At 67.3% G+C, this 114,850-nt stretch carries 96 protein-coding genes, 1 tRNA gene and 1 pseudogene (1 of these 98 cut by a window edge); 59 read left to right on the top strand and 39 right to left on the bottom strand.

From position 1 onward, the window contains the following. Window positions 1-1,910: the 5' portion of a glycoside hydrolase family 31 protein gene (locus ACY34H_RS24085; RefSeq protein ID WP_464980001.1), read on the bottom strand. It extends 418 nt beyond the left edge of the window; only the first 1,910 of its 2,328 coding nucleotides appear in the window; the start codon lies at window positions 1,908-1,910; its stop codon lies beyond the left edge, outside the window. A gap of 238 nt (window positions 1,911-2,148) precedes the next feature. Between ACY34H_RS24085 and ACY34H_RS24080 the strand changes: the two genes are divergently transcribed. Further along, complete coding sequence (locus tag ACY34H_RS24080) at window positions 2,149-4,587, top strand: glycoside hydrolase family 2 TIM barrel-domain containing protein (protein WP_464980000.1); 2,439 nt, start codon at window positions 2,149-2,151, stop codon at window positions 4,585-4,587. A 57-nt stretch (window positions 4,588-4,644) separates the two neighbouring features. Here the strand turns inward: ACY34H_RS24080 and ACY34H_RS24075 are convergent, their stop codons facing one another. From ACY34H_RS24075 to ACY34H_RS24065, 3 genes and pseudogenes are all read right to left on the bottom strand, one after another. Beyond that, window positions 4,645-5,973, bottom strand: a complete 1,329-nt coding sequence (locus ACY34H_RS24075; RefSeq protein ID WP_464979999.1) for an alpha/beta fold hydrolase — start codon at window positions 5,971-5,973, stop codon at window positions 4,645-4,647. 460 nt (window positions 5,974-6,433) lie between these two features. Further along, a complete protein-coding gene (locus ACY34H_RS24070; RefSeq protein WP_464979998.1) occupies window positions 6,434-6,997 on the bottom strand; it encodes a hypothetical protein in 564 nt (187 codons plus the stop codon). A 272-nt stretch (window positions 6,998-7,269) separates the two neighbouring features. Further along, a pseudogene (locus ACY34H_RS24065) lies at window positions 7,270-7,368 on the bottom strand (IS66 family transposase); the annotation flags it as partial. A gap of 135 nt (window positions 7,369-7,503) precedes the next feature. Here ACY34H_RS24065 and ACY34H_RS24060 point away from each other — a divergent pair. Continuing rightward, window positions 7,504-7,743 (top strand): hypothetical protein, encoded by a 240-nt coding sequence (locus ACY34H_RS24060; protein ID WP_464979997.1) that lies wholly within the window; start codon window positions 7,504-7,506, stop codon window positions 7,741-7,743. Between the two features lie 161 nt (window positions 7,744-7,904). Here ACY34H_RS24060 and ACY34H_RS24055 read toward each other — a convergent pair whose 3' ends face one another. After that, window positions 7,905-10,025 (bottom strand): acyltransferase family protein, encoded by a 2,121-nt coding sequence (locus ACY34H_RS24055; RefSeq protein WP_464979996.1) that lies wholly within the window; start codon window positions 10,023-10,025, stop codon window positions 7,905-7,907. Between the two features lie 381 nt (window positions 10,026-10,406). Here ACY34H_RS24055 and ACY34H_RS24050 point away from each other — a divergent pair, with 381 nt between their 5' ends. From ACY34H_RS24050 to ACY34H_RS24040, 3 genes are all read left to right on the top strand, one after another. Further along, window positions 10,407-13,142, top strand: coding sequence for an exo-rhamnogalacturonan lyase family protein (locus ACY34H_RS24050; RefSeq protein WP_464979995.1), 2,736 nt, complete (start codon window positions 10,407-10,409; stop codon window positions 13,140-13,142). Between the two features lie 19 nt (window positions 13,143-13,161). Next, window positions 13,162-15,048 carry a glycoside hydrolase family 2 protein gene (locus ACY34H_RS24045; RefSeq protein ID WP_464979994.1) on the top strand — a complete coding sequence of 629 codons (1,887 nt, stop codon included), beginning with the start codon at window positions 13,162-13,164 and terminating at the stop codon, window positions 15,046-15,048. Between the two features lie 93 nt (window positions 15,049-15,141). Further along, window positions 15,142-16,449, top strand: a complete 1,308-nt coding sequence (locus tag ACY34H_RS24040) for a hemolysin family protein (protein ID WP_464980035.1) — start codon at window positions 15,142-15,144, stop codon at window positions 16,447-16,449. Window positions 16,450-16,462: 13 nt separating this feature from the next. Here the strand turns inward: ACY34H_RS24040 and ACY34H_RS24035 are convergent, their stop codons facing one another. Continuing rightward, entirely contained in the window at window positions 16,463-17,212 is a 750-nt protein-coding gene (locus tag ACY34H_RS24035; RefSeq protein WP_464979993.1) for an MHFG family PEP-CTERM protein, read from the bottom strand. A 308-nt stretch (window positions 17,213-17,520) separates the two neighbouring features. Between ACY34H_RS24035 and ACY34H_RS24030 the strand changes: the two genes are divergently transcribed. The 7 genes from ACY34H_RS24030 (at window position 17,521) to ACY34H_RS24000 (ending at window position 26,147) form a co-directional block, all read left to right on the top strand. Then, complete coding sequence (locus ACY34H_RS24030) at window positions 17,521-18,288, top strand: MHFG family PEP-CTERM protein (protein ID WP_464979992.1); 768 nt, start codon at window positions 17,521-17,523, stop codon at window positions 18,286-18,288. Between the two features lie 193 nt (window positions 18,289-18,481). Further along, entirely contained in the window at window positions 18,482-20,284 is a 1,803-nt protein-coding gene (locus ACY34H_RS24025; protein WP_464979991.1) for a glycoside hydrolase family 43 protein, read from the top strand. Between the two features lie 67 nt (window positions 20,285-20,351). Further along, on the top strand, window positions 20,352-23,024 hold the full coding sequence (locus tag ACY34H_RS24020; RefSeq protein ID WP_464979990.1) for a bifunctional diguanylate cyclase/phosphodiesterase: 2,673 nt from the start codon (window positions 20,352-20,354) through the stop codon (window positions 23,022-23,024). Window positions 23,025-23,108: 84 nt separating this feature from the next. Next, window positions 23,109-24,347, top strand: coding sequence for a SpoIIE family protein phosphatase (locus tag ACY34H_RS24015; RefSeq protein WP_464979989.1), 1,239 nt, complete (start codon window positions 23,109-23,111; stop codon window positions 24,345-24,347). Then, window positions 24,344-25,021: a SiaB family protein kinase gene (locus tag ACY34H_RS24010; RefSeq protein WP_464979988.1), complete on the top strand. Its 678-nt coding sequence runs from the start codon at window positions 24,344-24,346 to the stop codon at window positions 25,019-25,021. Before ACY34H_RS24015 ends, ACY34H_RS24010 begins: the two co-directional genes overlap by 4 nt. Window positions 25,022-25,038: 17 nt before the next feature. Continuing rightward, a complete protein-coding gene (locus ACY34H_RS24005) occupies window positions 25,039-25,434 on the top strand; it encodes a DUF1987 domain-containing protein (protein ID WP_464979987.1) in 396 nt (131 codons plus the stop codon). Then, entirely contained in the window at window positions 25,431-26,147 is a 717-nt protein-coding gene (locus ACY34H_RS24000; protein WP_464979986.1) for a GGDEF domain-containing protein, read from the top strand. The genes ACY34H_RS24005 and ACY34H_RS24000 overlap by 4 nt, the downstream gene beginning before the upstream one ends. Window positions 26,148-26,165: 18 nt before the next feature. Here the strand turns inward: ACY34H_RS24000 and ACY34H_RS23995 are convergent, their stop codons facing one another. Then, window positions 26,166-26,591 (bottom strand): hypothetical protein, encoded by a 426-nt coding sequence (locus tag ACY34H_RS23995; RefSeq protein WP_464979985.1) that lies wholly within the window; start codon window positions 26,589-26,591, stop codon window positions 26,166-26,168. Window positions 26,592-26,890: 299 nt separating this feature from the next. Here ACY34H_RS23995 and ACY34H_RS23990 point away from each other — a divergent pair, with 299 nt between their 5' ends. From ACY34H_RS23990 to ACY34H_RS23980, 3 genes are all read left to right on the top strand, one after another. Beyond that, on the top strand, window positions 26,891-27,283 hold the full coding sequence (locus ACY34H_RS23990) for a YsnF/AvaK domain-containing protein (RefSeq protein ID WP_464979984.1): 393 nt from the start codon (window positions 26,891-26,893) through the stop codon (window positions 27,281-27,283). Between the two features lie 18 nt (window positions 27,284-27,301). Continuing rightward, entirely contained in the window at window positions 27,302-28,534 is a 1,233-nt protein-coding gene (locus ACY34H_RS23985) for a YsnF/AvaK domain-containing protein (protein ID WP_464979983.1), read from the top strand. A 213-nt stretch (window positions 28,535-28,747) separates the two neighbouring features. After that, window positions 28,748-31,912 (top strand): glycoside hydrolase family 2 TIM barrel-domain containing protein, encoded by a 3,165-nt coding sequence (locus tag ACY34H_RS23980; RefSeq protein ID WP_464979982.1) that lies wholly within the window; start codon window positions 28,748-28,750, stop codon window positions 31,910-31,912. A gap of 98 nt (window positions 31,913-32,010) precedes the next feature. Here the strand turns inward: ACY34H_RS23980 and ACY34H_RS23975 are convergent, their stop codons facing one another. Continuing rightward, window positions 32,011-32,355, bottom strand: a complete 345-nt coding sequence (locus tag ACY34H_RS23975) for a hypothetical protein (RefSeq protein WP_464979981.1) — start codon at window positions 32,353-32,355, stop codon at window positions 32,011-32,013. Window positions 32,356-32,514: 159 nt separating this feature from the next. Between ACY34H_RS23975 and ACY34H_RS23970 the strand changes: the two genes are divergently transcribed. From ACY34H_RS23970 to ACY34H_RS23930, 9 genes are all read left to right on the top strand, one after another. Next, window positions 32,515-33,495 (top strand): OmpA family protein, encoded by a 981-nt coding sequence (locus tag ACY34H_RS23970; protein ID WP_464979980.1) that lies wholly within the window; start codon window positions 32,515-32,517, stop codon window positions 33,493-33,495. A gap of 2 nt (window positions 33,496-33,497) precedes the next feature. Next, entirely contained in the window at window positions 33,498-34,181 is a 684-nt protein-coding gene (locus ACY34H_RS23965) for a hypothetical protein (RefSeq protein WP_464979979.1), read from the top strand. Window positions 34,182-34,187: 6 nt separating this feature from the next. Continuing rightward, a complete protein-coding gene (locus tag ACY34H_RS23960) occupies window positions 34,188-34,838 on the top strand; it encodes a hypothetical protein (RefSeq protein ID WP_464979978.1) in 651 nt (216 codons plus the stop codon). Between the two features lie 13 nt (window positions 34,839-34,851). After that, a complete protein-coding gene (locus ACY34H_RS23955; RefSeq protein WP_464979977.1) occupies window positions 34,852-35,562 on the top strand; it encodes a hypothetical protein in 711 nt (236 codons plus the stop codon). 12 nt (window positions 35,563-35,574) lie between these two features. Then, the gene (locus tag ACY34H_RS23950) at window positions 35,575-36,273 is read left to right on the top strand and encodes a hypothetical protein (RefSeq protein WP_464979976.1); all 699 of its coding nucleotides are present in this window, start codon (window positions 35,575-35,577) and stop codon (window positions 36,271-36,273) included. Then, window positions 36,263-37,951 carry a hypothetical protein gene (locus tag ACY34H_RS23945; RefSeq protein WP_464979975.1) on the top strand — a complete coding sequence of 563 codons (1,689 nt, stop codon included), beginning with the start codon at window positions 36,263-36,265 and terminating at the stop codon, window positions 37,949-37,951. The genes ACY34H_RS23950 and ACY34H_RS23945 overlap by 11 nt, the downstream gene beginning before the upstream one ends. Then, window positions 37,948-38,805, top strand: coding sequence for a hypothetical protein (locus ACY34H_RS23940; RefSeq protein ID WP_464979974.1), 858 nt, complete (start codon window positions 37,948-37,950; stop codon window positions 38,803-38,805). Before ACY34H_RS23945 ends, ACY34H_RS23940 begins: the two co-directional genes overlap by 4 nt. Beyond that, entirely contained in the window at window positions 38,802-40,193 is a 1,392-nt protein-coding gene (locus ACY34H_RS23935) for a hypothetical protein (RefSeq protein WP_464979973.1), read from the top strand. The genes ACY34H_RS23940 and ACY34H_RS23935 overlap by 4 nt, the downstream gene beginning before the upstream one ends. Before the next feature lie 144 nt (window positions 40,194-40,337). Continuing rightward, a tRNA-Leu gene (locus ACY34H_RS23930) sits at window positions 40,338-40,424 on the top strand. Window positions 40,425-40,551: 127 nt separating this feature from the next. On the opposite strand, the gene ACY34H_RS23925 is transcribed toward ACY34H_RS23930, so the two are convergent. Next, a complete protein-coding gene (locus ACY34H_RS23925) occupies window positions 40,552-40,836 on the bottom strand; it encodes a tyrosine-type recombinase/integrase (RefSeq protein ID WP_464979972.1) in 285 nt (94 codons plus the stop codon). Between ACY34H_RS23925 and ACY34H_RS23920 the strand changes: the two genes are divergently transcribed. Next, on the top strand, window positions 40,829-41,026 hold the full coding sequence (locus tag ACY34H_RS23920) for a hypothetical protein (RefSeq protein ID WP_464979971.1): 198 nt from the start codon (window positions 40,829-40,831) through the stop codon (window positions 41,024-41,026). The two genes, ACY34H_RS23925 and ACY34H_RS23920, sit on opposite strands and share 8 nt — an antisense overlap. A gap of 69 nt (window positions 41,027-41,095) precedes the next feature. Continuing rightward, entirely contained in the window at window positions 41,096-41,470 is a 375-nt protein-coding gene (locus ACY34H_RS23915) for a hypothetical protein (RefSeq protein WP_464979970.1), read from the top strand. Between the two features lie 84 nt (window positions 41,471-41,554). Here the strand turns inward: ACY34H_RS23915 and ACY34H_RS23910 are convergent, their stop codons facing one another. Further along, window positions 41,555-42,124, bottom strand: coding sequence for a PEP-CTERM sorting domain-containing protein (locus tag ACY34H_RS23910; protein ID WP_464979969.1), 570 nt, complete (start codon window positions 42,122-42,124; stop codon window positions 41,555-41,557). A gap of 197 nt (window positions 42,125-42,321) precedes the next feature. Here ACY34H_RS23910 and ACY34H_RS23905 point away from each other — a divergent pair, with 197 nt between their 5' ends. The 4 genes from ACY34H_RS23905 (at window position 42,322) to ACY34H_RS23890 (ending at window position 47,602) form a co-directional block, all read left to right on the top strand. Beyond that, a complete protein-coding gene (locus tag ACY34H_RS23905) occupies window positions 42,322-42,603 on the top strand; it encodes a hypothetical protein (RefSeq protein ID WP_464979968.1) in 282 nt (93 codons plus the stop codon). Window positions 42,604-42,993: 390 nt separating this feature from the next. Continuing rightward, entirely contained in the window at window positions 42,994-43,842 is an 849-nt protein-coding gene (locus ACY34H_RS23900) for a hypothetical protein (RefSeq protein ID WP_464979967.1), read from the top strand. Between the two features lie 21 nt (window positions 43,843-43,863). Further along, the gene (locus tag ACY34H_RS23895; RefSeq protein WP_464979966.1) at window positions 43,864-46,101 is read left to right on the top strand and encodes a penicillin acylase family protein; all 2,238 of its coding nucleotides are present in this window, start codon (window positions 43,864-43,866) and stop codon (window positions 46,099-46,101) included. Window positions 46,102-46,228: 127 nt separating this feature from the next. Then, on the top strand, window positions 46,229-47,602 hold the full coding sequence (locus ACY34H_RS23890) for a hypothetical protein (protein ID WP_464979965.1): 1,374 nt from the start codon (window positions 46,229-46,231) through the stop codon (window positions 47,600-47,602). 189 nt (window positions 47,603-47,791) lie between these two features. Here ACY34H_RS23890 and ACY34H_RS23885 read toward each other — a convergent pair whose 3' ends face one another. Together ACY34H_RS23885 and ACY34H_RS23880 are read right to left on the bottom strand one after the other, a co-directional pair. After that, entirely contained in the window at window positions 47,792-48,982 is a 1,191-nt protein-coding gene (locus ACY34H_RS23885; protein ID WP_464979964.1) for a trans-sulfuration enzyme family protein, read from the bottom strand. Continuing rightward, entirely contained in the window at window positions 48,979-50,379 is a 1,401-nt protein-coding gene (locus ACY34H_RS23880; protein ID WP_464979963.1) for a pyridoxal-phosphate dependent enzyme, read from the bottom strand. The genes ACY34H_RS23885 and ACY34H_RS23880 overlap by 4 nt, the downstream gene beginning before the upstream one ends. Before the next feature lie 181 nt (window positions 50,380-50,560). Here ACY34H_RS23880 and ACY34H_RS23875 point away from each other — a divergent pair, with 181 nt between their 5' ends. The 5 genes from ACY34H_RS23875 to ACY34H_RS23855 all read left to right on the top strand — a co-directional run bounded on the left by ACY34H_RS23875 (window position 50,561) and on the right by ACY34H_RS23855 (window position 57,708). Beyond that, on the top strand, window positions 50,561-51,115 hold the full coding sequence (locus ACY34H_RS23875) for a thymidine kinase (RefSeq protein ID WP_464979962.1): 555 nt from the start codon (window positions 50,561-50,563) through the stop codon (window positions 51,113-51,115). 251 nt (window positions 51,116-51,366) lie between these two features. Further along, a complete protein-coding gene (locus ACY34H_RS23870) occupies window positions 51,367-53,622 on the top strand; it encodes a carboxy terminal-processing peptidase (protein WP_464979961.1) in 2,256 nt (751 codons plus the stop codon). A 428-nt stretch (window positions 53,623-54,050) separates the two neighbouring features. Next, entirely contained in the window at window positions 54,051-54,542 is a 492-nt protein-coding gene (locus ACY34H_RS23865; RefSeq protein ID WP_464979960.1) for a (2Fe-2S)-binding protein, read from the top strand. Beyond that, window positions 54,539-55,549, top strand: a complete 1,011-nt coding sequence (locus tag ACY34H_RS23860; RefSeq protein WP_464979959.1) for an FAD binding domain-containing protein — start codon at window positions 54,539-54,541, stop codon at window positions 55,547-55,549. The genes ACY34H_RS23865 and ACY34H_RS23860 overlap by 4 nt, the downstream gene beginning before the upstream one ends. Next, window positions 55,546-57,708, top strand: a complete 2,163-nt coding sequence (locus tag ACY34H_RS23855; RefSeq protein WP_464979958.1) for a xanthine dehydrogenase family protein molybdopterin-binding subunit — start codon at window positions 55,546-55,548, stop codon at window positions 57,706-57,708. Before ACY34H_RS23860 ends, ACY34H_RS23855 begins: the two co-directional genes overlap by 4 nt. Window positions 57,709-57,842: 134 nt before the next feature. On the opposite strand, the gene ACY34H_RS23850 is transcribed toward ACY34H_RS23855, so the two are convergent. Further along, the gene (locus tag ACY34H_RS23850) at window positions 57,843-59,507 is read right to left on the bottom strand and encodes a catalase (protein ID WP_464979957.1); all 1,665 of its coding nucleotides are present in this window, start codon (window positions 59,505-59,507) and stop codon (window positions 57,843-57,845) included. A 296-nt stretch (window positions 59,508-59,803) separates the two neighbouring features. Between ACY34H_RS23850 and ACY34H_RS23845 the strand changes: the two genes are divergently transcribed. Further along, window positions 59,804-61,990, top strand: a complete 2,187-nt coding sequence (locus tag ACY34H_RS23845) for an NHL repeat-containing protein (protein ID WP_464979956.1) — start codon at window positions 59,804-59,806, stop codon at window positions 61,988-61,990. Between the two features lie 142 nt (window positions 61,991-62,132). On the opposite strand, the gene ACY34H_RS23840 is transcribed toward ACY34H_RS23845, so the two are convergent. Both ACY34H_RS23840 and ACY34H_RS23835 read right to left on the bottom strand, forming a co-directional pair. Next, on the bottom strand, window positions 62,133-63,092 hold the full coding sequence (locus ACY34H_RS23840; protein ID WP_464979955.1) for a diacylglycerol/lipid kinase family protein: 960 nt from the start codon (window positions 63,090-63,092) through the stop codon (window positions 62,133-62,135). A 100-nt stretch (window positions 63,093-63,192) separates the two neighbouring features. Continuing rightward, window positions 63,193-65,037, bottom strand: a complete 1,845-nt coding sequence (locus tag ACY34H_RS23835; protein ID WP_464979954.1) for a rhamnogalacturonan lyase — start codon at window positions 65,035-65,037, stop codon at window positions 63,193-63,195. A gap of 381 nt (window positions 65,038-65,418) precedes the next feature. Between ACY34H_RS23835 and ACY34H_RS23830 the strand changes: the two genes are divergently transcribed. Beyond that, entirely contained in the window at window positions 65,419-66,609 is a 1,191-nt protein-coding gene (locus tag ACY34H_RS23830) for an acyl-CoA dehydrogenase family protein (RefSeq protein WP_464979953.1), read from the top strand. A 9-nt stretch (window positions 66,610-66,618) separates the two neighbouring features. Beyond that, window positions 66,619-67,794, top strand: a complete 1,176-nt coding sequence (locus ACY34H_RS23825) for an acyl-CoA dehydrogenase family protein (protein ID WP_464979952.1) — start codon at window positions 66,619-66,621, stop codon at window positions 67,792-67,794. Between the two features lie 24 nt (window positions 67,795-67,818). Here the strand turns inward: ACY34H_RS23825 and ACY34H_RS23820 are convergent, their stop codons facing one another. The 14 genes from ACY34H_RS23820 to ACY34H_RS23755 all read right to left on the bottom strand — a co-directional run bounded on the left by ACY34H_RS23820 (window position 67,819) and on the right by ACY34H_RS23755 (window position 82,573). After that, window positions 67,819-68,442 (bottom strand): prepilin-type N-terminal cleavage/methylation domain-containing protein, encoded by a 624-nt coding sequence (locus ACY34H_RS23820; RefSeq protein WP_464979951.1) that lies wholly within the window; start codon window positions 68,440-68,442, stop codon window positions 67,819-67,821. A gap of 53 nt (window positions 68,443-68,495) precedes the next feature. Beyond that, window positions 68,496-69,209, bottom strand: a complete 714-nt coding sequence (locus tag ACY34H_RS23815; RefSeq protein WP_464979950.1) for a hypothetical protein — start codon at window positions 69,207-69,209, stop codon at window positions 68,496-68,498. A gap of 1 nt (window position 69,210) precedes the next feature. Further along, window positions 69,211-69,972: an ABC transporter permease gene (locus tag ACY34H_RS23810; protein WP_464979949.1), complete on the bottom strand. Its 762-nt coding sequence runs from the start codon at window positions 69,970-69,972 to the stop codon at window positions 69,211-69,213. Window positions 69,973-69,982: 10 nt separating this feature from the next. Continuing rightward, the gene (locus tag ACY34H_RS23805; protein ID WP_464979948.1) at window positions 69,983-70,696 is read right to left on the bottom strand and encodes a type II secretion system protein; all 714 of its coding nucleotides are present in this window, start codon (window positions 70,694-70,696) and stop codon (window positions 69,983-69,985) included. A gap of 24 nt (window positions 70,697-70,720) precedes the next feature. Next, window positions 70,721-71,440: a hypothetical protein gene (locus ACY34H_RS23800; RefSeq protein WP_464979947.1), complete on the bottom strand. Its 720-nt coding sequence runs from the start codon at window positions 71,438-71,440 to the stop codon at window positions 70,721-70,723. Further along, window positions 71,430-71,915, bottom strand: coding sequence for a hypothetical protein (locus tag ACY34H_RS23795; protein ID WP_464979946.1), 486 nt, complete (start codon window positions 71,913-71,915; stop codon window positions 71,430-71,432). Before ACY34H_RS23795 ends, ACY34H_RS23800 begins: the two co-directional genes overlap by 11 nt. Continuing rightward, a complete protein-coding gene (locus ACY34H_RS23790) occupies window positions 71,912-72,592 on the bottom strand; it encodes a hypothetical protein (RefSeq protein ID WP_464979945.1) in 681 nt (226 codons plus the stop codon). The genes ACY34H_RS23795 and ACY34H_RS23790 overlap by 4 nt, the downstream gene beginning before the upstream one ends. Continuing rightward, complete coding sequence (locus ACY34H_RS23785; RefSeq protein WP_464979944.1) at window positions 72,580-74,154, bottom strand: hypothetical protein; 1,575 nt, start codon at window positions 74,152-74,154, stop codon at window positions 72,580-72,582. The genes ACY34H_RS23790 and ACY34H_RS23785 overlap by 13 nt, the downstream gene beginning before the upstream one ends. A 1-nt stretch (window position 74,155) precedes the next feature. Next, complete coding sequence (locus ACY34H_RS23780; protein WP_464979943.1) at window positions 74,156-75,361, bottom strand: type II secretion system F family protein; 1,206 nt, start codon at window positions 75,359-75,361, stop codon at window positions 74,156-74,158. 1 nt (window position 75,362) lies between these two features. Next, on the bottom strand, window positions 75,363-77,057 hold the full coding sequence (locus tag ACY34H_RS23775; protein WP_464979942.1) for a GspE/PulE family protein: 1,695 nt from the start codon (window positions 77,055-77,057) through the stop codon (window positions 75,363-75,365). Between the two features lie 4 nt (window positions 77,058-77,061). Then, on the bottom strand, window positions 77,062-78,891 hold the full coding sequence (locus tag ACY34H_RS23770) for a tetratricopeptide repeat protein (protein WP_464979941.1): 1,830 nt from the start codon (window positions 78,889-78,891) through the stop codon (window positions 77,062-77,064). Next, window positions 78,888-80,858, bottom strand: a complete 1,971-nt coding sequence (gene mshL / locus ACY34H_RS23765) for a pilus (MSHA type) biogenesis protein MshL (RefSeq protein WP_464979940.1) — start codon at window positions 80,856-80,858, stop codon at window positions 78,888-78,890. Before mshL (ACY34H_RS23765) ends, ACY34H_RS23770 begins: the two co-directional genes overlap by 4 nt. A 78-nt stretch (window positions 80,859-80,936) precedes the next feature. Next, window positions 80,937-81,842 (bottom strand): ExeA family protein, encoded by a 906-nt coding sequence (locus ACY34H_RS23760; protein ID WP_464979939.1) that lies wholly within the window; start codon window positions 81,840-81,842, stop codon window positions 80,937-80,939. Further along, window positions 81,839-82,573 (bottom strand): ABC transporter ATP-binding protein, encoded by a 735-nt coding sequence (locus ACY34H_RS23755; protein WP_464979938.1) that lies wholly within the window; start codon window positions 82,571-82,573, stop codon window positions 81,839-81,841. The genes ACY34H_RS23760 and ACY34H_RS23755 overlap by 4 nt, the downstream gene beginning before the upstream one ends. A 134-nt stretch (window positions 82,574-82,707) precedes the next feature. On the opposite strand from ACY34H_RS23755, the gene ACY34H_RS23750 reads away from it, so the two are divergent. From ACY34H_RS23750 to ACY34H_RS23740, 3 genes are all read left to right on the top strand, one after another. Next, window positions 82,708-84,411 carry a GspE/PulE family protein gene (locus ACY34H_RS23750; protein WP_464979937.1) on the top strand — a complete coding sequence of 568 codons (1,704 nt, stop codon included), beginning with the start codon at window positions 82,708-82,710 and terminating at the stop codon, window positions 84,409-84,411. Continuing rightward, complete coding sequence (locus ACY34H_RS23745; protein WP_464979936.1) at window positions 84,411-85,646, top strand: type II secretion system F family protein; 1,236 nt, start codon at window positions 84,411-84,413, stop codon at window positions 85,644-85,646. The genes ACY34H_RS23750 and ACY34H_RS23745 overlap by 1 nt, the downstream gene beginning before the upstream one ends. A gap of 214 nt (window positions 85,647-85,860) precedes the next feature. Next, window positions 85,861-86,370 carry a type II secretion system protein gene (locus tag ACY34H_RS23740; protein WP_464979935.1) on the top strand — a complete coding sequence of 170 codons (510 nt, stop codon included), beginning with the start codon at window positions 85,861-85,863 and terminating at the stop codon, window positions 86,368-86,370. A 21-nt stretch (window positions 86,371-86,391) separates the two neighbouring features. On the opposite strand, the gene ACY34H_RS23735 is transcribed toward ACY34H_RS23740, so the two are convergent. Genes ACY34H_RS23735 through ACY34H_RS23715 form a run of 5 tightly spaced genes read right to left on the bottom strand, consistent with a single transcriptional unit; the run spans window position 86,392 to window position 91,273 of the window. Continuing rightward, window positions 86,392-86,925 carry an MSHA biogenesis protein MshP gene (locus ACY34H_RS23735; RefSeq protein ID WP_464979934.1) on the bottom strand — a complete coding sequence of 178 codons (534 nt, stop codon included), beginning with the start codon at window positions 86,923-86,925 and terminating at the stop codon, window positions 86,392-86,394. Then, window positions 86,922-87,782 carry a type II secretion system protein gene (locus tag ACY34H_RS23730; protein WP_464979933.1) on the bottom strand — a complete coding sequence of 287 codons (861 nt, stop codon included), beginning with the start codon at window positions 87,780-87,782 and terminating at the stop codon, window positions 86,922-86,924. Before ACY34H_RS23730 ends, ACY34H_RS23735 begins: the two co-directional genes overlap by 4 nt. Continuing rightward, a complete protein-coding gene (locus ACY34H_RS23725) occupies window positions 87,779-88,279 on the bottom strand; it encodes a prepilin-type N-terminal cleavage/methylation domain-containing protein (protein ID WP_464979932.1) in 501 nt (166 codons plus the stop codon). Before ACY34H_RS23725 ends, ACY34H_RS23730 begins: the two co-directional genes overlap by 4 nt. After that, window positions 88,269-88,742: a pilus assembly FimT family protein gene (locus ACY34H_RS23720; RefSeq protein ID WP_464979931.1), complete on the bottom strand. Its 474-nt coding sequence runs from the start codon at window positions 88,740-88,742 to the stop codon at window positions 88,269-88,271. The genes ACY34H_RS23725 and ACY34H_RS23720 overlap by 11 nt, the downstream gene beginning before the upstream one ends. Then, window positions 88,739-91,273: a DUF6701 domain-containing protein gene (locus ACY34H_RS23715; protein ID WP_464979930.1), complete on the bottom strand. Its 2,535-nt coding sequence runs from the start codon at window positions 91,271-91,273 to the stop codon at window positions 88,739-88,741. Before ACY34H_RS23715 ends, ACY34H_RS23720 begins: the two co-directional genes overlap by 4 nt. A 185-nt stretch (window positions 91,274-91,458) precedes the next feature. Here ACY34H_RS23715 and pilM point away from each other — a divergent pair, with 185 nt between their 5' ends. From pilM to ACY34H_RS23680, 7 genes are all read left to right on the top strand, one after another. Then, window positions 91,459-92,400 carry a type IV pilus biogenesis protein PilM gene (gene pilM, locus ACY34H_RS23710; RefSeq protein WP_464979929.1) on the top strand — a complete coding sequence of 314 codons (942 nt, stop codon included), beginning with the start codon at window positions 91,459-91,461 and terminating at the stop codon, window positions 92,398-92,400. Continuing rightward, window positions 92,397-93,086, top strand: a complete 690-nt coding sequence (locus ACY34H_RS23705) for a PilN domain-containing protein (RefSeq protein WP_464979928.1) — start codon at window positions 92,397-92,399, stop codon at window positions 93,084-93,086. The genes pilM and ACY34H_RS23705 overlap by 4 nt, the downstream gene beginning before the upstream one ends. After that, window positions 93,083-93,787 carry a hypothetical protein gene (locus ACY34H_RS23700; RefSeq protein WP_464979927.1) on the top strand — a complete coding sequence of 235 codons (705 nt, stop codon included), beginning with the start codon at window positions 93,083-93,085 and terminating at the stop codon, window positions 93,785-93,787. Before ACY34H_RS23705 ends, ACY34H_RS23700 begins: the two co-directional genes overlap by 4 nt. Then, window positions 93,784-94,140 carry an MSHA biogenesis protein MshK gene (locus ACY34H_RS23695; RefSeq protein WP_464979926.1) on the top strand — a complete coding sequence of 119 codons (357 nt, stop codon included), beginning with the start codon at window positions 93,784-93,786 and terminating at the stop codon, window positions 94,138-94,140. Before ACY34H_RS23700 ends, ACY34H_RS23695 begins: the two co-directional genes overlap by 4 nt. Before the next feature lie 8 nt (window positions 94,141-94,148). Then, complete coding sequence (mshL, locus tag ACY34H_RS23690; protein ID WP_464979925.1) at window positions 94,149-95,948, top strand: pilus (MSHA type) biogenesis protein MshL; 1,800 nt, start codon at window positions 94,149-94,151, stop codon at window positions 95,946-95,948. A gap of 2 nt (window positions 95,949-95,950) precedes the next feature. After that, entirely contained in the window at window positions 95,951-96,847 is an 897-nt protein-coding gene (locus ACY34H_RS23685) for an ExeA family protein (RefSeq protein WP_464979924.1), read from the top strand. A gap of 123 nt (window positions 96,848-96,970) precedes the next feature. Continuing rightward, window positions 96,971-98,092, top strand: coding sequence for a tetratricopeptide repeat protein (locus tag ACY34H_RS23680; RefSeq protein ID WP_464979923.1), 1,122 nt, complete (start codon window positions 96,971-96,973; stop codon window positions 98,090-98,092). A 152-nt stretch (window positions 98,093-98,244) separates the two neighbouring features. Here ACY34H_RS23680 and ACY34H_RS23675 read toward each other — a convergent pair whose 3' ends face one another. The 3 genes from ACY34H_RS23675 to ACY34H_RS23665 are packed head-to-tail and all read right to left on the bottom strand — an operon-like array spanning window position 98,245 to window position 100,904. Then, window positions 98,245-99,138, bottom strand: a complete 894-nt coding sequence (locus ACY34H_RS23675; RefSeq protein ID WP_464979922.1) for an HD-GYP domain-containing protein — start codon at window positions 99,136-99,138, stop codon at window positions 98,245-98,247. A gap of 5 nt (window positions 99,139-99,143) precedes the next feature. After that, complete coding sequence (locus tag ACY34H_RS23670) at window positions 99,144-100,370, bottom strand: pyridoxal phosphate-dependent aminotransferase (RefSeq protein WP_464979921.1); 1,227 nt, start codon at window positions 100,368-100,370, stop codon at window positions 99,144-99,146. 54 nt (window positions 100,371-100,424) lie between these two features. Further along, window positions 100,425-100,904, bottom strand: coding sequence for a putative toxin-antitoxin system toxin component, PIN family (locus ACY34H_RS23665; RefSeq protein WP_464979920.1), 480 nt, complete (start codon window positions 100,902-100,904; stop codon window positions 100,425-100,427). A 38-nt stretch (window positions 100,905-100,942) separates the two neighbouring features. Here ACY34H_RS23665 and yaaA point away from each other — a divergent pair, with 38 nt between their 5' ends. After that, complete coding sequence (gene yaaA, locus ACY34H_RS23660) at window positions 100,943-101,710, top strand: peroxide stress protein YaaA (RefSeq protein ID WP_464979919.1); 768 nt, start codon at window positions 100,943-100,945, stop codon at window positions 101,708-101,710. A gap of 57 nt (window positions 101,711-101,767) precedes the next feature. Here yaaA and ACY34H_RS23655 read toward each other — a convergent pair whose 3' ends face one another. Continuing rightward, complete coding sequence (locus ACY34H_RS23655) at window positions 101,768-102,577, bottom strand: outer membrane protein assembly factor BamD (RefSeq protein ID WP_464979918.1); 810 nt, start codon at window positions 102,575-102,577, stop codon at window positions 101,768-101,770. A gap of 64 nt (window positions 102,578-102,641) precedes the next feature. Here ACY34H_RS23655 and ACY34H_RS23650 point away from each other — a divergent pair, with 64 nt between their 5' ends. Then, a complete protein-coding gene (locus tag ACY34H_RS23650) occupies window positions 102,642-103,763 on the top strand; it encodes an RluA family pseudouridine synthase (RefSeq protein ID WP_464979917.1) in 1,122 nt (373 codons plus the stop codon). Window positions 103,764-103,773: 10 nt separating this feature from the next. Beyond that, entirely contained in the window at window positions 103,774-104,565 is a 792-nt protein-coding gene (gene pgeF, locus ACY34H_RS23645) for a peptidoglycan editing factor PgeF (protein WP_464979916.1), read from the top strand. Window positions 104,566-104,580: 15 nt separating this feature from the next. On the opposite strand, the gene ACY34H_RS23640 is transcribed toward pgeF, so the two are convergent. Next, entirely contained in the window at window positions 104,581-104,799 is a 219-nt protein-coding gene (locus ACY34H_RS23640) for a hypothetical protein (protein ID WP_464979915.1), read from the bottom strand. 44 nt (window positions 104,800-104,843) lie between these two features. Between ACY34H_RS23640 and phaC the strand changes: the two genes are divergently transcribed. The 8 genes from phaC to ACY34H_RS23600 all read left to right on the top strand — a co-directional run bounded on the left by phaC (window position 104,844) and on the right by ACY34H_RS23600 (window position 114,847). After that, the gene (gene phaC / locus ACY34H_RS23635; protein ID WP_464979914.1) at window positions 104,844-106,553 is read left to right on the top strand and encodes a class I poly(R)-hydroxyalkanoic acid synthase; all 1,710 of its coding nucleotides are present in this window, start codon (window positions 104,844-104,846) and stop codon (window positions 106,551-106,553) included. Between the two features lie 242 nt (window positions 106,554-106,795). Further along, window positions 106,796-107,362 carry a polyhydroxyalkanoate synthesis repressor PhaR gene (gene phaR / locus ACY34H_RS23630; RefSeq protein ID WP_464979913.1) on the top strand — a complete coding sequence of 189 codons (567 nt, stop codon included), beginning with the start codon at window positions 106,796-106,798 and terminating at the stop codon, window positions 107,360-107,362. Between the two features lie 330 nt (window positions 107,363-107,692). Then, window positions 107,693-108,967 (top strand): ABC transporter substrate-binding protein, encoded by a 1,275-nt coding sequence (locus ACY34H_RS23625; protein WP_464979912.1) that lies wholly within the window; start codon window positions 107,693-107,695, stop codon window positions 108,965-108,967. Window positions 108,968-108,993: 26 nt separating this feature from the next. Beyond that, a complete protein-coding gene (locus ACY34H_RS23620; RefSeq protein WP_464979911.1) occupies window positions 108,994-109,869 on the top strand; it encodes a carbohydrate ABC transporter permease in 876 nt (291 codons plus the stop codon). A gap of 43 nt (window positions 109,870-109,912) precedes the next feature. Further along, window positions 109,913-110,824: a carbohydrate ABC transporter permease gene (locus ACY34H_RS23615; protein ID WP_464979910.1), complete on the top strand. Its 912-nt coding sequence runs from the start codon at window positions 109,913-109,915 to the stop codon at window positions 110,822-110,824. Between the two features lie 3 nt (window positions 110,825-110,827). Continuing rightward, the gene (locus tag ACY34H_RS23610) at window positions 110,828-111,883 is read left to right on the top strand and encodes an ABC transporter ATP-binding protein (protein WP_464979909.1); all 1,056 of its coding nucleotides are present in this window, start codon (window positions 110,828-110,830) and stop codon (window positions 111,881-111,883) included. A 170-nt stretch (window positions 111,884-112,053) separates the two neighbouring features. Beyond that, a complete protein-coding gene (rimO, locus tag ACY34H_RS23605) occupies window positions 112,054-113,460 on the top strand; it encodes a 30S ribosomal protein S12 methylthiotransferase RimO (RefSeq protein WP_464979908.1) in 1,407 nt (468 codons plus the stop codon). A 175-nt stretch (window positions 113,461-113,635) separates the two neighbouring features. Beyond that, window positions 113,636-114,847, top strand: coding sequence for an ISL3 family transposase (locus tag ACY34H_RS23600; protein WP_464975433.1), 1,212 nt, complete (start codon window positions 113,636-113,638; stop codon window positions 114,845-114,847). Window positions 114,848-114,850 lie beyond the last annotated feature (3 nt).

The following is a 114,850-nucleotide window of genomic DNA, read 5'->3' as shown; positions in this document are numbered from 1 at the left end:
CAGAAATCGAACCATGCGCCGGTGCCGGGCAGGTAGACGGTGCGTACGTCCGCCTTCGCGGCCGTGACGGGCGCCACCATCAGCGCCTTGCCGAACATGTACTGGTCCGGAATCGTCACCGCCTGCGCATCCTGGCGGAAATCCATCACGAGTGCGCGCATCATCGTGCCGTGCCGGTGCGTCACGTCGGCCGAAGCGGTATAGATGTAGGGCAGCAGCCGGTAGCGCAGCTCCGTGTACTTGCGCAGGATCTTCTGGGTCGCAGCGTCGAACTGCCAGATCTCCTTGCCGGCGCCGGTACCATGCACGCGGAACATCGGGTTGAAGGCGCCGAACTGGTACCACCGCGTATACAGCTCCGCGTATGCCGGATCGGTGGGCTTGCCGCCGAAGAATCCGCCGATATCGGCCGACCAGTACGGAATGCCGCTGAGCGTGAAGTTCAGCGCCGCCGGGATGTGGGCGCGAAAGACGTCCCACGTCGCGGCGGTATCGCCGGACCATGTGATGGCGGCATTGCGCTGCTGGCCGCTGTAGGCCGAGCGCGTGAGGATGAACGGGCGCTTGCCGGGCGCATCCCTGCGCGATCCTTCGTAGACACCGGTGGTGTGCAGCAGCGGATAGGCGTTGACCACATCGGCGCCGGGTCCGGCCGCCGTGCGCACGTCGCGCATCTCGCCCCAGTTGCCGCCCAGTTCGGCCTCGCTGCCATCGAGCCACCAGCCATCCCAGCCGTGCCGGCCCAGCGTGCGGCCGATCTGCTCCCAGTAGGTCTTGCGGCCGGCCGGCGCGTAGGCGTCGTACCAGCGGCCCTGTCCCGCGGGATAGACGTTGTCGTAGGTCTTCGGGAACAGGGCGCCGGCCCGTTCCAGTTCGGCGGCGTTGCCCGTGCCGGGGTCGAAGCGCGGCCATACCGATACGATGGCATGGATGTTCTGCGCGTGCAGCGCGTCCAGCATGCCTTTCGGATCGGGGAAGCGTGCGGTGTCCAGTTCGTGCGAGCCCCATTGGCCCGGCAGCCAGTACTGCCAGTCCTGCACCACCGCGTCGAGCGGCACGTTCATCTTCCGGTAGCGCGCCGCGATGCCGAGCAGTTCGGCCTGGTCCTTGTAGCGCTCCTTCGATTGCCACAGGCCCCAGGTCCAGCGTGCCATCATCGGTGCGCGCCCGGTCAGTTCGCGATAGCCCGCCACGACATCGTCGATCTCGGGGCCGTAGATGAAGTGGTAGTCGACCCCGCCGCCCGCCTCGGAGCGGAATTCAAGCGGGTGGTGCGGCGTGGCGGGCAGGCCCGCACCGACGTCGGTGACCGATGCGTTGTTCCACAACAGCCCGAAACCTTTCGCCGATACCAGCATCGGCACCGCGACATCGCGGTTCGCCTGCTGCAGATGCACCGTGTTGCCGGTGTAGTCGAACAGGCCGTTCAGGTGCTGGCCCAGGCCGAACACGGGGCCCTGCAATGCGAAGCCCTGGCCGATTCCAGACCCGGGCGCCGCGCGGCGGCTGCCGGCCAGCTCGTTCAGGATCGTGCCACCCTTCGCATCGTGGAAGCTGACGGCGCCGCTGGCCTTGTCGACACGCACCTGCAATGACGGCGTCGCCAGCGCGTGATAGGCGGCGGTTTCCGATAGGCGCCAGTCGACGCGCGCCGGCCCGGCGATGACGGCGGGGTTGTAATTGCCCTGCCAGGCCGGGTCGCGGCCGGCCAGCACGTGGATGACGCGCTCGCTCCAGGGTTCGATGCGCAGCGTTCCCTGGGCGGTCGTGACGAGCAGGCCGTGTGCCGTCCGGCTCGCCGACAGCGCAGCGCCATCGGACGCCGGGGCCGCCATGGCGGTGGCTCGCATGGGAAAGGCGATGGCCAATGCAAATGCCAGTGTGCCGGTGCGACGTGTAAAGTCCCGCATCGTTTGTCTCCTGATGTTGTTATCGCAATCATTGAAGCTTATCCGGTGCATGCCGGGAAGGCGTCGGGAAGGCCGGTGGGCGAATAATCATCGGATTGACGATTGCGTCACCGGGGCCGCGGGAGCAGGCCCGCGCTATGCCAACACGGCATTCTTCAGACGGAAAATGGAATAGCTGGAGCGATTGCCTGTCTGTTACGATTTAAAGATTTTCATCGAAACCCAAGGACCTGACCGAATGAATCCGCTGCCGATCGCGCCACGCCTGTTGCCTTTTTCCCTCGCGCTGTCGCTGGCGCTGCTGTCCGGCCAGGCCGCCGCAGAACGGCGCAGCCTCGCGCAGGACTGGCTGTTCCAGAAGGGCGAAGCGGTGGGCGCCGACAAGCCGGCATTCGACGACGGTGGCTGGCGCAAGGTCGCGGTGCCGCATGACTTCTCCATCATGGACAAGCCGGACGGCACGCCGCCGTTCGATGCGAAGGCGGTCGGCGGCCAGGATTCCGGCTACCTGCCGGGCGGGCAGGGCTGGTACAGGAAGCATCTGGTGCTCGCGGCCGGCGATGCCGCGCGCGTGCTGCGGCTGAACTTCGAGGCCGTCTACATGGATGCCGACATCTGGTTCAACGGCGAGCACGCGGGCAGGCACCGCTACGGCTACACGGCCTTCACGCTGGACCTGACCGGCAAGGCGAAAGCGGGCGACAACGTGATCACGGTGCGCGTCAACCACGTCGATCCATCGTCGCGCTGGTATGCGGGATCGGGACTGATCCGGCCGGTCACGCTCGACCTGCTGGACCCGGTGCATGTGGCGCCGGACAGCGTGTTCGCCAGCACCCGCAGCGCGTCGCTTGAGAAGGGCGAGGTCGACGTGCAGGCATCGGTGAACAACCGGGCCGCGGCCGCCGCGAAGGTCGAGCTGCTGTCGACACTGGTGGCGCAGGACGGCAGCACGGCGGCGCAGGATCGCCGCGTGCTGACCGTTCCCGCGCGCGGCAAGGCCGACATCGCGCATCGCTTCGCGGTGGCGCAGCCGAAACTGTGGTCGCCCGATGCGCCGAACCTGTACACGCTGGTGCAGGAAGTGCGAGTGAACGGCGTCTTGCGCGACACGCGCCGCACCCGCTTCGGCATCCGCACGGTAACGGTGGACGCGGAGAATGGCCTGCGCATCAACGGCAGACAGTATGTGCTCAAGGGCGGCAACATCCACCACGACAACTACATGCTGGGCGCCGCCGGTTTTGCCGATGCGGACAAGCGCAAGGTGGCACTGATGAAGGATGCCGGCTACAACGCCATCCGCAGCGCGCACAATCCGGCCAGCCAGGCCACGCTGGAAGCGGCCGACGAGCTGGGCATGCTGGTGATCGACGAGGCGTTCGACATGTGGCGCAAGTCGAAGCGCGATGCCGACTACGCGCGCTTCTTCGAGGACAACTGGAAGCGGGATATCGACAGCCTGGTCGTCAGCGGGCGGAATCACCCGAGCGTGATCTTCTGGAGCGTGGGCAACGAGATCCCCGAGCAGGCGTCGCCGGAAGGGGCGCGCACCACCCGCGAACTGGGCGCGCGCATCCGCCAGCTCGACCCCACGCGGCCGATCACGCAGGGCGTCAACGTCGACAGCCCGGCCAACGCGCCGATCTTCGCCGAGATGGACGTGGCGGGCTACAACTACCGTGTCCACCTGTTCGGCAGCGACCATGCGACGCACCCGAAGCGGGTGATGTACACGTCCGAATCGACGTCGAAGGATGCGTTCCGCTACTGGGACCCGGTCGGCACGATGCCGTGGGTGATCGGCGACTTCGTGTGGACGTCGGTCGACTACATCGGCGAGACCGGCATCGGCTGGATGGGCTATTCGAAGGACTGGAAGGAACTCGGCAAATACCCGTGGCACCTGGCCTACTGCGGCGAGATCGACGCCACGGGCCGCAAGCGCCCCGCGGCCTACTACCGCCAGGTCATCTGGAAATCCGGCATCGACCCTGTGGCCGCGTTCGTCGAGCAGCCAGCCGGCACCGAGGACCTGCCGGACCGCGAATACTTCAAGGAACATCCGGAGCTGGACTGGTCGCTGCACGACCTGCACCAGAGCTGGACGTGGAAGGGGCAGGAGGGCAAGCCGCTCAAGGTGGCGGTCTACTCCGAGCACCCGGAAGTGGAGCTGTTCCTGAACGGGCGCAGCCTGGGGCGCAAGACCGTCGGGCGGCAAACCGAATACCAGGCCCTGTATTCCGTGCCGTATGAGGCGGGGCGGCTGGTGGCCGTCGGCTACCGCGACGGCAAGGCGGCGGACCGCTGGGAGCTGCGCACCGCCGGCGCACCGGCGGCCGTGAAACTGTCGGCGGACCGCCGCCAGGTGCGCGCCAACGGCGAGGACCTCGTGTACGTCAGCGCCGAACTGGTCGATGCGGATGGCGTGCCGGTGTATGCGCGCGATGGCGATCGCAGGTTCAAGGTCAGCGTCAGGGGCGCCGGCACGCTGGCCGGGGCGGGCAATGGCAATCCGATGGATGCCTCGAGCCTGCAGTCGGGTGAGCGGACCACGTTCCACGGGCGTCTGGTTGCCGTCGTGCGGGCAGGGACGGAGGCCGGGCCGATCTTCGTCGAGTTTGCCGGAGAAGGGTTGCCGGTGCAGCGTGTGCGGGTGGATGCGGCGAGCCTGTAGAAACGACAGGGGGATGGGGGCGTTGGCCCGCACCTGCCACCCGCCATCCGCCATGCATCAGAAACCGGTGAAGGTGTCGGTTTCCCAGGCCGTTTCCGCAGCCGGGTACACGGCGACGCCGGCACCGCCCAGAGCGCTCGCCGCACCGGGCGCGGAAATATCGCCCTTGATGAAGGCGTCGATCAGGCGCACCGTTTCAAGCGGACGCGCGACCGGGAAGCCGTGGTCGAAGCCCTGGTCCGGATTGATCATCACGGCGGTCACATTGGCGCCCGCGCGCTTGAGGTCGTATTTCGACGTGGCGGTGTAGTTGTCGTAGATGACCTGGTCGCCGCGCCAGGCGGCAAGATCGGTGATGGCCTTCACCAGCATGGCACGCTTGCCGTTGAACAGCGTGCCCAGCCGGCCGTCGCCGGGGATGGTGACGACGCTGCCGTCGGCGTTGGGTGCGGGCTTGACCACGTTGACGGGCGAGACATTGAATCTGTGCGAGTAGTACAGCGATTCCGGCATGTACTGGATCGTAAAGCCGTCGAGCAGCGAATTGCCGTAGCTCGGCGAAGCGCGGAACGCGGGATCGGTGACGGCCGCGGGGGTAAAGGCCTTGCTGATGTCGTACTTCAGCACGTCGTTGTAGACGACCGCATCCCAGGTGGCCTGCACGTTGGCGTAGGTGCGCTGGTCGCCCTGCCACGAGCGCTGCTGGAACTCGGTGCCGGCCAGCCCCGCGGCATCGTTGGCGACGGTGACCCAATCGCCGTTCGCCCATGAATGGCCGGCCGTGTCGGTGCCGGCCTGGGCCGCATTGAAGCCGACACGGACGCCGCGCGTTCCTATCCCCGCCAGGCTGACGACATTGGCATACCGCCCCGGGTTGGCGATGACCATCTCCAGCGCGGTGCCGAAACCCATCGAGTAGCCGACCAGCGTGACGCCGGAGGCCGGGAAGTTGCTGATCCTGTTCATCACCTTCTCGAAGTCGGCGGCGAAATCCTTCAGCGCCCCGATCTTCCTGTTGTAGCTCGACTTGCCGCTGCCGCGGTAATCGAAGGTGTAGACGGTATAGGCGTCGTTGAGCGCATCGATGGAACGGAAGAAGCCCATCATGCCGTCGAAGGCGGCGCCCGACGTGTTATTGCCGGGTATGAGGACGATGACCTTCGGGCCGTGGCCGGCCTTGCGGACATAAATGCTCTCCTTCGTATCGCCGGCGGCCGCGCCGTCGATGATGATGGCGCCCTCGCCGATGGTGGCGATGGCGTCGGCATTGACACCTGGGGCGCCGGGCACGCCCTGGTCGCCTTTGTCGCCGTCGCCCCCGCAGCCTGCAAGACCGATCGCGAGGGGCAGCAAAAGCCGTGGAATGATGCGCCTGGTCTGCAGCATGTGTCCCTCACTGGTTTAGTGGCTTTCAGGGTGCCGGTCCCGTCGCAGGAAGGCGCTGGATAACGATAGCACGACGGGGGAAGGAAAGGGGATTGATGCGGATGCTCCATGCGCGGCCGAATGCCGGCCGTGGACAGTGCGAACCGGCTGCCGGCTGTAACCATACAATTCGATCGGGCCGGCCTTCGAAGCAAGTGTCGTCCCAGCGCCGTCTTGAGGCCGTTGGCAAGAAGCGAGATGATGCTTGCCGCACTGTTGGGAAGCGGAGTTCAGCCCGGCCATGTTGATACCTCGCGGCAGAGCGATGAACTATCGCGCTGTCTTTTCTTGCACGCTTGAGTGCGGACGCGGCAACGGCCGGCGTCAATGACATGCCAAGCCCTTGCCGGACAGGCCCCCTGCTGGACATGCAGTCTAATACGATCTAAAACAAACTTGTACGGTCTAATACGATCTCGAATCAGCGAAATGCTGGGTGAATGAGAACGAAATCGCCTCCACCACGGGAACTCTGGACTGTTTTAGACCGCCCGGCACTGTATTTCTGGACCGTTTTATACAGTTCCGTTCTCGCGTTGGACTGTTTTCGCGGCAAATCGCTGGAGCGGTCCCTGCAGTTATCGGCACGAACCCAGGCTTCCTCGCCGGGAAAGCGCAGCCAGACGAAGCGCCATGCATTCCGTCCGGTCGTGTGCCGGTTGGCGAACAGCGATGGCGTCAATGCCGCGCCGTCGTCCGCAATAATGCGGTCACCGCATACCTTGGCAAACTCGACGGAACTGTCGCGACTGGTCCTCAGTATCGTACCGTCCGGCAGGAACAGTGTTTTCCATTGAAAACCGCGCAACGTCGATCCACCGCTCCGCACTGCCAACCGCTCAGTATCCCTGGACATCCAGCGCTTGACTAGCTCCACTATGAATTCCTCGGGTTTCACGCCAGGGCGGGTATCCAGCAGGTGGAGTTCCAGTTCCGGGTATTCCAGCACGGGAAAACCCACCGCCTTTTTCGCTTCATAATGCATGGCTCGGTCCTTTCGAAAATGGTCTAAACGTTGGGCCGTCAACTGGAGATACAGTTTGTTTTAGGCCGCCGTTACCTGGACTTGGATCAAATTCGACTTTCTTTTAGATGAGATTCAGGCCGGCATCGCCGAAAAAAGACCGAAATAGACTGTTGCAGCCCAAATTAGACCGGATTAGATCGCGAGGGAAAACGGGGGAACTGCGTCATGCGTCTTCCGGCAACCTTCACCATCGAATGCGTTTGAATCCGCTTGACGCCAATCGGGGTTCACCCAAGCTTCAGGCGTAAGCGTCGTCCCAGCGCGACGCCACGTAGTGCGCGTTCGGCGGCCGAGTTGTCGAGCTCGATCCGGCCATCGTCGGCTAGACGGTGCAAGCTCGACGCTTACGTCTAACGCGCGATCGCCATCGCAACAAGCTGCTATGCTGCCGAGCAGAGCTGGGTGTTGAGACAAGCGGCCGTCATCGGCGTCGACGCCCATGCGCCAACAATGAAAGAGTGTGAATGAGTACCGCAGAAAAAACGATGATTGCCGAGTTGGCGTTTGAACTCGGCAAGGTGACAAGACACGCAATCGACAGCTCGGACGTCAAGGGCAATCCTGTCGAACTGGCGAGGATCGCAAATGACTTGCTGGAGGCGGGACATGGGAAAGTTGCCAGCGACCTGCTCATGCTGTTTGTGGCGGGTTTCGAGGAGGGCGATCCTCCCGAACGGCGCACTGACCCGGAGAGCCGTGCGTAGGGTCTCGGCCGATCTTGCGTCCGGGATCCGGCGCAAGCCGCAGCGCGATGCCGGCAACTCGCGTTTCTTCGAGGACGGCCGGCGTCGCGACATCGACAGCCTGGTCGTCAGGCTGTTCCGGCCGGACAGGTCAAGTCCCACACCCGGCCTGCGCCGCAGGCTTACTCGGCCAGCACCGCCTTGTCCAGGAACGTGGCCTTTTCACGCACGTAAAACGGGCGCATGTGCGCCCCATCCATGAAATAGGGACGGCCGTCTTCCGATACCGCGTTGCATGAGGTTCCTTTGCACAGGCTCGGGAGCGGATCGATCACCGTGGCGCCATGCCGTGCCGCCATCTCGACCAGCCGGGCGCGCGCCCTGGCATTCGTTTGCACGAATTCGCTGATGTCGACCGTGGGCGAGCCTTCCCGCCGGGTCAGGGAGGTCCAGCGCGAGCCGATGAGCATGCTTTTTGGCGAGAAGTTCTCGTTCTTGGGAGAGCTCAGCAAAATGTAGACGTGTTTGGTCTTGGCCAGCTCCGCCACGCGCGCTTCCAGTCCGGCGAAGGCCGCGTCGATCCCCTCGGACGTATCGAGCAGCCGCGACGTGTTCCCGACACGGTACGCCACGCGAGGATTGAAGTGGCTCAGATCGCGATCCCAGTCACCGCCAATGACGACCTTGCGCACATCGGCGCGTTGTGCGATCCGCCAGGCCTGCCGGTTGACCTCGGCGCAGGCTGGATGAGTGTGTGCAGCGACATAGAAGAGGTCGGGCATGGTCGGACAGCCCGGGCCAGTGGCAAAAATCACCGAGTGGTGCTGGCTGGACGTCGTGGACATCAGCTGTTCGATACGGGCGCCGTAATGCTCGACCAGCGAATCGCCGATGAACACCGTGTAGCCCGGGGCGTTGCCTGCGCGGGTGAAGAAATTTGGGCCAGTCGCGGATAATTTTGCAAAACTCCTCGGCGGAAAATCACGGTCGAACTGGGCTTCCAGCAAGGTGCCGACGTCGCGCGCGTCGCTTCTCGCGCCGAGATAGCCCCAGCAAGCCGCCAGTCCCACCGCACAGCAGCCGGCAATTGCCGAATACAGGTACACAAGCTGTCGGCGGTCCTTCGTCGGCGTCAAGCGCGGTTTGGAACGGCGCAGTCTTTTCTCGACGAATTGATATGTTCCTGCCGCCAGCAGCATTGCCAGCGCAATCAGTCCGAAGCGAAGTTCCTTGGACATTTCGCCTTGCAGAATCCGGCCGAAGGCAAGCAAAGGCCAGTGCCACAGATAAAGGGGATAACTGATGAGGCCAATGGAAACCATCAGCCGGTTGCCCAGGACGAAACGGTTGATGAGGGCATGCGGGCCAGCCGCGATCACGAGTATTGCCCCGCCAACCGGCACCAGAGCCCACCAGCCCGGGAAGGCGTGCGACTTGTCCAGCATGTAGATCGCCCCGGCCAGCGCGATTGTGCCGGCCAGGGAAGCGACATTGCGCGCCAGCGCGGCTGCAGTGGTGCCGGCATATGTCCCGCCGATATTGCGGCCCGCGTGGGTAACGGTGAAGTACGCCAGCCCCGCGCCTGCCAGCAATTCCCAGAATCGCGTAAACGACAGGAAAAACACGGCGTCCGCATGCGTGTCGATGGCGGCAACATTGACGCCGAATGAGACGGATCCAAGAGCGGCGCACACTGCCAGCAGCGGCCAGCGCCTGCGCCATGCGGCCCACAGCAGGATCGGCCAGACGATGTAGAACTGTTCCTCGACGCCGAGCGACCACAGATGCAGCAAGGGCTTCAGGTCGGCGGCGCTGTCGAAGTAGCCGGTCTCCAGCCACAACGCGATATTGGCGACAAATGCAGCGCCTGAAGCAATGTGCTTGCCCAGCGTGGAGAACTCGTCAGGGGTCAGCACGTACCAGCCGAACAGTCCCACCGGAAGCAGCATGGTGACCAGGGCCGGGAATATCCGGCGCGCGCGGCGCGCGTAGAAATCGGCGAAGGTAAAGCTTCCATTCGCGAGGCTGGTGAACAGGATGGAAGAAATCAGGAAACCGGAAATGACAAAGAAAATATCGACACCCACATAGCCGCCGGCCAGCCATCGGGGGAACGCATGGAACAGCACCACTGCCATCACGGCCAGCGCGCGCAATCCGTCGATATCGCGTCGATATGGCAGGTGTGGCGAGCCGGCACCAGCGGCCTTTGTACCTCGGGTGCTGCCGACATGGGCCTCGGGCAGCCGTTGCGCGTGCTCCGGATCCCTGACTGGCACCAGATCCTTCTCTATGATTGTCATCAAAAGCCTCTCTCGATACTTTCACTTAGCAAGTAAGTATTGCCTGTGGTAAATTTAATACTATAAATGGCAATTTAACCAAGAAGTGACTATTTCTTCAGACCTTTGGTATGTGATGTTTATTTGACACATCAAAGAACGCGGCTGTGCCGACAGGGTGCAGGTAGCGCGCGGCTGGGACGAGGGACGCGAGGCGCATGACTGCCTTGGAGGGACAGGCAATTTCGTGGCCACCTCAGTGGCATGCCCGCTGATCAATACCTTGAGCATTTCCGCCAGCCGATGGACACCGGCTGAGCGGAACCTTACCATCTCCGAACACTAATATATTAGCGCGGCGCTCCGGACGGTATCCCCGGCAGCCGCGCGCACCGGAGACCCATGTCCACCTGTCCCACCTCGCGCAGGCGCTTCCTGCAATCGGCCGCGGCCGCATCCGTACTGAGCACGCTGCCCGGCCTGTCGGCCGCCGTCACCGCGAACACCGGCGCCAAAGCCAGGCCCGTATCGGGCACCGCGCTGCGCTGGCTCGATGGCCAGGCGCCGGCCCGGTTCGAGGGCGCCACGCTGGGCGTGCCCTGGCCGCGCGGCACGCTGCGGCTGCCGGCCGGCAAGCGGCTGGCGTTTGCATTGGGCGGCAACGGTCCGGCGGTGCAGTCCTGGCCGCTGGCGTACTGGCCGGACGGCTCGCTGAAGTGGACGGCACACGCCGTGGCTGGCGGTACGCCGGCCGAGGGCTGGGACCTGAAGGCGGGCGCTTCCGCCAATGGCAATGTCGCGGTGCGCCAGGCGGCGGATCAGGTGGTGGTTACGGCCGGCGACGTCGTGTGGACGGTGCCGGCCCAGGGCGAGCACCTGGTCGCCAGCGCCGTGCGCGCGGGCCGGCTCACCTTGCAGCACCTGAAACTGGTGGCGCTGCGCCAGGACGGCCCGGAGCCGGAACAAGCCGGCAGCGTCGCGCGGCAGCCGTTCACCAGCAAGGTCACGAAGGTGACGGTCGAGCAGACCGGCCCGGTGCGCGCCGTGCTGAAGCTCGACGGCCTGCACACCGGCGGCGGGCGCGACTGGCTGCCGTTCTCGGTGCGCCTGTATTTCTACGCCGGTTCGGACAGCGTGCGCATCGTCCATTCGTTCATCTATGACGGCACGCCGGAGCGCGATTTCATCCGCGGCCTGGGCGTGACGGCGCAGGTGCCGATGAGCGACCCGACCCACGACCGCCATGTGCGCTTCGCCGGCGAGGGCGTGGGCATCTGGGGCGAGGCGGTGCGGCCGGTGACCGGCTTGCGTCGCGATCCCGGCCAGGCATACAGGGATGCGCAGGTGGCCGGCCGCGCGCTGCCGCCGCTGGCCGGCATGGCGAAGCCCGTGCAGGATGGCCTGCAATGGATTCCCGAGTGGGGCGATTTCTCGCTGGCGCAGTTGTCGCCGGACGGCTTTACACTGAAGAAGCGTACCAAGGCGGGGCGCGCCTGGATCGATTCCAATGCCGGCACGCGCTCGAAGGGACTGGTGTATGCCGGCGGCGCCTCCGGCGGCGTCGTGCTGGGCCTGAAGGATTTCTGGCAGCGCGCGCCGGTGCAGCTGGATGTGCGCAATGCCGCCACGCCGATGGCCGACGTCACGGCCTGGCTCTGGTCGCCGTCCGCGCCGGCAATGGACATGCGCTCCTACCGCGGCGAGGATGGCATGGACACGCACCAGGAGCAGATCGCCGGCCTGAACATCACGTACGAGGATTACGAGGCGGGCTGGGATGCCGCCACCGGCGTGGCGCGCACCTCGGAGCTGCAGCTGTGGGTGACCGGCGGCACGCCGTCGCACGAGACCCTGTCGGCGATGGCCGAACAGGCCGCCAACCCGGCGCGGCTGGTCCTGGCCCCCGAACGCATCCACCAGTGCGGCGTGTTCGGCGACTGGGACCCGGTCGATACCGGCACGCCGGCGCGCAAGCTGATCGAGGACCGCCTCGCGCTGCAGCTGGACCAGTACCTGCGCGAGACGCAGCAGCACCGCTGGTACGGCTTCTGGTCGTATGGCGACGTGATGCACTCGTACGACGCCGACCGCCACATGTGGCGCTACGACATCGGCGGCTATGCGTGGGACAACTCGGAACTGTCGACCGACCTGTGGCTGTGGTACAGCTACCTGCGCACCGGCCGCGCCGACATCTTCCGCTACGCCGAGGCGATGACGCGGCACACGGGCGAGGTGGACGTGTATCACCTCGGCCGCTTCAAGGGCTTCGGCACGCGGCACGGCGTGCAGCACTGGTCGGATTCGTCGAAGCAGCCGCGCGTGTCGAATGCCGCCTACCGGCGCATCTATTATTTTCTCACCGCCGACGAGCGGGTGGGCGACCTGATGCGCGAGCTGCTCGATTCCGACGCCGATCTCGCCAAGGTCGACATCTCGCGCAAGCTGCCGAAAAAGGACGGGGCGCCGCAAAGCGAATTCATCAACGCGTCGTTCGGCACCGTGTGGGGTTCGCTGATCGCGGCCTGGCTGGCCGAGTGGGAGCGCAGCGGCGACACGAAGTGGCGCGACAAGATCGTCAACGGCATGCGCAGCATCGCCGCGCTGAAGCGGCAGTGGTTCGCCGCTGGCGCGCCGTACGACCACCGTACCGGGAAGTTCCACGGGCCGGGCGACAAGGCCAGCTTCTCGAACCTGAACGGCGTGTTCGGCGTGGTGGAAATGAATTCCGAGCTGCTGACCCTGGTCGACGAACCGGCCTACAGGAAGGCATGGCTGCAGTACTGCCGTACCTACAATGCGCCGAAGGAGGAAATCGTCGCGCTGCTGGGCCGCGATCCGGGCGGTCGCGGCATGGGCGACACCAATTCGAAGATGACCGCCTACGCGGCTTACCACGAACGCGACCGGGCGCTGGCGCTGCGCGCCTGGCGCGAGTTTTTCCAGTCGACCTGGCTGAAGCCGGAAGGCAGCCGCACGCGCCGCGTCGACGGCCCGGCCGTGCTGCGCCCGCTCGTCGAACTGGCCAATATCGGCACCAACGGCTCGGCGCAGTGGGGCCTGGCCGCCATCCAGCACATGGCGCTGGGCGGCGCCACGCTGGACGATGCCGCCCGCGCCGCCGGACTGATTCCCTAACTTTTTTGGATGTAAAGACATGAAGACATTCGTGATCGCCTTGCTGGCGGTGCTGGCTTTCCCGCTGGCTGGCACGGCCGGCGCAGCGCAGGGATCGGGCGTACAGCCGGCCAATGACCTGAGGCCCCGATTCCTGCTGACCGGCGCGCAGTCGCGCGACATCCAGGACCTGTCCGGCCAGTGGACCTATTCAAAGGACCTGTACCGCACCGGCCTGACCGACATCAACGGCTGGGTGGCCAAGTCGCGCATGCAGCGCTACCGCGACCTGGACGTGGCGGCCGAGGAAGCGCGCGCCACCACCGACTTCTATGAATTCGACATGGACCGCGGCCCGCAGGTGTCGATTCCCGGCGCGTGGAATGCGGCGACGCCGGAAATGCGCTATTACGACGGCCTGGTGTGGTTCCAGCGCAAGTTCAAGGCCCCGGCGCCGGACGGCGGGCGCGCCTTCCTGCGCTTCGAGGCCGTCAACTACAAGGCCTATGTCTACCTGAACGGCAAGGAGATCGGCCGGCACGAAGGCGGTTTCACGCCGTTCGTGCTGGAAGTGACGGGCGCGCTGCGCGGCGGCGACAACCGGCTGACGGTCGGTGTCGATTCCACACACGATGCGCAATCGATCCCCACCTTCATCACCGACTGGGATCTCTATGGCGGCATCACGCGGCCCGTGAAACTGATCCGCACGCCGGCCACCTTCATCGACGACGCCACGCTGGCCCTGAAGGCCGACGGGCGCATCGCCGGCGAAGTGCGGCTGCAGGGCGACAGGGCGGCCGGGCAGGATGTCACCGTTGCCATCGGCACGCTGGCCAGCGCCACGGCGAAGACCGATGCGAACGGCCGCGCCGTCTTCGATATCAAGGCACCGGCGAAGCTGGAGCGCTGGTCGCCGGACAGCCCGGCACTGTACGACGTGCGTTTCTCCGCCGCCGGCGACACGGTACGCGACCGCATGGGCTTCCGCACCATCGCCGTCAAGGGCGACCAGATCCTGTTGAACGGCAAGCCGCTGTTCCTGCGCGGGATTTCGCTGCACGAGGAGGAGTTCGGGCCGAACCCGGCGCGCAACATGACGGAGCAGGCCTCGCGCGCACTGCTCACCGAGATCAAGCACGGACTGGGCGGCAACTACGTGCGGCTGTCCCACTATCCGCACTCGGAAACCACGCTGCGGCTGGCCGATGAAATGGGCCTGCTGGTGTGGAGCGAGATTCCCGTCTACTGGACGGTGGACTGGGAAAACCCGGCCGTGCTGCGCAAGGCGCTGGCGATGCAGGCGGAAACCATCTACCGCGACCGCAACCGCGCCGCCGTCGTGATGTGGAGCGTGGGGAACGAGACGCCGGTGTCGCCGGCCCGCACGGCGTTCCACGGCGCCATGGCCGACAACGTGCGCGCGCTGGACCCGACACGGCTGGTGAGCGCCGCGCTGCTGGTCGACCGGCACAAGGAAAATGGCGAGGACGTCACCGTCATCAAGGATCCGCTGGTCGAAAAGCTCGACGTGCTGGCCGTGAACACCTACGCCGGCTGGTACGGCAACGACACGCTGGACGCGCTGCCGTCGCTGAAGTGGAAGGTGCCGGCCGGCCGCCCACTGATCCTCTCCGAGTTCGGCGCCGACGCGCTGGCGGGTTACAGGAATGATGGCATGAAGAAATTCACTGAGGAATACCAGGCCGAGTATTACCGCAAGACGCTGGCGATGGCCGACCGCATTCCGACCCTGCGGGGCATGTCGCCATGGATCCTGAAGGACTTCCAGTCGCCGCGGCGCGAGCATCCGGTCTTCCAGAACGGCTGGAACCGCAAGGGCCTGGTGTCGGAAACCGGCGTGCGCAAGCAGGCCTTCGGCGTGCTGGCCGACTACTACCGCGGCAAGGCAGGCAGCGCGCCCTGACCGCGCTGTCCGGCATGGCGGCATGCCGATGCTGCGCTGCATTACCTTTGCACATGCTACGATGCACGTTTGGCATGGAATGAAGGGCAGGGTGTGGAGCCGCTGATACTGATCGGCCTGATCGTGTTGAATGGTGTATTCGCGATGTCGGAAATTGCGCTGGTCACGGCGCGCAGAGGCAAATTGATGAAGCTGGCGGCCGAGGGCGATCACGCCGCGGCGGCCGCATTGAAGCTGGGCGAGGATCCGACGCGGTTCCTGTCCACCGTCCAGATCGGCATCACGTCGATCGGCATCCTGAACGGGATCGTCGGCGAGGCGGTGCTGGCCAGGCCGTTGTCGGTCTGGCTGGTCTCGCTCGGTGTCGGCCAGGAGCCGGCCGAAATCATGGCGACCGCCGGCGTCGTCATCGTCGTCACCTACGTGTCGATCGTAATCGGCGAACTGGTGCCGAAACGGCTCGGCCAGATCGCCCCGGAAGTGGTGGCGCGGCTGGTGGCGCGACCGATGGAAAGCCTGGCCGTGGTGTCGCGCCCGTTCGTGATGCTGCTGACCGGTTCGACCCACGCGATCCTGCGGCTGATGGGCGTGCGCCAGACCTCCCAGAGCAGCGTCAACAAGGAAGAAATCCACGCCATGCTGGAGGAGGGCTCGGAAAGCGGCGCGATCGAGCAGCAGCAGCACGACATCGTGCGCAACCTGTTCCGTCTCGACGACCGCAAGCTGGGTTCCCTGATGGTGCCCCGTTCCGACATCGTCTACCTCGACATGCATCTGCCGGTCGAGGAAAACGTGGCGCGCCTGCTCGAGTCGGAGCATTCCCGCTTCCCCGTGTGCGACGGCGGCCTGGCCAACGTGCTGGGCGTGGTGACCGCCAAGCAGGCGCTGGCCGTGATGGCAAAGGGGCAGATGCCCGACTTCGCGGCGATCGCGCAGCCGGCCACCTACGTGCCGGAAACGCTGACCGGCATGGGCCTGCTGGAACAGTTCCGCGCCAGCGGCATGCAGATGGTGTTCGTGATCGACGAATACGGCGATATCGAGGGCATCGTCACCGTGCAGGACATGCTCGAAGCGCTGACCGGCGAGTTCACGCCCCGCAACGAGGAAGAAGCATGGGCGGTGCAGCATCCCGACGGTTCATGGCTGCTGGCGGGCACGATCCCGGTCCATGAACTGAAGGATCGGCTGGGCCTGCGCGGCGTGCCGGAAGAAGAGAAGGGCCACTACCATACGATCAGCGGCATGATCATGCTGCTGCTGGGCCGCCTGCCGACCTCCGGCGACCTGGTCGAATGGGAAAACTGGCGCTTCGTCATCGCCGGCATGGACGACAAGCGCATCGACAAGGTGCATGCTTCCTTCATCGGCAACGTCGAGCCGACGCCCGCCGACGATTGATGGCGCCGGCCTGTCATGCGCGAAGGCGCGAAGACAGGACCAGGCAGGCCGCACCCGCCAGTAACATCATCCAGCCCGCCGGCTCGGGGACCGGCAGCGCCGGCATCGCGGCCGGCAGGCTGGCAATGGGCAGCGCGCCGATTCCCGTGCCGGGTGCCCAGCCACCGAGCGGGAAGCCCGGTGCGTGCGGCGGCGCCGGTGCAGCTGCCGGCCCCGCCACCAGTTGCGCCATCGCGTCGGCCAGCTCGATGTCGGCCTCGGGGGCGCCCGCCGGCAGGGGGATCGATCCGCCACGCGGAACATAGCCACCGCCTTGCACGCCGGGACGGGGAGCGGCCGCGGCTGCCGGTGCGCCGCCGCCGGCGCTGCGCCGGATCCGGCTGATGTTGCCGCAGATGCGCGGCACGATCAGGCAGTGGCCGTCCTCGCAATACACTTTCGCGGGCTCGCGCGCAGTGGCGGGCCAGCGCTCGCGCGTAACCTCTTCGCACACTGTCCGGCGGCCGAAATGCATGCCGGTGATGGCGGGGTGATAGCCGTGGCGGCCTTCGACGGCATCGCGGGTAATGATCACGTCGTCGTCGGCGCTGCCGGCGCCGATCCTGGCGGCCAGGCGGCTGCGTGTTGCCGCGGGAATGTCGACATAACGGGACACCGCTTCCATCGCCGTGCCGCGATACGGATGGCGGCCGGGCGTGTTCCACGAGCAGGCGGGAATCATCGCGGCTGCCGTCATGGCAGCCGAAGCTAATAACAGGGACATGGTGGGGACTCGGCGGCCTGGCGGCCGCGCTACCGGAGTCGATGGCTGATACGGAACAGGCGGCCTGCCATCGCGGCCGCCCGGGTGGCGTCCTGGGCACCGGGCAATGGTGGCGTTATCTCGGCCACGGATGCATCGTAGCATCAAAAAACTACCAAAATGAAACTTTTAGTTTTGCATCATCCTGGATTACAACACTTTGTACGCCCAAGAAGGCATAATTCCCGACGGAATTCAATTGCAAGATTGTAATTGAATTGTCAGCAGGATATACTTGAGGTTACCTAAATCTCAACACACGTGTCCATATGTCCATGTTGCTTGCCAGTGCTGCCCTTGCGACCGCCATGCTGCCGAACTGTTCCTGGAACCATCCTGGCAGGAATCCCTATCGCGGCACCGTCAGCGAGGCGGTGTCCCGTTACGTGGACATCCCGGCACCGGTAAGAACGGCGCTGATTGCCAAGATCGAGAGTGGCCGGGCCGACGATACGGCGGCCATCATGCGCGACAGTATTGCCGGCAAATACGATTACAGTCCCCAGATCACCGACATGCATTTCGGCGAACGCACCGTGTGCGGTACCGTCACGCGCGACCAGTGGGCGGACACGAGGCGCGAGCCGGGCAAGGTGTATTGCGTAGACAACCAGTGCCTGATCGTGCCGCAGATCTGCGGCAACATCAGCCGCGTGCAGCGCGTCGCCGGAAGTGGCGGCGGGACGGCGATTGGCGGCGGCGGCGCAGCCGTGCCAGCCACGGTCGCCGTGCCGCGTCCTGCCGAGCCTGGCCTGGTGCGCGCCGCGTCGCCGGACGACGTGGCGGTTGCCGACGCCATGGCGGGAATGGTGGCCAGCGAGCCCGAGACCCTGATGCAAGCCTCCTCGGCATTCGCCTCGCCGTTCGGATCGGCGAGCTATGGGGCCGGCCTGACTGGCCGCAATCCCGGCGCGGGTACCGGACCGGCGCCGATTTCGCCGGTGCCGGAACCGGCAACCTTCGGCATGCTGGGCGCCGGCCTGGCGATGGTGGCTGGCCTGCTGCGGCTTCGCGGCCGCAGGAACGCGCCGGACTGACAGCTGCGCGCAGCGGCCGGCCGCTTCGCGCCGGCCGCTGCGCACTGGCCGTTTTGCACCGGCCCTTTGATCACGATGCTGATTGCTTGTTCGTTGCGGGCGTCAATGGTTGCGGTAAACATCTGCTTGTAGGCAAAATGGGGCGCTAACACGGCCGCCCGCGCCGGATGTTCAACCACCAGACGAGACGACATTGCGACCAACGACCCCCGCCAGCGCGCTGCTGGCCGCCGGCTTCCTTCTCTCCGCGGCCCTGGCTGCACCCCCCGTAACCTCCGCGACATCCGCCGCCAGGGCCGCGCCGATGCCGGCCGGCGTGTGGAGCCCTGACCAGGGAGACGGCAGCTACATCAACCCGATCCTGGCCGGCGATTACTCGGATCCCGACGTGGTGCGCGTCGGCGACGATTTCTACCTTACCGCGTCGAGCTTCACGAACGTGCCGGGCCTGCCGGTGCTGCATTCGAAGGACCTGGTGAACTGGACGCTGATCGGCCATGCGCTGGCGCGCAACGTGCCCGACGCCCACCACGCGGTGCCGCGCCATGGCGGCGGCGTGTGGGCGCCGGCGATCCGCCACCACGAAGGGCGCTTCTACATCTACTATCCGGACCCGGACTTCGGCATCTTCATGGTCAGCGCCACCGATCCGAAAGGGCCATGGACGGCGCCGGTGCTGGTCGACGACGAGAAGGGCGCGATCGACCCGGCGCCGTTCTGGGACGACGACGGCCAGGCCTGGCTGGTGCATGGCTTCGCCGGGTCTCGCGCCGGCTTCAAGAACGTGATCACCCTGAAGAAGATGAGCGCGGACGGCAAGCGCACGCTGGGCGGCGAGAAACGCATCATCGAGGGCGACAAGCTGCCGAAGGTGGCGACCTCGGAAGGCCCGATGCCCTGGTTTACCACCGAAGGTCCGAAACTCTACAAGCGCAAGGGCTGGTATTACGTGTTCGTGCCGTCCGGCTCCGTCAAGGGCGGCTGGCAGGGCGTGTTCCGCGCCAGGCATATCGAGGGCCCGTACGAAGGGCGCAACGTGATGGACCAGGGCGATACGGCGATCAACGGCCCGCATCAGGGAGCCTGGGTCGATACGGCGGCCGGCGAAGACTGGTTCGTGCATTTCTCGGATGCCGATTCGTACGGCCGCCGCGTGTACCTGCAGCCGATGCGCTGGGGCGCGGATGGCTGGCCGGTGATCGGCGCGCAGCAGGGCAATGCCCCGTATGGCGCGCCCGTGACGCGCTACCGGAAACCGAAGGTCGCTGCGCAGGCCGCCGCCATCCCGGTCACGAACGATGAATTCGACAACGGCTACCATCTCGGCTGGCAATGGATGGCCAATCCCATGGCCGACTGGGTGGACCCCGCCGTCAAGGGCCGCCTGCGGCTGAAGGCCGTGTCGTCGCCGGCCAACCTGTGGGAAGCGGGTCACCTGCTGACGCAGAAGCTGCCGGGCATGACGTTCTCCGTCACGACGGCGCTGGAACTGAAACCGGGCGGCCAGCCGGGCGAACGCGCCGGCCTCGTCGTGTATGGCTACGACTATGCGTGGATCGGCCTGGAAAATACACCGGCCGGCCTGCGCCTGGTGCAGGCCACGCGCCTGGACGCCGACCTGGCCGTCAACAAGGGCAAGGTGAGGCAGAGTTCCGAAACCGTGCTGGCCGCGCCGGTCGAGGTGAAGGGGCCGGTGCACGTGCGCATGGCGTTCGCTCCCGTGGTGGTGCCGGAGCCCGCCCCGGACACGGCCGGCACGCCGAATCCGCCGCCGTACTGGCACTCGATGCTGCGCTCCACGCATGCGAAGGTCACGTTCAGCTACAGCCTCGACGGCGTGACCTTCCAGCCGCTCGGCACGGCCTTCACCACCCAGCCGGGCCGCTGGGTCGGCACGCAGGTCGGCCTGTTCGCCCAGGCGCCGGGTGGTACGCCGTCGAACACGTCCACGCGCGCCGGCTACGCGGAGTTCGATTACTTCCGCTTCGGCCGCTGACCGGTTTCACCGGCCGGGGGGAGCGCGTCATGGTGCGGTCACAGTTGGCATTTACCATGAGCAACCTATGCTCCTCCCACGTTCTCTCGCGCGGATTGCCCCGCGTTCCTGGCTGCCGGCGCTCTGGCCGTTGCTGGCCGTGCTGGCCTGCGCCGTTTACTGGCTGGTCATGGACGCCCAGTTGCGCCACGACCGCCGGCTGGCCGAACGCGACGCGATGCGCGAAGTGCGCTCCTACGCGGAGGCCTACGCGCAGTACCTGACGCGCTCGGTGAGCCAGATGGAGCAGGTCGCCGTCCAGCTCAAGCATGCCTGGGAACAGCCCGGCCAGCTGGACCTGGCGGCGCTGCGGCGCGACGGCATGTTCATCGATGCGGCCTTCGTCGAAGTCGCCATCGTCGATGCCGCCGGCCGGGTGGTGTCGGCGATCCCCCACCGCGGCCGCGCCGCGCTGGGCCTTGACGATCCCGCCTTGCGCTACCACCGGCAGAACAATTCCAGCGCGCTGCGCATCGGCGCGGCGCCGGGCGACACCGCCGAGCCGCAGCGGCAGGTGCGCATGACGCTGCGCCTGGAGTCTCCGGACAATGAATTCGCCGGCATCGTCTCGCTCGTGATCGGCGCCGACTACCTGACGTCGTTCTACAACGAAAGGGTGCTGGGCCGGCACGGCGTGATCGCGCTGGTGGCGGACAATGGCGGCGTTCGTCTGGAACGGCAGGGCGGCGGCGACCGCGGCACGCTGTTCGGCATCGCGCCGCCGCTTGCCGGCGGCGAAGGCGTCACGCAGCTGGCGGGCAACCATTTCACCGACGACGCGCCGCGGCTGCTGGCGTGGCACCGCTCCGCCGTCTACCCGCTGATCGCGGCGGCGGCGAAAACCACCGCCGACGCGCTGGCCTCGGCCGACGAAGGGGCCGCCGCGGTGCGCCGGGTCTGGGCCGTGATCTCGGCCTGCATGCTGCTGGCGTCGCTGGTGCTGGCGGCGGCCACGCGGCGCCACCAGCGGCGCCGCGTGGCCGAGGAGGAAGTGCGCCTGGCCTACCGGACCGCCACCGAAAACGCCAAGGATGGCTTCTACATGGCGCAGGCGGTGCGCGACACCACCGGCACCGTGGTCGATTTCGTGGTGGTCGACTGCAACGAGCGCGGCGCTTCGTTCTACGGCGGCGGCCGCGACGACCTGATCGGCCGGCGCATTTCCGTGATCGAACGCGAACACGGCGGACCGATGCTCGAGGCCTACCACGCCGCCATGGCGGCCGGGATCTACGAGGACGAGCGGCAGATGCCGGCCGGCCGGCGCATGCAGATCACCTGGGGCCGCCGACGCATCGTCCGGGTCGGCAACGGGCTGGCGATCACGCTGCAGGACATCAGCGAGCGCAAGGCCTACGAGAGCGAGCTGCTGTACCTGGCCAACTACGACACGCTGACCGGCCTGCCGGGCCGGCCATGGGTGAGCCGCTTCGTGCCGCACGCGATCGAGGAGGCGGCGCAGCGCGACGGCACGCTGGCCCTGCTGCTGGTGGACCTGGACGGCTTCAAGCACGTCAACGAAACCCACGGCCACGGCGCCGGCGACGACCTGCTGAAGCAGGCCGCGCTGCGCCTGGGCGGCCTGCTGCGGCCGCAGGACATCGTGGCCCGGCTCGGCGGCGACGAGTTCGTGGTGGTGATCGCCCCCGGCGGCTCGGACGAGGAACTGGCGGCGATCGGCGGCCGGGTGGCGGCGTCCCTGTCGCGGCCCTATGACCTGGGCAGCGCAAGCTACGCGATCACCGCCTCGATCGGCATCAGCTGCTACCCGCGCGACGGCGAGGATGCCGCCACGCTGCTCAAGCATGGCGACATCGCGCTGGCCGCGGCCAAGCGCGAGCACGGCGGCCGCTACCGCTTCTTCGACCCCGACCTGTACATTGCCGCCACCGCCCGCGCGCAGTTGCGCCACAGCCTGCAGGGGGCCCTGGCCGCGCGCCAGTTCGAACTGCACTACCAGCCACGCGTGAACCTGGCCAGCGGCCGGCTGTGCAGCATGGAGGCGCTGCTGCGCTGGCGCCATCCCGAGCTGGGCATGGTGCCGCCGGCGAAGTTCATCCCGATCGCAGAAGAGTGCGGGCTGATCGGCCCGATCGGCCAGTTCGTCATCGAGGAAGCCTGCCGGCAGATGGCCCTGTGGCGCGCCGCCGGGCTGGCCGTGGTGCCCGTATCGATCAACGTGTCGGCCCACCAGTTCGGGCACGGCGGCCTGCATGCCCACCTGGCGATGCACCTGGCGCGCCATCACCTGGCCGGCGCCATGCTGGAAATCGAGATCACCGAATCGGCCATGTTCGCCGAAGGCGTCGACGTGCACGGCGAACTGGCGGCGCTGCGCGAACTCGGCGTGCGGCTGCATGTCGACGACTTCGGCACCGGCTATTCGTCGCTGGCCCAGCTGCAGCGGCTGAACATGGACGTGCTCAAGATCGACCGCGCGTTTACCTCCGAGCTGACGGTGTCGCCGGAAGGGCGGGTGCTGTTCCAGGCCATCGTGTCGATGGCCAAGGCGCTCGATATGCAGATCGTCGCCGAAGGCGTGGAAACGGCCGGCCAGCTGGCCGCGCTGATCGCCCTCGGCTGCGACGAAGGGCAGGGCTTCCTGTTCGCCGCGCCGCTGCCGGCCCGCCAGGCCGGCGGCCTGCTGGCGCGGCCGCAGCTGATGTCGGTGCTGGAGGAACGGGCTGTAGTTGTTTTATAGGAAATATCAATTGCAAATGATTATTGTCGTCATGGCGTCGTCATAATTTCTTCATAGAATGTTCGGATACTTTTCCGAGCCGCCATGACCGACACATTCAATCCGTCCCGCCATTCCCTGCCGCGCTTTCGACCGGCCACCGCGGCCGACCTGTGCGTGGCCACGGCCTGCGTGCCGGCCGATGCCAGCAACGGCGACGTGATGGCGCTGTTTAGCGAGCGGCGCGAGCTGATGACGCTGCCGGTGGTGGAAGAGGGCCGCCCCATCGGCCTCATCAGCCGCAACATCTTCATGTCGCAGATGTCCAAGCCGTTCTACCAGGAGCTGTACGGGCGCAAGAGCTGCATCGCCTTCATGGACAAGGCGCCGCTGGTGGTGGAGGCGGACCTGTCGATCGAGGCGCTGACTTTCCGCGCCGTGGAATCGGGCGAGAAGGCCCTGGCCGACGGCTTCATCATCACCCGCGCCGGCCAGCTGCAGGGAGTGGGCTACGGTCTGCAGCTGATGAACGTGGTGGCCAACATGCAGGCCGAGCGCAATCGCCAGATCATGCACAGCATCGAATACGCCAGCGTGATCCAGCGCGCGCTGCTGCGCGCCTCCGACGAAGCGCTGGCCACGGCGCTGCCGGATGCGGCGCTGGTGTGGCAGCCGCGCGACGTGGTCGGCGGCGATTTCTACCACGTCGCCGAATACGGCGATGGCTGGTGCGCCGTGATCGCCGACTGTACTGGCCACGGCGTGCCGGGCGCGTTCATGACGCTGATCGCCTCGTCGCTGCTGACACAGGCGCTGCAGGGTTGCGGGCCGCGCGATCCGGCCGCGCTGCTGGCCGAGCTCAATCGCGGCGTGAAGGACATGCTGGGCCAGCATGCCCGGGCCCGCCACGGCAGCGCGGCATCGTCGAACGATGGCCTGGACGCGGCCGCGCTGTGGTTCGACAGCGCGACGCGGCAACTGTCGTATGCCGGCGCGCGCCTGCCGCTGTTCGTGCTGGCGCCCGGCGACACGGCGTTCCGCATCCTCGATGCCGAGCGGACCGGCATCGGCTACACGGAAACCCCGGTCGAATACCGCTGGCCCGTGCATACCGCCCACCTGCCGCCGGGCAGCCTGCTGTTCGCCTGTACCGACGGGCTGTTCGACCAGATCGGCGGCGAACGCGAGATCTCGTTCGGCAAGCGGCGCGTGCAGCAGCTGCTGCTGGAGCATCGCGACGCCAGCGCCGCCGGCCTGGCCGGGATGCTGGCCGAGGCCCTGGCCCGCTGGCAGGGCAGCCAGCCGCGCCGCGACGACGTCACCTTCCTGTGCTGCAGGCCATGATGCCGGCCGCCGCCGTGGCAACCCTGACCGACGCAACCCTGACCTACGCAACCCTTACCGACGCAACCCTTACCGACGCAACCCTTACCGAAGCAACCCTTACCGGAGCAAGCGCCTTGCAATATCAACAGTTCCAGGAGTTCTGGCATGCCGCCAGCCAGCGCCAGGTCATCTTCTTCTATTCCGGCTATTTTTCGCAGCACGTGGTCAGCGCGATCGCCGAGACCATCAAGGCACGGCTGAATGCCGCCGGTACCGCCGGCCCGACCAGCCGCCGGATCTTTTCCGCGTTCGTGGAAATGTCGCAGAACATCATGCACTACTCGGCGGACGCGCTGACGCCGGCCGAACAGCCGGACCGGCAGATCCGCGGCGGAGCCTTCTGCATCGCCGCCTCCGGCGACCGCTTCCACCTGCTGTGCGCCAATCCTGTGGCCAACGAGAGGGTGGAGTCGATCCGCGGCCGCATCGGACCGCTGTGCGCGATGACGGTGGAGGAAATCAGGTCCGCCTACAAGACCGCCCTGCGGCAGGCGGCTCCGGAAGACAGCAAGGGCGCCGGCCTCGGTTTCCTGACGATGGCGCGCGATGCCAGCGCGCCGCTGGACTTCCACTTCCTGCCCGACAGTACCGATGCCGGCCGTACCGTGTTCTGCATCGCCGCCACCATCTGACTTTCTTACCGATCCCCATGGAACCGTTCTTTCTTCCCGCATCGCCCACCTCGCCCGAAGTCTCGTTCGAATTCACCCGGAACCACCTGTCGATCCGCGGCGAATCGTATCCGGAAAACGCCGCCGCGTTCTACGGACCCGTGCTCGACCAGTTGCGCAGCTACCTGGCGCTGTGCGACGGCCAGTCGATCGACGTGCACGTGGCGCTGGCCTACTTCAACAGCTCGAGCACGAAGATGCTGTTCGCGATCTTCGATGCCCTGAACGAGTCGGCCATCTTCGGCAACGAGGTGCGGCTGCACTGGTACCGCGACGAGGAGGACGAAACGATCCTCGAATTCGGCCAGGAACTGCAGGACGATTTCGCGGCGCTCGAATTCGTCGACTGCGTGCTGCCGGCCGGCCAGGCATGACGGTGACGGAGCAGCCCGACCTGTTCGCCGCCGAGGCCCAGGCGCTGGTGCGGGCGCGCGAGACCTTCGCCAGCGATGCCGCCGGCGCCGACCACCGGGGCGTGCTGGGCGAACTGATCGCGCACTACGAACGGCTGATGCGCGAGACGCGCCGGCTGATCGGGCGCAGCGACCGGGCCGAGCGCGACATGCAGCAGATGAACCGCGCACTGCACGAGCTGGCGCTGCAGCTGCAGCACCGCGCCACGCACGATCCGCTCACCGGCGTGTTCAACCGCGGCGCGCTGATCGACTACGCCGGCGGCGTGCTGCGGCGCGAATCGGCCGCGCTGCTGGTGCTCGACATCGACCATTTCAAGGCCATCAACGACGATTTCGGCCACCCGGCCGGCGATGCCGTGATCCGCGCCGTGGTCGATGGCCTGAAGGCGCTGGTGCCGGCGCCGGCCGCCATCGGGCGCGTTGGCGGGGAGGAGTTCTCGATCGTCTGGCCGGGCCTGGAGCGCGGCCAGGAGGCCGGCGTGGCACAGCGGCTGTGCGACGCACTGCGCGGGCTGCGCCATGCGGACCCGGTCGACAGGGCGGTCACGGCCAGCATCGGCGCCGGCTGGTTCGAGCGCGGCACTACCTTCGAGACCGCCTACGGCCGGGCCGACGCGGCGCTCTACCAGGCCAAGCGCGAGGGCCGCGACTGCGTCAGGTTCGCGGCCTGACCGGCGGCAGCGGCGCCGCTAGCGTGCGCGGCGGCACGTGGCATCTTCCGCCAGCACCCTGGCAATCACGTCGTCCGGCAGCGCTTCGCGGCGCAGCAGCTGTTCGGCCCGCTCGCGCCCGAGCTCCCTGCTGACCGTCAGGGCCGCCTCGACGATGGCCGACTTCACCGTGTTGCGCCGGCGTCCCGAGCTGCCATAGAAAATATTGTTCAGGTCGGGCAACGGGGGCGGCGCCGGCGCAGGCGCCAGCTCGGGAAGTTCCTGGTCGAGCCGGATTGTCTCGCCGGCCACCACCCGCTCGATGACCGGTTCGGGCACGTTCTCGGCATGCAGATAGGCACGCGCGTCCTCAGGGCCCAGCATCTGCCTGAAGATCATGCCGATATGGACTTTCTGCGCCGTCAGTTCGTCTTTACGGGTTTCCTGCATGCTTGTCTGGCCCATGGGAATGGCGGTCCACGCAACTGATGAGTGAGCGGCCTGGACCGGTGCCGTTCGCTTACCGCAAGGCTAACCTGTGTCGCGCCGATTGGGAAGAGACACAATGTTCCGTGCGCGGTGAAAACAATGCGAACCATGGCGGCACGCGTCCGTGCAGCGCGGCAATGTAGCGCTGCTCCATTGTCGATCAGCGTAGACTTTTTGGCATGGACAAAACGTCGCAACCAATCGGGACGAGCAGCGGACCTGTCACCGTGCCGGCTAACGTGCCCGCTAACGTGCCCGCTAACGAGCCCGTCGCCGTGCCCGTAATACGCGAGGAAATCGATGTTACCACCCGTGTCGTCGATACCGGACGCGGGGTACGCGTTACCCGCAACGTCACCGAGCAGCCCGTCGAGATCAGCGAACAGCTCTGGCACGAGGAACTGGACGTGCAGCGTGTCGCCGTCGATCGCGTGGTCGCCGAAGCGCCGCCGTCGCGCTACGAAGGCGACGTGCTGGTGGTGCCGGTAACCGAAGAAATCCTGGTGATCGAAAAACGCTTCCGCATCAAGGAAGAATTGCGCATCACCCGGGTACGCAGGCAGCAGGAGTATCGGGAAACCGTGTCGTTGCGGGCCGAGGACGTGCAGGTCGAGGCGTTCGATGAAGCCGCGCGGGATGGCGACCCCAACCAACCCAAGTCAGCCTAAAAACAGGAGAAACCCATCATGAGCCATACGCTAGCAGCAGTATTCGACAACCGCGCCGACGCAGAGAGCGCCCGCGACGAACTGGTCAGCTCGGGCATCGGAGCCGGTTCCATCAATCTCAGCGCCACCGGCTCCTCGACGGCCGACGCCAGCAGCACCAGCTCCACCAGCTCCACCGGCACCACCGCCTCGTCCGCGACGGAAGAACATTCGATCGGCGACAGCATCAAGAATTTCTTCGGCAATTTCTTCGGCGACGATGACGACGACCGCCATGTCTATGGCGAAGCGGTCAACCGCGGCAACACGGTGCTGACCGTGACCGCCGCCACCCAGGATGAGGTGGAACGTGCCGCCGACATCGTCGAGCGCTTCGGCCCGATCGACATCGATGAGCACCGTTCGCAGTGGGAAGCGAGCGGCTGGAATCCGTCCAGCGCGCGCAGCGGCGGCGGTGCCTTGCTCGGCGCCTCGCAGCAAAGCTCGTCGCAGCAGAGTTCATCGCAAGACAGCGCCTTGCTGCGCGATGATAACCTTCAAGGCACCACCGTCTCCGGCACGCAGGGCGTGCACTATCCGTCCGGCACGCAGGGGTCGCAGCAGGGCTATGCCGATACCGGCTCGCTGCAGCGCGCCGGGACCGACGAGCAGGTGATTCCGGTGATGCAGGAAGAGCTGAAGGTCGGCAAGCGGATGGTGCAGCGCGGCGGCGTGCGCATCTACCAGCGCATGGTGGAAACGCCGGTCAACGAGAGCGTGAGCCTGCGCGAAGAACACGTCAACGTGGAACGCCGCCCGGTGGACCGGCCGGTCGACCCGGCGCAGGTGGGCGCGTTCCAGGAAACCTCGTTCGAGCTGCGCGAGAATGCCGAAGAAGCGGTGGTGCAGAAAACCGCCCGCGTGGTCGAGGAGGTGGTGGTCGGCAAGGAGGTTACGCAGCGCACCGACCAGATCAGCGATACCGTGCGCCACACCGAGGTCGATGTCGAGCAGCTGGGCAGCACCGACGACGAGGATTATTATCGCAGCCACTGGACCAGCAATCTGGCCTCGTCCGGCGGTACCTATGACGATTACGCGCCGGCCTACCGCTACGGTTCCTCGATGCGCGGCAGCGACAGCTATGCCGGCCGCTCCTGGGACGATTCGGAATCCGGCCTGCGCAGCAGCTGGGAATCGCGCTATCCCGAATCCACGTGGGAGAAGGTGAAGGCCGCCGTTCGCCACGGCTGGGAGCGCATCACGCAGTAAAGTCTTTCCCTCGTAGTCCATTCCTGCAGGCCGCCGGTGTCGTTTCAACGATGCCGGCGGCCTGCCGCATTGCGGGCGGTGTGCGCTCGAGGGTGTGTACAGGATGGTGTGTACAGGACGGTGCGCGCACGATGGTGAGCGATTGGGCCGAATGGCTGACTTCGAGGCCCAATGACGCTATGCTGGGCAGCTCCGCCATCCGCTTCCAACGCCATGCCCATCGCCCCGACGTTCGTCCCGAAGATCTTCTCCGCCACGGCGTGCCGGCTGGCCGCCGCGGCCACGCTGCTGGCCATGGCCGGCAGTGTGCTCGCCGCCCCGGTCACCGAGCAGCGCTACCTGTCCGGCACCGGCCCCGCTACGGCGGTGCCGTGGGAATTCAAGGTCTCCGCGGGCCGGCGCGCCGGCGATTGGAGCACCATCCCCGTGCCGTCGAACTGGGAGCTGCAAGGATTCGGCGGCTATGACTACGGCGAAGGCGACAAGCGCCATACGGAACAGGGGCAGTACCGCCTGAAGTTCGCCGTGCCGGCAGCGTGGCAGGGCCGCGCGATCAGGCTGGTGTTCGAGGGCGCGATGACGGAAACCACCGTGCGCGTCAACGGCGTGCAGGCCGGCGAGCCGCATGTGGGCGGCTTCTACCGCTTCAGCCATGACATCACCAAACTGGTCAGGCACGGCGGCGACAACGTGCTCGAGGTCGATGTCAGCAAGAAGGCGTCGGACCCGCTGACAGACAAGGCCGAACGGCGCGGCGACTACTGGGTATTCGGCGGCATCTTCCGGCCGGTATGGCTGGAAGCCGCGCCGCCCCGGTCGATCGCCCATGCCGCCATCGATGCGCGCGCCGACGGCAGCCTGTCCGCGACGGTGACGCTGGCCGGCCCGGCTGCCGGCGCCACGGTGGAAGGCCAGGTGCTCGATGCCGCGGGCAAGCCGGTGGGACGGCCGTTCAGCGTTGCCGCGGACCAGGCAGGCGGCCCGCTGAAACTGTCAGCCGCCATCGCCCGGCCTCGCCTGTGGTCGGCCGAAACGCCCAACCTGTACACCTTGCGCCTGACCCTGCGCCAGGGCGGCAAGGCACTGCACACCGCCACCGAGCGCTTCGGCTTCCGCACATTCGAGGTGCGCAAGGGCGACGGCCTGTACCTGAACGGGCGCAAGATCGTCATCAAGGGTGTCAACCGGCACAGTTTCCGGCCGGCGACGGGGCGCGCGCTCGATCCGGAAGACAACTACGCCGATGCGCGCCTGATCAAGTCGATGAACATGAACACGGCGCGCATGTCGCACTATCCGCCCGACCCGGCCTTCCTGCGGGCGGCCGACGAACTGGGGCTGTACGTGATCGACGAGCTGTCCGGCTGGCAGGCCGCGCACGGCACGCCCATCGGCCGCAAGCTGGTGAGCGAGATGGTGCCGCGCGACGTCAACCACCCCAGCATCCTGTTCTGGGCCAACGGTAACGAGGGCGGTTTCAATCTCGAGCTGGATGATGAATACCACAAGTACGATCCGCAGAAGCGCCCGGTGATCCACCCGTGGGCGATCTTCGGCGATATCGACACCAAGCATTATCCGAACTGGAAGCTGCTCAACGAACGGCTGCAGGGCCCGAACCTGTTCATGCCGACGGAATTCATGCACGCCCTGTACGACGGCGGCGGCGCAGCCAGCCTGGACGATTACTGGAACGCGATGATGGCCTCGCCGGTCGGCGTGGGCGGCGTGATCTGGGCGCTGAACGACGAAGGCGTGGTGCGCACCGACCAGTGCAACCGTGTCGACCCTTATGGCACCTATGGGCCGGATGGCATCGTCGGGCCGGCACACGAGAAGGAGGGCAGTTATCACGCGGTCCGGCACATCTGGTCGCCGGTGTGGCTTGACGACGCGGTGCTCGACGCGCGCTTCGACGGCAGGCTGAAGGTCGACAACCGCTACGACTTCCACAACCTGGACCAGGTGCGCTTCGGCTGGCGGCTGGTGCGCTACGCCGATCCGTCGGCCGCGTCGACCGCGGTACGCATCCTGGCGAAGGGCGAGGTTTCCGGACCGCGCGTCGCGGCACGCGGCAGCGGCACGCTGGACTTGCGCCTGCCGGCGGACTGGCGCGGCCGGGGCGCCGATGCGCTGGAAGTGACGGCCACCGGGCCGGATGGCGGGCAGTTGTGGACCTGGACCTATCCGGCCCCGGACCTGGCCGCCCGCGCGGCACCGGCCAACAGCGTGGCCGTGGCCGTGGCCGGGCCGGCGGCGGCCACGCCGCGCGTGGAACAGGTGGCCGATGGCTGGCGAATGGTGGCGGGCGCCGTCACGGCGAGTTTCGATGCAGCCGGCCGGCTGCTGGCGCTGAAGAACGGCGACCGCGTGTCGGGGCTGGCCAATGGTCCGCGTCTGGCCTATGCGCGCCCGGCCACAGGGGCGGCGGTCGCCTGGCTGCCGTTTGCCCGGGAAGATGCCGCCAGCGGCATCCGCCAGCTGGCCAGTGCGCAGACGGCCAGCGTGATCGAGATCCTGCCGGACCCGGACAGGAAGACGGCCTATGCCCGCTTCAAGCTGGAAATCAGCGCCGACGGGAAGACCTGGAAGACCGTGTTCGACGCCTCGCGCCGGCGTTCCGACGGCAACGAGTATCGCTTCCCGCCCCAGCCGGTACTGGCCGTGCGGCTGTCCCAGCCCGTGGATGAGCACGGCCAGCCGCTCGCTTTCGGCGATGTACGGCTGGGGCATGCGGCGCAGCGGTTCCCGGCGGCCGATGGCGCGGCCGCCCGGGTCGCCAGCGGCACCGGCAATGGCGCCGGCAGCAGGCCGGCGGCGTGGCTGGAAGCGAGCGGCGGCGCCGGCCTGGACCGCGTGCGCTGGACGCTGGAGGCCGATGGCGCGCTGCGGCTGGACTATGCGTACCGGCTCGACGGCACGGTGCAGTACCACGGCGTGACGTTCGATCATCCGGACAGCGCGCAGCGCTCGATGCGCTGGCTGGGGCAGGGGCCTTACCGGGTGTGGAAAAACCGCCTGCACGGCACCTGGCTGGGTGTGCACGAGGTGGCGCGCTTCGACCAGCAACCGGGCGAGACCTTCCGCTACCCCGAATCGCAGGGCTTCTTTGCCGGGGTGCGCTGGGCGCGGCTGGACTCGGCGTCCGGCGCGCTGCTGGTCAGCACCGGCCAGCCCGACGGCTACCTGCGCGTGGGCACGCCGCGCATTTCACATGCGAACACGACGGTGGAGTTCCCGGCCGGTGACCTGTCGTGGCTGCATGCGATCCCCGCCATCGGCGAAAAATTCAGCGGCACGGAGGTGCTCGGCCCGGCGGCGGCGTGGCCGGTGGCGCAGGGCGAGTATCGGGGGAGTCTGACGTTCCGGTTCGAGTGATCGACCCGGAACGGCGAGGGGCGCCGCGCGGGGCTGGCCGCGCGGGGCTGGCCGCGCGGGGCAGATCGCGCAGGAACGTGCTTGCGCAGGCTGGCCGCTTACTCGTCGAACTCTTCGGCGAGGTTTTTCCAGCCGCGGCTCTTGGCGAAGGCGGCGAATTCCTCGGGCGCTTCCAGTACGATCAGCTTGCTTTCCTGCAGGCCGGCATCGCTGAGGCCGAAGTCGGGGCCCTTGTAGCCGAGCGTGCGGAGGCGCTCGACGAGCTGCTTCAGCAGCACGGCATCCTTGTGGCCGCCGTCGAGGGGCTTGGCGAAGTCGACGTAGACGTCGATGATGCCGTAGCCTTCGTCGAAAATGCGGATGGCCTTCACGTCATGGGTGCGGCCGCTGCTGTCGGTGGCCTGGAACGCGCCGGACAGTTCAATATCGGAATCGGTAGTCATGGCCGAAGCATAGCAGGTGGTGTGCGCGGATGGCGCATCTTCCGGGCGCGCGGGCCGGCATCGGCGGCGTCTTTGCCGCTGAGTTGCTTTTTGGTTAACGTGTTGACATTCCGTTTCGATCCGGTACGCTGAATGGACCGACACCCGCAGGAGCGCGCCATGAACTACCGGACCAGATGGTTTCAGGTGCTGCGCATGCTGCTGTGCGTGCTGCTGTTCGGTGCCGCCGCGGCGCAGGCCCGCGACGGTTCCTTCCCGATCGCCAACTATCCGGTCCACGGTACCGAACTGAGCCCGGTCCAGCTCGATGCACTGCGCTGGTACTCGGGAAAGCTGGTCGACGAGATCGCCGCCGAGCGGCGTGTCGAAGTGCTGGTGATCGGCCATGCCGACCTCGACCAGCGCGGGCGCGACTTCGAAACCCAGATCAGCCGGCAGCGCGCCGACAATGGCGTGGCGAAGCTGCGCGAATTCGTCGACGAAGAGGCGCGGCGGCGGCAGCTGCCGCCGGCACGCCTGGGCCTGATCGCTTACCGTACCGAGGCGCTCGGCACGCGCGAACTGATCTACGAGAAGCCGGCCAGCGAGCTGCAGCGCCGCGCCAACCGGCGCATCGAGATCGCGTGGATGTCAACCACGCCGCCGCCGAAACCGCCGGGCCCGTCCAAGTCGACCGAATTCGAGATACGGGTCGTCGGCGGTTTCTCCGCGGCGCTGCTGCTGCAGGCCGATAACTACATCTTCCAGATCGTCGACCTGAACGCGAAGAAGACGGCGTTCTTCTTCTACACGGCCGGCGGCCTCGGCATTTCGCTGCCGAAGATCCCCGGTCCCGGCTCGATGACGTACGCGGGCCCGCCCAGCCGCTTCACGACCACGCGGCCGGTCGAGCTGCACCAGTTCAACTCGAAGGCGTCGCTGTTCCAGGACCCGGGAGCCACGGTGGGACCGCACAGCGCCGGCGGCACGTTCCGGCTGTCGATCGAGGAAATCATCGATGCCCAGGGGCTGCTGGCGTCGACCCGGCCGGGCATCATTCCGGTCGAAGGCGGCAGCGGCCTGCAGATGCCCGGTCTCGGCTCGGTGACCACCGGCGTGCTGGCGCTGCACAGCGCCGTGTTCCCCTTCAACGGTTACTAGCCGTGCACGCGCCCGCCGAGCCAGTGCCTGGCGCCGGTGCCGCTGCGGACCTGGCCGCCCTGGTCGCGCGCCTGCAGGCCATCGATGCGCAACTTGACGGACTCGAAGCCGGCGGCGCCCGGGACGAAGCCGCCGCGCACCTGGCCAGCGCACTCGACAGCATCGACGAGATCGAGCAGATGCTCGACGAGTTGCAGCAGGCGCGCATGCAGTGGCAGGAAGCGCTGGCCGAAAGCGCCGCGCAGATCGAAGCGCTGGTGGAGGAGCTGCAGCAGGAATTCGCCGCGGCTCAGGACACCGCCGCGGCGCATGCCGACAGCGCCGCGGCCGCCTCGCAGGCACTGGAAAGCGCGGTGCAGGAACGGCTTGCCCAGCTGGTGGACGACGCGGCCGGCCTGTCGAAGGCGGCCGAACAGTCGTTCGGCGAGGCCATGCGCGCGGTGTCCTCAGGAACGGAGACGTTGCGCGACAGTGCCACTGCGCAGCGGCTGGAGCAGGTGCGCGCCGCCGGCAGCGAAGTGTTCGCGACACTGAACGAGGCCCTGGACGGGATCGAATCGGCCGGCTTGGGCGCGGCCGACGACGTCATCGACGTGCTGGACGACATCACCCGGCAGATCGACGGCATCGTCCAGGTCGTCACCGGCATCCGGCCGGCCCTCGACGCGGTCGCCGCGATCGCGTGAGCGGCCATGAGCGCACCGGCCGCCACCGCCCTTGCCGGCATCGCCGACGAACTGCGGCAACTGGCGCAGCAGGTGACCGGGCTGGTGCAGGTGCAGCAGACGGCATGGCAGGAGCTGGTCGAGGCCGCGGAAGAAATGCGCAGCGAGCTGGGCGAGGCGCGGCAATCGTTGCAGGAACGCGCCGGCGAGCTGGGCGACCGCGGCGAGGCCCTGGCGGAAGCGGACATTGCCGAAGAGCTCGAAGCGGCGGAGACAGCGCTGGGTGCCCTGGACGGCACGCTCGACAAGGAAATGGGGAACGCCTTCTCCGCCACGCTGTCCAGGTTTTCCGACAGCTTCGGCGACGCGCACGATGCCTTGCAGGCCGGCGTGCAGCGCAGCGCGGCAACGCTGAACACTGCCGTGGCCGAGCGCGCCGAGCGCCTGGCGGACAACGCCGCGGCGCGTTTCTCGCAGGGAGTGGAACAGGAGGCTCGCGCGCTATTCCGGCAAGTCGAACAGGACATGTGCCGGGAGATCGCCGACAACGTCGTGCTGACCCAGGCCAGCGTCGCGATCATGGGTGCGGTCGGGCCGCTGGTGCCGCAACTGGTCGCGCTGCGGGCCGCCGTCAGCGTCATCAAGGCCGCGCTGCAGCTGGCGCGCGGCGGATTCTGAAGCGGGGGAGCCGATGGCGGACGATCTCGCGGTGTTGCAGGAAACCGTGGCGGCGCTCGACGCGCGCCTGCTGCCGTTGCTGGGGGCGCCGGACGATGGCGACGATGGCGCGGCCGACCTGCTCGACGCCCTGGCCGCCGCGCTGGCGGACCTGAACCAGCAGGTGCAGGAGAGCGCCGATGCCGCGCTGGAAAGCAGCGAACGGGCGTTGAGCCAGCTGGCGGCATGGCAGACCGTGGCCACCGCGGAAGTGGATGATACCGTGCAGGCGCTGGACGGACTGATCGCGCGGATCGATGAATTCGCCGACGGCCTGCGCGACGAGGCCGGTCAGTTCTCCGATGCCTGCGGCGATGCGGCCGGGGAGGTGGCGGACGCGTCGGTGGAGTTCGCCGATGGCCTGGGCGAAGCGGCGCAAGGCGTGCTGCTGACGCCGTTGACGGAGGCGTTCGAGGGCCGCATCGCCGAGGTCGACGCATTGCAGCGCCAGGCACTCGACGCCTGCGCCGACCGGCTCGACGAGGCCGCGGCCGAGCTGCAGGGCCTGCTGTTGGCCGCGCTGGCGGATGCCCGCGAAACGCTGTCGGCGGCGATCCGCCAGTCGGAGGGGGAGCGGGCAGCCACACAGCCGCTGCTCGATGCCGTGCAGGTCGTGCTCGATCCGCTGCTGGAGCAGGTCGAGCGCGTGACCGGCCTCGCCGAGGCGGTCGGCATATCAGTGTAACGGGGGGGGGGCATGGCGGAAGCGGCAGGCATCGACGAAGCGCTGGCACTGGCCCAGGCCTTGGCCAGTCGCATGGACGCGCTGGAGCAGGCCGGCGGCGACGCCGCCGGGCCGGCCGTCACGGCGGACCAGCTTGCCGCACTGGCCGGGCGCGTCGAGGCGCTGCGCGAGCGGCTGCAAGGCGAATGCGCCGCGCTTGCCGATGAAACGGCCGCGGCGGCCGAGGCGCTGGTAGCGGCGGCTGAAGTTGCCGAGGCGGCCATCGAGGATGCCGCCGGCGAGGCCCGCCTGGCGGCCGACGCGTTTTCGGAAACGCTGGTGGAACTGGCGGAATCAGCCGCGGCGGTGCTGGCGGCGGGGCGGGACGACGTGGCTGGCGTGGCCGGGCGCGCCGACACGCAGCTGACCGACGCGCTGGAACAGGCCAGTTCGGCATGGCAGGAAACGGCGGGCAACGCGCAACGGCACGTTGACAGCTTGCTCGACAGCAGTATGAGCCACTTGCGCGGCGATGCCGACGAGGCTGCGCAGGCCATGCGCGAGCGCCTGCAGCGCTACGTGGCGCTGCAGGCATCGATGGCGGACGTGGTGCGCCGCGTGGACGACACCATCGGGCTGTTCACGGACTCGATGCGGGTGACCCAGACCGGCCTGAACCTGACGGCCGGCACGTTGGACGATATCGTTGGAGTGTTGTCCGATGTTGCCTGAAACCGCAATGGATGCGCCGGACGGCCGCGCGGACGCCGGCGCGCTGCAGGAAGACGTCGCCCGGCTGCGCCGCGACGTCGCCGCCGAGCGGGCCCGGCTGTCGCGGCGCCGGAGCGACCGCGGCAAGCTGGGCGAGCTGGAGCGCCGCGCGCAGGACCTGGCACCCGCGGCCCGCCCGCCGGCCGAACGGCTGGCCGCCTCGCTGCGGCGCCGGCTGGACGAAGCCGTACTGCTCGACGGCGACGATGATGCGCTCGCCACCCGCCTGCGTGAACTGGAAGAGGCATTGCTGCAGCGCAGCGACGCCCTGGCCGCCCAGCGCAAGCGGGCTACCGCACCGGCGCCTGGTCCGGCCGCACCGCCCGAGCGTGCACCGCCGCCGGACCGGGCCCGCCAGCGCCGTGTGGAACGGCTGGAGGCGGAGCTCGATGCGCTGGACGACGAACTGCGCACCCACCGCAACGATCTGCGCACGGAGGGCGGCCAGCCCGATGCCGCGCGGGAGCTTGCGGGCAGCACGTCGCGCCAGCGCATCGACGCCTTCGAACTGGACGCGCGGCGCCTGCTGCAGGCCGCCGCACGACGGGCGCGGCAACTGCACGTGCAGCGTATCGCCGGCGAGCAACTGCTGCGCCGCTTCGACCTGCTGGCGCCGGCAAGCGGGGCCGAGCGCATCGAAGCGTTGGGACGGCACCTGCGCGAGGAGCATGGGCGAACGCTGGCGGAGCTGGAGCGCTTCTGGACGGCCCAGTGGGCCGAGATCGCGCGGCGTGCCGATGTCCTCGTCATCCAGCGGCTGGCCTCCACGCATGCGATTCCCGATATCGACCCGGCCTTCGAGATCGTGTCGCTGCGCGAGGGCGACCTGGCGGTGCTGGCTGGCTACCTGCGTTTTGAAACCTGGCAGCTGATGCAGGCCGCGGCGAACCGACTGCCGCGCCGCAGCCGGCAGGCCTTCCTCTGCGCGCGCGGCGACGGGGCAGCGGCCGGGCAGGCGGCGCACGACGACCTGTTCGTGCCACCGCTGCCGCCCACCGCCACCCTGGCGCTGGCGCGCAAGGCGGGCGCGCTCGACGACCTGCAGCCGCTTGGCCGCATCGATGCGTCGCCGGGCGCGCGCTGGCGCCGCGGCGACTATCTTGCTGCCATCGGGCGCTTCGCCAAGGAAGTCACGCGCACGCCGATGGCGATACTGGGGCCCCTGGGCTTCCTCGCCATGTTGGGCCTCTCGCCGAATATGCAGTTGAAGGGGTTGGCAAAGGAATACTGGGGCGTGGGCGCGCTGGTGCTCGTGGTGGCCATCCTGGTCTCGGTGTACACGTTCTGGCGTAAATCGATGCTGGCCGAGAAGACCGTGCTGGAGCGCGGCAAGGCGCAGCTGCGCGAACTGCTGCGCAAGCGCGGCGACGCCGTATGGCAGGAGTGGCGCCAGCAGCTTGCCGAGCACGGCGAACGGTCGATCCGCCGTTCGCTGGCGCTGCTGGCCGAAGGGGCCCCGCTAGTGGGCAACCCGGGCAGCGGAGCCCGCGAACGCCAGCTGGCCGAAACCCAGGCGCGAGATGCGGGCGCGGCAGTAAAGCGCCTGGAAACAGGTGCGGCGGCGCTGCGCCGCCTGCGCGAGCGGCGCGTGCCGGAACTGCGGTCGGCACTGCGGGCGCTGGAGGAGGGCGGGCCATGACTGCGCACGTCGAAATCTGCGCCGCGGCGCTGGTGCTCGAAGTTGCCGGCAAACGCCACGCCGTCCAGGCCAGTGCGTGGCTGACCCGCGCAGGCATGGTGCTCTGCCGCGAGGACGACGAAGGACTCGATGACTTTCCCGCCGCCGAACTGAAAGGCAGCCTGAGCCTGCATGCCGGCGGTCCCTGGACGCCGGGCGACACGGTGACGGCCGTGGTGGAGCCCGGCCTGTTGCCGCGCGCCGCGCGCTGGGCGGCGGCATTGCGCGCGCTGGCAGCCGCCGGCCAGGCAGACATTCAGGACGTGACGCTGCGGCTTCCCGGCCTGGACGGCGCGGACTACCTTCTCGACGCGTGCCGCGCGCTGGCCCTGCTGGACTGGCGCCTGCAGGGCGAGATCCCCGCCGCCGCGGAATTCATTGCGCCCTGGCGCGAGTGCCGGGCATGGGCCGAGCTGGCATGGGAGCAAGGCCGGGGCACGCAGCCGCTCGTCGCCGCGCAGGGCCGGCTGCCGGCACGGAAACGCTTCGGGCGCCAGACCAGCCAGTCGCCCGCCATGCCGCGGCTGCTGCTGGACGGCGAGGCGCTCGACTTCGGCAGCCATCGGCTCGACGAGCTGGGCCAGACCCATGAATTCGAACTGGTGTGGGAACGCGACGGCGCGATCCGGCTGGACCTGCTGATCGACGAGACGTGGCGCCCGCTGCCGCTGCTGCATGCGGCGCCGTGCCGCACCGTGCGTAACCGTTTCGCCGCCGATACATACGCAGCATTGGGCTACTGGGCGGCCACGCTCGGACATGTCCAGGCCGACATCATCGCACCGCTGGCGGCCATCACCGGAGAGGCGGCATGACGGCCGGGGTGCAACGCGACGAGCTCGATCCCTGGCCGCGACTGGCGGACTGGGATGATGACCAGGCGACTGGCGCGGGTGGCCTGGCCGGAGCGCAGGCCCTGCAGGGCGGCGGTATCGAGTCGTTTTCGGCCCTGTGGGTGGTGGACCTGGACGATCCCGCGCTGCCGGCCGGTACGACGGTGGACAGCCTGTGCGCGACGCTGTCGTCCTGCAGCGGCCGGCTGCCGCTCAATGTGCTGGACCATGGGCAGGTCCCGCCGGCCGCGACGGCCCAGGCTCGTACGCAGTTGAAGGTCCGGCTGGTGGCCGATGGCAAGCCTTGCGCTCCCTTCGACGTTGCCAATGGTGCGATGATTGTCGGCACACCCGGCTCGGAAGCCGTCGTGGAAGGGTGTGCGCGGACCCGGTTCCCGGACGCTGCAAGCTGGCGCGCCATGGCCGGCAGGGTCTCGCCCGAGGTGTTTTGCCTGCTCGATAGCGGGACTGTGCGAGACTCGCACGGCGCATTCTCGAGGGCCGTGTTGCGCGCCTGGCTGCCGTCTGCGCTGGCCGTGTTCGGCGCCGGCGTATGGCTCGAGGTCAATACCTACGAACAGGTGCAATGGGCGGTGGGAGTCTGCGCGCTGCTTACCGCGGCCGCCAGCACGCTCTTTTACCGCGTGCTGAAGCAGTGGAGCGCCAGCCGCGAGACTTGGGCGATGGCGCTTGCACAAGTTGTCGCCGCGGCGTATGGCCTGATGCTGCTGCTGCTGTGGGTCGTTCCGGACCAAATGCTTGGGCACGGGTATCTATGGCTGATGACGATGGCCCTGCACGGCACGCTGCTGTGGCTGTGCCGGAAGGGGCCGCGCGCGCTGATCGCCGGATGGTGGGGCACCACGCTGGCGTGTGCCGCCATGGCAAACCTGACCTATCTGGCCAGCATGACCGGGCGTGCTCAGCCGCTGGCTGAGCGGCCCATGCTGTTCGCGCTGCTGCTGGCCTGGGGCGGCCTGCTCCTGTGGCGGCACCGGCCCGCTCGCGTGTCGGGCCCGCGTACGCCGACCGCGCCGTCGCCGTCGCCGCCGTCACCGCAGCCGCAGCAACCGCAGCCACGGCCATCGCCGTCCCCCGTCGATCCCGGCACCATGCGCCGCTCCCAACGGCTGATGAAGCGGGCCGGCACGGCAATGATCGTGATCTACGTGCTGCTGCTGCCGGCGGTGATCATCAATGCACCGGTGCGGGCGCTGGGTATTCTCTTTACCGTAACGACGCTAGGCAGCTTTATGTGGCTGGTGGCGTTCCTGCTGCTGCGCTGGTGGCTATTGCGCCGAACGGCCGTGTTGCTGCTTGGGATGATGGCGTTAACCTGGTCTCTGGCGCTGTTCGGGTGGGCTGCGTGATTGCCTGCTGGTCTGAAACGCTTGCCGTGTCTGCCTGAACCGTCCTGCCCAGCAGGACGAACGAAATCGCGCCCACGTCCGTTAGCTGAAATCCGAACGGCCGGGTTTGCGAAATATACCGGGCATGTCATAATGCAGGGCTGTGCCCCGGTGGTGAAACTGGTAGACACACCGGACTTAAAATCCGTTGCTTGCAAGGGCGTGCCGGTTCGATTCCGGCCCGGGGCACCAGTATTCATGCGGGTTTCAAGCCGATTGATGGTCCAAACCCGCTGCCCGCCAGTTCCGCAATTCTGGCGTAGTTCCGCAATAATGTTAAACGTCACCTTCGGCGCATCGCGGAATTGTGTCGCCGGGATCACCGTGTTGGCGGCACCAGCTTGCCCCGGCTGTGCCGGATATAGTGCGCCGTCATCTGGTCGGAGCTGTGGCCCAGCTGGTCCTTCGCCGCGCCCGCGCCGTGCGATTCATCCTTGTCCGTGCCGGCCTTCGCGCGCAGGTCGCGAAACTGGTACTGCGCGATTTCGTCGGCCAGGTCAGGATATTTCTCAGCCGCTGCCAGCCGGGCCCGGTCCAACGCACCGCGGTATTCCCACCGCGAGAGCGGCAGCCCGTGCTTGTTGTTGACCAGTTTCATGCTCATGGGGCTGCGGGCGACGCACCGGGCGATCACGCGTTCGAGCTCGCCGATGACGGCGGTGGCTGCTGATATTCTCGGCCTCGCCGCAGACACGGGCCGACTCGTGCGGAAGTTCGAACGTCTCGAGCAGCGTTTCGACGAGTGCCGCGCGCTAAATAATGGCCCGGTAGCGGGCGAAACGACGGTCGAGTAGTGTCGGCTGCTATACTGTATGGGCGTACAGTATTGGCAAGAGGTTCGAATGTCTGGCACCAGCAGTCTAATGAGCGCGTCACCGCGCACCGAGCGCCCGCAAGGGTTGCCGGTTTCTGTTGTCCTCCTTCGGCGCGACGGCGAGCGCATCACGTGCGACGAGTTCCGCGCCGCGGTACCGATGGCCGGCCGCCTGCTGCTGGGTCCGACCAGTAAACACCAAACTGGCGGTGGCGCGTCGCACATGGCCGACCTGATAAAGGTGGGCTCGACGCACCTGGGCTCAGTCTACAAACCGCTGTTCGACCCGCTCGTGGAGAAGGCCGGTGAACGCGGCTTCGTGTTGAGTGGCTACGAGATCAAGGCGGAAGATGGCCAGCCCGTGCACGTGGAACAAGTGTGGCTCGTGCGCCCGTTGACGGCGACTGACCCTTTCTCAGGCTGACAACCACCGTAGCGGTGATCACAAGGCACGGGTGATCACTACCGGCTAGCGCCACTGGGACGTGCTGCCGGTGCCAATGAGCGATTAACGCGAGGCAGCGCGCTGTCGGCGGCGTGCCATGAACCCTATGAGACCGAGCCCAATAGCAGACATGGCAATAGCGGAAGGTTCAGGAACAGAAGAGATGGATACGGTGGTGACATAAGGATCTGTAGTCCAGCGACCCCACGGGCCATCCCACGGGCCACGCGAGTCGATCTCCCAATCTGCCATTGTTTCTGTTGCGCCAAAACGGCCCGCTAAATCAAAATGGCCGTTTGGAAAATAGATGCCATGAGCGAGACTAATATAGAAATCACGGTTACTCAGGTATTGAAAAGTAGTGATGTAGTACTCCTGCTGAGGCGGCGGTGGACTAGTGAAGTCTATGCCAAACGCGACCAGTTTGCTTACTTCATCGAATGTAATCACCTGATCATTATTGAGATCTTCTCCCTTAAAGCTGATTTCCAGCTTGGCTGAAGGGTCAGTTATCATCTCTCCACAATCACAATATTTGAGCGCGCCTAGATAAGAAATTTCGACGGACACTGGTGCGGCGTAGCCAGCAACAGCACTTGCTGATAACAGCAAACCTGCGAGCGCTTTTTTCATTTTGTTTACCTCCTGTCAACAGAATGCTCGACGATATCCGATAATTGCTTTCTTCACAATATCACTAGTTATGTGCAAGTCGTGTGGCGTGTGAGGAGCCGTCGCTCGCGCTTCCATCTTCGAAGCTGCTCGGCTTTTGACGCACATCAACCGTCGCTGACGCGCGCCGGCCTACCCCGCGGGCAGGGGGGGAGGCCATGAATAATGAGCGAGTGATACCGATAGACGCGGGCTGGCAGGCATTGCGCGCGCTGGCGGCCGAGCTTGAAGCGGCACACAGCGCGCCGTCCACGAAGTGCTTTTTCGAGGAGCACGGCGACGTGATCGGGCGGGTGCTCGCGCTGCTGACTGCCGGCGGCCCGGCGCCGGCCGACGTCGGCGAGCTGGCGGACAGCGGTGTCGACCAGGTCGCGCATCCGCTGGTTGGGTCTATCGGAACGATTATCCATGGTTGCCGTCTGCCGGAATTTCGGCATTGAATCTTGACGGATCCGTACCTTTTGCTTGGGAGTCAGTTCCGCAAACATGGCGAAGAGTGAGCATCCATGCGGGTCGGAGTAAACCAGTTGCGGAACGGTTTTTGCACCTAAGTAATTGATTTGCAATGGTTGCGCGACAGACTTAAAATTCGTTGCTTGCAAGGGCGTGCCGGTTCGATTCCGGCCCGGGGCACCAGTATTTGGCGGCTTGCAATGCCCTTCTGTAGCGGGCGACCCCTTCGCATGCCCGCCTGCTCCCTGCCATAGCCGCAGTGGGGCCCATGGCAGCGATCGACGCACGGCCGGTCTTTCGCCCGTCCCCCTGATTGGTGTAGCATGCTGGACGGCACGCCTTGCGCGTGCCGCTTGCTTTTTCAAGGAATACCAATCATGCAAATCCAGATCAACGACATGCTGCGTGCCTATATCGAGCCGCTGACCGAGGCCGAACACGAGGCGCTCGAGCGCAGCCTGCTGGCCGAAGGGTGCCGCGATGCGCTCGTGCTGTGGGGCGACGTGCTCGTCGACGGCCATAACCGCTATGCCATCTGCCAGCAGCACGGCATCCCGTTCAGGGTCGTGCAGAACGAGCGTTTCCAGAGCATGGAAGACGTGATGCTGTGGATGATCGACAATCACCTGGGGCGCCGCAGCGTGTCCGATTTCCAGCGTGGCGTGCTGGCGCTGCGCAAGAAGGACATCCTGGCCAAGCGCCTGGAAGAAGATGCAGCGCGCATCAAGGCGGAGGACGCGGCCATCGCGCCGCCGGACTCCGATGCCGAGCCGGTGGCGCCGAAGGTGCGCACGTCGCGCGAGGACATCGCCCGCGCCGCGCGCCTGTCCAGCAATACCATCTCGCAGATCGAGAAGATCCAGAAGACGGCTACGCCGGAGCTGGTGGAAGCCGTACGCACCGGTACGATTTCCATCAACGCCGCCGCCACGGTGGCCACGCTGCCGGCGGACGAGCAGGTGAACGCGGTTGCCGGCGGCAAGAAATCGCTGCAGCAGGCCGCCAAGGAAGTGCGCGAGCAGCGCGCCGCGTCGCGTCCCGTCAAGCCGGCCAAGCCGGCGCCGTGGGAGGACGGTGGCGAGACGCCGACGCAGCCGGACCAGCCGCTGACCGAAGTCGAGCACCTGCGCGCCGAGGTGGCGGAACTGAAGGCGAAGAACGCGGCGCTGCGCGCCGAAAATGCCGAACTGCGCGAGCGCATCGACCAGCTGGTCGACGCCTCGTAACCAACCATTCGAAAGGCCCTCATGCCGAGAATCGCCGCCGTACCGACCTGCCTTGCATTTGCCTGCCTGCTTCCCGTCGCTGCGCTGGCGGCTCCGGCCGTGCAGGCGTCTCCAGCCGCGCCGCGGGCGGCGAAGCTTGAGCCCGCCGAAGTACTGCGCCTGCAGGCGCAGGCGAAGCGGGTGACGATCCTGCGCGACCGGTGGGGCATTCCGCATGTCTACGGCAAGACCGATGCCGATGCGGTGTTCGGCATGCTGTATGCGCAGGCGGAAGACGATTTCCGGCGCGTGGAACGCAATTTCATCACCGCGCTGGGCCGCATGGCCGAGGTGGAAGGCGAGAAGGCGCTGTACGAGGACCTGCGGATGAAGCTCTTCATCCGGCCCGACGAGCTGAAGGCGCAATACAAGGCCAGCCCGGCATGGCTGAAGAAGCTGATGAACGCGTGGGCCGACGGCTTGAACTGGTACCTGCACACGCACCCGCAGGTGCAGCCGCAATTGCTGACGCGCTTCGAGCCGTGGATGGCGCTCAGCTTCTCGGAAGGCAGCATCGGCGGCGATATCGAGGAAGTGGACGTGCCGTCGCTGCAGCGCTTCTACGCCGATATCCCGGTACTGGCCGCCGCGCCGGCCGGCAGCGGCCTGGCTGACACGGAGCGCGAGCCGGGCGGCTCGAACGGCTTCGCCATCGCGCCGGCGCTCAGCAGGAGCGGCAACGCGCTGCTGATGATCAATCCGCATACATCGTTCTACTTCCGGCCCGAGATCCACGTGGTCAGCGAGGCGGGGCTGAACGCCTATGGCGCCGTGACCTGGGGCCAGTTCTTTGTATACCAGGGTTTCAACGACCGGCTGGGCTGGATGCACACGTCCGGCGGCGGCGACGTCATCGACGAGTTCCTTGAAACCGTCACGAAAAAAGACGGCAAGTACTGGTACCAGTACGGCAAGGAGCAGCGCCCGGTCCGCGAAGTCGAGATCGTGCTGCCGTTCAGGGTACCGGGCGGCATGGCCGAGAAGAAGGTCACCGCGTACTTCACGCACCATGGCCCGGTAGTGCGGCGCGAGGGCGACAAGTGGGTCTCCGTGGCGCTGATGAACCAGCCCCTGAAGGCGCTGCAGCAGTCGTACCTGCGCACCAAGGCGCGCGACTACAGGGCGTTCTGGAAGGCGATGGAATTGCGCACCAATTCGTCGAACAACACCGTGTACGCCGATGCGGACGGCAATATCGCCTACTTCCACGGCAATTTCATTCCGAAACGCGATGCGCGTTTCGACTACACCAAGCCGGTCGACGGCAGCGATCCGTCCACCGACTGGAAGGGCCTGCACGCCGTGGACGAAACGATCCGCCTGTTCAACCCGAAGAACGGCTGGATCCAGAACACCAACAACTGGCCCTATTCGGCGGCGGGACCGTACAGCCCGCGCCAGCAGGACTATCCGGCCTATATGTCGATGAACCCGGAAAACCCGCGCGGCATCCATGCGGTGCGCGTGCTGCGGGACAAGGATGACTTCACGCTGGAGTCGCTGATCGCCGCCGCCTACGACAGCCAGCTGACGGCCTTCGAGCCGCTGCTGCCGCTGCTGTTGCGCGCCTATGACGAAACGCCGGCGAGTTCCCTGCAGAAGGCCGGCCTGGCAGGGCAGATCGCCGAACTGCGCGACTGGGACATGCGCTACTCGCTGGCCTCGGTGCCGACCTCGCTGGGCATCTACTGGCTGCAGGATCTCGTCAAGACCCATGGCCCGGCGGCGAAGGAAGCCGGCATCCCGGTGCTGGAATACGCCGAGAAGCGCATCACGCCGGTGCAACGCCTCGAGGCATTGACGCGCGCATCGGCCAGGCTGGAGAGCGCGTTCGGCACCTGGCGCACGCCCTGGGGCGAGATCAACCGCTTCCAGCGCCTGACGGGCGACATCGTGCAGCCGTTCGACGACAGCAAGCCGAGCATCCCGGTGCCGTACGCATCGGGCAACTGGGGCGCGCTGGCGGCCTACGGCATGACGTCGCCGCAAACCACGAAGCGCATCTACGGCGAGCGTGGCAACAGCTTCGTGGCGGCCGTGGAATTCGGCAAGAGGATCCGCGCGAAGAGCATCCTGGCCGGCGGGCAAAGCGGCGACCCGGCATCGCCGCACTTCAGCGACCAGGCCGAGATGTACGCGCGGGGCGAATTCAAGGATGTGCTGTTCTACAAGGAAGACGTGCTGAAGAACCTGGAGCGGGAGTACCACCCCGGGCTGTAGATAAGCAGTGGCAAAACCGGTGACAGGCTCCGATTATTTTGAAATGTTTCAGGAAAATGGGAGCCTGTCACCGGTGTTGCGGTAGCGGCGGGCGTAGAATCGATCCACCAGCACGGTGGAGGACGCCATGGCCGCAACCGACGACGAGCAAGTCCCCGGCCACGTGGCGGCCGATGGCGAGAGGCTGCGGCTCGAAGAATTCATCTTCGTGCGCGAGCTGTACGAGGTATTCCTGCTGCTCGACCATATCTCCGGCCGCTGGGACAAGGACCTGCGCGCCGAAGCGGGGGCCGACCCGGCGCAGATCATCCGCACGATCTGCGAGATCGGCCTCACACCTGCCGCCGATCCGAAGCTGCGCCTGGAGCAGGCCGTGGCGCTGATGCGCGCGAAGGACATGCTCAATGCCGTGGCGCGCCCGGCCACCGGGCTCTCGGTGGCGTTCACGATCCTCGTCGTCGGCGAGGAAGACCGGCGCAAGAAAATGAACGCGCTGCGCCGGCTGGTGTGCGAAGTATTCAGGCGGCCCGCCAAGGAACCGCCGGCGCCCCCGCCGCAGCGCGGGCAGGGTGGCCCGCTGTGGGACAAGCCCACGCGCGTCACGCTGGCCCGCTATGCCTACCCCGGCCTGATCGGCGTGGCCATCAATTTCAATCACCGCATGCTGTGGCTCGTGCTGTTCCTGCTGTTGTCGCTGACGCTGACGTGCGCGCTGTCGTGGCACGTCACCGCCGGGAACGTGATCCTGGAACACCTCGATGCCGTGCGCACCCGCACCAGCGAACTGCGCGCCGAGATCTCCACGGCCGAGCTGAAATACACGGCAGACGAGCGTGCGCGCCTGATGGCGGCCGACGCGACCGGCAGGCTGGCCCGCGATCCGGAGCCGGTGCGCTTCTGCGCGCTGGCGGGGCCGGACGGCAAGCCGCGCTACCGCACCACCGAGGAATACCAGTTCTGCGACCGCGCCGAGGCGCTGCGCGAGGAACGTCGCGCGGTGCGGCTGAACCTGCGCGAATGGCTGGCGCCGTGGCGGTCGTTCTACAGTATTTTCTACACACCAGAGCCGGAGCGCACGCGCGATGCGGAAGAGGTGAACGTGCGCCGGCGCGGCACCGAGGAAATGGCGCGCATCGTCACGCTGGTGGTCGGCACGTCGTTCCTGCCGCTGGCCTACGGCATGCTGGGCGCGGGAGCGGCGGTAGTGCGGCGGCTGTGGGAGCGCATGCGCGAAAGCCTGCTGTCGCCGCGCGACTCGACGCTGGCGCTGCTGCAACTGGCGCTGGGCGGCACGATCGGCGCCTGCATCGGCCTGTTCATCAACCCGGCCGGCGCGGCGTCCGGCGAATCGCAGGGTTTGCTGGATGCATGGGCGCTGTCCGGTTCGGCGCTGTCGTTCATCGCCGGCTTCGGGGTCGAGGGCGTGTTCCAGGCGCTGGAGAACTTCGTGCGGCGGCTGTTCCGTACCGATGAGCCGAAGCGCCGCGATTCCGGACAGTAGGCACGCCTGGCGAAGCAGGGCGGCAAGGCGGTGCGGCAAGCAGGATGGCCGGAGATCGGCGGCGGCCCGACGTCGAATCGCGGCGTCAGGCTGCGCCGTCGGATCGCCGGGTCAGATTGCTGCGCCAGAGCGCGGCGTCAGATCGCGGCCTTGAATCGCGGCTTTGACCTGCGGCCTTGAATCGCGGCCTCAGATCGCGGCCAGCGCCCCGGCCAGGTCGCGTTGCAGGTCGCCGGCGTCCTCGATGCCCACCGACAGCCGCACCAGCCCGTCGCCGATGCCCAGCTGCGCGCGCTGCGCGGCGGGGATCGTGGCATGCGTCATCAGCGCCGGGTGCTCGATCAGGCTCTCCACGCCGCCCAGGCTTTCGGCCAGCGCGAACACCTCGCAGCGTTCCAGGAAGCGGCGCGCGCCGGCGAGATCCGTGGCCAGGTCGATCGAGATGATGCCGCCGAATCCGTTCATCTGGCGGCGTGCCAGCGCGTGCTGCGGGTGCGAAGCGAGGCCTGGATAGAACACCTTGCGCACCTGCGGCTGCCGTTCCAGCCATTGCGCCAGTTCGAGCGCGCTGGCGCAATGGCGTTCCAGCCGGACCGCCAGCGTCTTCACGCCGCGCAGCGCGAGGAAACTGTCGAACGGGCCCAGGATCGCGCCGACGGAATTCTGCAAGAAGCCCAGGCTGTCGCGCCAGGCGGCCTGCCGCTCGCCGCCGGCGACGACGGCGATGCCGCCGATGATGTCCGAATGCCCGTTCAGGTACTTGGTGGCCGAGTGCACGACGATGTCGAAGCCGTGTTCGAGCGGGCGCTGCACGATCGGGCTGGCGAACGTGTTGTCCGCCACGGCGATGATGCCCCGCTCACGGCAGATCCGGGCAATGGCCGCCAGGTCGGCCAGTTTCAGCATCGGGTTGGTCGGCGTTTCCACCCACACCATCCGCGTTTCCGGCCGCAGCGCGGCAAGCAGGTTCTCGGGGTTCGTGAGATCGGCATACGTGAAGTCGTGGCCGGCGCTGCGGCGGCGCACCCGCTCGAACAGCCGGTAGCTGCCGCCGTACATGTCGTCGCCGGCGACGATGTGCGAGCCCGCGTCCAGCAATTCCAGGACGGTGGAAATCGCGGCCAGCCCGGAGGCGAATGCATAGCCCTGAGCGCCGCCTTCCAGGTCCGCCACGCAGCGCTCGAACGCCCAGCGCGTGGGGTTGTGCGAGCGGCCGTAATCGAGCCCCTTGTGCACGCCGGGGCTCTGCTGCACGTAGGTGGACGTGGCATAGATCGGCGGCATGATCGCGCCGGTCGACGGATCGGGCGCCTGCCCGGCGTGGATCACGCGGGTGGCCAGCCGCTGTTGCGGTGCTTGTTCGTCGTCGGATGGGCTCATAGCTTCCTGCGCAAGTGGTTGAGAAGATCGTAGCGGGTGATCAGGCCGTAGAACCGTTCGCTGTCCGCCACCACGGCTGTCAGGCCGCGGTCGAGCGTGCTGCGCAGCGCCTGCACGCTGTCGCCCGGGTGCAGGGTTTCCAGCCGGGAGGTCATGGTGTCGCCGACCAGGCCGGCGAACTTGCCGCCGCTACCGTTCGCGCCGTTATCGACCTTCAGCAGCAGGTCCGATTCATCGATGATGCCGGCCAGCCTGCCGTTCTCGATCACCGGCAGCTGGGCCAGGTCGGCCGCGCGCATCCGGTTGAAGGCCACCAGCAGCGTGTCCGAGGGCGCCACGCTGACCACTTCGCCGGCGTCGTAGCGGCGCCCGATCAGGTCGCGCAGGTCGCCGGTCGGCGGCCGTGCGATCAGGCCCTGGTCGAACATCCAGCCGTCGTTGTACATCTTCGACAGGTATCGCGTCCCCGTGTCGCAGACGAAGGTGGCCACCCGTTTCGGTTCGGTCTGCTCACGGCAGTATTTCAGCGCCGCGGCCAGCAGCGTGCCGGTCGACGAGCCGCCGATGATGCCTTCGGCGCGCACCAGCGCGCGGGCGCTGTCGAAGCTTTCCTGGTCGGTGATCGTGTAGGCCTGCCTGACGCGGGAAAAATCGGCGATCGACGGCACGAAGTCCTCGCCGATGCCTTCCACCGCCCATGAACCGCTGGTCGGCGGGACCCGGGCGGTGCGCAGGAATTCGGTCAGGATGGAGCCCTTCGGGTCGGCCAGCACGAAGGCCAGGTCCGGGTTGGCCTTGGCGAAATAGCGCGACAGGCCGGTCAGGGTGCCGGAAGAGCCGACGCCGACGACGATCGCGTCGAGCTGCCGGCCGCTCTGCTGCCACAGTTCGGGGCCGGTGGCGGTCTCGTGGGCCAGCGGGTTGGCCGGGTTGTTGAACTGGTCGGCATAGAAGGCGCCGGGGATGTCGGCGGCAAGCCGTGCGGCCTGGTCCTGGTAATACTCGGGGTGGCCCTTGCCGACGTCGGAGCGGGTGATGTGGATCTCGGCGCCGAGCGCTTTCAGGTGCAGTACCTTCTCGGTCGCCATCTTGTCAGGCACCACGAGCACCACGCGGTAGCCCTTGATGCGGCCAACCAGCGCGAGCCCCAGCCCGGTGTTGCCGGCCGTGGCTTCGACGATCGTGCCGCCGGGCCGCAGGCTGCCGTCGCGCTCGGCCGCTTCGATCATCGACAGCGCGATGCGGTCCTTGATGGAGCCGCCGGGGTTCTGCGATTCGAGTTTCAGGAACAGCTGGCAGGGACCGGTATCCAGGCGGGTAACTTCGACCAGCGGGGTATTGCCGATCAGCCCGTATAGTGCGGCGGGCGTGGTTTCAGAAGTGCGGGTGTTCGCCATGGTCTCTCCTCGTGGGATCGAATGATCGCGAATGAAAAATGGCCAGCGAGCCGTGATGCGGCGCGGCCGACGGTGTCGTGGCAGTATGCGCCGATTCGCAGGCGCTTGCCAGCGGCGGCGCCCCGGGCCGGGCGGATGCTGTCTTATAATCCCGGATTACATTTTTTACAGCAGGTCCGCAGTGGCAAAACTCTATTTCCGTTACTCTGCAATGAATGCAGGAAAATCCACTGCGATGCTGCAGGTCGCCCACAACTACGAAGAGCAGGGCCAGTCCGTGCGGCTGTTTACCGCCGCGATCGACAACCGCTTCGGCGTGGGCAAGATCACCTCCCGCCTGGGTTTGCAGCGCGACGTGGAAACCTACGACGCCGCCACCGATTTCCTCGCCATCGAGAAAGTGGCCTGCGTGCTCGTCGACGAGGCGCAATTTCTCACCGTGCCGCAGGTGCAGCAACTGCATCAGCTGGCACAGGTCAAAGGCGTGCCGGTGATCTGCTACGGCCTGCGCACCGATTTCCGCGGCGAGCCGTTTCCCGGCTCGATCTACCTGCTGGCGCTGGCCGATACGATCGAGGAACTGAAGAATATCTGTACCTGCGGCAAGAAGGCGACGATGAACATCCGCGTGGACGAGCACGGCAATCGCATCCGCGAAGGCGCGCAAATCTCCATTGGCGGAAACGAGCGCTACCGGCAGGCATGCGGACGCTGCTTTTATAGCGGCGGCCATTAAGCCGGGCCGCCCAAGTGTCCATCAGGCGGGCGCTACCGGCGGCGCATTAACATTTGTTTATATTCGGCTGTAACGGATTTACAAGTTTTTGCAATCCGGTCATTCAAATGGCAGATCGCTTTCCCGTCTTTAATACGACCTTAAGGGTGAGTGGCGAATCGTGGCCGTGTCTCCTGTAGAATAAGCCGCGAACAGGCTTGAAATGAATGGGCCTGTCCGCAAATCGTTATTTTAGAATGTGGAGCATGCCGATGAAGAAGCAAACGCTGCTGGCCGCGATGTCGCTGGCTTTCCTGTCCGCCTATGGTCACGCCGCACCCGCCGCACCCGCCGCCGACAAGGCCGCCGTCGAGCAACTGAAACCCGCCGCCCAGCAGACGCAGGCCGCGCTGTGGGCATCGCGCGTGCTGTCCCGCTATCACTACAAGGCGACGCCGCTCGACGATGCGATGTCGGAAAAGATCTACGACCGTTATTTCAAGTCGCTCGATGCGGAAAAGCTGTTCTTCGTGCAGGCCGATCTGGATAAATACGCGGGCGCCAAGGCCAAGCTCGACGATGCGATCGTCGGCGAAAACCTGCAGATGCCGTTCGAGATCTACAATCTTTATCAGCAGCGCTTCAACGAACGCATCGCCTATGCCCGTGAACTGCTGAAGACCAAGCCCGATTTCACGCTGGACGAAAGCTATCAGTACGACCGCGAAAAGGCCGAGTGGGTCAAGAGCGAGGCGGAAGTGAAGGACCTGTGGCGCAAGCGCGTGAAGAACGACTGGCTGCGCCTGAAACTGGCCGGCAAGGACGACAAGGCCATCCGCGACACGCTCGACAAGCGCTATGAGAACTACCTGTCCCGCTCGCGCAAGCTGAACGGCGAGGACGTGTTCCAGATCTTCATGAACGCCTATGCGATGTCGATCGAGCCGCACACCAACTACCTGGGCCCGCGTGCTTCCGACAACTTCGATATCCAGATGCGCCTGTCGCTGGAAGGCATCGGCGCGGTGCTGCAGACGCGCGACGAATACACGGTGATCCGCGAGATCGTCACCGGCAGCCCGGCCGGCATGTCCGGCAAGCTGAAGGTAGGCGACAGGATCGTCGGCGTGGCGCAGGGCGACGCCGGCACGGTGACGGACGTGCTGGGCTGGCGCATCGACGACGTGGTGCAGCAGATCCGCGGCCCGAAGGATTCCAAGGTGCGCCTGCAGGTGCTGCCCGGCGATGCCGGCCCCGATGCGAAGCCGGTGATGATCTCGCTGGTGCGCAAAAAGATCAGCATGGAAGAGCAGTCGGCCAAGAAAACCATCATGGAAGTGAAGGATGGCGCCGTGAAACGCCGCATCGGCGTGATCTCGCTGCCGACCTTCTACCAGGACTTCGAGGCACGCCGCCGCGGCGACAAGGATTACAAGAGCGCCACGCGCGACGTCGCGCGCCTGCTGGGCGAACTGAAGAAGGACAAGGTCGACAACGTGCTGATCGACCTGCGCAACAACGGCGGCGGGTCGCTGACCGAGGCGGTCGAACTGACGGGCCTGTTCATCGACAAGGGCCCGGTGGTGCAGCAGCGCAGCGCCGAAGGCCGCGTCGAAGTGGAAAACGACACGATCGCCGGCCTGGCGTGGGATGGCCCGATCGGCGTGCTGATCAACCGCGGTTCGGCGTCGGCCTCCGAGATCTTCGCCGCTGCCGTGCAGGATTACGGCCGCGGCATCGTCATCGGCGAACCGAGCTTCGGCAAGGGCACCGTGCAGACGCTGATCAGCCTGGACCGCTTCGCGCAGGACAAGCAGCGCCTCGGCGAACTGAAGATGACGGTGGCGCAGTTCTTCCGCATCAACGGCGGCACCACGCAGCTGCGCGGCGTCACGCCGGACATCAAGCTGCCGCAGCTGTCCGATGCCGAGAACTTCGGCGAGTCGAGCTACGACAATGCGCTGCCGTACACGGTGATCAAGCCGGCCGTCTACATTCCGGCCGGCGAGGTGAAGGACATCATTCCGCTGCTGACGAAAAAGCATGAGGCGCGGGTGGCGAAGGACAAGGACTTCCAGTTCCTCGTCGACGACGTCAACTACATCAAGAAGCAGCGCAAGGACAACCTGATCTCGCTGAACGAGAAGGAGCGCCGCAAGGAACGCGACGAGCAGGAATCGCGCGCCAAGCAGCGCGAGGTCCGGCTGGCCGCCGCACCGTCCGCGGACGATCCGATCCTCGTGCCCGATCCGAAGGAAGCGGCGAAGAACGCCATCGCCGCCAAGCCGGCCGGTGCCAAGCAGACAAAGCAGGCCGCCGCCGCCGTGAAGGGCGTCAGCCGCACCGACGATGGCCTGCAGGGCGATGAACGTTCGCTGGCCGCCGAACTGGAGGCGGAAAAGGCCGCCAAGAACGCCAAGGACGTGCTGCTGCTCGAAGCGGTGCACATCATGGCCGACGAAGTGAGCCTGCTGAAAACCGATACCCGTCTGGCGTCGCGCGTACTGCCGTACTCGTCGGACCGCTGATCATTCCCGGCAGGGATGACTCCTGGGGAGCCTTCGGGCTCCCCTTTTTTTGCCCGGCGACCGCCGCGCGGCCATCCGCTCAGATCCTTGACTATTTGAAGTTATAGGGCTCAGCAATATCTAGTATCACTACAATTGAGTTGCGCAATATGGCGCGGCGCAGCATAATTCACCTGTCTCCTCTATTCCCCTCCAAGGAAATAGACTTCAGCCCGCCAACTTGGCGGGCTTTTTTTTTTGCCCGAGCACGGTACGCACCCAGCAAAAGTAGGGACGGACCCTGTTTTTAGGGAAATATTGCCTTAAAAACAGGGTCCGTCCCTATTTTTACAGATGTTGCCGTGGAGGCAATCGTGCGCCGCGTGCCGGCATTTTTGCGTGTAGTCGAGTTTCAGTCGCCCCTCCCAACGGGCGGAAAGGACTCGCTCATGCAAGCAGTGAAACCGGCGCGGCCGACCGGGCCCGCCATCGTCGTCAACGGCGTCGAGCATCATATGAACGTGGACGTGCGCACCACGCTGCTCGATTACCTGCGCGACCACCTCCACCTGACCGGCACCAAGAAGGGCTGCGACCATGGCCAGTGCGGCGCCTGCACCGTGCACCTGAACGGCCGCCGCATCAATGCCTGCCTGGCCCTGGCGCTGGCCCACGAAGGCGACGAAGTGACCACCATCGAAGGGCTCGGCTCGCCCGAACGCCTGCACCCGATGCAGGCCGCTTTCGTCCGGCACGACGGCTACCAGTGCGGCTACTGCACGGCGGGCCAGATCATGTCCGCGGTGGCGCTGCTGGACGAGCCGTGCGATGGCAGCGACGCGGCGATCCGCGAATGCATGAGCGGCAACCTGTGCCGCTGCGGGGCTTACGCGAACATCGTCGCGGCGATCCGCGAGGTGCGCGGGGAGGGCGGCACATGAGGCAGTTCGAATTGCGCCGCGCCGCCAGCGTGGAGGATGCGGTGCTGCTGGGCGCCGCGTCGCCGACCGCGCAGCAAGGCGCCAGCGTGCGCTACCTGGCCGGCGGCACGACCCTGCTGGACCTGATGAAGCTCGATGTCGAGCAGCCCGCCCACGTGGTGCAGATCGCGCACCTGGGGCTGGACCGCATCGAAGCGGCGCCGGATGGCGGCCTGTCGATCGGCGCCACCGTGCGCAACAGCGACCTGGCGCACGACGAGCGCGTGCGGCGCGGCTATCCGGTGCTCTCCGAAGCGCTGCTGTCGGGGGCTTCCGGCCAGTTGCGCAACATGGCGACGACGGCCGGCAACCTGCTGCAGCGCACCCGCTGCGTGTACTTCCGCGATCCGCACATGGCGTGCAACAAGCGCGCGCCGGGCAGCGGCTGCGACGCGATGGACGGCTACCACCGCAACCTGGCGCTGCTCGGCACCAGCGAGCATTGCATCGCCACCAATCCTTCCGACATGAACGTGGCGCTGGTGGTGCTCGATGCACGCATCCACGTGACCGGCCTGCATGGCGGGCGCGAGATCCCGATCGCCAATTTCCACCTGCTGCCGCGCGATACGCCCCACATCGAAACGCCGCTCGCGGCCGGCGACCTGGTCACGCATGTGACGCTGCCGCCGCTGCCGCCGGGTACCCGCTCGGGCTACCTGAAACTGCGTGACCGTGCTTCCTACGAATTCGCGCTGGCCTCGTGCGCCGTCGTGCTGCGGATCGCCGGCGGGATCGTGGAGCAGGTCAGGATCGGACTGGGCGGCGTTGCCACGCGGCCCTGGCGCGCGGTGCAGGCCGAGCACCTGCTGGCCGGCCAGCCGCTGACGATCGCCAATGTCGAAGCCGCCGCGGCCACCGCCTTGCAGGATGCCCGACCGAGGCCCGGCAATGCCTTCAAGGCCGAGCTGGCGCGGCGCTGCATCGTGCAGGCCATCAGGAACGTGGCCGGGGAGGAGCTGCAATGAGGGAAGAGATCATCGGCGCGGCATTGCCGCGCGTCGAGGGCCCGCTGAAAGTCAGCGGCCACGCGCGCTACACGGCGGACCATCATTACCCGGACATGCTGGTGGCGGTGCCGGTCTGCGCCACCATCGCCGTGGGCACGGTGCGCCATATCGACTGCGGCGCGGCGCGGGGGATGCCCGGCGTGCGGGCCATCCTGACCCACAGGTTCATCGGCCATATCGCCCGCCTGCCCGAAAAGAGCCGGCTGCAGATCGACGAGACCGTGCCGCCGATGCAGGATGACGAGGTGCGCTACTACGGCCAGTTCGTGGCGCTGGTGCTGGCCGATACCTTCGAGCAGGCGCGCGACGGCGCCCGCGCGGTCCGGGTCGACTACGCCGCCGAAGCGCCGGACGTGCGCATGGACATGGCGCCGGACGATGAACCCGACGTGGCCACCGAGCGCGGCGATCCGGACGGCGCCTTCGCCAGCGCCGCGGCGCGGATCGACGAAACATACTGCACGCCGGTCGAGACGCACAACCCGATGGAGCTGCATGCCACCGTGGCGCGCTGGGAGGGCGACCGGCTGACGGTGCATGAAACCACGCAGGCCGTCGTCAACCACCGCGGCGTGCTGGCGGCCATGCTGCAGGTACCGGAAGAACACGTACGCGTCATCACCTCGTACCTGGGCGGCGGTTTCGGCGGCAAGCTGTGGCCGTGGACCCATTCCCTTCTGGCGGCGCAGGCGGCCCGGGTCGCCGGGCGCCCGGTCAAGCTGGTCGTCACGCGGCAGATGATGTTCCGTAACGTTGGCCATCGCACCAATACGCAGCAGCGTATCCGGCTGGGAGCCGATGCGGACGGGCGGCTGGTCTCGCTGCGCCACGATTTCATCTATCACGATTCGCGCGCCGGGGTGTCCGAGGAATCGTGCGGCGAAGCCACCGGCTATCTCTACGCCGCGCCGAACCTGCGCGTGACGGGGGCGGCGTGCCGGCGCGATCTCGGCGTCAATACGGCGATGCGCGGGCCGGGCGTGGTGCCGGGCATGTATGCGCTGGAATCGGCGATGAACGAACTGGCCGACCGCCTGGCGATGGACCCGCTGGCGCTGCGCCTGCGGAACGACACGCCACGCGACGAATCGAAGAACGTGCCGTTTTCCTCGCGCCACCTGAAGGAATGCCTGGAGCTGGGCGCGCAGCGCTTCGGCTGGTCGCGCCGCGATCCTGCCATCGGTGCGATGCGCGACGGCGATGCGATCCTGGGCTGGGGCATGGCCAGCGCCACCTGGCCCGGCATGCGCACCAGGGCGCAGGTGTCGCTCAGCCTGCACGACGACGGCACCGTACGGGTGCGCTCGGCCACGCAGGATATCGGCACCGGCACCTATACCGTGCTGGCCCAGATGGCGGCGCATGAGACGGGCGTCGACGTGGCGCAAGTAAAAGTGGAGATCGGCGATACCGACCTGCCGCCCGGGCCGACCTCCGGGGGCTCGATGGCCACCGCCTCGCTGGTGCCGGCGGTCGTCATGGCGGCGCGGCACGCGATCCGGCAACTGCTCGACGTGGCCGGCCGGCTGCACGACGGCGGCGAGCCGGCTTTCGAGGACGGGCGGGTGATGCCGGGCGGGCTCGCATTCGGCGATGTGCTGCGGCGGGCCGGTGTCGAACGAGTCGAAGGGCAGGGCATATCGAAGGGAAGTTCGTCCGACCCGCACGCGAAGGATGTGTCGATTCGCTCGTTCGGCGCCCATTTCGTCGAGGTGGCCTGGCAGCCTTCGATGGCGCGTCTGGCCGTGCGGCGCATTGTATCCGTGATCGACGGCGGCAGGATCGTTAACGCCATCACCGCGCGCAACCAGATCGAAGGAGCGGTGCAGATGGGCGTGGGCATGGCGCTGCTCGAGGAAACGCATTACGACCCACGCTACGGCGCACCCGTCAACTGCAACCTGGCGGATTACCTGATGGTCACGCATGCCGACGCGCCGGCCGTCGACGTGACCTTCCTCGATCATCCGGACGTGGCGCTGAACGACTACGGCGCCCGCGGCGTGGGCGAAATCGGGCTGGTGGGCGTGGCGCCGGCGATCACCGCCGCCGTGTACCACGCCACCGGCAAGCGCATCCGCTCGCTGCCGGTGAAGATCGAGGATTTGCTGGGGTAGGCATCGCGGAGCGGGGGCATGAACCGGTGACGAGAGCCCCTGACGAGAACCGGTGACAGGCACCAGTTTTTCTGCAATGGGTGTTGCAGATTAATAGGTGCCTGTCACCGGTTTTGAGGTGCCGCCCGGTACCGTTATTTCGCCGGCGCGGGTTCCCGCATGCCTTCCCCGGGCTCGCCATCCTCGGGTTCGCCATCCTCGGGCTTGCCATCCGTATAGGTCGGTACCGCCCGGTGCTGGTTGGGCGCCGGCTTGCCCGGCAGCGGGGCGAGGGCGCGGGCCTGTTCCAGGTCGATGCCGGCGGCTTCGGCCACGCGGCGGCCGTAGTCCTCGTCGCAATGCCAGAAGTGCCACACCATGCGCTGCGCGATCTGTTCCGGGCACTGGCGCAGGTCGTCGCCCAGGTTCTTCACCAGCTCGTCGCGTTCCCAGTCCTCGAAGGTGCGCCAGCGCTCGCCCGCCTGGCGATAGTCGTCCAGCGTGCGGCTGGTCTGGTAGCGGCCGAGGTGGCCCTCGACCCACTGGCGGTATTCTTTTGCCGGGCGCGGCGCTTCCTGCAGGCCGCCCATGCTGCTCGGCTCGTAATTGATGTGCCTGTCGAGCTTTTCCTTGCCGCCGTCGTCGACGTAGTACGCCATCTGCCCGTCGCGCTGGTTGGTGCGGGCCCGGGCGCTGTCCTGTGGCGCATTGACCGGCAGCTGCAGGTAGTTCGGGCCGACCCGGTAGCGCTGCGTATCCGAATAGGAGAGGGTGCGGCCCTGCAGCATCTTGTCGTCGGAGAAATCGATGCCGTCCACCAGCACGCCGGTGCCGAAGGCCGACTGCTCGGTTTCGGCAAAGACATTGTCCGGGTTCCGGTCCAGCACCATGCGGCCCACCGGCAGCAGCGGGAACTGGTCTTCCGGCCAGCGCTTGGTATCGTCGAGCGGGTCGAAGTCGAGTTCCGGGTGGTCGTCGTCGCTCATCAGCTGCACGCAGAATTCCCATTCGGGGAAGTCGCCGCGTTCGATCGCCTCGTACAGGTCTTTGGTGGCATGGCCCGTGTCGTGCGCCTGGATCTCGGCGGCCTGCGCGGCGGTGAGGTTGCGCACGCCCTGTTTCGGCACCCAGTGGAATTTCACCAGGTGGGCCACGCCCTCGTCGTTGACCAGCTTGTAGGTGTTGACGCCCGAACCTTCCATTTCCCGGTAGTTGGCGGGGATCCCCCACGGGCTCTTCACCCACGTGACCATGTGCAGCGCTTCCGGCGAGTTCGACACGAAATCGTAGAAGCGCCATGGTTCCTGCCGGTTGGTGACCGGGTCGGGCTTGAAGGCATGGATCATGTCCGGGAACTTGATGGCGTCGCGGATGAAGAAGATCTTCAGGTTGTTGCCGACCAGGTCCCAGTTGCCGTCGACGGTCTTCAGCTTGACGGCGAAGCCGCGCGGGTCGCGCGCCGTTTCCGGCGAATCCTTGCCGCCGATCACCGTTGAAAAACGCATGAACACGGGCGTGCGCACGCCGGTCTCGTTCAGCACGCGGGCGCGGGTGTACCGGCTGGCCGGCTCGTTGCCGATCTTGCCGTAGGCTTCGAAGTAGCCGTGCGCACCGGTGCCGCGCGCATGCACCACGCGTTCAGGGATCCGCTCGCGGTCGAAGTGGGTGATCTTTTCGATGAACTGGTAATTCTCCAGCGTGGCCGGGCCGCGTTCGCCGACCGAACGCATGGCCTGGTTGTCGCGCACCGGATGGCCCTGGCGCGTGGTGAGGACGGGACGCTCGCCGCCGGCTCCCCCTGAAGTTGGCTTGCTGCTCATGGCTTTCCTTTCAGTGTGAATGATTGCTTGCGGGCGGACACATTCTAGTCGGCGTCCGGGCGCCCCGGCGCGCGGTATTGGCCGATGTGGTCTGCGGCGATATCGAACCGGGCCTTGTCATCGCCCGTGCGGAGCCCGCTGCAGGCGTGATGTCCCCGGTTTTGCCGGCGAGCGCCGGACGTTCGCCGGCAGATCGGGGCAGTTCGCCCCCGTGGCGAAGCGCTTGGCCCCACGGCGGTGTGCGCACGCCGGTGTTCCTGCTAAGCTTGCGTTTCCTGCAATGAAGAACCGCACCCGTGAATCGAAAACTCATCGCTGGCACACTGTCCGGCGCCATCCTGCTGGCCGGTGCCGGCGCCCTGTATCACACCCTCCGCCCGGCAACGGGCCCCGTTGAAAAGCCGGCCGCGGCGCCCGCGGTGCTGACACCCGCCCAGGCCCGCACCGAACGCTTCTGGAGCGCGCGCGTGACGACACTGGGCGGTACCGGGATGGCCGGTTTCGCCGATGGCGCCGCGGCCCGCAGCGCGTTCAGCGACCCGTTCGGCGTCGCGGCGGGCCCGCGCGGCACGGTCTACGTGGCCGACGGCGGCGACAGCAACCGTATCCGCACGATCGCCCCGGACGGCACGGTGGCCACGCTGGCCGGCGGCCGCGAAGGCTACGCCGACGGCAAGGGCGCAGCGGCCATGTTCCACACGCCCTCCGCGGTGGCGCTCGATCACCTGGGCAGCCTGGTCGTGGCCGATACCGGCAACCATGCGATCCGCCGCGTCGCCGCGGACGGCACCGTGACGACGCTGGCCGGCAACGGCCAGCCGGGTTTCGCGGACGGCAAGGGACAGGCTGCGCGCTTCAACGGTCCGGTGGGTATCGCCGTGGACGATGCCGGCAACGTGTTCGTGGCCGACACCTACAACGACCGCATCCGCCGCATCGCGCCGGACGGCACGGTCACCACGGTGGCCGGTGCAGGCCGGCCGGGTGCGCAGGATGGCCCGGCGGCATCGGCGCTGTTCGACACGCCGAGCGGTATCGCGGCCGCAGGCGACGGCACGCTGTTCGTTGCCGACACGGGCAACCATGCGGTGCGGCGCATCGATGCCGCCGGCATGGTGACGACGGTGGCGGCGCCGGCGCAAGGCGAGCGCCGCTCGCCGCTGCGGCGGCCCGTGGGCATCGCCGCCACCCGCGACGGCTATCTGTATGTCACCGCGGGTTCCGGCCGCGTGCTGCAGGTGACGCCGCAGGGCGAATTGCAGGCGCTGGCCGACTTCGACCGGCCGGCCGAGCCGGGTTACGGCAGCGACGGTACCGTGCAGTTGTCCAGTCCGCGCGGGGTTGCCGTGGCGCGCAACGGCGATGTCATCGTGGCCGAAGGGCTGGCCTTCACGGTCGTGCGCCTGGCGCCGGCCGTGGAGGGCGAAGCCGCGCCGGCGGGCCGCGTGCGCGCGCCGGCGCCGCGCCGCGACCGGTCGATGCCATGGCCGGTGCTGCCGCAGGATACGCCGCACGAGGTGGTCGGCGTGATGGGTGAAGTGCGCGGCAATTTCGAAGGCGACAGCCGCGACCACTTCCACATGGGGCTCGACGTGCGGGCCGACGTGGGCGCGCAGGTGGTGGCCGTGGCAGCCGCCAAGGTAACCGACCCTTACCCCAACTGGGGCTATGCCACGCTCAGCGAAGGCATGAGCGTGGGCACGCTGTCGTACATCCACATGAAGGTGGGCCGCGACCGGCGTGACAAGGCGCTCGACGGGCGCTTCACGCTGCTGCCCGACCGGCGCGGCAAGCCGGAACGGGTGCGCGTACGGCGCGGCACGCGCTTCGCGGTGGGCGACACGCTCGGCACCATCAACGGCATGGCGCACGTGCACCTCGATTACTTCCCCACCGGCGGCGTGGAAAACCCGCTGACGCTGCCGTTCGCCGGCCTGCGCGACACCGTGCCGCCGCGCATCCAGGGCATCGTACTGCTGGCCGACGGCGGCAAGCGGCTCGGCGCGCCGCGCGTGAAGCGGGACCGCAAGGCCAAGGCGCCGCCGCCGCCGAAACGGGTCACGGTGCCGCGCGCGGTCGGCGAGGTGGACATCGTCGTCGATGCGTGGGACCAGATGGACGGCAACCTGGAACGGCGCCGCCTCGGGCTGTACAAGCTGGGCTACCAGCTGCTGCGGGAGGACGGTATGCCGGCGCCCGGCTGGGAACAGCCGCGCATCACCCAGGTGTACGACCGGCTGCCGCGCAACCAGGATGCCGTGAAAGTGGTGTACGCCGCCAGCAGCGGCATCACGGTGTACGGCAGCAAGTCGACGCACTTCGCCTATGCGCTGAACAACACCCTGTCCGACGGGCAGGTGAGCCCGGGCTCGTGGGACGTCTCCGCCATCGCGCCCGGCAACTACACGCTGCGCATCTACGCCGCCGATTACGCCGGCAACGTGGCAACCGAAGGCCGCGACCTGCCGATCACGGTCGAATAAGCAAAAACTGGGGACGGACCCTGTTTTTCAGGAAATTTCCGAGAAACCGGGGTCTGACCCTGTTTTTCAGGAAATTTCCCAGAAAACAGGGTCCGTCCCTATTTGTTTGCCGGTTTGTTCGCCTGGTGCGCTGTCTTCAGTATCAGGGTTGTGTTTCCGGGCGCGATGCCGGTGGCACCAGCAGCCGCAGCCTGCCGTCCAGCGCTTCGAAGTGCAGCGGCGTGGACAGGGTCAGCACTTCGCCGTCGACGGCGGCCTTGATGCGCCGGCGGCCGTAGAACGGCGTGCGCACCGTCATGCGGCGGAAGCCGAAGGTGACGACGTCGCCGGTATCGCCGAGCCGGCCCAGCACGCCGTTCAGGAGGATGCCCAGCATGCCGAGCTTGCCGGCGGGCTTGGGCGCCACGGCGGCCAGTTCGCCATCGGCCACGTCCGGCGCCTGCTCGGTCAGCCCGACCTGTTCCATCTGCAGGCGGTTGTTGCCCACGAACAGGGTATGGGTGCGCAGCTGCAGCGTGCGGTCTTCCGCTTCCAGCGTCAGGCGCAGGCGGCGGTGCGGCAGGAAGATCGTCTTCAGGGCGGAGAAGAAGGCCACGACGCGGCTGCGACCATAGTGGCGCTTGTCCTGCTCGCGCTCTTCGAGCAGCTTCGGGTACAGCCCGATGCTGGCGTTGACGAGGAAGATGCGGCCGTTGACGGAACCGATCTGCACCGGCCGGATCCTGGCTGCCAGCAGCCCCTGCACGGCTTCGGTCAGGTCTTCGGAGATGCCGTGCGTGCGGCCGAAGTAATTGAAGGTGCCCTGCGGCAGCGCACCGAAGGGGCAGCCGTGTTCGACGGCCTGGCGCGCCACGGCGTTGATGGTGCCGTCGCCGCCCGCCGCCACTAGGATGCCGCCGTTGGCGCAGGCCTGGCCGGCATGGGCAATGGCGGCTTCGTCGAGCTTGCCGCCGTCCTCGACCAGGTGCAGGAAGAAACGCCGGCCCGCCGCCGTCAGCACCTCCTCGATGGCGGCGCGGCGCTCTTCCTTTTCGGAGGCGCCGGAACCGGCGTTGAGGACGATGTACAGCGGGGCATCGGCGGGAAGCTTGGTATCGGTCATGGTGACCAACTGTAACACCGGGCGGGCCGTCACGCGCGCACGAACGGCTGAGCGTGGCGGCCTTGCATCAGGCTGGGACAGTACCCGGCCGGCGTTGCGATTACTCGGCCACCCGCACCGTGCCCGATGCCGGCGGCACGGCGCCTTCGCCGATGTAGAAGCTGGTGTGCGGCGGCTGGTTGTAGCCGGCGTTCTGGGTCGCCACCTGCACCCGGTACTGCGCGTCGTGCATCAGCGTGGGAATGCGATGCGTGGTCGGGATCGTCGTGGAGAACACCAGCAGTTCGGTGTTGTCCGCCGTACGCCACACGACTTCCTCGCGCCAGTCGCCCAGGATGTCCGCCGACAGCACCGGCGTCGACTTGGTGCCGTTGTTCGACGCCGCGTTGTAGGTCGCGCCGTTGAGCAGGCTTTCAAAGGCGAAGGTGGCCGGGTTCCACTTGTCGATGGTGACGCCGTCCAGTGCTTCGCGCAGCAGGTCGCCGTCCCACCAGCTGGCGAAGTTCATCTTGCCCGGCCGGTTGGTCGAGATCTGCTGGCCGCTCACGTTGAACAGGCCGCCGCGCGATGCCCAGCACTCGGCGCCCGGATAGGCCGGATCGATGTCGAAGCACACGCCGCGGCCCACGTCGACCGTGGCCGGGGCGCCCCACAGCAGCGCGCCGGTGGCGGCGTCATGGAAGCTCGCGCCATTGCCCTTGTAGCAGGACGGGCTCTCGTGGACCATGTAGATCTGCTGGCCGGGGCGGGCCGGATCGAACTTGCCCACGTGCAGCGCGTCGCCGTGGCACAGGCCGGTGCTGTACATCAGGTGGCCGTCGCTGCCGATTGTGGCGGCGCCGTAGATGATGTCGTCCTTGCCGTCCTCGTCGACGTCGGCCACCGAGAACGAGTGCGCGCCCTGGCCGCGCGCTTCGGCGCCTTCGTTGTTGGTATCGAATACCCAGCGGCTGGTCAGCTGGCCGTCGCGGTAATCCCAGGCGGCGATCACGGCGCGCGTGTAGTAGCCGCGCGAGAAGACCGCGCTGGGGCGCGTGCCGTCGAGGTAGGCCACGCCGCCCAGGAAGCGGTCGACGCGGTTGCCGTAGTTGTCGCCCCACGAGCTGACAGTACCGCGCGCCGGCAGGTAGTCGGTGGTGGCCAGCGCCTTGCCGGTGCGGCCGTCGAAGACGGTCAGGAATTCCGGGCCGGACAGCACATAGCCGGCGCCGTTGCGGTAGTCGGCGGCGGGGTCGCCGATCACGGTGCCGCGGCCGTCGACGGTGCCGTCGGCCGTCTTCACCATGACCTCGGCCTTGCCGTTGCCGTCCAGGTCATACACGACCATCGTCGTGTAGTGGGCGCCGGCGCGGATGTTGCGGCCCAGGTCGATGCGCCACAGGCGCTTGCCGTCGAGCCGGTAGGCGTCGATGTAGGTGTTGCCCGTATGGCCGCTCTGCGAATTGTCCTTGGCATTGGTGGGCTGCCACTTGACGACCAGCTCGTAGCTGCCGTCGCCATCCAGGTCGGCCGTGGAGCCGTCGTTCATTTCATAGGTGTATGCCACGCCATCCGTGGTCACGCCGCCTTCGGGCTGCTGCAGCGGAATGCGCAGCACCGGCTCGCTCCACGTGGCCAGCGCGTACTCTTCCTGGCCTTTCTTTTCCTTGCCCTTGACGACCGGCCGGATCAGGTAGCGCGCGCCGCTGGTGCCCGCCGTGTCGGTGAAATTGCTCACCTCCAGCGGTTCGGCATTGAGCTTGACCTTGTCGCGGTAGATGTTGAAGCGGGTCTCGGGATCGTCGGTGCCGAGCACGCGCCAGCTGACGAAGACATTGCTGCCGGTGCCGGTGCCGATGGCAACGGCGCCGCGGTCGAGTTTCTCAAGCTTCCTGCCCTGCTCGGCGAATGCCGGCTGGATCAGCGCGAGCGTCACCAGTGCGATCGGTGCGAAGGTACGTTTCATTGGTTCCCCATTGTTATGGTTGGCGAAAGAGCGGTGGTGGAACGCGCCATGCGGATGGTCGAGTATCCGTGGCGGGGTGCTGTGCATCGCCGGCGCGTCTCCTCGCGCCGAGGCCGTGGGTGCTGCCGTGGCCGGCCGTCACGCCGCATGCGCCGGATAGGCGCAGGGTTTGCCGGCGACTCACGGCGGTTGCGCCGTGCTGCCGCCATTGCAACCTTGGGTGGGAATCGAGTATCGGCAGGGCGCGGATGGGTGTCAATCCGGCGCGCCGAAGCTCTCACGAAGATGAGCGGCGCGCGCCGGCAGCCCGCGTGTATGATGGAACGACCGTGCTATTCACGCGATGGCCGGCATGTCGAGCAGCCGAACCGAGGAGACCGCATGAACCTGGACTATTCCCCCGATGACGAGGCGTTCCGGCGGCAGGTGCGCGCCTTCCTGGACGCGAACCTGCCGCCGGACCTGCAGCGCAAGGTCTGCGATCACCTGCGGCTCGGCAAGGACGATTACGTGCGCTGGCACAGGATCGTGGCGGCGCAGGGCTGGGCCGCGCCGGGCTGGCCGGTCGAGCATGGCGGCACCGGCTGGAATGCCGTGCAGCGCCACATCTGGGAGGAGGAGTGCGCGCTGGCCGGCGCCCCGCCCATCCTGCCGTTCGGCGTCAACATGGTGGCGCCCGTCATCATGGCGTTCGGCAGCGACGCCCAGAAGGCCCATTACCTGCCGCGCATCCTGCACTGCGACGACTGGTGGTGCCAGGGCTATTCGGAGCCGGGCGCCGGCTCCGACCTGGCCGCGCTGAAGACGACCGCCACCCGCGACGGCGACCATTACGTGGTCAACGGCCAGAAGACGTGGACCACGCTGGCCCAGCATGCCGACATGATGTTCTGCCTGGTGCGCACCGACCCGGCGGCGCGCAAGCAGGACGGCATCTCGTTCCTGCTGGTCGACATGAAAAGCCCCGGCATCACGGTGCGGCCGATCGTCATGCTCGACGAAGAGCACGAAGTCAACGAAGTCTTCTTCGACGCCGTGCGCGTGCCCGTGCAGAACCTGGTCGGCACGGAGAACCAGGGCTGGACCTATGCGAAGTTCCTGCTTGGCCACGAACGTACCGGCATCGCCGCGGTGGGCCGCAGCAAGCGCGAGCTGCGCTTCGTGAAGGCGCTGGCGATGCGGCAGGAGCATGGCGGCCGGCCGCTGCTCGACGATCCGCTGTTCGCCGCCAGGGTGGCGCAGGTGGAGATCGAGCTGATGGCGCTGGAGGTCACGGTACTGCGCACCATCGCGCGGCAAGACCGCGCCCCGGGCCCCGAGGCTTCACTGCTGAAGATCAAGGGCACCGAGGTGCAGCAGATGCTGACCGAACTGATGGTCGAGGCGCTGGGCCCGGCCGCGCTGCCGTTCGACCCGGACGGCCTGGCAGGCCGGCCTGGCCCCGCGGCCGGGGACGACATCCATATCGCGCCGCTGGCCGCGTACTATTTCAACTACCGCAAGACGTCGATCTACGGCGGCTCGAACGAAATCCAGAAGAACATCATCGCCCGGATGATCCTGGGCCTGTGAGGAGGCGGCATGGACTTTGAACCGAAGGAAGAACAGCGGCAGCTTGCCGATGCGCTGCGCCGCTGGATCGAGCGCGATTACACGTTCGCGGCGCGCAGGGAAATCGTCCGGTCGCCGGGCGGCATGTCGCCGGCCGCGTGGCAGGTGCTGGTGGAACTGGGCCTGACGGCGCTGCCGGTGCCGGAAGCGCACGGCGGCTTCGGGGGCACCGCGGCGGACATGTTCTTCGTCATGCAGGAACTGGGCCGTGGCCTCGTCGTCGAACCTTATTTCCCCACGGTGCTGGGTGCCCGCCTGCTGCAACTGGCGGGCGGGCAGGGCGCGCTGCTGGAGCGGGTGGCCGCCGGGCAGGCGAAGCTGGCGTGCGCGCTGGGCGAGGCGCAGTCGCGCCATGACCTGGCCGACATCGCCACGACGGTGTCCGGGCCGGTGGATGCGCTCGCGGTGTCCGGCGTGAAGACGGTGGTCGACGGTGGCGGGCAGGCCGACGCGTTCATCGTCTCGGCGCGCCGCGATGGCGGGCGGCGCGACCGCGCCGGCATCGCGCTGCTGCTGGTCGAAGCCGATACCTCCGGCCTGGTCATCCGCGACGGCCGCACGATCGACGGCCGGCGCACCGCCAGCGTGACGTTCGACCATGCCCCCGCCACGCTGCTGGGCGACCCGGGCCCGGAGGGCAAGCCAGGCAAGGAGGGCGATGGCTGGCCGATGCTGGAGGCGGCAGCCGACTGGGGCGCGGCGCTGCTGTGCGCGGAGGCGGTGGGCGCGATGGACGCGCTGTTCGCGGCCACGCTCGATTACACCAGGACGCGCCGCCAGTTCGGTGCGCCGATCGGCAGCTTCCAGGCCCTGCAGCACCGGATGGCGGACATGTTCGTCCACCTCGAGCAGGCCCGCTCGCTGGCGATGCTGGCCGCCGCCAGGGCGGAATCGGGCGATGCCGAAGAGCGGCGCCGCGCCGTTTCCGCCGCCAAGGCGCGGGTCGGCCAGGCGGCCCGGTTCGTCGGGCAGGAGGCGGTGCAGCTGCATGGCGGCATGGGCGTCACCGACGAACTGCCGGCCGCGCACTGGTTCAAGCGGCTGGCGGCCATCGGCCTGACGCTGGGCGATACGGATCACCACATGCGCCGCTTCGTGGAACAGCCGGGGTTCCGGATGGAACCGCGGCCCGGCGCCACTGCCTGACGGCGCGCGCAGGCAACGCCGCGGTCAGAAGAACACCGCGGTCCGGGTCACGATCGTGCCGTTGTTGGTGTAGGGCCCGGTGGCGCGCACGGCGCCCGTGTCGGGCTTGCCGTCGTCGAGCTTTGCGTCGATCTGTTCGGCGAAGCTGTCGGGCAGGTTGTCGAAGCGGATGCCGTTGCCGCCGCGCCCGGCCACCACGTCGTTGTACACATACACGGCGCCGCCGTGCGCGCTCGTCATGAAATCGGTGCTGCCGTTGAACGAGCCGGTGATGAAACCGCCCAGCGCCAGGTGCTGCGGCGCCAGCTGGTATTCGGCGATCTGGCCGTCGCCGTTGCCGTTGCCGCTGGTGCCCGGCACGTGCGCGGTGGCCTGGGCATCGTCACCGGGCAGCGCGCGGAACTTGTCCTGGTAGGCATTGACGGCCGCCTGCAGCGATGTCGACTGCTGGATCACGTTCTTGACCTTGGCATTGTCGATCAGGCTCTGGCCCTTCAGCACACCGCCCAGCAGCAGGCCGATGATGACGAGCACGATGGCGATCTCCACCAGCGTGAAACCTTGAATACGGGGGCATACCCGCAGGGGGCGTACGCGCAGAGGGCGTGCCCGCTGGGGGCGTACCCGCAGCGTTGGAGAGGCTTGCAAGATTGTTACTCCTTGATGCTTTGCGTGGTTCACATCTTACAGGCCCGGCGGCATTAGCGCACCTGCCCGTGTCTGCGGTGCGACGCTGCGCGCTCCAGTTCGCGCAGCCGGCCTTCCAGGAAAGCGATTTCATTCGGATCGGTGACCGTGCCGCCGGCCAGCAGCGCACCGGCGACAGCGCGCGCGCTGTCGAGTTCGTTCATGTCGCTCAGGATGAACAGTTCGAGCTGGCGGGCCCACGCCGGCGCCGACGGCGCGCGCAGCCGGATCGCCTGCGCATAGCGGCGCGCCAGCGCCATGTCGTGCAGGCGGTGGCGGGCCACCAGCACCGCCTGCGCCATCGCCGGCCAGCGGCGCGCCGGATCGGCGGCGAATGCCCGCTCGACGACATCGAGCATGATGCGGACCCGCGCCGGGTCGGCCACCGCGCCATAGACCTGGGCGGCCGCCACCAGCGGCTGCTGGCTGCGCGGGTCGAGCGCCAGCGCCGTCTCGAGCCAGCCGGCCAGGCGGCCGTAGTCGAGTTCGCGCAGCGGAACGCCGGTGTCGAGCGCGTGCAGGTACAGCATGACCAGGCGCGCCGCCGCGGGGCCGTCGCCCAGGCTGGCCAGCCGCAGCGCCGCGACGGCAGGCGGCGCGGGTGGTGGCTGGGGCATGGCGATCGCGGCTGGCGGCAATCGTGCAGGCCCGAGCGCATGCAGGACACATTGGGCGGCCAGCGCGGCCAGCAGCAGCGCATTGATACCGGCGGGCGCGCGGCGGCGCATCTCAGAACTCCTTGCGGTACAGGTCGAACAGCGCGGCGCCGGCCAGCAGTGCCACGTAGATGGCGCTCTGCACGGCCACGAAGCCCAGGTCGGCCACCGTGCCGGTGCCGTACAGCAGCCATTCGCTGCGGGCAAACGCGTCGAGCCGGGGCAGCACGAACGCCAGCGCGTCGGTGCCGGCGCCGATGACGCGCTGGCCGGCATCGGCCGCCGCGCCGTGGCCGGCCAGCTGCAGCGCCGTCACGCTGCGCGCCAGCAGGTAGAAGCCGGCGGTGGCGCACAGCGACGGCAGCGCGTGCTGCAGGGTCAGCGTGCAGAACACGGCGAAGGCGGCAACGATCCATAGTTCGCCCAGTAGCGCGGCGGCCCACAGCGCGGCCTGCGCCGGCGCTGCCGCGGTGGCGACGAGAATGCCGGCCACGGCCGCCGGCAGCAGCGCCAGCAGCCCGCAGCCCGCCAGCCGGCCGAGCAGCCAGGCGGCGCGCGGATAAGGCAGGGCGAGCAGCATCTCGACCTGCTTGTCGGCGTATTCGCGCACGATGGCCGTGACCGCGAAGATGGCGACGATACCGGCACCGGCGAGACGCAGCAGCGCGGCCAGCAGGACGGTATTGGTGGCGCGGCCCTCGGCCGGCAGGGCGGCCTGCAGGAAGCCGGCCAGGCCGACGGCGCCCAGCGCCAGCGCGGCGAGCAGCCACAGCAGCCGGCTGCGCAGCGCTTCCTTCAGCGTGCCGGCGGCGATCGTCCGGACCGCGGCCATCATGGGCTGGCGCTCATGGCAGCCGGCCTGCCGCGATCAGGCGGTTGAACAGCACGTTCGGCGAGACCCACACGACCAGGTCGTCGTAGGCGCCGCCCGGCAAGGCCGCGTTGTCGCTGGCGCCGCGGGCGATGAAGGCGGTGCCGGCCGGGTTGATGTTGGCCTTCTCGTCGACATTGCCGGTGCCGGCGTCGAGCGCACGCACGCCCAGGTCGGAGAAGCCGCCGTAGCCGTTCTTGCCGGTGGACAGGATCACGGCCGGGATGTCGTTCGGTGCGGTGGCCGCCACCAGGTTGCCGGCGGCATCGCGCGTGGCGACCGTGATGTCGCGCGGCGTCGCCAGCCGGAAGCGCTGCGCGCTGTCGGCGAATTCGGGCGTCACGCTGTACATGAAGATGTGGCCCCAGCTGTCGAGCTTTGGCATGCCCAGCGTGGCCCAGGGCAGGAAGCCGGTGCGGCGCTCGCCGGCGCAGCGTTCGCCGTCGCGGGCTTCCAGGCCGTTCGCGGCGGAGACGGCGGGGCAGGGCAGGTAGCCGTTCAGCGCTGCGAAGCCGATCAATGCTTCGCGTGCCTCTTCCATCGCACGCTGGGTATCGGTCGCGCGGCGCTGCTCGAGCTGGGTGGACAGGGGCGTGATCAGCCCGCCGATCAGCAGGCCGACGACCACCAGCACGATGGCGATCTCGACCAGCGTAAAGCCCCGTTGGGGATGGGCAGGAGTTCTCATGTGGTTAACGTTGGCAAGAGGGGATCAGGGCAGCGTGCGCGCGGCGGCCATCCGGGCGTACAGGGTGTCCAGGGTGACGGTGACCAGCAGGTCGTCGAACGGACCGCCGGGAATGGCCGGGTCCGCCGATGCGGCACGCCGGAAGAAATCGGTGCTGGCAAGGTCGTTGGCGACTTCGTCGAGGTTGGTGCGCGCGGCGTTGGCCTGCGGCAACCCGTCCACGCTGGTGCCGAGGTTGTTGCGGCCGTGCGAAAAGACCACGGCCGGCAGGCATTGCGCATAGATCAGGCACTCGCGCTGGCCATGCTCGTAGCGCAGATTGCCGGCCCCATCGCGGGTCAGCACGCGCTTGGTGGCGATGGCGGACAGGCGCAGCAGCGGCCGCGCCGTGAACTCCGGCGTAACGCTGTAGCGCAGCCGCTTGCCCCAGCTGTCGGCCCCATCGACACCCAGCGTCACCCATGGCAGGAAGCCGCTGCATTGCGCCTCGTCGGCGCAGGGCTCGCTTTGCTCGCGCCCGTCCGTGGCCGAGACGGCCGGCCGCGGCAGGCGGCCATGCGTGCTGGCGAAGCCCACCAGCGCATCGGCTGCCCGGGCCAGCACGGCCAGCGTGCGGCGTTCCCGCACACGCTCCACGTCGCTGCGGCCGAATGCGGAAATCAGCAGCGTGGCGAAGCCGACGCTGGCCACCGCCAGCAGCATCAGCAGGGCGGCGCCGCCCTGGCGGCGCGGATCAGCGCGCATCCCGGACCGTGCCGTCGCCTGGATCGATGGACTGGCCGGGCTTTGCCAGCACGCGCCCACCCGGGGTATCGACGGGGATCGCGCTGCCGGGGCGGTAGCGGCGCAGCACGGTCTCGCGCGCTTCGTTGTCGATCCAGACGGTGGCGCGCCCGTCGCTGCGGCGCACCACGCCGGTGAAGCGTATCGGCGCGGGCGGCGGCGGCGGCGGCGCGGTTGCCGCCGGCGGCGGCGCCGGCGCCGGCTCGACCGGGGTGGCGACGGCCGGTGCGCTGGCGCGGTCGCGATCGATGCGCAGGCGCTCGTCGGGCGCCGTGAACAGCCGGCCCAGCGCCGGTTCGGTGTACTGCGCCGCGGCTGGCGCCATGGCGGTGGCGGCCAGCGCGCCGAATACCAGCGCAGGCTGCAGGCGACCCGGCCAGGCCGGCAGCAAGGCCGGCAGCCAGGCCGGCAGCAAGTGAGCGCGGCGCGGCTTCATCGCGGGCTCCCGGTGCGGCGCGCGCCGGGCGTCAGCGTCAGCCAGTTCAGCGTGCAGTCGGATGTCAGGTCTGCCGCCGGGCCCGTCGCGCCGGCGCCAGCGGCGGCGCCCGCGGTGCGCCGGATCGCGCATTGCTGCACCGTGAAGACCCCATGCTGGCGCAGGTCGGTCAGGAAGCCGAGCAGGTCCATTTCGTGCAGCAGGTCCATGTGCAGCGTCATGCGGCTGCCGCGCAACTGGTAATCGCCGGTCGACAGGCGGCCCTCGATCTTGTAGGGCTGCTGCGGTTCGATCTCGTAGGTCAATGGCAGCAGCCGGCGCCGTTCCTGGATCTGGCGGATCGCGTCGACCCAGTCCAGGCGGCTTTCGGCGCCGACGAAGTGGCGGCGCTGCAGCTCGATGAAGAGCGGCTGGTAGGCGCGGATCTCCATTTTTTCCGATTCGGCATACAGGAAGCGCTTGCGCGCCGCTTCGCGCTGCGCCTGTGCCTGCCGTTCGTCGGCGCGCGCCTGGTCGAGTTGCAGGTAGCTGGCCAGCACGCACGTGAAGCTGATGCCCGCCGTGACGAGGAAGGTGGTGACGGCGGGGCGCACCAGCGCGAAGTCGCGCACCCAGTAGGGCAGCGGCAGGCGCAGGCCGGCAGGGCGGCCGGCCGCGCGGGGAGTCAGGGCGTCCATGTCATGTCCAGGGTGAATTTGTTCTGTTCCTGGCCGGCGGCCGGTGCGCCGACGGTGCCGGACAGCTTCTGGGTCGGCCGGATATCGAACGGCAGCTGCACGATTTCGACCGTCATGCTGGGCATGCCCGCCAGCCGCTGCGCGAATGCGTTCATCTCGCCGAGCACCTTGCGGTAGTCGTCGCCCGCCGTCAACACCTCAGCCTGCAGGCGCAGCGTCTGGGAAGGCGATTTCGGAATGCCCAGCGCGAGCGACGACGTGGGTGCGGCCAGCGCCGGCGCGCCGGCCGTGGCGCCGGGCGCGGGCCCGCTGGGCGCGCCCGGTACGTTGGCGTGCCAGTCGAGCTGCACGACGCGGATCTGCGGCGACTGTTCGAGCGCGCCGCTGATCATGCGCATCATCGCCACCGGCCACGGTCCCTGCCGGGCCACGGTGCGGTCGATCGACACCGCGGCGCGCATATTGGCCGTCTTGTCCGCCGCCGGCGGCATGCTGGACATGCTGCGGTCGTAGTTGGCGCGGTAGTGCGCGGTTTCGGACCGCAGCGCTTCGGCACTGCCGTGCGCCAGCGTGTAGCTGGCCAGGTTCAGGACCGACCAGACCACGCCGGCGGTGGCCAGCACCGCGCTCGACGCGTACAGCGACAGGCGGGCCTGCAGCAGGCGGTAGTAATTGCCGGCGGCGCCGGTCGGATAGTGGCTGGCCGGCGTATTGCGCGCCAGCATTGCAAGCAGGGTCGGCTCGGCCACGTGCGCCGCCGTCGCCGCCGCGGCGCTGCCGACGTGGAGTGCCGCGGCGGCCGTCTCGAGCGGCACGATCTGGTAGATCGTTTCCGCCGTGTCCGTGCATTCCGCCGCCAGGTGTTCGACCTGGTCCGCCGCGGCCAGCACCAGCACGTGCAGCACGTCGCCACGCGCCAGCAGGTGTACGCTGCCCAGGAACTGCTGCGTGCGGGCGGTCTGCATGGCCACGGCGCGGATCGGCGCCTCTTCCGGGGTGGCCTGCACCAGCCGCGAGAACTTCACGTTGCCGCGCAGGAAGTAAGTCTGGCGCAATCCGGCCGTATTCCAGCTCACCAGCAGCACGTGGCGATGGCGCAGCGCCAGGCGCTGCAGCACGTCGCGGCCCAGCATCGCGCACGAGTAGATGCCGGCCAGCGGCGTCTGCATCAACTCCATCGCGTCCACCCACGGCGTCAGCAGCAGCGGGTTGGTCAGCGCCGTGAACAGCAGCTCGTCGTCGCGCCGGCCCTCTTCGCTGCGCCCCTGCACGAGCGTGGCGCGATAGGGCGTCTCGCGGTAATGCTGCACCAGGCGGCGTTCGCGCAGCTTGCGCCCGGCGCGGCCGCGCACGTGGGGCAGCAGCAGCCGCGTGTAGTCTTCCTCGATCAGGTCGGTGAGGAGGTAGCCCGGCCGGTTGCCGTGCCGGTCCAGGTAGGCCAGGAAATCGTTCAGGCCCGCGCGGGTGGCCGGGAAAATGTGCGGCCCGAACAGCGTGTTGCGATGCCACTGCCACGCGTGCAGCTGGTCGCTGGTGAGGTAGAAGAGCTGTTTCGCCAACATGTCAGATCCTGATCGCGCTGATCGTGTCGTAGATCGGGCCGAGCACCGACAGCATGATCCAGCCCAGCAGCAGGCCCAGCACCACCGTCATCGCCGGTTCGATCATCGACTGCACCCGTTCGATCTGTTCACGCACTTCGCGATTGTAGAAGTATGCGACGTTGCGCAGCGCGCCGTCGAGCGCGCCGGTGGCTTCGCCGACTTTCAGCATGCGCACCACCAGCGGCGGGAACAGGCCGGTATGGCCGAAGGCGCCGCTGACGCTGTGGCCTTCCGAGATCAGCTGGGCCACCCGGCGCAGCGCCGCCGCCACGGCACGGTTGCCGGCGATGCCTTCGGACAGCCGGATGCATTCGAGGATCGTGATGCCCGAACCGTACATCATCGCAAAGAACGTGGCGAAGCGCGCCAGGATGATCTTGTGCAGCACCGGCCCGACCGGCCAGACGCGCAGCTTGGCGCGGTCGAACGCGTACGCCGCGCGCTCGTTGCGGCGCAGCCACCAGCGCGCGCCGAACCATGCCGCCGCCGGCGCGGCCAGCAGCAGGAACCAGTAGTCGATGAACACGTTCGACACGGCGATCAGCGCGCGCGTGTGCAGCGGCAGCTCCTGGCCCATGTTGCGGATGAAGCTCGTCAGCTGCGGCACCAGGTAGATCATCAGGAAGAACGTCACCGCGGTGACCACCACGAACACGATCGCGGGGTAGGTAACGATCTTCTTCGCCTGCGCCGCCAGCTCGTCCTGCCATTTCAGGCTGTCGGCCAGGTTGCGGAACACCTCGTTGACCTTGCCGCTTTCCTCGCCGGCGCGCACCAGGCTGGTGAAGGTCTGGTCGAACGCTTCCGGGTAGTTGCCCAGCGCGCTCGACAGCGGCACGCCGCCCTCGATGTTCTCGATCAGGTCGGTGATGATTTCGCGAAAGCGTGGATGATCCATCGATTCGCGCAGGTCGTTCAGCGCATCGAGGATCGGCACGCCGGCGCTGGCCATCTGCTCCATGTGGAAGCAGAAGTTGATCAGGTCGCGCCGGTCGATGCGGCGCCGGCCCAGCGCGATGACTTTCTGGCGCGACTGCCGGTAGTCGATCAGGTCCAGCTCCATCCTCGACAGGCGCAGTTCCAGGTCCGGCACGTTCAGCGCATCCATATTGCCGGGCACGATCTGGCCGGCGGCATCCATGGCACGGTAGATGTACTGCGGCATGTCAGCCCAGCCTGTCGGTGAGGTCTACCACGCGCGAGATCTCGTCGATCGTGGTGGCACCCTGCAGTACGCGGCGCATGCCGTCGTCGACCAGCGAGCGGAAGCCGGCGGCGTGCGCGGCGGCGCGCAGCTCGCGCACGGCGGCGCGGCGCGCCACCAGTTCGTCGAGCTCGGCGTTCATCTTCAGCAGTTCCATGATCGCCACGCGGCCCTTGTAGCCCTGGTGGGCGCAGCGTTCGCAGCCGACGGCGCGGTAGATGGTTGCCGGCGGCGCTTCCTCGGCGAGTCCCAGCAGGCGCCGTTCCAGCGCGTCGGCTTCGAAGCCTTCGCGGCAGTGGATGCACAGCCGCCGCACCAGGCGCTGCGCGATGATACCGATGATGTTCCCGGCCAGCACGTCGGCGATGACGCCGATGTCCAGCAGCCTGGGAATCGCGCCCACCGCGGAGTTGGTGTGCAGCGTGGAATACACCTGGTGGCCCGTCATCGCCGCGGCGAGCGCCATGTCGGCCGTTTCCTTGTCGCGGATCTCGCCGACCAGGATCACGTCCGGGTCCTGCCGCAGGATCGAGCGGATGCCGTCGGCAAAGCCCAGCTTGGCCGATTCGTTCACCGAGGTCTGGCGGATCATGTTCATCGGGTACTCGACCGGGTCTTCCAGCGTCATGATGTTGACGGCTTCGGTATTGATGTGGTTCAGGATCGAGTACAGCGTGGTGGTCTTGCCGCTGCCGGTCGGGCCGGTGACGAGGATCAGGCCGTCGGGCCGGGCGATCATCAGCTTCAGCAGGTCCAGTTCGTGCTCGGCCAGGCCGAGGCCATCGAGCGGCACGATGCCTTTCTGGCGGTCCAGCACGCGCAGCACGAAGTTTTCGCCATGCGTGGTCGGCTGGGCGCTGGCGCGGAAATCGATCTGCCGGCCGGAAAACTTGATCGCGATGCGGCCATCCTGCGGCGCGCGGGTTTCGGCGATGTTCATGTTGCTGATCACCTTCAGCCGCACGGCCATGGCCGGCCAGTACGATTTGTGCAGGCTGCGGATCTGGCGCAGGATGCCGTCGATCCGGTAGCGGATGCGCAGGAAGCTCTGTTCCGGCTCGAAGTGCACGTCCGATGCGCCGTTCTGCACCGCGTCGGCCAGCAGCGCATCGATCAGCCGCACCATCGGGTGGCTGTATTCGTCCGAGGTGCCCAGGTAGCTCGAATCGCCCGTCTCGATCTCCTGCAGGATGCCGTCGATCGACAGTTCGAAGCCATAGTACTGGTCGATGGCGCGGGCGATGTCGGAATCGTTGACCAGCAGCGGCGTGATCGTGATGCCCTTGACCAGCATCGCGTGGATCTGGTCGAGCGCCACGATGTTGCTGGTGTTGGACATGGCCAGCACCAGGTTGTCGCGGTCGCGCTCATAGACGATGGGAAACACGCTGTAGCGCTTCGCCACGTCCTTGGGGATCAGCTTGAGCGCGATCGCGTCGACCACCAGGCTGTTCAGGTCGGCCGACTGCGTGTTGAGGTTTTCCGACAGCGCCTCGCGGATCGTGGCTTCGGTGACGAAGCCCATGCCGACCAGCAGCTTGCCGAGCGGTTCGCGTTCGCGCTTCTGCTCGATCAGCGCGATGCGCAGCTGGTCCTCGCTGATCACGCCCTTGTCGATCAGCAGCTTGCCGATCGGTTGTTTGACCCGTTCCCCCATTGCGCTAATTTCCCGCGGCCGGCGCGGGCGCGGGCTGGGGCGCCTGGATGGTGGTCGGGGCGGTGGCCGGGGCGGGCGCGCCAGCGGCCGGCGCCACGGCGGGAACCAGTTCCAGCAGGCGGCGCTGTACCGCCGTTCGGTCGAAGGCCGCGGCGCCGCCGGCGGCCAGCGCCAGCGCGCGCTGGTAATACTCGCGCGCCAGGCGGGTCTGGTTCAGCCGGTCGAGGCCGACAGCCAGGTTGAACGCATAGTCGGCATTGCCGGGTGCCGCGGACCAGGCATGGAAATATGCCTGCTGCGCTTCCTGCCAGCGGCGCTGGCGGGCATACAGGTTGCCGAGCGCAAAGTGGATGGGGGCAGCATCCGGGTTGTCGCGCAGGACGCCCTTGAGGCGTACTTCGGCCCGGTCGCCGTCGCCCGGCCTCAGTGCGGCAAGGCCGGCAATGGCCTCGGTGTCGCGCGGATCGATCGCCAGCAGCCGGGCGTACAGGCGGGCGGCTTCGTCGTCGCGCCGTTCGCGCGCGGCGATGGCTGCGCTGCCGAGCAGCGCATCGCGGTTGTTCGGATCGTTGCGCAGGGCGGTGCCGTAGTGCCGGCCCGCGGCCGCCAGGTCGCCGGCGTTGAACGCGGCATAGCCGGCCTGTACGGACGGGCTGATCATGGGGCTGGATGTGCCGCGCGTCACCTGTACATCGCCGCGGGGGGCGGCATCGGTGGCGGCTGGGGCCGGGGCCGGGGCCGGCAGGCCGTTGTCCGGCACGGCAGGCGCCTCGGCGCTGGACGGCTCCATCCTCTGCGCGCGCTCGGCCCGTTCGATCGCGTCCCGCATCGCTTCACGGCGCACCTCGGGATCCTCGATCGCCGCCAGCTGGGCAGCGGTGGGCGCGACCGGTGCGGCGGCGCCGCCAGCGCGGGGCGCCGGGCGCGCCGCCACCGGTGTTTCGGCGGCCGGCGCAGGAGGTGGCGGGGCGGTCGTGGCAGGTGGCGCGGCCGCCGGCGGCTGCGCGGTGGCGGTGTCGCTCGCCGGCGCGGCCGGGCCGAGCGGGCCGAACGGCGCGCCGGACGGCGCAACGACGATGCCGCCATCGCCGCCGGCGCTGGTGGCGCCGGTGGCGCTGGGTGGCGGCATCGGCACCATCGGCAGGCTGGCACCGGGGCCGGGGCCATTGACGGCCTGCCAGTACAGGTAGCCGCACGTGCCGGCAACGATCACGAGCACGCCGGCCAGCCCTGCGACACGCAGCCGGGACAGGTCGACGCCGGACGTGGCTTCCTCCCGCGCCGGCGCGGTGCGCGGCATGGCGCGCCGCTCGGGCGCACCGGGGCCGCGCCGGGTGCTGGCGTCGGCCCCCGCGGGGCGCGCCGCGGCGCGCGCATCGGCAACCGGGATATCGCCGGACCCGGCGCGCCGCGCGGCACCTTCATGGCGCGCCTGCGGAGGCACCGGGTTGTGCGTTGCCTCGATGGCCGGTTCGATCGCCGGCCGCGGGGGCGGCGCAGGCGCAGGCGCCGGCGCCGGCGGGAACGGCGGCGATTCGCCACGCGCCGGGGGCGCATCGAGCGGCTCCAGGCTCAGTTCGAGCCCGCCGGAGGTGCCCGGCGCGCGCCCGGCCGGCGCAAGCGGAGCATGCGGCGCATCCGCCGCATCCGCCGCATCCGGCGCGTCCGGCGCATCCGGCGTCTCCGGCAGGTGCGCGCCGGGTCCCGCGTCATCGCCAGGCTGCCGGGAAGGAACGTGGCCGTCCTCGACTGTCTCGTCCGGCATGTCCTCTTCCTGGAGGCCGCTTTGCCGGGCCCGTTCGGCCTTCTTCAACGCTTGCATCAGCAGGCTCATGGCGACACCGTCGGCTCGGTTGGGCCCGCGGTGGGGCCATAAGGTGTCTGGCCCAGTGGTTCCTTGCCGGGCAACAGGTAGCGCAGTTCCCTGTAGTCGCCGTCCATGCTGGCGTCGTGCACCACGACGGCGCGCAGGAAGATCACCAGTTCGGTCTTCGAGACGTTCTCGTCGCGATAGGACAGCAGGTTGCCGAGCAGGGGCACGCGCGACAGCAGCGGCAGGCCATCCCGCGAATTGTCCACCGAGTCCTGCATCAGCCCGCCCATCACCGCGGTCTGGCCGCTGTGCAGCTTCATCACCGACTCCAGTTCACGGGCCTGTATCACCGGCACCGTGCTCTTCACGTTCAGCCGGCGCAGTTCCGGGTTCGGGTCTTCCACTTCGCCGACCACGCGCGTGATGGTGGGCCGCACGTTCAGCGTCACTTCGCCGTCGCCGGAAATCTGCGGCGTCACGCTCATCACGAAGCCGACCGGCACCGTTTCCACGCGCGATTCATAGGTGGCCGGGGCCGCCACGCCGCCCGAGGAATTGGTGACGGCCGGGGTGACTTTCAGCGTGAAGAAGATGCTGTTGTCGACGACTTTCAGCAGCGCGGTCTGGTTGTTCAGCACGGAGAGCTTGGGGCTGGAGAGCACATGCACCTTGCCATACGATTCGAGCAGCTGGATCGCTGTCTTGATATTGCCGATGGCGCTCATCGGATTGAAGTAGGTCAGGCGGAACATGCCGCCGCTGTTGGGGTTCTCCCCGGTCAGGGGGCCGATGGCGAGGTCCGGATTGCCCTGGCCGAACGTGGCGCCGCCGCTGGCAATGCGCTGCCAGTTGATGCCCTGCTGGTACTGGTCGGACAGGCGCACCTCGAGGATCGTGGCCTCGATCATCACCTGCCGCTTGGCGGCGGCCTGCAGCGTATCGAGGAATTCGCGCACCTTGTCATGCTGGCGGCCGGTGGCGCGCACGGTGACGATGCCGCCTTCCGGATTGACGATCACATTCGGGGCATTGCGCTGCGCCGCGCGGCCCTGCGCGGTGCTGGCCTGCACGCCGGGATAACTGGCGTCCGCCGGCTGCGTGGCGCCGGCGGCCGGCGTGAACGCGGGCTGGTAGGCGCCAGGTTGCGCCGTGCCGTACTGGCCAGCCTGGCCCATGTTCTGCTGGCCCTGGGGCTGGCCGGGCTGGCCGGGCTGGCCGGTCTGCTGGCCCGGCTGCTGTACCGCCCCCTGGCCGGTCTGCTGGCCCTGCATGGAGGTCTGCTCGCGCAGCTGCGCCAGCGGGTCCGCCAGCGGATCGTTCAGGTTGGTCGGCCGCAGCATGTCGCGGATGTTCTTCTCGAGGTTGTACCAGAAGTTGTTGTCGGCCCGGTTCGCCACGGAAGTGGTCGAATTGTTGCTGCCCTGCTGGAGCGAAGTGCCGGCGCCGGCGATCGTGCCGGTGCCGCTGTTCGATCCGGTATAGCTGGTCCCGGCGCCGCCGCCGCCAGTGGTGGAGATCTGCGTGGCGATGCTGACGTTGCTGTTGGTCGTGCGGGCGATGTTGACGTAGTCGATGCGGTAGCTGCGCCAGTGCGCGTCGTCCGGCAGCACCAGCAGCGTGGCGCCGTCGATCTCGTAGCGCATGTCGACCTGCCGGGCGATCCGGTCCAGCAACTGCTGCAAGGTCTGGTCGAGCGCGTTCAGTGTGACCACGCCGGTGATTGCCGGGTGCACGTCGACGTTCATGCCCGCGTCGCGCGCCAGCGCGAACAGCACCGATTCGACCGGTGCGCGGTGCACAGTGACACTGAAGGTCTCGGCCCTGGCGGCCGCGCGCGGTGGCGGCAGCGCGCCGCTGCGCTGCACGGGCTCGGGAATCGTGCCGGCGGGGCGCGGTGCCTCGCTGACATGGGCCGGCGACACGGGCAGCCTGGGCGCGGCGCACGCGCCGAGCAGCGAACAAAACAGGGTGGCCGCGACTTTTTTCATTGTTCTGTTTGCCGGATGGAGGATTTCAGGGCCGATCATAATCTTATAAATCGAACGGATGTGCAAATGCTAGCGCGATCAGAGGGCTATCGCCGCGATCAGTGCAGCCAACGTCGCCATCATGAGGGCAGCCGCGACAATGCGGCGCGCGGGCCGGAACACTGCCGAACGCGCCTGTGCAAACCCGCATTCGCGCTCGGCCAGTCGCACGTGGCGGACCTGCACGGTGGCGGCATCGTCCGCATACGCGGCGAGCAGCGCCTTGTCCGCAAGGATGTTGATACGGCGAATGATACCGCGTGAGGCGCGCGCGATGCGCCGCGTTGAGTCCGCGGTAAACAGGGCGCCGTCGGGATGGCCTGCCGTGCGCAGGCGGAAAGCCAGGAATGTGCCCACCTGGCCTGGGGGCAGGGCAGGCACGAAGAAACTGTGCGTGATCCGCTCGGCCAGCTGGCGCATGCGCGGCAAGGCCAGGTGGGTGTCCAGCTCGGGCTGGCCGAACAGGACGATCTGCAGCAGCTTGTGGCGCGACGTTTCCAGGTTTGTCAGCAGGCGCACCGCTTCCAGCGATTCCAGCGGCATGGCCTGGGCTTCCTCGACCAGCAGCACCACCTGGCGGCCCGCGGCGTGGCGCGCGATCAGTTCGTCGTTCAGCTGCCGCAGTACCTGGTCGCCGCGCCCGCCCGAGGCATCGAGCCCCAGTTCGGCGGCGATCGCGTACGGTACTTCGCCTGGCGCCAGGTTCGGGTTGACCAGCCACAGCACGTCGACATGCGGCGGCAGGCGGCGTTCCAGCATGCGGCACAGCATGGTCTTGCCGCTGCCGACCTCGCCGGTGACCTTGATGATGCCTTCGCCATGCGCCACCGCATACAGCAGCGCCGCCAGCATGTCGCCGCGCGTATTGCCACCGAAAAAGAACGCCGGGTCCGGGGTGATCGAGAACGGCGCCTGGCGCAGGCCGAAGTGCGTAAAGTACATCATGCAACCGCGTCCAGGAAGGCAGCTTCGAGATCGGCGGCGCCGAACCGGGCGATACACGCCGCCGGCGTGCCGTCGAAGCGGATGTGGCCGCCATGCAGGATGGCGATGCGGTCGCACAGTTCGGCGATGTCGGCCAGCGCATGCGAGGTGAGCAGCACGGCGGCGCCGGCCGCGCGCCTGGCCAGCACGGCACGCTTGAACAGGGCGCGTGCCTGCGGGTCGAGGCCGCTGGCCGGCTCGTCCAGCACGTACAGGCGCTTGTCGAGCAGCAGCGTGCCGGCCAGGCCCAGTTTCTGGGTCATGCCTTTCGAATAGTGGCGCGCGGTGCGGCGCAGCGCGGCGCCATCGAGTTCCAGTGCCGCCAGCATGGCCGCGGTGGCCGCCGGATCGGGGCGCTGGCCGTGCAGGGCCTGCACGTGCGCGAGGAATTCGCCGCCGGTGAGATGCGCGGGCGGACTGAAGCGCTCGGGCAGGTAGGCCAGCGGCTGCCGCGCGGCCGGCCGGGTATGGGGCACGCCGAAGATCGCGATGGCGCCGCCGTCGAGCGCGCAAAAATCCAGCAGGCAGCGCAGCAGCGTGGTCTTGCCCGCGCCGTTGATGCCGGCCAGGCCGAGGATTTCGCCGGGAGCCAGTTCCAGGTCGACGCCGGCCAGCACGGCCTGGCCACTTTGGTGCCTGGCGACGTGCCGGAAGCACAAGGCGGTTTCGGACATGCGATGGGATTGTGACATTGACGATTCGCCACTGTAGCAAAGAACCGACGCCGTCCGCCAGTGGCACGGCAGGGTTTCTAGCTTGTGGGCAATAATTCGATCTACAATGCACCGTTAAGCTTGATCAATCTCAAGGTGAGGGACGCGCGTATATGGCAAGGCCGGAAAAAGTAAGGCTCGGGGAAATTCTGGTACAGCAGAAACTGCTGTCCGAGGAGCAGCTCGGCCTGGCGCTGGCGGAGCAGAAGCGCAGCGGCCGCAAGCTGGGCCGCGTCTTCATCGACAGCGGGTATGTAACGGAAGAACAGATCGCCGGCGCGCTGGCGCGCCAGCTGAACATTCCGTACATTAACCTCAAGTTCTATAACATCAACCCGGACCTGGTGCGCCTGCTGCCCGAAACGCAGGCGCGGCGCTTCCGCGCGCTGGTGCTGGAACAGCGCGATGCCGGCATGCTGGTGGGCATCTCCGACCCGACCGACCTGTTCGCGTATGACGAGATCGCCCGCATCGTCAAGCAGAACGTCGAACTGGCGGTGGTCAACGAGACCGAGGTGCTGGCCGCGATCGACCGCATCTACCGCCGCACCGAGGACATCACCGACCTGGCGCGCGAGCTGGAAGAGGAGATGGGCGACGTCTCCGTCGACTTCGGCGCGCTGGCCGCCAACCCGGGCCTGGAAGAAGCGCCGGTGGTGAAGCTGCTGCAGTCGGTGTTCGACGATGCCGCCCAGGTGCGCGCGTCGGACATCCACATCGAGCCGCAGGAAAACCGCCTGCATATCCGCTTCCGCATCGACGGCGTGCTGCACCTGCAGACGCAGGCCGACATCAAGATCGCGCCGGCGCTGGCGCTGCGCCTGAAGCTGATGTCCGACCTCGACATTTCCGAGAAGCGGCTGCCGCAGGACGGCCGCTTCGCCGTGCGCGTGAAGAACACCCGGATCGACGTGCGTATCTCGACCATGCCCACGCAGTACGGCGAATCGATCGTCATGCGTCTGCTGTCGCAGGGCAGCACCAACCTGCGGCTCGACGCGATCGGCATGCCGCGCCCGCTGATGGAGAAATTCCGCGCCATCGTGCAGCGCCCGAACGGCCTGGTGCTGGTGACCGGGCCGACCGGCTCCGGCAAGACCACCACGCTGTACAGCGCGCTGGCCGAGCTGAATTCCGTCGAGAAGAAGCTGATCACGGTGGAAGACCCGGTCGAGTACCGGCTGCCCGGCATCAACCAGGTGCAGGTCAACGAAAAGATCGAGCTGGACTTTGCCCGCGTGCTGCGCTCGGCGCTGCGGCAGGACCCGGACGTGGTGCTGGTGGGCGAGATGCGCGATCAGGAAACCGCCCAGATCGGCCTGCGCGCCGCGATGACGGGCCACCTGGTGCTGTCCACGCTGCACACCAACGATGCCGCCAGCACGCCGCTGCGCCTGATGGACATGGGCGTGCCGCGCTACATGGTGGCCAGTTCGCTGCAGGCGGTGCTGGCGCAGCGGCTGGTGCGCGTCATCTGTGAAAGCTGCACGGAACCGTACACGCCGACGCCGTCGGAGCGCGAATGGCTGAGCCTGGAACTGAACGACAAGGTCGACATGGCGCGCTATTTCCACGGCAAGGGTTGCTCGCACTGCAACGGCATGGGCTACCGGGGCCGGACCGGGGTGTACGAGCTGCTGGAAATGACGACGGCCGTCGTCGATGCCGCCAACGATCCGGACCCGGGGCATTTCCTGAAGGTGGCGGCCAGGGAAATGGCCGGCCAGACGCTGCGCCGGCATGGCGTGCAGCTCGTGGTGCAGGGCCGCACGACCATCGCCGAAGCGATGCGGATCAGTAACCAGCAAGAGGATTGATGCCTTATTTCGCGTACAGGGCGCGCGACAAGCGCGGCGAGCTGCTGCAGGGGGTGCTGGAGGCCGCCGATCCGGCGGCCGTGGCGGAACAGCTGATGGGCTCGGGCGCCACGCCGGTCGAGATCGCACCCACCCGCGCGCCGGCCAAGGCCGCCGCGGGCGGCGAAAGCCTGTGGCAGCGGCTGACGCGGCCGAAGGTCACCGACATGGATGTGCAGCTGTTCAGCCGCCAGCTGTATACGCTGCTGAAGTCGGGCGTGCCGATCATGCGCGGCCTGGCCGGGCTGCAGGAGTCGGCCGTGAACCGCTCGTTCGCCCAGGTCATCCGCGACCTGCGCGAATCGCTCGACGCGGGCCGCGAACTGTCGGCGGCGATGCGCCGCCATCCCGCCGTCTTCAACAATTTTTACCTGTCGATGGTGCGCGTGGGGGAAATGACGGGCCGGCTCGATGCCGTGTTCCTGCGCCTGTTCGATCACCTCGAGTTCGACCGCGACATGCGCCAGCGCGTCAAGACCGCGCTGCGCTACCCGACCTTCGTGGTCGCCGCCATCGTGGTGGCGATGGCCGTGGTCAACCTGTTCGTGATCCCTTCCTTTGCTCGGGTATTCGCCAGCTTGAACGCCGAACTGCCGCTGATGACGCGCATCCTGCTCGGCACGTCGAATTTCTCGGTGGCCCACTGGCCGGCGATGGCCGGCGCGGCCGTGCTGGCCGTGCTGGGCTTCCGTTCATGGCTGAAGACGGCAAAGGGCCGTTTCGACTGGGACCGGCTCAAGCTGCGCATGCCGGTCGCCGGCAAGATCATCCTGAAGGCGACGATGGCCCGCTTCGCGCGCGGCTTTGCGCTGTCGGCGCGCAGCGGCGTGCCGATCGTGCAAACCCTGGCCGTGGTGTCGCAGACCGCCGACAACGCCTACTTGGCATTCCGCATCGAGCAGATGCGCGACGGCGTCGAGCGGGGCGAAAGCATCCTGCGCACGGCGACGGCCGCCAACGTGTTTACGCCGGTGGTGCTGCAGATGATCGCCGTGGGCGAGGAGACCGGCGCGCTGGACGACCTGATGGACGAAATCGCCCAGATGTACGAGCGCGAGGTGGACTATGAACTGAAGACGCTGTCCGCCCAGATCGAACCGATCCTTATCGTATTCCTCGGCTTGATGGTGCTGGTGCTGGCGCTGGGCATCTTCCTGCCGATCTGGGATCTCGGCCAGGCGTCGATGCGGCGGTGACAGGCTGTACTGCCATTGTCGCAAGGGTCTTATTGTCGCGTTGCAAAACGGCGAAAAACTCTCGTTCAGGACAAAATTCTTTGTGCCGTGTGGAAAGTTTTTGAGATTTCACAGTAAAATGTACTTGCTTGTGGGATACAAGCCGCCGGGCAGCGAACTGCCTGCCATCACATCAATCGCACCGTCGATCCGGTGCAGTACGGAGAGAGAATTAATGAACCAGCAGACCTACGCCCGGATTTCCCAACAACGCCAGGGCGGTTTCACGCTGATCGAACTGATCGTCGTGATCGTGATCCTCGGCATTCTCGCGGCGACGGCGCTGCCGAAGTTCGTGAACATGGGTGCGGATGCGCGGGTCGCGGCGCTGGGCGGTGCACGCGGTGCGCTGGTGGCGGCCACGTCGATGGCACGCGGCCAGTACCTGCTGAAACCGACGAGCTCGTACACGTTCGAGAACGTGACGGTCGACTATGTGTCGGGCTATCCCGCTGCCAGCGCCAAATTCCTCGAAGCTGCCGGCGTAAACAGTGATTTCGACGTTATCGTTGGCGTCAACGCCGACACCACGAAGGGCCCGGTGACCACGGACAAGGACATCGCCGTCATGCCGAAGAGCGTTGCCGGAACGGCCAAGGCCAGTACCTGCTTCATCAAGTACACGCAGGCAACCGACACCACCGCACCGGTCGTGACGGCAGTACCGGCAGTCGCCGGCTGCTAATCCAATCTGGCGGGCGCCTGCTCACTCGCAGGCGCTCTTGTTAAGGTCCGCCACGGCGCAAGCCGTCGCGGACCTTTTTCTTTCCACGTACTCCGGTGTCGCCACCGCCGCGGCATTGCCCGGGCAGGCGGCGGCGTTGCAGGCCGTCGCCTCGATCCGGTACAGGTTCTTCACGACCGCCTGTCCTGTTGCCGCGTCCACTTCGCTGAAGGCCGTTTGCGCGCAGGTCACCGAGGCGCGGAAGCCTGCGACAGTGATCACGCCGTGCAAGCAGGTGTCGCTGACCAGCGCCCGGTACAGCCCCCACTCGATACCCGCGCGCGCGGCCTGGTCGGCACGCGCCGATTGCAGGTCCATCGTGCTGGTGGCCTGCTGGGTGGTGCTGATGCGCATGACGGCCAGCGCCAGCCCGCCCAGTGCGACGAGGACGAGCACCGCGGCGATATAGCCGAAGCCCTGCTGCCTGCGCCGTGGCGTGATTCTCGGAATAATGCCTGGCGTGATGCCTGGCGTGATGCCTGGCGTGATGCGTGGCTGATTGCGTGGTCTGGTCATGGCAGGTTGTCGGCGTAGGCGCCGTAGAGCAGGTCGACGTCGTCGCCGCGGTCCGACAGGCGCAGGCGCATCTGCATGTAGCCGGCGGCCTGCTGGGAACCGGGATTCGGATCGTAGGTGAATTCGCACAGGGCGACCCGGCTGGCCAGCACGGCGGTATCCGCCGCCGGCGCCTTGCAGGCCGACGGCGCCGCGGCGTCGAAGCCGTAGCCGGAGAAGCGGTACAGCGTGCCCGTGCCGGTGCCGTTCGCATCGACCCCGGCATTGGCGCAGGAATAAAACACCGCTTTCTGGGCATCGGGCACCACCACGAACCTGCCGCCTTCATAGCCCGGCGGGAACTGCTTGGTGGCGATGCCGATCCGCCATGCGCCGAGCGCGTATGGCGAGGACGATGCCGGCGCCGCCGCGACCGAGGCGATCCTGGCGGCACTGGCCAGCGTATACAGATCTTCCGGCACCTGGTTGCCGACCACCAGCCAGTCGCCCACCGCCGGCGCGGCCGGCAGGATGGAAATGACGTCGAGTTCCGTGGCCGGCTGGTAGGTATCGAGCGGCCTGCTGGTGCCGCCGGCGGCGCTGTCGGCGCCGATGCGCAGCCGGCCGCCGGCCGACGTCGGCACCACTTCGAAGCACTGGGCATTCGGCTGGCGGATCGAATTGGGGACGGCCGAGCGCACGTCGCGCATCATCGTGCGCATCGCGCCGTCCGCCAGGTCGGTCAGCGTGGCACGGCGCGTGGCCATCGCGTAATTCTCGAGGGCGGGCCGGAAGAACACGACGAGGCCGGCCGCCAGCACGCCGGTGACCACCATCACCACGATCAGTTCGACCAGCGTGAATCCGCGCTGTTTCATTGCTGCTGCTTTCCGAAGTTGGTGCGCCAGCCCACCAGGCTGACCGTGTCCGATCCGCGTGTCACTGCGACCGTGATCTTCAGCCGGTCGGCGGCCGCCACGTCGGTCAGCTCGGCGGCATCGGCTACCGTGACCTGCACGTTCATGCCTGGCAGGATGGTCGTGCCGTTGACGTCGCAGATGCCCGTCGTCGCATAGCCGTGGTAGTCGCGCACGTCGTTGAAGGTCGTGCGCGCGCAGCCGGCGGATGGCGCGGGGGCCGCGACGGCGAAGGGCATGCGGCGGATCTCTTCCATCATGCCTTCGGCAACCGCCATCATCTGCTTCTGCAGCACCGGGTCGCTGCTGCTGCGCACTGCCGACGTGAAGGCAATCATCACGCCGCCGACGCCGATGCCGACGATCATGATGGCGACGATCAGTTCGATCAGGGTCATGCCCCGGGCGCGCTGGTTCAATATGCTTTTCACCATATTGTTCGACATCTTATTCGACATGGCCGGTCAGCCCGTCGATCCGCACCGCCGCCTCGCTGGTGATGGTGATGTTCCCGGCAACGGTGCCGCCGGCGTTGACGACCGTGCCGTCGGGCCGGAAATACAGCGTGCCCAGCAGGCCGCCCGCGGTCACGCCGGCATCGCGGCTGGCGTATGGAGTGCCGTCCGGGCTGGGCAGGTCGGTATCGCAGGACAGGGCCGGGGTGCCGGGCGCCGGCGGGTTGGTGCTGGCGATGCGCAGCGTGACCGCGCTGGCCGAGACCGTGGCGCAGACGATGCGGCGATGGCTGACGGCGGCCTTCTGCGCGTAGCGCAGCGCGCTGACGACATCGGCACGGAACACCGTGCTGGAAACGCCGCCGCCGCTCATCAGCCGCGGCACCGCCACGGCCGCCAGCACGCCGAGCAGGATCATCACGGTGACCAGTTCGACCAGCGTGAAGCCGTGCGCGCGGGCGTTCAATTGTAGACCTCGCGGACATGGACGATGGCACGGCTTTCCGGCCTGGCGCCGCCGAACACCACCGGTGCCCACGGATCGGCCTGGTTGCTGCAATCGCCATACCGGCTGCGCAGCCAGTAGTGGCGGCCGGGAGCGCTGGCCGGGTGCACCGCCAGGCACGATGCATCGGCCGCGCCGGCCCCCAGGTTGAGCGCGACGTTCAGCACGGCCTTGCCGGTGGCTGGCCGGCTGACTGTCAGGTAGCCGCTGCCGCTGGCGAGCTTGGCCGCACCGATGCCTGCGCCGTCGAGCTTTGCGCCGTCTTGCGACACGCCCGCGGAACCCGCCGGGAAGGCGGTAAAACTGTCGTCGCCGTTCTTGACCCACGATGTGCCGCTCCAGTACTGCGCGGTGACCGGCATCTGGGCGGTGGTTGCCAGCGCGCCCGCGGTGGCGCGCGAGAGCAGCAGCCGGCCGCTGCGGATAATGACGCTGCCGGCGGTGCCCGCCCTGTCCGTGTCGAGTTCGCCGATGCCTTTGGCAGCCAGCGCAACGACACGCGGCGCGGTCTCCAGCGTTGGCAAGCTGTATTCGGGCGCCGGCCTGGCAACGCCGCCGCTGAACTGGCTGGTACTGCGGGTGTGGTTCGCCAGCGTGCCGGCCGGGGTGCTGGCAGAGGTGGCGACCAGCGTCACCGTGCCATCGGTGCCACCGGTGTCCAGTTCTTTGCCGAAATTGGTGGTGGGCCCGCCGTTGTACTCGCGTGCGGTGATCGTCACGTCGCCGATCGGCTGGGACGAATACCACCATGGCAGCTTCGTCATGGCATTCCCTGGAACAGATACTTTGCGTGCTTCGGGGGCTGTTATTGCGACATCGTAATGGTCCGGAATCGAGTACAGCACTTCGGCGGCCGTGGCGCTGGCCGGCACCTGCGCGGAGCCCAGGTAGCCGTCCGAGGTCAGCCTTGCCGTCAGGCTGGCGATGCCGGTTTCGGTCCAGGACGGCGTGGCGCTGGCAACGCCGGCGGCGACACTGGTGCTGGCGCCATTGCGGGTTTCGCCCGCCACGCCGCCATCGGACGTGGCGGGCCGGGACAGCACGATCGCGATGCTGACCGTCTCGGGCGTCGTCTCCTTGCCGAAGTTCGGGGTCGCCACGCCGCTGCTGTTCTGTGCCGCCACGTTCACCGTGAACGCCGTGCCGGCCCGAACCGGCGATGCCAGTGCCGGTGTTTTCGTGAAGGCCAGCCGGTAGGGCGCGACGATGAAGGTATCCGTGCCGGTGATCGACGTGGCCGGATCGGTTGCCGTGAGGCCAAGCGCGCCCGCGTCGGCATAGGTCAGCGTGCCCGACGCGCTGCCGGATGAATCGAACGTCAGTGTTGGCGATGTGGTGGTGCCGCTGGCGCATGCCAGGCTGGTTGCCGCGCCGCCCTTGGCGCCGATGGCCAGCGCCTTCGTGCCGGTCGTCGGGTTGCTGTACGAGCAGGCGAAGCGGATGGCGCGCGCGCCCTGGAAGGCCGGCGTGCAGACATTGGCCTTGTCGCTCTTCCTGACCGCCCTGACGGTGAAGTCGGTGGCAACCCCGGATTTGTGGTCGGGGACAGACAGCAGCAGCGCGCTGTCCGCAAAGGCCAGCGAGCAGCTGGCCGAGCTGCCGTTCCAGCAGGTATGGATGGGGGAAGAGGATGCCGTGAAACCGCTGGCGGCCAGCGTGACCGTGGCGGGCGTGGTGACGGCCAGCGACGCGGTGGCCGAGGAGGATCCCGATGGAATCGAGAAGGCCGCGGAAACGCCGCCACCGCTGACCGTGCCGCTGACGCCGGCGGTATAGGCGGTGCAGCTGCTGCCGCTGTCGGCGCCGGCACAGGCATGCACGGTAATGAGCGCCGGTGTGCAGGTGGCGGCGCTGCCGGTATGCACCAGGCGCACGTGGTGCAGTGCGCTGGCGGCCGGCGGCGGCGCCGCACCGGTGCATTTCGGCGGATAGTTCCCGTATGGCGCCGTGCACTTGCCATAAACGACCGAGTTACCCTCGATCGTGATCTCGCTGCCGGCCGTCACGTCGCCATACACGATCGTGTCGCTGCGTATCGCCATCTGGGCGCCGACGCGGATATTGGCCGTGATGGTGACGTCCTTGCTTGTCGCAAAGGTGCCGCCGACATCGAGGTACGCGGCCTTGATGTCCATCGGCGCATTGGTATTGAAGTTGCCGTCGATCTGGAAATAAAAGGGATTCGACGCGCTCGGCACCCTGACGAACAACGGGGCGTTGGCACTGAACGTGCCGACGATGCGCAGGGTGATCGGCGCCGTGATATTGAGGATGCTCTCCTTGTCGATCGTCGGGTTGCCCTGGCAGGTGTAGACGGAGCCCGACGACGTGCATGGATACTGCAGGTTGCTGAACAGCTTGTTGAGGTCCGCCGGGATGTTGTAACTCCTGGCCTGGGGGTTGGGGGTCGGTGTCGCGGCAAGCGCGGACAGGGCGCACCAGCTTGCAAGAAAGGCCAACAGCCAGGAACGGTAACGGTGCAGTAGATACATGCCGAATCAAAGCATGCACGATCCAAATATGTCAAGACGGTGCCGTACGGAAATTTACGTGTGCGTCCAGTATGAGACACGCAGGGTGGAATTTCGCCTGCGGAATGGCGAATTTCCCCTATAGAGGCTAAGATGGCCGGTCATTCACAACGAATAGCCCAGCTGGTGCAGCCAGGCTCGCAGGAATGGGATTTTTCTCCAGGGTACGAAAAGTGGACGGCTTGCTGGCCGTGGCGTTGTCGGGCGACGGCATCCAGGCTGTATCGGTGCGCACGCCTGCGCAGGGCAAGCCCGCGGTTCTCGCGAAGTTCGCTGCCGCGCTGCCGGCGGAACGCCCGGCCGTCCTGGAAAAGCTGGGCAAGGAACTCGGTGCCGCGCGCTATCGCTGCGCGACGCTGCTCGGGCCGGGCGAGTACCAGCTGCTGTCGGTCGAAGCGCCCAACGTGCCGCAGGACGAGCGCCGGACCGCCGTGCGCTGGCGCCTCAAGGACCTGGTCGATTTTCCCGTCGACGAAGCGGCGATCGACATTCTCGATATCCCGGTCGAGCGCGCGGCGACCGCGCAGAGCCAGTCGCTGTTCGCGGTGGCCGCTCCCAACAGCCTGATCCGCGAACGCCAGCGCCTGTTCCAGCGCGCCGGCGTGCCGCTGGCGGTGATCGACATTCCCGAGATGGCGCAGCGTAACGTGTCTGCGCTGCTCGAGCCCGAAGGGCGCGGCCAGGCCCTGCTGTCATTCGACGCACAGGGCGGGCTGCTGACGATCAGCTACAAGGGCGAACTGTACCTGGCACGCCGCATCGACATCACGCTGGAGCAGTTGCGCGACGCGCCGGAAGAGCGCCGCACGGCGATCCACGACCGGATCACCCTCGAATTGCAGCGTTCACTCGATCACTTCGAGCGGCAGTTCAATTTCATCACGACGGCCCGGCTGACGCTGGCGCCGACCGGCGCGCCGGGCCTGTTCGAATGCCTTGCCGCCAACCTGTACATCCCCGTCGAACAGCTCGACCTGGCCGATCTGTTCGACCTGGGCGAGCTGGCCGATGCGCATGACACGGTGCAGCAGCAGCGGTGCTTCCTGGCGCTGGGCGCGGCATTGCGGGTGGACGAGGTGAATCGTTGAGCCAGCAGATCAACCTGTTCAATCCGGCGTTCCGGACGCAGAGAAAGCGCTTCACCGCGCAATCGATGGCTTCCCTGCTCGGCGCGGCGGCGGTCGGGATGGGTATCGCCATCGCCTACGCCAGCCAGGAGGCCCGGGAGCTCGAGCGCAGGGTCGCCGCCGGCAAGGCCATCCTGGCCACCCAGCAGGCAGCGCAGGCCGAAGCCATTGCGCGCCTCGTGCCGCGGCCGAAAGATCCCGGGCTCGATACCCAGCTGGCGCAGATGCAGGCCGAGATCGCGGCCTTGCGCGAGGCCGACAGTGTGCTGCGCGGCGGCCGTATCGGCAACCATGCAGGCTATGCCGGTTATTTCCGCGCCCTGGCGCAACAGTCCGTGCCGGGTGTCTGGCTGACGGGCCTGCGCATCGCCGGTGCCGGCCACGAGATCGAAGTACGGGGCCGTTCGCTGCAGGCCGCGGCCATTCCGGGCTATATCGCGCAGCTGCAGAACCGCCCGGCGTTCCACGGCAAGACATTTGCCGCGCTGACCATCGCGCCGCCGGCCGAAGCGGGCGTGCCGGCAGGCGTGGCAGCGCCAATGGTCGCACCGGCAACCCAGGCACCGGCCACGGCCGCACCCGCGGGGCCGGTGGCGGCGCCCTTCGTTGAATTCACCCTGCAGTCGCATGTGGAGGCAGCGCAATGAAGCAGCAATGGCGGAAACTGGCCGCGCGCATCAATGCGCTGGCACTGCGCGAGCGCGTGCTGGTGTGCGTGGCCGCGCTGGCCGTGCTGGCGTATGCGCTGTGGCTGGTGCTGGCACCGCTGCTGGCCCGGCAGGAGCGGCTGCGCGCCGAGCTGGCGGCGCAGCAGGCCGAGGCACTGGGCATGGAAGCCGAACTCGCGGCGAAGCAGCGCGCGTTCCAGGCCGACCCGAACGCGGCCGCGCTGGCGCAGCTGGCGGCGCTGCGTATCGAACGCGACAGGCTGCGCACCGACCTGCAGGCCATGCGCACCGGCCTGGTCGTGGCCGAACAGATGGTGCCGATGCTGCAACGCCTGGTGGCGGCCAACCGCAACCTGAAACTGGTGTCGCTGCGATCGCTGCCCGTTAGCGGGCTCAGCGAAGCGGCCGGCCCGACACCTGTGGCGGTGCCCGATGGTGCGGCCAATGCGCCCGGGACACCGGCTGGCGGCAAGCCGCGCGAAGTGCTTTACCGGCACGGCGTCGAACTCGTGCTGCAGGGCAGTTACCTGCACATGATCGACTACATGGAGGCCTTGCAGGCGTTGCCCACGCAACTGCTGTGGGGCCGCGCCGAGCTCGCCGCGCAGGCGTATCCCCGGGCCCAGCTGACACTGACGCTGTACACGCTGAGCCTCGACGACAGGTGGATGACGTTATGAAACTGCTGCCTTGCGCAATCCTTTGCGCAATCCTGTTCGCGGCCCTGCCGGCCGGCGCGCAGGCACTACAGGATCCGACGCGGCCGCCAGCCGCTTCGATGCTGCTGCCGGCCGATGCGGCGCAGTCCGTGGCGGCGCCGCGCGGGCCGACGCTGCAGTCGGTCCTGGTCGGCGCGGGCAGCGGCCGCGAAGTCGCCGTGATCGATGGCCGCATCGTGCGGCGCGGCGAACGCGTCGGCCGTGCCATACTGGCCGATATCCGCGGCGACCGGGTGATCCTGCGCGAAGGCAGCCGGACCACCGAACTGAAACTGTATCCGCAGGCCGGCAAGGCGCCGGCGAAGCATCCATGAGAACGACCATGCACAAGACCCTGAAGGCCGCGATCGTTGCGGGCACATTGATTTCCCTGGCCGCCTGCAGCGTGCCGCGGCGCGACACCTACGACGCGATCAATGCCGAACTCGCGGCGGTGCGCAAGCCGCAGGCCGCACCGCAGGCGGTGGCGGACGCGCTGCTGCCGCCGGCCGGCCAGCTTGCCGGGCAGATGCCGAAGGCGCGCACGGTGCTGGAGGAACGCTTCGACGTCGCCTTCAACAACGTGCCGGCGCAGCAGTTCTTCAATGCCGTGGCGACCGGCACCCGCTACAACATGCTGGTGTCGCCGGAAGTGAGCGGCACGATTTCCGCCAACCTGAAGGACGTGACGCTGTTCGAGGCGCTGGACGCGGTGCGCGAACTGTACGGCTACGACTACCGGGTGGACGGTACGCGGATCTATATCCGCCCGCTGACGATCCAGACGCGGATGTTCCAGGTGAACTACCTGACCGCGCAGCGGATGGGCATGTCGAACCTGCGGGTGTCGTCGACGTCGGTGGCGGACCAGGTCAACAACCAGGGCAACGGCGACAACGGCAACGGCAGCGGCAACAACAACAACGGCAGCCAGCCGCGCGGCAACGGCAGCAATGGCGGCCAGGGCAGCGATTCGCAGGACGGCAGCGGCGGCCGCCTGCGCGATTCCGCCAGCGTGACGACGCTGTCGCGCAACGATTTCTGGGGCGACCTGAAGCAGTCGCTGGAGGCGATCATCGGCAGCCGCGAAGGCGGACGCAACGTGATCATCACGCCGCAGTCGGGTGTCATTCTCGTGCGCGCGATGCCGGACGAATTGCGCAACATCGAACGCTACCTGAGTGCCACGCAACTGGCGGTGGAACGCCAGGTGATCCTCGAGGCAAAGATCCTCGAAGTCCAGCTCAACCGCAATTACCAGAGCGGCATCAACTGGGCCGCGTTTGCCCGCAACGGCAACAGCAAGCTGTCCGCCGGCGTGCTGCAGCCCGGCACGACGCTGGCGCCGCTGCCGGCCGGCAGCACACCAGGCGTGGCGCCGCCCCAGATCGGCAGCAGCGGCCCGGCCGCGATCGCCGCGCAGAGCGGCCACGCGATCGGTGCCGCCGCCGAGGCCGTAGGCTCCGTGTTCGGGCTGGCGTTCCAGACCAGTAATTTCGCCGCGCTGATTACCTTCCTCGAACAGCAGGGCACCGTGCACGTGCTGTCCAGCCCGCGCATTGCAACGATGAACAACCAGAAGGCCGTGCTGAAGGTCGGTACCGACGAGTTCTTCGTCACCGGCGTCAGCACCACGACGACCACCAACGCGGCCGGCGGCGGCACGGTCACGCCGAACGTCACGCTGCAGCCGTTCTTCAGCGGCGTGGTGCTCGACGTCACGCCGCAGATCGACGATGCCGGCAACATCACGCTGCACGTGCACCCGTCCGTGAGCCAGGTCTCGACCGTGACCAAGAGTATCAACCTGGGCAGCGCCGGCGCCCTGAACCTGCCGCTGGCGGCCTCGGTCACCTCGGAGATGGACAGCATGGTGCGCGGCCAGAACGGCCAGGTGGTCGCGATCGGCGGCCTGATGCGGCAGGCCACGACGTCGGACCGGTCCCAGGTGCCCGGCGCGGGCAGCATTCCCGTGCTGGGCGCATTGTTCCGCAACACGGCGGACGTGATCGACAAGCGCGAGCTGGTCGTGCTGATCAGGCCGACGATCGTCGATGCCGCCGGCGGCTGGAACGAAGACCTGCAGGACGCCGAACGCCGCATGAAGACGATCGCGCCGAACGACATGTTCCAGCGGCGCTGACCATGTACGAATCCCACTTCGGCCTGGCCGAGCTGCCGTTCTCGATCACGCCGGACACCAGCTTCTTCTTCGGCAGCCCCCATTCGCAGGAGGGCCTGAACACGCTGCTGGTGGCGGCGCGCAGCGGCGAGGGATTCATCAAGATCACCGGTGAAGTGGGCACCGGCAAGACGCTGTTGTGCCGCAAGTTCATGGCCACGCTGGGCGAGGGCTTCCAGACGGCCTATGTGCCGAATCCCTACCTGGAGCCGCGCGCGCTGATGATGGCGCTGGCGGACGAGCTGGAAATCGTGCTGCCGAGCGACGTGGACCAGCACCAGCTGGTGAAATCGCTGACCTTCCGGCTGCTCGAACTGGCCGCGCGCGGCAAGCACGTGGTGCTGTGCCTGGACGAGGCACAGGCCTTGCCGCTGGAAAGCCTGGAAGCGCTGCGGCTGCTGACCAACCTGGAAACGGAAAAGCGCAAGCTACTGCAGATCGTCCTGTTCGGCCAGCCGGAACTGAACGCGCACCTGGCCAGTCCGAAGATAAGGCAGCTGGCGCAGCGCATCACCTTTCACTACCATCTGGGCGCACTGCGGCGCGACGACCTGGACTATTACCTGGCGCACCGGCTGCGCGTGGCCGGCTTCACCGGCGCACGCCTGTTCAGCGCGGCGGCGGTGCAGCGCCTGTACCGCGCCACCGGCGGCATTCCGCGGCTGGTCAACATCGTGGCGCACAAGGCGCTGATGCTGGCCTATGGGGAGGGGCGCCATCTGGTGGAAAAACGGCATGTGGCCCTGGCCGCCGGCGACACGATCGGCGCGCGGCCCGCGCGCACGGTGCGCTGGGCATGGGTGGCCAGCGCGGCTGCGCTGGCCGCCGCCGGCGGCATTACCCTGGCGTTCACGCGATGATGGCGGCCGCATGGCGGATCGGTTGCGCCCGATCGCATCAGCCTGACCAACATGGGCCTGGCGAACAAGAGCCCGACCAACATAAGCCCGACCAACACGAGCCCGACCACATGAGCCTGACGGATGAGCTTAATTAACAAGATGCTGCAGGACCTCGATGCGCGCGGCGGCACGGCACGGCCGGCCTCCAGCGGCGACGTGCGTCCTGTCGCGGCGGAGCGCACGCAGCGCGCCGCGATCGCAACCGGCGCCGGCATCGGCGCGCTGGTCGTTGCGGCCGGCGTGGCCGGCTGGTACTGGCTGCAGCGGGAACCGGCCGCGCCGGCGCCCGCGCTTGCTGCCGTGCCGGCTGTCGCGGCAGCGGCGCCCGCCGCACCAGTCGTTACCCCGGCGCCCGCTGAGCCGCCGGCGTCCGCTGCGCCGCCGGCGCCAGCGGAGCCGGTTGCTGCCCTGGCGGCAGCGGTGCCGGAACCGGCCGCGCCCGCGGTGCCGCCGCACCCACAGCCAGCCGCGGTGGCGGAAGCATCGCCACCACCGCGTGCCGGCAATACCGGGATTGCCGGCGCGCCGCGGGCAGAACGCGAGGCGCGCCTGGCGCGCGCGGAGCGCGACCGCATCGCCGCCGCCGCATCGCCGGCGCCGCCCCGCGCCGGCACGCAGGGCGGGCAGGGCATCACGCTCACGTCCCGCCAGCAGGGCGAAAATGCCTACCGCCGCGCGCTGGGCGCGCTGCAGGACGGCCGCGTAACCGAAGGCCTGGCAGGGCTGGAACAGGCCGTGCTGCTATACCCGCGGCATGAAGCGGCACGCCAGACGCTGGTGGGCCTGCTGATCGAGAACGGTCGCGCCGACGAGGCGATGCGCCACGCGCAGCTGGGCCTCGGGCTGGATGCCAACCAGCCGCAACTGGCGATGGTGCTGGCGCGCCTGCAGCTGGAACGGGGCGGCGCGGCCGACGAGACGCTGCTGCGCACGCTGCCCCACGCGGCCGGCAACGCCGACTACCTCGGCTTCCTGGCTGCCGTGCTGCAAAAGCAGGGCCGGCACGGCCCGGCGGCGGAACAGTACCGGGCGGCGCTGCGCCTGCGCCCCGGCAACGGCGTGTGGTGGATGGGACTGGGCATCTCCTTGCAAGCCGACAACCTGCGCAGCGACGCGCGCGACGCCTTCCAGAAAGCAAAAGACGCCGGACTGGCGCCTGAATTGCAGGCATTCGTCGAACGCCGGCTGGGCCAGCTGAACTAGCCGGACTGGGCACCACACTGGAAGGTTGCCTCAAAAACGTGGACGCAAAAATGGGGACGGACCCTGTTTTTCAGGAATCATTGCTTGTAAAACAGGGTCCGTCCCCAGTTTTAAAATTAGGGACGGACCCTGTTTACAGGCAACACCCGTGGCTACAGGCTGGCCAGCGGGCCCCACACCTGCTTCATCGATACGGGAATCTCGCTGTCGTCGTCGCCCAGCGCGGCGGCGATGGCGCAGCTGTCCGCGCCGACGCGGCGGGGCAGCGGCACCGTGAAGGTGCGGCCTTCGGCATCGCGCAGGCAGAACACGGCGGGATGTCCGCCATCGCGATGCGCGACGATACCCCATTCGCCGCTGGCCAGACGCACCACCGTACCGGGCGGATACGGGCCGATCTCATCGCGGAAGGCCGCCGTCAGTTCCGGATCCGGCGACTGCTCCAGCACGCGGGCCAGGGCGTCGTCCGGCAGCAGCGCGCGGCGGTAATTGCGCGGCGAAATGCCGGCGCAGTAGCGGTCGGCCATGCGCAGCAAGTGGGCGGCGGCGTCCAGGTCGCCTTCGGCAGCGGATTCGGGCGCATGGTCCAGCAGCAGGCATGCGAACCAGTCGGTTTCCGCGGCGCGCGTGCAGTGCACCGCCGCAGCGACCGGCGGCGCCGTGTCATCCCTTGCATGGCGGCCGGTCGCATGCAGGGCCAGCGCGGCCGATACCAGCGACAGCAGGTGGGCCGGCCGCATGTGCAGGCGGCGTCCCACCAGCGCCGCGACGACGGCGGTTTCGATGCTGTGGCGCATGGCGTAGCTGCCGGCGACCTGATTGCGCAGCACGCAGGCCAGCGCGACGTCGGCGGACAGGTCGACAGCATGCAGCAGGGTTCGCGCCGTTGCCCGCAGGTCGGCCGGATCGCCGTGCGCCGGCGCGCGCTGGAAATCGTCGAGGCGGTGCTGCACCGCGTTCAGCGCACGCAGCACCGAAGGCGGCGCCGCCGTGCGGTCGGCGCTGTCGGCTTCTTCCAGGCCGCTCAGGGACTGCTGCCGCTGCATGGCGGTCAGATCCGCGCCAGGCGTTCAAGCGCCATGCCCAGCGTCTCGTCGCGCTTGGCGAAGCAGAAGCGCACGATGCCCGATTCCCTGGCCTGGCGGTAGAACGCCGACACGGGAATGGCCGCCACCTTGACCTCGGCCGTCAGCCATTCGGCAAAGGCCGCTTCCGGCATGTCCGAGATGGCGCCATAGCGGACGCACTGGAAATAGGTACCGTCCGCCGGCAGGAGCTCGAAGCGGCTGCCGGCCAGGCCCGCGCGGAACAGGTCGCGCTTCCTCTGGTAGAACGCCGGCAGTTCGCGATACGGCGCGGGGTCCGCCAGGTAGGCCGCGATGCCGTGCTGCATCGGCGCGTTCACGGAAAACACGTTGTACTGGTGGACCTTGCGGAACTCCGCCATCAACGGCGCCGGCGCCGCCGCGTAGCCGATCTTCCAGCCGGTGGTGTGGTAGGTCTTGCCGAAGCTGGAGACGACGAAGCTGCGCGCGGCCAGCACCGGGTGGCGGCTGACCGAGGCGTGCGGCTGGCCGTCGTACACCATGTGTTCGTAGACTTCGTCGGACAGGACCAGGATGTCGGTACCGCGCACGATGCCGGCCAGCGCTTCCATGTCGGCCTCGCGCAGCACGCTGCCGGTGGGGTTGTGCGGGGTGTTGATGACGATCAGGCGCGTCCTCGGCGACACCGCGGCGCCGATACGTTCCCACGGCACGCGGTAGCCGCCCTCGTCGAGCACCATCTGCACCGGCACCACGACGCCGCCGGCCAGCTCGATCGCCGGCATGTAGCTGTCGTAGGCCGGTTCGATGACGATCACTTCGTCGCCCGGATGCACGGCGCACAGGATGGCCGTCGTCAGTGCCTGCGTGGCGCCGGCCGTCACGGTGATTTCGCTGTCCATGTCATAGGCATGGCCGTACAGGGCGCCGATCTTGTCCGCGATGGCGCGGCGCAGCGCCGGCGTGCCCGCCATCGGCGGATACTGGTTGTGCCCCGCCCGCATCGCGTCGGCCACCAGGTCGACCAGGCGGGGATCGCAGGCGAAATCGGGAAAGCCCTGGCCGAGGTTGACGGCATCGTGCTGCGCCGCCAGCGCCGACATGCGCGTGAAGACGGTGGTGCCGACGGCCGGCAGGCGGGTGGCCAGGAAAGGCGTGGCCTCGGCGGCGGGTGAGGCCGGTGGGGCTGTGGAGGCTGTGGCGGCGGCTGCGGACGGGAGTGGGCTGTTCATCGCTGGCTCGTGGATGTCAGTGCGGATCGGCGGCTGCGGCGCACGGGTTGGCCTTCATTCTAGCGCAGCGCCGGCAGGGGCGGGGAGCGCCCATTGTTCGGGCGGAATCACGGCGAACATGCCGGCATTGCGCAGGCGCCGCGCCAGCTTCAGCAATGCCTTGTCCTTCGTGATCAGCACGTCGGCGCCGGCATCGCGGGCCAGTTCGAGGAACTTCTGGTCGTCGCGGTCGGTGCAGACCGGCAGCCGCACCCCCGATTCCGGCGGCGCCACGACCTTGACCAGTGCATCGAAGCGGGCCGCGCTGGCCGCGCGGGTGGTTTCGTCCAGCGGCAGGTGCGGATAGTGCAGCACGATGTGGTACTCGTCCCGGCAGTCGGCGCGCGTGATGGCTTCGACGGCGCCGCTTTCGATCGCCGCCAGCAGGCCGGCCCAGCGCGGATCGCGGAAAACGAACAGGTCGAGGCAGACATTGGTGTCGATGACGACGCGCTGGGCTGCCGCGGGGAGGGTTGCGGGTAAAACAGGTATCATGCGGGAAATTATTTCTGAGTGAACCAGTTTCGAATCATATGCTGATAGTGCTTTCCCCTGCAAAGAGTCTCGACCTCGACACCTCGCCCACCACCGACATCGCCACCCGCCCCGTCTTCCTCGATCACTCGGCCCAGCTGATCGAGCGGATGCGCCAGTTCGCACCGCATGAACTGGCCGAACTGATGGATCTTTCCGATGCGCTGTCCACGCTGAACGTGGGCCGCTATGCCGCGTGGACAACGGATACCGCCCATGCGCGCCAGGCCGTGATGACCTTCAACGGCGATGTGTACGACGGCCTCGATGCCCGGACGCTGAGCGCGCCCCAGCTCGACTACACGCAGGGGCGGGTGCGCATCCTGTCCGGCCTGTACGGGCTGCTGCGGCCGCTGGACCTGATCCACCCGCACCGCCTGGAAATGGGCACGCGGCTGAAAACCGCGCGCGGCAAGGATCTGTATGCGTTCTGGGGCGACCTGATCACGGGCGAGCTGAACGGCGCGGCGCGCGCGGCGGGTGCCCGCTGGCTCGTCAATTGCGCGTCGGAGGAGTATTTCAAGTCGGTGCGGCCGGCGCAGCTGGACGTGCCCGTCATCACGCCCGTGTTCGAGGAATTCAAGAACGGCCGGTACAAGATCATCTCGTTCTACGCGAAACGCGCCCGCGGCATGCTGGCCCGCTACGCGGCCGTCAACGGCATCGTCGAGCCGGAAGCGCTGAAGGCGTTCGACGTGGACGGCTATGCGTTCGCGCCGGAAGCGTCGAACGACGAGCGCTGGGTATTCAGGAGGAACACGGCCTGAGGCATCGACGCCGGGGCCGTATCAGTCGCGATACGGCCCCGGCGCCGGAAGCAGGGCTTACGAAGCGTTCCAGAACTTCCACCACTTGCGCTCGGGCTTCGGTGCACCTTCGTCGAGGAATTTGCTGTTCGGGAAGTTGAGCTTGAAGACACGCATCGCATCGTCGCGCAGCGCCACGTTGCCCAGCTTGTCATAGCTGCGCGCCATGATCCACAGCGCTTCCTCGATGGCCGGCGAATCGGAGTATTCGCGCACCGCATCCATCGCCCGGTTGGCGGCGGCAAGGTAGGCGCCGCGCCGGTAGTAATAGCGCGCCACGTACACTTCATAGGCCGCCATCGCATTGATCAGGTACTTCATGCGGTCGACCGCGTCCGGCGTGTATCTGCTTTCCGGGAACTTGTCGACCAGTGCCTTGAACGCGGCAAACGCCTCGCGGGTGGCTTTCGGGTCACGCTCGGCCGGATCCTGTTCGTACACGAAGTTCAGCAGGCCGATCTGGTCATTGAAATTGATCAGGCCGCGCAGGTAGTACATGTAATCGACGCTGGGATGGTTCGGGTGCAGCTTGATGAAGCGCTCGACGGCGGCCAGCGCCTGGGCCTGGTCCTGTGCCTTGTAGTAGGCATAGGCCACTTCCAGTTGTGCCTGTTGCGCGTACACGCCGAAAGGATAGCTCGCCTCAAGCCGGTTGAACAACTGGATTGCCCGTTCGTAGTGCTGTCCGGCCAATTCTTCCTTGGCCTCCGAGTATAATTTCGAAGCGGACCAGCCTTTGGTCTCGTCCGACTGCTCCGGTAACAGGCTGCAAGCCGAAAGTCCGGCAAGTAACACGGATGCTGCGACTACCTTCAATTTTTTTTGCATGTTCTCGTGCAAGAAGACGTTTAAACAAGATACGACCTGGCTGATTATAGCCGATGGGAATGCTGTGATATTGAATCCTGAGCCGAATCCGGCCGACCAACCCTCCGACCACGACCTGAAGGCAGATCTCGACGCCGACTTCGAAGCCGACATCCTTGCCGATGAGGCCCTCCCCGAAGCCGACGGTTTTGCCGATCCGCTGGCCCCGATCGAACTGCAACTGACGCCCGACGCCTGCGGCGAACGCCTGGACAAGGTGATTGCGAAACTGGTGCCGCAGTTCTCGCGCGGCCGCCTGCAAAGCTGGATCGAGGAGGGTTTCGTCACCGTCGACGGCAAGCCGGCCAAGGTGCGCGCCACCGTGTATGGCGATGAAAAGATCGTCGTGCTGCCGCAGGCAGCGCCGGAAGACGTGGCGTTCGCGCCGGAGCCGATCGATGTGAACGTGGTCTACGAAGACGATCACCTCATCGTCATCAACAAGCCGGCTGGCCTGGTCGTGCACCCCGGCGCCGGCAACTGGTCCGGCACGCTGCTGAACGGCCTGCTGCACCGCTGGCCGCAGCTGGGCGGCGTGCCGCGCGCCGGCATCGTGCACCGCCTCGACAAGGATACCAGCGGCCTGATGGTCATCGGCAAGGACTTGCCGACGCAAACCGATCTGGTGCGCCAGCTGCAGGCACGCACCGTGAAGCGCGAATACTGGGCGCTGGCCTGGGGTACGCCGCGGCTGTCCGGTACCATCGATGCGCCGATGGGCCGCCACCAGCGCGACCGCGTGAAGATGGCCGTGTCCACCGGCTTCGGTGCCAAGCCGGCGATCACCCACTACGAGCGGCTGGCCGCCGGCGAGCTGGACCGCCGCCCGGTCAGCCTCGTGCAGTGCCGCCTCGAAACCGGCCGCACCCACCAGATCCGCGTGCACATGGCGCACCTGGGCTATCCGCTGGTGGGCGACTACGTGTATGGCAAGCCGCACCTCACCGGCGTGTTCCACCGCCAGGCACTGCAGGCACGCCGCCTCGGCCTGGTGCATCCGGCCACCGGCGAGCAGTGCGAGTGGGAGATCCCGCTGGCCGACGATTTCCGGCAGCTGCTCGAGGAATGCGGCATCGATGAAGCATCGCTGCAACGCGACGCCGATGCCGATGGCGACGATTACGACGATGAGTTCGACGACGAATGAGCGAGCGCACATGAGCACGGCTGGCGCCACCCAGTGGCTGGTTCCCGACTGGCCCGACCTGCCCGACAGCGTCGGCGTGCTGTGCACGACGCGCCGCGGCGGCGTCAGCCCGGTGCCGTATGACGATGGCCACGGCAAGGGCGGCCTGAACCTGGGCACGCATGTGGGCGATGCGCCGAAGTGCGTGGAGCGCAACCGCGACATCCTGCGTGCCGAACTGCCGGCCGAGCCGGTGTGGCTGACGCAGGTGCACGGCACCCGCGTGGTCGATGCGGCCACCGTGGATATCGATGCCGAACCGCCGGTCGCCGACGCCAGCTTCACTGGCGAGCGTGGCGCGGTATGCGGCATTCTCACCGCCGACTGCCTGCCGGTGCTGCTGTGCGACGCGGAAGGCCGCATGGTCGGCGCGGTGCATGCCGGCTGGCGCGGCCTGGCCGACGGCGTGCTGGAAAGTACGGTGGCGGCGATGCGCGAGGCGGGGGCCGGCGAACTGATGGCCTGGCTGGGCGCGGCGATCGGACCGAACCGCTTCGAGGTAGGGCAGGACGTGCTCGATGCGTTCCTGCGCCGCCCCGGCGCGGACGAAGCGGCCATCCGCGGCGCCTTCGCGCCGTTCGCCCTGAAACCCGGTAAATATTTCGCGGACTTGTACGCGCTGGCCCGCGTCGCACTGGCCGGCGCCGGCGTCGGACGGGTATGGGGCGGCGATTTCTGCACCGTGTCCAACTCCGGGCGTTTTTATTCGTACCGGCGCGATGGCGTGACCGGGCGGCAGGCCAGCCTGATCTGGCTGAAATGATCGTCTGAACAGCGATCAGCGATCGCGGGCGGCGGCTTGGGCGCGCTCGCGCTGTCGCCGGTTCCGTTCCCGGCGCCGCTGGCCGATGCGCCGGAAACCGCCGGTAACATAGAGTAAAATTGCAAGGGGAACAACGCAGTACAGCAGGAACGTCATGACGCCTGCGACGACCGTCGGCTCAGTCAGCGACATCAGCAGCACGACGTAAATCCAGGCAATAGCAACGATCAGCATCGGTAGTTTCGGTTGGAATCACAATCATTCTAAATGGAATATACATGAATATGCCCGACGCGCAGTCCATGGCCGGCTGGATGGATCCAGGCCAGTGGAAATCCTGGATGCCCAACCCCGACGCCCTGGCGAACATTCCCCTGCCTGGTGCCGCGCTGCTGCGCGAAGCCGGTGCGACGGTGAAGCCAGAAGTACTGGAAACCCTCAAGAACGAATACATGGCTGAACTGGGAGCGCTGTGGCAGCAGCTTCTGGAAGGCAGGACACCCGAGATCCGCGACCGGCGCTTTGCCGCCCCGGCGTGGACCGCCAATCCCGTCACCGCGTTCAGCGCCGCCGCCTACCTGCTGAACGCCAAGTTCCTGATGGCCATGGCGGACGCCGTCGAGGCGTCGACCCAGCAGAAGCAGAAAATCCGCTTTGCCATCCAGCAGGTGGTCGATGCGATGTCGCCGGCGAACTTCCTGGCCACCAATCCGGAAGCGCAGCAGGCACTGCTCGAATCGAAGGGCGAAAGCCTGACCCGTGGCCTGAAAAACATGCTGGCCGACATGCAGAAGGGCCATATCTCGCTGTCCGACGACAAGGCGTTCGAAGTGGGCCGCAACCTGGCCAACACCGAAGGCGATGTGGTGCTCGAGACGCCGCTGTTCCAGCTGATCCAGTACAAACCGCGGACCGACACGGTGAAGCAGCGGCCGCTGCTGATGGTGCCGCCCTGCATCAACAAATACTACATTCTCGACCTGCAGCCGGCCAATTCCCTGGTGCGCTACGCGGTGGAGCAGGGCAATACCGTGTTCATGGTGTCCTGGCGCAACCCGGACGCCTCGCTGGCGAAGACGTCGTGGGACGACTACACCGAGCAGGGCGTGATCCGGGCGATCCGCGCCGTGCAGGAGATCACGGGCGAAGACACGCTGAACCTGCTGGGCTTCTGTGTTGGCGGCACGCTGCTGTCGACGGCGCTGGCGGTGCTGGCCGCGCGCGGCGAGCAGCCGGCGGCCAGCCTCACGCTGTTGACCACCTTCCTGGACTTTTCCGATACCGGCGTGCTGAGCGTGTTCATCGACGAGCCGCAGGTGCGCTTGCGCGAACAGGCGCTGGCCCACGGCGGCCTGATGCCGGGGCGCGACCTGGCCAGCACCTTCTCGAGCCTGCGGCCGAACGACCTGGTGTGGAACTACGTGCAGTCGAACTACCTGAAGGGCAATGAACCGGCCCCGTTCGACCTGCTGTACTGGAATTCGGATTCGACCAACCTGCCGGGGCCGATGTTCTGCTGGTACCTGCGCAATACCTACCTGGAAAACCGGCTGAAGGAACCGGGCCGGCTCACGGTGGCCGGGGAAAAGGTCGACCTGACGGCGATCGACGCGCCCACCTTCATCTACGGCTCCCGCGAGGACCACATCGTGCCGTGGACGTCCGCGTATCGATCGATGAATATCCTGAACCCGGAACGGCGCGAGGCGAACCGCTTCGTGCTGGGCGCATCCGGGCATATCGCCGGCGTCATCAATCCGCCATCGAAGAACAAGCGCAGCTACTGGGTCAACGAGGAACGGCCGGAAGATCCCGACGGCTGGATGGCGGACGCCGTCGAGCATCCGGGCAGCTGGTGGCCACTGTGGGCCGCCTTCCTTGCCGAGCACGGCGGCAAGGATGTCGAGGCCCGCAGCCAACCGGGCAATGCGAAATACCCGCCGGTCGAACCGGCCCCGGGCCGTTACGTCAAGGAAAAGGCCGATTGAAACCGGCAAGGTACCGACGGGGCGGCGTGATTTGTCTGGCGCTTATTTTAGTTGCGTTGCAATAAGCGCCATTCCAGCGCCTTCCGTCGGTCGATTCATGCCGGTTTCATATGATATGGCGTACATGTCGTGAATTTTTCACTCTATAATAGGGTGAGCAGGGCTAGTGAAAGCGAACTCTACGTTCGCTTTTTTTTTGATGTTACAAGGATTGCGCTGCGGCGCAAAAAACGGAACTCGTGATGAGTAGTGTAAAGAAAACTGCCGAACGCCTGATCAAGAAGTATCCCAACCGCCGACTCTACGATACGCAGACCAGTTCCTATATCACGCTGACCGACGTGAAGCAGCTCGTGCTGGACAGCGAGCCGTTCACCGTGGTGGACGCGAAGTCGAACGAAGACCTGACCCGCAGCATCCTGTTGCAGATCATTCTCGAAGAAGAGGCCAGCGGCGCACCGATGTTCTCGACCGACGTGCTGGCGCAGATCATCCGCTACTACGGTCACGCGATGCAGGGCATGATGGGCTCCTACCTGGAAAAGAACATCCAGGCCTTCACCGATATCCAGCGCCGCCTGACCACAGGCGCCGTGAATTACGACGGCAAGACCTTTAGCCCGGAGATGTGGACCCAGTTCATGAATGTGCAGGCGCCGATCATGCAGGGCATGATGAACAACTACATCGACCAGAGCAAGAGCCTGTTCGTGCAGATGCAGGAACAGATGCAAAACCAGAGCAAGAACCTGTTCGGCGCCTTCCCGTTCGCCGTACCGCCGGTTACCACGCCCACCGACAAGAAGTAAATCCCGTTGGCGGCCCGCCGCGGCCGCGCCATCATCCTGTGCCGGAGACGATTCCCCATGGAATGGTCCCTGGCGCTGGTTTGCCCTGGTTCCCTGCGCCGGGCACTTCCTCGCAGCCTCCCACATTCAGGTTGACGCCGCTTTTCCAGCGCTGATAGACTCGCAACATCCGAGTGGAATCGATTCCACCCCGACGGCCGGGGCTGTCGTGCCGGCGGCCACATGACTGGACCGTTTGCAACGGCATCCCCGGGGGGCTTCTGCTGGCGAGCCTGTTTCACTTATCATAAGCGCATACCAATAAGGCACCACAGGTGCCACGGAGACAAGATGAGCAACGCTACGACAGGTGCGGCCACCGCGTCCGCGCTGGTGTCGGTGCTGCTGGCGCTGGCCGCGCCGGCACAGGCCGCGGCCCCGGCCCCGGCTGTTCCGCTGAAGGCAACGGTGTCGCACTGGTGGACCTCGGGCGGCGAGTCGGCCGCGATCCGCCAGTTCGCCGATGCGTTCACCCGCGCGGGCGGCCAGTGGATCGACCAGGCCGTGGCCGGCGCCGATCAGTCGCGCGCGTCGACGATCAACCGTATCGTCGGCGGCAACGCCCCCGTGGCGGCGCAGTTCAACACGTCGAAACAGTTTCGCGATATCGTCGACCAGGGCTTGCTGAACAATGTCGATGACGTGGCGGCGCGCGGCAACTGGGACAACATCCTGCCGCAGACCATCATCGACGCCATCAAGATCAACGGCCACTACTATGCGGCACCGGTGGACATCCACATGCCGGCCTGGTTCTTCTATTCGAAGGCGGCCTACGCCAGGGCCGGCATCACGGGCGAGCCGGCATCCTTCGACGAATTCATGGGCCACCTCGAGCGCCTGAAGCGGGCCGGCCTGATACCGCTCGCATTCGGCGGCCAGGTATGGCAGGAGAAAATCCTGTTCGACGCGGTGTTTGCGCTGGTGGGCGGACCGGGCCTGTACCTGAAGATCTACCGCGACCGCGACGTGAAGGCGGTGCATTCGCCGGCATTTCGCGACGTGCTGGTGAAGTTCAAGCGCCTGCGCGCCTACACCGACCCGGGGGCGCCGGGCCGCAACTGGAACGATGCGACCGCGCTGGTGGTTTCCGGCCGTGCCGGCGTGCAGATCATGGGCGACTGGGCCAAGGGCGAGTTCACGTCGGCCGGGCAGGTCGCTGGCCGGGATTTCGGCTGCTATCCCGGCTTCGGGCCGCGCGCGCCGTATGTGGTCGCCGGCGACGCGTTCGTGTTCCCGAAGACCGGCAAGCCGCACGTGGTGAAGGCGCAGAAGCTGCTGGCCACGGTGATGACCGCGCCCGGTCCCCAGGTCGAGTTCAGCGCCCGCAAGGGATCGATTCCGATCAGGCCGGATGTCGACATGTCGAAGCTCGACCTGTGCGCGCGCATGGGCATCGAGATCATGGCCGACAAGACGCGGCAGTTGCCGAACACGGAGATGCTGCTCGACCCGGACCTGAACGGCGCCTTGCAGGATGTACTGACCAACTACTGGAACCGCAACGAAACGCCGGAGCGCGCCCAGCAGGCGTTCGCGCAGGCCATGAAGGACAACACGTGGTAACGGCGCGGCGGTCCGCCGGCCGTGCCATGCGACACTCCCATATTGCCGCCAGCCTTGCCTTGCTGCCGATGGCGCTCACCGCGCTTGGCGCCTACGTGCTGACGATGCTTTGGACGGCGCGCGTATCGCTGTCGTCGGCGCGCATTTTCCCGACCGGCGACTTCGTCGGCCTGGGCCAGTACGAACGCCTGTTCCGCAACGCGCGCTGGCTGCTGTCGCTGGAAAACCTGGCCATCTATGGCGCGCTGTTCATCGGCGCCTGCCTCGTCATCGGCTTCCTGCTGGCGGTGTTCATCGACCAGGAGGTGCAGGGAGAGGGCGTGCTGCGCACGGTGTTCCTGTATCCGTATGCGATGTCGTTCGTCGCCACGGGCCTGGTCTGGCAGTGGATACTGAACCCGGAACTGGGCATCCAGGGCGTGGCGCGGCGCCTGGGCTTCGACGGGTTCACATTCGACTGGATCGTCCAGCAGGACATGGTGCTGTACACGATCGTCATCGCCACGGTCTGGCAGGCGTCCGGCCTGGTGATGGCGCTGCTGCTGTCCGGCCTGCGCGGCATCGACGACGAACTGTGGAAGGCGGCGCGCATCGACGGCATTCCCGCCTGGCGCGTCTACCTGTCGATCGTGCTGCCGATGCTGTGGCCCTCGGTGTCGACCGCGCTGATCCTGCTGTTCGTGATGGTCGTGAAACTGTTCGACGCGGTGGTGGCGATGACGCAGGGCGGCCCCGGCACGGCGAGCGAAGTGCCGGCAAAATTCATCATGGACTACCTGTTCGGCCGCGCCAACGTGGGCCTCGCGTCTGCCGCGTCGATCGTGCTGCTGCTGACGGTGCTGGCGATCGTCGCGCCGCTGTATTACGCACGCGGCGCGGCGCTGCGCAGGAGCCGGGCATGATGCGGCGGAGCCCGGGCATGATGCGCAGGAAACGGAGCCGCGCATGAGGCGGGACTGCGACCTGGCGGTGCTGCCGCCTCCCGTGCGGCGGCGCCCGCGCAAGCCCTTCTTCACACCGGCGCGGCTCGGCATCTACGCATTCCTGGCGATGGCGGCACTGTTCTTCCTGGTGCCGCTGTACGTGATGCTGGTAACGTCGTTCAAGCCGATGGCGGAAATCCGGCTCGGCAACATCTTCGCGCTGCCGCTGGCGCCCACGCTGGACGCGTGGCACAACGCCTGGCAGGCCGCCTGCACGGGCCTGGAGTGCGAGGGCATCCGCGGCGGTTTCTGGAATTCGGTGAAGATCACCGTGCCGAGCGTGCTGCTGTCGATCGCGATCGGCGCGGTGAACGGCTATGCGCTGTCGTTCTGGCGGCCGCGTGGCGCCAACGCGCTGTTCGCGGTGCTGATGGTGGGCGCATTCATCCCCGGCCAGGTCATGCTGTATCCGCTGGTGCGCGCGCTGGCGGCGCTGGAACTGTACAGCTCCCTGCCGGGCATCGTCGTCGTCCATGTGATTTTCGGCATGCCGATGATGACGCTGCTGTTCCGGAACTACTATGCCAGCCTGCCGCAGGAACTGTTCAAGGCGGCGCGCATCGACGGCGGCGGCTTCTGGCGCATCTTCTTCGAACTGATGCTGCCGATGTCGGTGCCGGTGATCGTCGTCGCCGCGATCATGCAGGTAACGAACATCTGGAACGATTTCCTGCTGGGCCTCGTCTTCGCCGGCTCGGACAACCTGCCGATGACGGTCCAGCTGAACAACATCATCAACACCACCACCGGCGAGCGGCAGTACAACGTGAACATGGCGGCGACGCTGCTGACGTCGCTGGTGCCGCTGGCGCTGTATTTCTTCTCCGGCCGCTGGTTCGTGCGCGGCATCGCCAGTGGCGCAGTGAAAGGATAGATCATGGCCAACGTCTCCATTTCCGGACTGCGCATCGAGCTCGGCGCCAGTACCATCATCGACGCGCTGGACCTGGAAGTCGCCGCCGGCGAATTCATCGTGCTGCTGGGCCCCTCGGGCTGCGGAAAATCGACGCTGTTGCACAGCATCGCCGGCCTGAACGACGCGGCCGGCGGCAGCATCCGCATCGGCGGCCGCGACATGACCTGGGCCGACCCGAAGGACCGCGGCATCGCGCTGGTGTTCCAGTCGTATGCGCTGTATCCAACGATGAACGTGGAAGCCAATATGTCGTTCGGGCTGCGCATCAACGGCACGCCGAAGGCGGAAATCGCGCGGCGTGTCGCGCGCGCGGCCGAGATGCTGCAACTGGAGCCGCTGCTGAAACGCAAGCCGGGGCAGCTGTCCGGCGGCCAGCGGCAGCGCGTGGCGATCGGCCGCGCCATCGTGCGCGAGGCGGACGTGTTCCTGTTCGACGAGCCGCTGTCGAACCTGGACGCCAAGCTGCGCACCGAATTGCGGCGCGAACTGAAGCACCTGCACGCGCGGCTGGACGCGACGATGATCTACGTGACGCACGACCAGGTCGAGGCGATGACGCTGGCCGACCGCATGGCCGTCATGCAGGGCGGCGTGATCCAGCAGTTCGATACGCCCGATGCGATCTACCGCGCGCCGGAAAACCTGTTCGTCGCCACCTTCCTCGGCTCGCCCGGCATGAACCTGTTCCACGGCCGGCTCGACACGTCGGGCGGCCCGGTGTTCCGCAACGAGCACCTTGCGGTGGACCTGTCCCGCTATCCGTTCCGCCAGCCACCGGTGCATGGGCAGCCCGTGGTGCTGGGCGTGCGGCCGGAAGACGTCGATGTGTCGCCCGGCGGCACCTGCCGCGCACCCGTCACGCTGGTCGAGGCGATGGGCGCCCACCGCGTGCTGTGGCACGGCTTCCACGGCCGCGAAGTGGCCGCCATCGTCCCCGACGACCGCCCCGGCGGCGCCTTCACCCTGCGGCCGGACAATGTCTCCCTGTTCGACGAAACCACCACCACCCGCCTGTAGCAGCAAAACCGGGGACGGACCCTGGTTTCCAGGAAAAACCGGGGACGGACCCTGGTTTCCAGGAAATTTCCGCAAAACAGGGGTACGTCCCCAGTTTTGACGTACGGTATCGCACACCGGCCACTTCAGGTAAAATAGACGATTGGTCCGAACATTCGTGATACTTGAACATGCAATCTGAGCCACTTTCCCGTCTTCCCAAGCCCGCCGATGGATCGCCAGCACAAGGTTCGCCAGCACCCAAGGTGGGCTTTGTCTCGCTCGGCTGCCCGAAGGCGCTGGTCGATTCCGAACAGATCCTGACGCAGCTGCGCGCGGAAGGGTATGACACCGCCAAGTCGTACGCCGGCGCCGATCTCGTCATCGTCAATACCTGCGGCTTCATCGATGCCGCGGTGCAGGAGTCGCTCGATGCGATCGGCGAGGCGCTGGCCGAGAACGGCAAGGTCATCGTGACCGGCTGCCTGGGCGCGAAGAAGGATGCGGCTGGCGACGACCTGATCCAGAAGATCCACCCGAAGGTGCTGGCCGTGACCGGTCCGCACGCGGTGGGCGAGGTGATGTCGCAAGTGCACACGCACCTGCCCAAGCCGCACGAGCCGTTCATCGACCTGGTGCCGCCGCAGGGCGTCAAGCTGACGCCGAAGCACTATGCCTACCTGAAGATCTCGGAAGGCTGCAACCACCGCTGCTCGTTCTGCATCATCCCGTCGATGCGGGGCGACCTGGTGTCGCGCCCGATCGGCGAACTGATGATCGAGGCGGAAAACCTGTTCAAGGCCGGCGTCAAGGAACTGCTGGTGATCTCGCAGGACACGTCGGCCTACGGCATCGACGTCAAGTTCCGCTCCGGCTTCTGGAACGGCCGCCCGGTCAAGACGCACATGACGCAGCTGACCGAAGCGCTGGGCCAGCTGGCCAAGCAGTACGGCGCCTGGGTGCGCCTGCACTATGTGTATCCGTACCCGCACGTGGACGAGATCATCCCGATGATGAGCGGCGGCCACGTGCTGCCTTACCTCGACATCCCGATGCAGCACGCCCACCCGGAAGTGCTGAAGCGCATGAAGCGCCCGGCCTCCGGCGAGAAGAACCTGGAGCGCATCCTGAAGTGGCGCCAGATGAACCCGGACCTGACGATCCGCTCCACCTTCATCGCCGGCTTCCCGGGCGAGACCGAGGCCGAGTTCGAATACCTGCTGGACTTCCTGAAGGAAGCGCAGATCGACCGCCTGGGCTGTTTCGCCTACTCGCCGGTGGAAGGCGCCACCGCCAACGAGATCGCCAATCCGGTGCCGGAAGAAGTGCGCGAGGAACGCCGCGGCCGCGTCATGCTGCTGCAGGAGGAAATCTCGAAGGCGCGCCTGAAAGCCAAGATCGGAAAGACCATCAAGGTGCTGATCGACGAGCTGACTCCGTCCGGCGCGATCGGCCGCTCGGCCGCCGATGCGCCCGAGATCGACGGCGTGGTGCACGTGAAGAAGCCGTTCGAGCCGCACAAGAAGCTGGCCGTCGGCCAGTTCTTCGACGTCGAGATCACGCGCGCCGATGCGCACGACCTGTGGGGCGAAGCGTAACGCTGCGTCATCGCACGCTACAATGCAGGGCGGACCATTACGGTCCGCCTTTTTTTAGGTTCTTCGCGGGGAATGGGGGAAGACGGGATTGACGATCTGAGCAGGAAGTGGTGGCGGGGGTCTGAAGTTGGTAGATTGATAGTCGCCAAACAAGTCAATCTTTCAAACCACCGCCATGCTCAATGCTATGTCGTCTCTCCCGTTTTGGGAAGGCCATATTCTCGACTCCGTCCAAGAACAGAAAGACGGTTCCCTGCTGATCGTTCTCGAACCCTGTCCGACAAGTGATGCTTTGTGTGGGTCGTGCCGCCAGCCTTGCGCCTTGGTGCATGAGCGCCGAAGACGCAAGGTGCGCGACCGCGATATTCTGGACAAACGCGTCTGGCTTGATGTGCCAGTGCGGCGACTGGACTGCCATCACTGTAATGCACGGGTTGCCGAGCACATTGTCTGGCTTGACCGGCGTTCACGCATTACGCATCGTGTGCGCCTGTGGGTCGAGGCGCTGGCGCAACTGCTTCCGATAGCACATGTGGCCCGGCTGACCGGCCTACACTGGCATACCGTCAAAGAGATCGATCATCGGCGCTTGAAGCACTTGCATGCTGACTTCTCAGCAGAGGGTGTACGGCGCCTGGTGATGGACGAATTCGCCCTGCACAAGGGACACCGCTATGCCACTGTCGCGCTCGATGCTGAACGGATGCGCGTATTGTGGGTTGGAGAAGGCAATAGCCGGGAAGCGATCCGGCCATTTTTCGAGATGCTGGGACCGGAAGGCTGCCAGCGGATTGAAGCCGTGGCGATGGACATGAACACGGCTATGGATCTCGAAGTGCGCCAGCAATGCCCCAATGCCGAGGTGGTCTACGACCTATTTCATGTCGTGGCCCGTTTTGGCCGCGAAGTCGTTGACCGGGTACGGGTCGATCAAGCCAATGCACTACGTGCAGAGCCAAAAGCCCGTCAGGTCATCAAGCGCAGCCGATGGCTTTTGCTGCGTAATCGCGACAATCTCAAAACCGACCAGGCGATCAAACTTGACGAACTGCTCGCCGCCAACCAGCCCTTGGCAACGGTCTACCTGCTCAAGACCGAACTGAAAGAGATCTGGTATGCGCCATCGGCCTGGGAAGGTGCTCGTCGATGGAAAACCTGGCTCAAGCTCGCCCTGGAAAGCCAGATCGCACCGCTGATCCAGTTCGCTAAACGCTTGGCCAAATACCGGCGCGGTATCTTGGCTTCGGCCATCTATCCGATGAACTCATCCATCCTGGAAGGCGTCAACAATCGCATCAAAGTGATCAAACGCATGGCTTACGGATTCCGGGACGCATCCTACTTCTTCTTGAAAATCAAGAATGCGTTCCCCGGCAAAGTGCGATGAACC

This window comes from Pseudoduganella sp. jia 9, from assembly GCF_055502615.1.
Note: the sequence above shows the minus strand (reverse complement) of the source record. Positions and strands in the feature narration are given on the sequence as shown.

Excerpts from the sequence above, each read along its gene's own strand:
- ACY34H_RS24080 (WP_464980000.1), top strand. The coding sequence starts at position 2,149 with ATGAATCCGCTGCCGATCGCGCCACGCCTGTTGCCTTTTTCCCTCGCG.
- ACY34H_RS24075 (WP_464979999.1), bottom strand. The coding sequence starts at position 5,973 with ATGCTGCAGACCAGGCGCATCATTCCACGGCTTTTGCTGCCCCTCGCG.
- ACY34H_RS24070 (WP_464979998.1), bottom strand. The coding sequence starts at position 6,997 with ATGCATTATGAAGCGAAAAAGGCGGTGGGTTTTCCCGTGCTGGAATAC.
- ACY34H_RS24060 (WP_464979997.1), top strand. The coding sequence starts at position 7,504 with ATGAGTACCGCAGAAAAAACGATGATTGCCGAGTTGGCGTTTGAACTC.
- ACY34H_RS24055 (WP_464979996.1), bottom strand. The coding sequence starts at position 10,025 with ATGACAATCATAGAGAAGGATCTGGTGCCAGTCAGGGATCCGGAGCAC.
- ACY34H_RS24050 (WP_464979995.1), top strand. The coding sequence starts at position 10,407 with ATGTCCACCTGTCCCACCTCGCGCAGGCGCTTCCTGCAATCGGCCGCG.
- ACY34H_RS24045 (WP_464979994.1), top strand. The coding sequence starts at position 13,162 with ATGAAGACATTCGTGATCGCCTTGCTGGCGGTGCTGGCTTTCCCGCTG.
- ACY34H_RS24035 (WP_464979993.1), bottom strand. The coding sequence starts at position 17,212 with ATGTCCCTGTTATTAGCTTCGGCTGCCATGACGGCAGCCGCGATGATT.
- ACY34H_RS24030 (WP_464979992.1), top strand. The coding sequence starts at position 17,521 with ATGTCCATGTTGCTTGCCAGTGCTGCCCTTGCGACCGCCATGCTGCCG.
- ACY34H_RS24020 (WP_464979990.1), top strand. The coding sequence starts at position 20,352 with ATGCTCCTCCCACGTTCTCTCGCGCGGATTGCCCCGCGTTCCTGGCTG.
- ACY34H_RS24015 (WP_464979989.1), top strand. The coding sequence starts at position 23,109 with ATGACCGACACATTCAATCCGTCCCGCCATTCCCTGCCGCGCTTTCGA.
- ACY34H_RS24010 (WP_464979988.1), top strand. The coding sequence starts at position 24,344 with ATGATGCCGGCCGCCGCCGTGGCAACCCTGACCGACGCAACCCTGACC.
- ACY34H_RS24005 (WP_464979987.1), top strand. The coding sequence starts at position 25,039 with ATGGAACCGTTCTTTCTTCCCGCATCGCCCACCTCGCCCGAAGTCTCG.
- ACY34H_RS24000 (WP_464979986.1), top strand. The coding sequence starts at position 25,431 with ATGACGGTGACGGAGCAGCCCGACCTGTTCGCCGCCGAGGCCCAGGCG.
- ACY34H_RS23995 (WP_464979985.1), bottom strand. The coding sequence starts at position 26,591 with ATGGGCCAGACAAGCATGCAGGAAACCCGTAAAGACGAACTGACGGCG.
- ACY34H_RS23985 (WP_464979983.1), top strand. The coding sequence starts at position 27,302 with ATGAGCCATACGCTAGCAGCAGTATTCGACAACCGCGCCGACGCAGAG.
- ACY34H_RS23980 (WP_464979982.1), top strand. The coding sequence starts at position 28,748 with ATGCCCATCGCCCCGACGTTCGTCCCGAAGATCTTCTCCGCCACGGCG.
- ACY34H_RS23975 (WP_464979981.1), bottom strand. The coding sequence starts at position 32,355 with ATGACTACCGATTCCGATATTGAACTGTCCGGCGCGTTCCAGGCCACC.
- ACY34H_RS23970 (WP_464979980.1), top strand. The coding sequence starts at position 32,515 with ATGAACTACCGGACCAGATGGTTTCAGGTGCTGCGCATGCTGCTGTGC.
- ACY34H_RS23960 (WP_464979978.1), top strand. The coding sequence starts at position 34,188 with ATGAGCGCACCGGCCGCCACCGCCCTTGCCGGCATCGCCGACGAACTG.
- ACY34H_RS23955 (WP_464979977.1), top strand. The coding sequence starts at position 34,852 with ATGGCGGACGATCTCGCGGTGTTGCAGGAAACCGTGGCGGCGCTCGAC.
- ACY34H_RS23950 (WP_464979976.1), top strand. The coding sequence starts at position 35,575 with ATGGCGGAAGCGGCAGGCATCGACGAAGCGCTGGCACTGGCCCAGGCC.
- ACY34H_RS23945 (WP_464979975.1), top strand. The coding sequence starts at position 36,263 with ATGTTGCCTGAAACCGCAATGGATGCGCCGGACGGCCGCGCGGACGCC.
- ACY34H_RS23940 (WP_464979974.1), top strand. The coding sequence starts at position 37,948 with ATGACTGCGCACGTCGAAATCTGCGCCGCGGCGCTGGTGCTCGAAGTT.
- ACY34H_RS23935 (WP_464979973.1), top strand. The coding sequence starts at position 38,802 with ATGACGGCCGGGGTGCAACGCGACGAGCTCGATCCCTGGCCGCGACTG.
- ACY34H_RS23920 (WP_464979971.1), top strand. The coding sequence starts at position 40,829 with ATGCTCATGGGGCTGCGGGCGACGCACCGGGCGATCACGCGTTCGAGC.
- ACY34H_RS23925 (WP_464979972.1), bottom strand. The coding sequence starts at position 40,836 with ATGAGCATGAAACTGGTCAACAACAAGCACGGGCTGCCGCTCTCGCGG.
- ACY34H_RS23915 (WP_464979970.1), top strand. The coding sequence starts at position 41,096 with ATGAGCGCGTCACCGCGCACCGAGCGCCCGCAAGGGTTGCCGGTTTCT.
- ACY34H_RS23910 (WP_464979969.1), bottom strand. The coding sequence starts at position 42,124 with ATGAAAAAAGCGCTCGCAGGTTTGCTGTTATCAGCAAGTGCTGTTGCT.
- ACY34H_RS23905 (WP_464979968.1), top strand. The coding sequence starts at position 42,322 with ATGAATAATGAGCGAGTGATACCGATAGACGCGGGCTGGCAGGCATTG.
- ACY34H_RS23900 (WP_464979967.1), top strand. The coding sequence starts at position 42,994 with ATGCAAATCCAGATCAACGACATGCTGCGTGCCTATATCGAGCCGCTG.
- ACY34H_RS23895 (WP_464979966.1), top strand. The coding sequence starts at position 43,864 with ATGCCGAGAATCGCCGCCGTACCGACCTGCCTTGCATTTGCCTGCCTG.
- ACY34H_RS23890 (WP_464979965.1), top strand. The coding sequence starts at position 46,229 with ATGGCCGCAACCGACGACGAGCAAGTCCCCGGCCACGTGGCGGCCGAT.
- ACY34H_RS23885 (WP_464979964.1), bottom strand. The coding sequence starts at position 48,982 with ATGAGCCCATCCGACGACGAACAAGCACCGCAACAGCGGCTGGCCACC.
- ACY34H_RS23880 (WP_464979963.1), bottom strand. The coding sequence starts at position 50,379 with ATGGCGAACACCCGCACTTCTGAAACCACGCCCGCCGCACTATACGGG.
- ACY34H_RS23870 (WP_464979961.1), top strand. The coding sequence starts at position 51,367 with ATGAAGAAGCAAACGCTGCTGGCCGCGATGTCGCTGGCTTTCCTGTCC.
- ACY34H_RS23865 (WP_464979960.1), top strand. The coding sequence starts at position 54,051 with ATGCAAGCAGTGAAACCGGCGCGGCCGACCGGGCCCGCCATCGTCGTC.
- ACY34H_RS23860 (WP_464979959.1), top strand. The coding sequence starts at position 54,539 with ATGAGGCAGTTCGAATTGCGCCGCGCCGCCAGCGTGGAGGATGCGGTG.
- ACY34H_RS23855 (WP_464979958.1), top strand. The coding sequence starts at position 55,546 with ATGAGGGAAGAGATCATCGGCGCGGCATTGCCGCGCGTCGAGGGCCCG.
- ACY34H_RS23850 (WP_464979957.1), bottom strand. The coding sequence starts at position 59,507 with ATGAGCAGCAAGCCAACTTCAGGGGGAGCCGGCGGCGAGCGTCCCGTC.
- ACY34H_RS23840 (WP_464979955.1), bottom strand. The coding sequence starts at position 63,092 with ATGACCGATACCAAGCTTCCCGCCGATGCCCCGCTGTACATCGTCCTC.
- ACY34H_RS23835 (WP_464979954.1), bottom strand. The coding sequence starts at position 65,037 with ATGAAACGTACCTTCGCACCGATCGCACTGGTGACGCTCGCGCTGATC.
- ACY34H_RS23830 (WP_464979953.1), top strand. The coding sequence starts at position 65,419 with ATGAACCTGGACTATTCCCCCGATGACGAGGCGTTCCGGCGGCAGGTG.
- ACY34H_RS23825 (WP_464979952.1), top strand. The coding sequence starts at position 66,619 with ATGGACTTTGAACCGAAGGAAGAACAGCGGCAGCTTGCCGATGCGCTG.
- ACY34H_RS23815 (WP_464979950.1), bottom strand. The coding sequence starts at position 69,209 with ATGCGCCGCCGCGCGCCCGCCGGTATCAATGCGCTGCTGCTGGCCGCG.
- ACY34H_RS23810 (WP_464979949.1), bottom strand. The coding sequence starts at position 69,972 with ATGATGGCCGCGGTCCGGACGATCGCCGCCGGCACGCTGAAGGAAGCG.
- ACY34H_RS23805 (WP_464979948.1), bottom strand. The coding sequence starts at position 70,696 with ATGAGAACTCCTGCCCATCCCCAACGGGGCTTTACGCTGGTCGAGATC.
- ACY34H_RS23800 (WP_464979947.1), bottom strand. The coding sequence starts at position 71,440 with ATGCGCGCTGATCCGCGCCGCCAGGGCGGCGCCGCCCTGCTGATGCTG.
- ACY34H_RS23795 (WP_464979946.1), bottom strand. The coding sequence starts at position 71,915 with ATGAAGCCGCGCCGCGCTCACTTGCTGCCGGCCTGGCTGCCGGCCTTG.
- ACY34H_RS23790 (WP_464979945.1), bottom strand. The coding sequence starts at position 72,592 with ATGGACGCCCTGACTCCCCGCGCGGCCGGCCGCCCTGCCGGCCTGCGC.
- ACY34H_RS23785 (WP_464979944.1), bottom strand. The coding sequence starts at position 74,154 with ATGTTGGCGAAACAGCTCTTCTACCTCACCAGCGACCAGCTGCACGCG.
- ACY34H_RS23780 (WP_464979943.1), bottom strand. The coding sequence starts at position 75,361 with ATGCCGCAGTACATCTACCGTGCCATGGATGCCGCCGGCCAGATCGTG.
- ACY34H_RS23775 (WP_464979942.1), bottom strand. The coding sequence starts at position 77,057 with ATGGGGGAACGGGTCAAACAACCGATCGGCAAGCTGCTGATCGACAAG.
- ACY34H_RS23770 (WP_464979941.1), bottom strand. The coding sequence starts at position 78,891 with ATGAGCCTGCTGATGCAAGCGTTGAAGAAGGCCGAACGGGCCCGGCAA.
- mshL (WP_464979940.1), bottom strand. The coding sequence starts at position 80,858 with ATGAAAAAAGTCGCGGCCACCCTGTTTTGTTCGCTGCTCGGCGCGTGC.
- ACY34H_RS23760 (WP_464979939.1), bottom strand. The coding sequence starts at position 81,842 with ATGATGTACTTTACGCACTTCGGCCTGCGCCAGGCGCCGTTCTCGATC.
- ACY34H_RS23755 (WP_464979938.1), bottom strand. The coding sequence starts at position 82,573 with ATGTCACAATCCCATCGCATGTCCGAAACCGCCTTGTGCTTCCGGCAC.
- ACY34H_RS23750 (WP_464979937.1), top strand. The coding sequence starts at position 82,708 with ATGGCAAGGCCGGAAAAAGTAAGGCTCGGGGAAATTCTGGTACAGCAG.
- ACY34H_RS23745 (WP_464979936.1), top strand. The coding sequence starts at position 84,411 with ATGCCTTATTTCGCGTACAGGGCGCGCGACAAGCGCGGCGAGCTGCTG.
- ACY34H_RS23740 (WP_464979935.1), top strand. The coding sequence starts at position 85,861 with ATGAACCAGCAGACCTACGCCCGGATTTCCCAACAACGCCAGGGCGGT.
- ACY34H_RS23735 (WP_464979934.1), bottom strand. The coding sequence starts at position 86,925 with ATGACCAGACCACGCAATCAGCCACGCATCACGCCAGGCATCACGCCA.
- ACY34H_RS23730 (WP_464979933.1), bottom strand. The coding sequence starts at position 87,782 with ATGAAACAGCGCGGATTCACGCTGGTCGAACTGATCGTGGTGATGGTG.
- ACY34H_RS23725 (WP_464979932.1), bottom strand. The coding sequence starts at position 88,279 with ATGTCGAATAAGATGTCGAACAATATGGTGAAAAGCATATTGAACCAG.
- ACY34H_RS23715 (WP_464979930.1), bottom strand. The coding sequence starts at position 91,273 with ATGTATCTACTGCACCGTTACCGTTCCTGGCTGTTGGCCTTTCTTGCA.
- pilM (WP_464979929.1), top strand. The coding sequence starts at position 91,459 with ATGGGATTTTTCTCCAGGGTACGAAAAGTGGACGGCTTGCTGGCCGTG.
- ACY34H_RS23700 (WP_464979927.1), top strand. The coding sequence starts at position 93,083 with ATGAAGCAGCAATGGCGGAAACTGGCCGCGCGCATCAATGCGCTGGCA.
- ACY34H_RS23695 (WP_464979926.1), top strand. The coding sequence starts at position 93,784 with ATGAAACTGCTGCCTTGCGCAATCCTTTGCGCAATCCTGTTCGCGGCC.
- mshL (WP_464979925.1), top strand. The coding sequence starts at position 94,149 with ATGCACAAGACCCTGAAGGCCGCGATCGTTGCGGGCACATTGATTTCC.
- ACY34H_RS23685 (WP_464979924.1), top strand. The coding sequence starts at position 95,951 with ATGTACGAATCCCACTTCGGCCTGGCCGAGCTGCCGTTCTCGATCACG.
- ACY34H_RS23680 (WP_464979923.1), top strand. The coding sequence starts at position 96,971 with ATGAGCTTAATTAACAAGATGCTGCAGGACCTCGATGCGCGCGGCGGC.
- ACY34H_RS23675 (WP_464979922.1), bottom strand. The coding sequence starts at position 99,138 with ATGCAGCGGCAGCAGTCCCTGAGCGGCCTGGAAGAAGCCGACAGCGCC.
- ACY34H_RS23670 (WP_464979921.1), bottom strand. The coding sequence starts at position 100,370 with ATGAACAGCCCACTCCCGTCCGCAGCCGCCGCCACAGCCTCCACAGCC.
- ACY34H_RS23665 (WP_464979920.1), bottom strand. The coding sequence starts at position 100,904 with ATGATACCTGTTTTACCCGCAACCCTCCCCGCGGCAGCCCAGCGCGTC.
- yaaA (WP_464979919.1), top strand. The coding sequence starts at position 100,943 with ATGCTGATAGTGCTTTCCCCTGCAAAGAGTCTCGACCTCGACACCTCG.
- ACY34H_RS23655 (WP_464979918.1), bottom strand. The coding sequence starts at position 102,577 with ATGCAAAAAAAATTGAAGGTAGTCGCAGCATCCGTGTTACTTGCCGGA.
- pgeF (WP_464979916.1), top strand. The coding sequence starts at position 103,774 with ATGAGCACGGCTGGCGCCACCCAGTGGCTGGTTCCCGACTGGCCCGAC.
- ACY34H_RS23640 (WP_464979915.1), bottom strand. The coding sequence starts at position 104,799 with ATGCTGATCGTTGCTATTGCCTGGATTTACGTCGTGCTGCTGATGTCG.
- phaC (WP_464979914.1), top strand. The coding sequence starts at position 104,844 with ATGAATATGCCCGACGCGCAGTCCATGGCCGGCTGGATGGATCCAGGC.
- phaR (WP_464979913.1), top strand. The coding sequence starts at position 106,796 with ATGAGTAGTGTAAAGAAAACTGCCGAACGCCTGATCAAGAAGTATCCC.
- ACY34H_RS23625 (WP_464979912.1), top strand. The coding sequence starts at position 107,693 with ATGAGCAACGCTACGACAGGTGCGGCCACCGCGTCCGCGCTGGTGTCG.
- ACY34H_RS23620 (WP_464979911.1), top strand. The coding sequence starts at position 108,994 with ATGCGACACTCCCATATTGCCGCCAGCCTTGCCTTGCTGCCGATGGCG.
- ACY34H_RS23615 (WP_464979910.1), top strand. The coding sequence starts at position 109,913 with ATGAGGCGGGACTGCGACCTGGCGGTGCTGCCGCCTCCCGTGCGGCGG.
- ACY34H_RS23610 (WP_464979909.1), top strand. The coding sequence starts at position 110,828 with ATGGCCAACGTCTCCATTTCCGGACTGCGCATCGAGCTCGGCGCCAGT.
- rimO (WP_464979908.1), top strand. The coding sequence starts at position 112,054 with ATGCAATCTGAGCCACTTTCCCGTCTTCCCAAGCCCGCCGATGGATCG.
- ACY34H_RS23600 (WP_464975433.1), top strand. The coding sequence starts at position 113,636 with ATGCTCAATGCTATGTCGTCTCTCCCGTTTTGGGAAGGCCATATTCTC.